82 protein-coding genes (1 of these 82 running past the window's edge) are annotated in these 115,343 nt (G+C 36.5%); 50 read left to right on the top strand and 32 right to left on the bottom strand.

The genetic code is table 11. From position 1 onward, the window contains the following. From ACSVH7_RS02265 to ACSVH7_RS02235, 7 genes are all read right to left on the bottom strand, one after another. Positions 1-7: the beginning of a TonB-dependent receptor gene (locus ACSVH7_RS02265; RefSeq protein WP_438065068.1), read on the bottom strand. Its footprint begins 3,575 nt before the window's first position; only the first 7 of its 3,582 coding nucleotides appear in the window; its start codon is at positions 5-7; its stop codon lies off the left edge, out of view. Between the two features lie 212 nt (positions 8-219). Continuing rightward, positions 220-1,389 (bottom strand): FecR family protein, encoded by a 1,170-nt coding sequence (locus tag ACSVH7_RS02260; protein ID WP_438065067.1) that lies wholly within the window; start codon positions 1,387-1,389, stop codon positions 220-222. A gap of 120 nt (positions 1,390-1,509) precedes the next feature. Further along, positions 1,510-2,115, bottom strand: a complete 606-nt coding sequence (locus ACSVH7_RS02255; protein ID WP_438065066.1) for a sigma-70 family RNA polymerase sigma factor — start codon at positions 2,113-2,115, stop codon at positions 1,510-1,512. Positions 2,116-2,325: 210 nt separating this feature from the next. Next, positions 2,326-3,474: an ATP-binding protein gene (locus ACSVH7_RS02250; RefSeq protein WP_438065065.1), complete on the bottom strand. Its 1,149-nt coding sequence runs from the start codon at positions 3,472-3,474 to the stop codon at positions 2,326-2,328. Between the two features lie 130 nt (positions 3,475-3,604). Further along, positions 3,605-4,357 carry an SDR family NAD(P)-dependent oxidoreductase gene (locus ACSVH7_RS02245; protein WP_438065064.1) on the bottom strand — a complete coding sequence of 251 codons (753 nt, stop codon included), beginning with the start codon at positions 4,355-4,357 and terminating at the stop codon, positions 3,605-3,607. A gap of 218 nt (positions 4,358-4,575) precedes the next feature. Beyond that, positions 4,576-4,965 (bottom strand): hypothetical protein, encoded by a 390-nt coding sequence (locus tag ACSVH7_RS02240; RefSeq protein ID WP_438065063.1) that lies wholly within the window; start codon positions 4,963-4,965, stop codon positions 4,576-4,578. Between the two features lie 420 nt (positions 4,966-5,385). Further along, positions 5,386-6,258 carry an aldo/keto reductase gene (locus tag ACSVH7_RS02235; RefSeq protein WP_438065062.1) on the bottom strand — a complete coding sequence of 291 codons (873 nt, stop codon included), beginning with the start codon at positions 6,256-6,258 and terminating at the stop codon, positions 5,386-5,388. A 211-nt stretch (positions 6,259-6,469) separates the two neighbouring features. Here ACSVH7_RS02235 and ACSVH7_RS02230 point away from each other — a divergent pair, with 211 nt between their 5' ends. The 8 genes from ACSVH7_RS02230 (at position 6,470) to ACSVH7_RS02195 (ending at position 15,707) form a co-directional block, all read left to right on the top strand. Further along, the gene (locus ACSVH7_RS02230) at positions 6,470-7,474 is read left to right on the top strand and encodes an AAA family ATPase (protein ID WP_438065061.1); all 1,005 of its coding nucleotides are present in this window, start codon (positions 6,470-6,472) and stop codon (positions 7,472-7,474) included. A 74-nt stretch (positions 7,475-7,548) separates the two neighbouring features. After that, entirely contained in the window at positions 7,549-8,412 is an 864-nt protein-coding gene (locus tag ACSVH7_RS02225; protein WP_438065060.1) for a DUF58 domain-containing protein, read from the top strand. A 50-nt stretch (positions 8,413-8,462) separates the two neighbouring features. After that, the gene (locus ACSVH7_RS02220; RefSeq protein WP_438065059.1) at positions 8,463-10,091 is read left to right on the top strand and encodes a hypothetical protein; all 1,629 of its coding nucleotides are present in this window, start codon (positions 8,463-8,465) and stop codon (positions 10,089-10,091) included. Next, the gene (locus tag ACSVH7_RS02215) at positions 10,091-11,092 is read left to right on the top strand and encodes a vWA domain-containing protein (protein ID WP_438065058.1); all 1,002 of its coding nucleotides are present in this window, start codon (positions 10,091-10,093) and stop codon (positions 11,090-11,092) included. The genes ACSVH7_RS02220 and ACSVH7_RS02215 overlap by 1 nt, the downstream gene beginning before the upstream one ends. A gap of 134 nt (positions 11,093-11,226) precedes the next feature. Then, positions 11,227-12,258 (top strand): VWA domain-containing protein, encoded by a 1,032-nt coding sequence (locus ACSVH7_RS02210; protein WP_438065057.1) that lies wholly within the window; start codon positions 11,227-11,229, stop codon positions 12,256-12,258. A gap of 64 nt (positions 12,259-12,322) precedes the next feature. Then, positions 12,323-13,084 (top strand): tetratricopeptide repeat protein, encoded by a 762-nt coding sequence (locus tag ACSVH7_RS02205; RefSeq protein WP_438065056.1) that lies wholly within the window; start codon positions 12,323-12,325, stop codon positions 13,082-13,084. A gap of 20 nt (positions 13,085-13,104) precedes the next feature. Beyond that, complete coding sequence (locus ACSVH7_RS02200) at positions 13,105-14,856, top strand: BatD family protein (RefSeq protein WP_438065055.1); 1,752 nt, start codon at positions 13,105-13,107, stop codon at positions 14,854-14,856. Positions 14,857-14,960: 104 nt separating this feature from the next. Next, positions 14,961-15,707, top strand: coding sequence for a tetratricopeptide repeat protein (locus ACSVH7_RS02195; protein WP_438065054.1), 747 nt, complete (start codon positions 14,961-14,963; stop codon positions 15,705-15,707). A 352-nt stretch (positions 15,708-16,059) separates the two neighbouring features. Here the strand turns inward: ACSVH7_RS02195 and ACSVH7_RS02190 are convergent, their stop codons facing one another. Next, complete coding sequence (locus tag ACSVH7_RS02190) at positions 16,060-17,205, bottom strand: cystathionine gamma-synthase (RefSeq protein ID WP_438065053.1); 1,146 nt, start codon at positions 17,203-17,205, stop codon at positions 16,060-16,062. 249 nt (positions 17,206-17,454) lie between these two features. Between ACSVH7_RS02190 and ACSVH7_RS02185 the strand changes: the two genes are divergently transcribed. After that, positions 17,455-18,198, top strand: coding sequence for a DUF3298 and DUF4163 domain-containing protein (locus ACSVH7_RS02185; protein WP_438065052.1), 744 nt, complete (start codon positions 17,455-17,457; stop codon positions 18,196-18,198). 484 nt (positions 18,199-18,682) lie between these two features. On the opposite strand, the gene ACSVH7_RS02180 is transcribed toward ACSVH7_RS02185, so the two are convergent. Then, positions 18,683-19,138: a DinB family protein gene (locus ACSVH7_RS02180; protein ID WP_438065051.1), complete on the bottom strand. Its 456-nt coding sequence runs from the start codon at positions 19,136-19,138 to the stop codon at positions 18,683-18,685. Positions 19,139-19,214: 76 nt separating this feature from the next. Here ACSVH7_RS02180 and ACSVH7_RS02175 point away from each other — a divergent pair, with 76 nt between their 5' ends. The 6 genes from ACSVH7_RS02175 to nadD all read left to right on the top strand — a co-directional run bounded on the left by ACSVH7_RS02175 (position 19,215) and on the right by nadD (position 23,163). Then, entirely contained in the window at positions 19,215-19,571 is a 357-nt protein-coding gene (locus tag ACSVH7_RS02175; protein ID WP_438065050.1) for an arsenate reductase family protein, read from the top strand. After that, entirely contained in the window at positions 19,564-20,466 is a 903-nt protein-coding gene (locus tag ACSVH7_RS02170) for a DMT family transporter (protein WP_438065049.1), read from the top strand. The genes ACSVH7_RS02175 and ACSVH7_RS02170 overlap by 8 nt, the downstream gene beginning before the upstream one ends. A gap of 164 nt (positions 20,467-20,630) precedes the next feature. After that, on the top strand, positions 20,631-21,491 hold the full coding sequence (locus ACSVH7_RS02165) for a YicC/YloC family endoribonuclease (RefSeq protein WP_438065048.1): 861 nt from the start codon (positions 20,631-20,633) through the stop codon (positions 21,489-21,491). Positions 21,492-21,556: 65 nt separating this feature from the next. Beyond that, positions 21,557-22,135 (top strand): guanylate kinase, encoded by a 579-nt coding sequence (gene gmk / locus ACSVH7_RS02160; protein ID WP_438065047.1) that lies wholly within the window; start codon positions 21,557-21,559, stop codon positions 22,133-22,135. Between the two features lie 47 nt (positions 22,136-22,182). After that, positions 22,183-22,548 (top strand): four helix bundle protein, encoded by a 366-nt coding sequence (locus ACSVH7_RS02155; RefSeq protein ID WP_438065046.1) that lies wholly within the window; start codon positions 22,183-22,185, stop codon positions 22,546-22,548. Positions 22,549-22,581: 33 nt separating this feature from the next. Next, positions 22,582-23,163 (top strand): nicotinate (nicotinamide) nucleotide adenylyltransferase, encoded by a 582-nt coding sequence (gene nadD / locus ACSVH7_RS02150; RefSeq protein ID WP_438065045.1) that lies wholly within the window; start codon positions 22,582-22,584, stop codon positions 23,161-23,163. Here the strand turns inward: nadD and ACSVH7_RS02145 are convergent, their stop codons facing one another. Continuing rightward, a complete protein-coding gene (locus ACSVH7_RS02145; protein ID WP_438065044.1) occupies positions 23,164-24,060 on the bottom strand; it encodes a LysR family transcriptional regulator in 897 nt (298 codons plus the stop codon). Positions 24,061-24,151: 91 nt separating this feature from the next. On the opposite strand from ACSVH7_RS02145, the gene ACSVH7_RS02140 reads away from it, so the two are divergent. The 3 genes from ACSVH7_RS02140 (at position 24,152) to ACSVH7_RS02130 (ending at position 27,583) form a co-directional block, all read left to right on the top strand. Continuing rightward, a complete protein-coding gene (locus ACSVH7_RS02140) occupies positions 24,152-24,919 on the top strand; it encodes a type 1 glutamine amidotransferase domain-containing protein (RefSeq protein WP_438065043.1) in 768 nt (255 codons plus the stop codon). A gap of 124 nt (positions 24,920-25,043) precedes the next feature. Further along, on the top strand, positions 25,044-26,207 hold the full coding sequence (locus ACSVH7_RS02135) for an iron-containing alcohol dehydrogenase (RefSeq protein ID WP_438065042.1): 1,164 nt from the start codon (positions 25,044-25,046) through the stop codon (positions 26,205-26,207). Positions 26,208-26,587: 380 nt separating this feature from the next. After that, positions 26,588-27,583 carry an NAD(P)H-dependent glycerol-3-phosphate dehydrogenase gene (locus ACSVH7_RS02130; RefSeq protein ID WP_438065041.1) on the top strand — a complete coding sequence of 332 codons (996 nt, stop codon included), beginning with the start codon at positions 26,588-26,590 and terminating at the stop codon, positions 27,581-27,583. Positions 27,584-27,659: 76 nt separating this feature from the next. Here ACSVH7_RS02130 and ACSVH7_RS02125 read toward each other — a convergent pair whose 3' ends face one another. The 3 genes from ACSVH7_RS02125 to ACSVH7_RS02115 all read right to left on the bottom strand — a co-directional run bounded on the left by ACSVH7_RS02125 (position 27,660) and on the right by ACSVH7_RS02115 (position 29,675). Then, a complete protein-coding gene (locus ACSVH7_RS02125) occupies positions 27,660-28,067 on the bottom strand; it encodes a hypothetical protein (RefSeq protein ID WP_438065040.1) in 408 nt (135 codons plus the stop codon). 96 nt (positions 28,068-28,163) lie between these two features. Continuing rightward, positions 28,164-29,183 (bottom strand): phenylalanine--tRNA ligase subunit alpha, encoded by a 1,020-nt coding sequence (pheS, locus tag ACSVH7_RS02120; RefSeq protein ID WP_438065431.1) that lies wholly within the window; start codon positions 29,181-29,183, stop codon positions 28,164-28,166. A gap of 135 nt (positions 29,184-29,318) precedes the next feature. Next, a complete protein-coding gene (locus tag ACSVH7_RS02115) occupies positions 29,319-29,675 on the bottom strand; it encodes a hypothetical protein (RefSeq protein ID WP_438065039.1) in 357 nt (118 codons plus the stop codon). Positions 29,676-29,836: 161 nt separating this feature from the next. Between ACSVH7_RS02115 and ACSVH7_RS02110 the strand changes: the two genes are divergently transcribed. Then, positions 29,837-30,337: a CvpA family protein gene (locus ACSVH7_RS02110; RefSeq protein WP_438065038.1), complete on the top strand. Its 501-nt coding sequence runs from the start codon at positions 29,837-29,839 to the stop codon at positions 30,335-30,337. 100 nt (positions 30,338-30,437) lie between these two features. Here the strand turns inward: ACSVH7_RS02110 and ACSVH7_RS02105 are convergent, their stop codons facing one another. Beyond that, complete coding sequence (locus ACSVH7_RS02105; protein WP_438065037.1) at positions 30,438-31,229, bottom strand: THC0290_0291 family protein; 792 nt, start codon at positions 31,227-31,229, stop codon at positions 30,438-30,440. A 276-nt stretch (positions 31,230-31,505) separates the two neighbouring features. Between ACSVH7_RS02105 and gdhA the strand changes: the two genes are divergently transcribed. From gdhA to ACSVH7_RS02075, 6 genes are all read left to right on the top strand, one after another. Further along, positions 31,506-32,849, top strand: coding sequence for an NADP-specific glutamate dehydrogenase (gdhA, locus tag ACSVH7_RS02100; RefSeq protein WP_438065036.1), 1,344 nt, complete (start codon positions 31,506-31,508; stop codon positions 32,847-32,849). A gap of 125 nt (positions 32,850-32,974) precedes the next feature. Beyond that, positions 32,975-35,275, top strand: a complete 2,301-nt coding sequence (locus tag ACSVH7_RS02095) for a two-component regulator propeller domain-containing protein (protein ID WP_438065035.1) — start codon at positions 32,975-32,977, stop codon at positions 35,273-35,275. Between the two features lie 138 nt (positions 35,276-35,413). Continuing rightward, positions 35,414-36,127, top strand: coding sequence for a DNA repair protein RecO (gene recO / locus ACSVH7_RS02090; protein ID WP_438065034.1), 714 nt, complete (start codon positions 35,414-35,416; stop codon positions 36,125-36,127). 185 nt (positions 36,128-36,312) lie between these two features. Continuing rightward, a complete protein-coding gene (ileS, locus tag ACSVH7_RS02085) occupies positions 36,313-39,714 on the top strand; it encodes an isoleucine--tRNA ligase (RefSeq protein ID WP_438065033.1) in 3,402 nt (1,133 codons plus the stop codon). 44 nt (positions 39,715-39,758) lie between these two features. Beyond that, entirely contained in the window at positions 39,759-40,139 is a 381-nt protein-coding gene (locus ACSVH7_RS02080) for a TraR/DksA family transcriptional regulator (RefSeq protein ID WP_438065032.1), read from the top strand. Between the two features lie 127 nt (positions 40,140-40,266). Next, a complete protein-coding gene (locus tag ACSVH7_RS02075) occupies positions 40,267-40,881 on the top strand; it encodes a lipoprotein signal peptidase (protein WP_438065031.1) in 615 nt (204 codons plus the stop codon). Between the two features lie 115 nt (positions 40,882-40,996). Here ACSVH7_RS02075 and radA read toward each other — a convergent pair whose 3' ends face one another. The 4 genes from radA to panC all read right to left on the bottom strand — a co-directional run bounded on the left by radA (position 40,997) and on the right by panC (position 45,224). Beyond that, positions 40,997-42,358, bottom strand: coding sequence for a DNA repair protein RadA (gene radA, locus ACSVH7_RS02070; protein WP_438065030.1), 1,362 nt, complete (start codon positions 42,356-42,358; stop codon positions 40,997-40,999). Continuing rightward, positions 42,358-43,509, bottom strand: coding sequence for an alpha/beta hydrolase (locus ACSVH7_RS02065; protein ID WP_438065029.1), 1,152 nt, complete (start codon positions 43,507-43,509; stop codon positions 42,358-42,360). The genes radA and ACSVH7_RS02065 overlap by 1 nt, the downstream gene beginning before the upstream one ends. 502 nt (positions 43,510-44,011) lie before the next feature. Next, positions 44,012-44,362: an aspartate 1-decarboxylase gene (gene panD, locus ACSVH7_RS02060; protein WP_438065028.1), complete on the bottom strand. Its 351-nt coding sequence runs from the start codon at positions 44,360-44,362 to the stop codon at positions 44,012-44,014. Positions 44,363-44,375: 13 nt separating this feature from the next. Next, on the bottom strand, positions 44,376-45,224 hold the full coding sequence (gene panC, locus ACSVH7_RS02055) for a pantoate--beta-alanine ligase (protein WP_438065027.1): 849 nt from the start codon (positions 45,222-45,224) through the stop codon (positions 44,376-44,378). Between the two features lie 108 nt (positions 45,225-45,332). Between panC and ACSVH7_RS02050 the strand changes: the two genes are divergently transcribed. The 7 genes from ACSVH7_RS02050 to ACSVH7_RS02020 all read left to right on the top strand — a co-directional run bounded on the left by ACSVH7_RS02050 (position 45,333) and on the right by ACSVH7_RS02020 (position 56,468). Next, complete coding sequence (locus ACSVH7_RS02050) at positions 45,333-46,139, top strand: glycogen/starch synthase (RefSeq protein ID WP_438065026.1); 807 nt, start codon at positions 45,333-45,335, stop codon at positions 46,137-46,139. 20 nt (positions 46,140-46,159) lie between these two features. Further along, complete coding sequence (locus tag ACSVH7_RS02045; RefSeq protein ID WP_438065025.1) at positions 46,160-47,773, top strand: DUF4270 domain-containing protein; 1,614 nt, start codon at positions 46,160-46,162, stop codon at positions 47,771-47,773. Between the two features lie 6 nt (positions 47,774-47,779). Next, on the top strand, positions 47,780-49,627 hold the full coding sequence (glmS, locus tag ACSVH7_RS02040; protein WP_438065024.1) for a glutamine--fructose-6-phosphate transaminase (isomerizing): 1,848 nt from the start codon (positions 47,780-47,782) through the stop codon (positions 49,625-49,627). A gap of 356 nt (positions 49,628-49,983) precedes the next feature. Continuing rightward, on the top strand, positions 49,984-52,755 hold the full coding sequence (locus tag ACSVH7_RS02035) for a TonB-dependent receptor (RefSeq protein WP_438065023.1): 2,772 nt from the start codon (positions 49,984-49,986) through the stop codon (positions 52,753-52,755). A gap of 30 nt (positions 52,756-52,785) precedes the next feature. Beyond that, positions 52,786-54,351, top strand: a complete 1,566-nt coding sequence (locus ACSVH7_RS02030) for a G-D-S-L family lipolytic protein (RefSeq protein ID WP_438065022.1) — start codon at positions 52,786-52,788, stop codon at positions 54,349-54,351. A 247-nt stretch (positions 54,352-54,598) separates the two neighbouring features. Further along, positions 54,599-56,110 (top strand): F0F1 ATP synthase subunit beta, encoded by a 1,512-nt coding sequence (atpD, locus tag ACSVH7_RS02025; RefSeq protein WP_438065021.1) that lies wholly within the window; start codon positions 54,599-54,601, stop codon positions 56,108-56,110. A 76-nt stretch (positions 56,111-56,186) separates the two neighbouring features. Further along, entirely contained in the window at positions 56,187-56,468 is a 282-nt protein-coding gene (locus ACSVH7_RS02020; RefSeq protein ID WP_438065020.1) for a F0F1 ATP synthase subunit epsilon, read from the top strand. A gap of 227 nt (positions 56,469-56,695) precedes the next feature. On the opposite strand, the gene ACSVH7_RS02015 is transcribed toward ACSVH7_RS02020, so the two are convergent. From ACSVH7_RS02015 to ACSVH7_RS02000, 4 genes are all read right to left on the bottom strand, one after another. Then, the gene (locus ACSVH7_RS02015; protein ID WP_438065019.1) at positions 56,696-58,258 is read right to left on the bottom strand and encodes a phosphatase PAP2 family protein; all 1,563 of its coding nucleotides are present in this window, start codon (positions 58,256-58,258) and stop codon (positions 56,696-56,698) included. Beyond that, positions 58,242-59,168 (bottom strand): hypothetical protein, encoded by a 927-nt coding sequence (locus ACSVH7_RS02010; RefSeq protein ID WP_438065018.1) that lies wholly within the window; start codon positions 59,166-59,168, stop codon positions 58,242-58,244. The genes ACSVH7_RS02015 and ACSVH7_RS02010 overlap by 17 nt, the downstream gene beginning before the upstream one ends. Positions 59,169-59,221: 53 nt before the next feature. Continuing rightward, positions 59,222-60,307, bottom strand: a complete 1,086-nt coding sequence (locus ACSVH7_RS02005) for a hypothetical protein (RefSeq protein ID WP_438065017.1) — start codon at positions 60,305-60,307, stop codon at positions 59,222-59,224. 350 nt (positions 60,308-60,657) lie between these two features. Continuing rightward, positions 60,658-61,200: a hypothetical protein gene (locus ACSVH7_RS02000; protein WP_438065016.1), complete on the bottom strand. Its 543-nt coding sequence runs from the start codon at positions 61,198-61,200 to the stop codon at positions 60,658-60,660. Positions 61,201-61,398: 198 nt separating this feature from the next. Here ACSVH7_RS02000 and ACSVH7_RS01995 point away from each other — a divergent pair, with 198 nt between their 5' ends. The 6 genes from ACSVH7_RS01995 (at position 61,399) to ACSVH7_RS01970 (ending at position 76,040) form a co-directional block, all read left to right on the top strand. Next, positions 61,399-62,559 carry an aminotransferase class I/II-fold pyridoxal phosphate-dependent enzyme gene (locus tag ACSVH7_RS01995; protein WP_438065015.1) on the top strand — a complete coding sequence of 387 codons (1,161 nt, stop codon included), beginning with the start codon at positions 61,399-61,401 and terminating at the stop codon, positions 62,557-62,559. Positions 62,560-63,232: 673 nt separating this feature from the next. Beyond that, positions 63,233-71,002, top strand: a complete 7,770-nt coding sequence (locus tag ACSVH7_RS01990; RefSeq protein ID WP_438065014.1) for a S8 family serine peptidase — start codon at positions 63,233-63,235, stop codon at positions 71,000-71,002. Positions 71,003-71,135: 133 nt separating this feature from the next. After that, the gene (porV, locus tag ACSVH7_RS01985) at positions 71,136-72,170 is read left to right on the top strand and encodes a type IX secretion system outer membrane channel protein PorV (protein ID WP_438065013.1); all 1,035 of its coding nucleotides are present in this window, start codon (positions 71,136-71,138) and stop codon (positions 72,168-72,170) included. 489 nt (positions 72,171-72,659) lie between these two features. Next, positions 72,660-73,277, top strand: coding sequence for a dethiobiotin synthase (gene bioD, locus ACSVH7_RS01980; protein ID WP_438065012.1), 618 nt, complete (start codon positions 72,660-72,662; stop codon positions 73,275-73,277). A gap of 35 nt (positions 73,278-73,312) precedes the next feature. Beyond that, positions 73,313-74,584, top strand: a complete 1,272-nt coding sequence (gene bioA / locus ACSVH7_RS01975; RefSeq protein WP_438065430.1) for an adenosylmethionine--8-amino-7-oxononanoate transaminase — start codon at positions 73,313-73,315, stop codon at positions 74,582-74,584. A 301-nt stretch (positions 74,585-74,885) separates the two neighbouring features. Beyond that, positions 74,886-76,040 (top strand): beta-ketoacyl synthase N-terminal-like domain-containing protein, encoded by a 1,155-nt coding sequence (locus ACSVH7_RS01970; protein ID WP_438065011.1) that lies wholly within the window; start codon positions 74,886-74,888, stop codon positions 76,038-76,040. Positions 76,041-76,467: 427 nt separating this feature from the next. On the opposite strand, the gene ACSVH7_RS01965 is transcribed toward ACSVH7_RS01970, so the two are convergent. Continuing rightward, on the bottom strand, positions 76,468-76,962 hold the full coding sequence (locus ACSVH7_RS01965; protein ID WP_438065010.1) for a regulatory protein RecX: 495 nt from the start codon (positions 76,960-76,962) through the stop codon (positions 76,468-76,470). A gap of 239 nt (positions 76,963-77,201) precedes the next feature. Here ACSVH7_RS01965 and ACSVH7_RS01960 point away from each other — a divergent pair, with 239 nt between their 5' ends. The 5 genes from ACSVH7_RS01960 to ACSVH7_RS01940 all read left to right on the top strand — a co-directional run bounded on the left by ACSVH7_RS01960 (position 77,202) and on the right by ACSVH7_RS01940 (position 93,309). After that, entirely contained in the window at positions 77,202-82,328 is a 5,127-nt protein-coding gene (locus ACSVH7_RS01960; RefSeq protein ID WP_438065009.1) for a T9SS sorting signal type C domain-containing protein, read from the top strand. Between the two features lie 290 nt (positions 82,329-82,618). Next, complete coding sequence (locus ACSVH7_RS01955) at positions 82,619-85,624, top strand: DUF7507 domain-containing protein (protein ID WP_438065008.1); 3,006 nt, start codon at positions 82,619-82,621, stop codon at positions 85,622-85,624. 406 nt (positions 85,625-86,030) lie between these two features. Further along, complete coding sequence (locus tag ACSVH7_RS01950; protein WP_438065007.1) at positions 86,031-89,927, top strand: T9SS sorting signal type C domain-containing protein; 3,897 nt, start codon at positions 86,031-86,033, stop codon at positions 89,925-89,927. Between the two features lie 371 nt (positions 89,928-90,298). Then, positions 90,299-92,986 carry a T9SS sorting signal type C domain-containing protein gene (locus ACSVH7_RS01945; RefSeq protein ID WP_438065006.1) on the top strand — a complete coding sequence of 896 codons (2,688 nt, stop codon included), beginning with the start codon at positions 90,299-90,301 and terminating at the stop codon, positions 92,984-92,986. A gap of 50 nt (positions 92,987-93,036) precedes the next feature. Beyond that, complete coding sequence (locus ACSVH7_RS01940; protein WP_438065005.1) at positions 93,037-93,309, top strand: hypothetical protein; 273 nt, start codon at positions 93,037-93,039, stop codon at positions 93,307-93,309. 136 nt (positions 93,310-93,445) lie between these two features. On the opposite strand, the gene ACSVH7_RS01935 is transcribed toward ACSVH7_RS01940, so the two are convergent. The 4 genes from ACSVH7_RS01935 to ACSVH7_RS01920 all read right to left on the bottom strand — a co-directional run bounded on the left by ACSVH7_RS01935 (position 93,446) and on the right by ACSVH7_RS01920 (position 97,035). Further along, positions 93,446-94,294, bottom strand: coding sequence for a cupin-like domain-containing protein (locus tag ACSVH7_RS01935; protein WP_438065429.1), 849 nt, complete (start codon positions 94,292-94,294; stop codon positions 93,446-93,448). Positions 94,295-94,392: 98 nt separating this feature from the next. Continuing rightward, on the bottom strand, positions 94,393-95,478 hold the full coding sequence (gene bioB, locus ACSVH7_RS01930) for a biotin synthase BioB (RefSeq protein ID WP_438065004.1): 1,086 nt from the start codon (positions 95,476-95,478) through the stop codon (positions 94,393-94,395). Positions 95,479-95,553: 75 nt separating this feature from the next. Next, a complete protein-coding gene (locus tag ACSVH7_RS01925; RefSeq protein ID WP_438065003.1) occupies positions 95,554-95,991 on the bottom strand; it encodes a hypothetical protein in 438 nt (145 codons plus the stop codon). A gap of 96 nt (positions 95,992-96,087) precedes the next feature. After that, the gene (locus ACSVH7_RS01920) at positions 96,088-97,035 is read right to left on the bottom strand and encodes a bifunctional riboflavin kinase/FAD synthetase (protein WP_438065002.1); all 948 of its coding nucleotides are present in this window, start codon (positions 97,033-97,035) and stop codon (positions 96,088-96,090) included. Positions 97,036-97,647: 612 nt separating this feature from the next. On the opposite strand from ACSVH7_RS01920, the gene ACSVH7_RS01915 reads away from it, so the two are divergent. Then, positions 97,648-100,305 (top strand): zinc-dependent metalloprotease, encoded by a 2,658-nt coding sequence (locus tag ACSVH7_RS01915; RefSeq protein WP_438065001.1) that lies wholly within the window; start codon positions 97,648-97,650, stop codon positions 100,303-100,305. Between the two features lie 705 nt (positions 100,306-101,010). On the opposite strand, the gene pth is transcribed toward ACSVH7_RS01915, so the two are convergent. The 3 genes from pth to ACSVH7_RS01900 form a co-directional block, all read right to left on the bottom strand. Beyond that, the gene (pth, locus tag ACSVH7_RS01910) at positions 101,011-101,685 is read right to left on the bottom strand and encodes an aminoacyl-tRNA hydrolase (RefSeq protein WP_438065000.1); all 675 of its coding nucleotides are present in this window, start codon (positions 101,683-101,685) and stop codon (positions 101,011-101,013) included. A gap of 317 nt (positions 101,686-102,002) precedes the next feature. After that, the gene (gene odhB / locus ACSVH7_RS01905) at positions 102,003-103,223 is read right to left on the bottom strand and encodes a 2-oxoglutarate dehydrogenase complex dihydrolipoyllysine-residue succinyltransferase (protein WP_438064999.1); all 1,221 of its coding nucleotides are present in this window, start codon (positions 103,221-103,223) and stop codon (positions 102,003-102,005) included. Between the two features lie 81 nt (positions 103,224-103,304). Next, the gene (locus tag ACSVH7_RS01900; RefSeq protein ID WP_438064998.1) at positions 103,305-106,094 is read right to left on the bottom strand and encodes a 2-oxoglutarate dehydrogenase E1 component; all 2,790 of its coding nucleotides are present in this window, start codon (positions 106,092-106,094) and stop codon (positions 103,305-103,307) included. 115 nt (positions 106,095-106,209) lie between these two features. Between ACSVH7_RS01900 and ACSVH7_RS01895 the strand changes: the two genes are divergently transcribed. After that, entirely contained in the window at positions 106,210-106,734 is a 525-nt protein-coding gene (locus tag ACSVH7_RS01895; RefSeq protein ID WP_438064997.1) for a hypothetical protein, read from the top strand. 86 nt (positions 106,735-106,820) lie between these two features. Here the strand turns inward: ACSVH7_RS01895 and ACSVH7_RS01890 are convergent, their stop codons facing one another. Together ACSVH7_RS01890 and ACSVH7_RS01885 are read right to left on the bottom strand one after the other, a co-directional pair. Further along, on the bottom strand, positions 106,821-107,180 hold the full coding sequence (locus ACSVH7_RS01890; RefSeq protein WP_438064996.1) for a hypothetical protein: 360 nt from the start codon (positions 107,178-107,180) through the stop codon (positions 106,821-106,823). A gap of 71 nt (positions 107,181-107,251) precedes the next feature. Continuing rightward, positions 107,252-108,226: a polyprenyl synthetase family protein gene (locus tag ACSVH7_RS01885; RefSeq protein ID WP_438064995.1), complete on the bottom strand. Its 975-nt coding sequence runs from the start codon at positions 108,224-108,226 to the stop codon at positions 107,252-107,254. A 247-nt stretch (positions 108,227-108,473) separates the two neighbouring features. On the opposite strand from ACSVH7_RS01885, the gene ACSVH7_RS01880 reads away from it, so the two are divergent. From ACSVH7_RS01880 to ACSVH7_RS01860, 5 genes are all read left to right on the top strand, one after another. Further along, entirely contained in the window at positions 108,474-108,995 is a 522-nt protein-coding gene (locus ACSVH7_RS01880; protein WP_438064994.1) for a YceI family protein, read from the top strand. 52 nt (positions 108,996-109,047) lie between these two features. Beyond that, positions 109,048-109,650 (top strand): TetR/AcrR family transcriptional regulator, encoded by a 603-nt coding sequence (locus tag ACSVH7_RS01875; protein WP_438064993.1) that lies wholly within the window; start codon positions 109,048-109,050, stop codon positions 109,648-109,650. Positions 109,651-109,714: 64 nt separating this feature from the next. Next, entirely contained in the window at positions 109,715-111,058 is a 1,344-nt protein-coding gene (locus tag ACSVH7_RS01870; RefSeq protein WP_438064992.1) for a TolC family protein, read from the top strand. Between the two features lie 4 nt (positions 111,059-111,062). Continuing rightward, the gene (locus ACSVH7_RS01865) at positions 111,063-112,130 is read left to right on the top strand and encodes an efflux RND transporter periplasmic adaptor subunit (protein WP_438064991.1); all 1,068 of its coding nucleotides are present in this window, start codon (positions 111,063-111,065) and stop codon (positions 112,128-112,130) included. A gap of 29 nt (positions 112,131-112,159) precedes the next feature. Continuing rightward, the gene (locus ACSVH7_RS01860) at positions 112,160-115,333 is read left to right on the top strand and encodes an efflux RND transporter permease subunit (protein ID WP_438064990.1); all 3,174 of its coding nucleotides are present in this window, start codon (positions 112,160-112,162) and stop codon (positions 115,331-115,333) included. The last annotated feature ends 10 nt before the right edge of the window (positions 115,334-115,343 follow it).

Below are 115,343 nucleotides of genomic sequence, written 5' to 3'. Positions count from 1 at the left end.
ACTTCATAACTTTCCAGAATTTAGGGGTAAGCCAAGAATTTCTTGACTTGCATTTTGGTAATAATTTCATACTTTTGTAATGAATTTGGTTAATAATAAAATTTCCTTGCTTGGTTATTGATTTGTTTTTCCAATTTTAATTTTCTTTTCAAGAAGAAAAATAAGCCAGCAATGCTTCCAACATGTGCTGGTTTTTTTTTGGATCACAAATCAATGTTTTTAGGGGATTACCCTTATTGTTTTTCCTTCTATTTTAAAATGAATGTTATTGGTTTCTAAAATTTTTAAGACGTCATCTAAATTCAACTCCCGACTGATTTCGCCATCAAAATTGCGCGCATTGACTCCCTTTTCAAAAACGATTGCTACATCATACCATCGGCTTATTTGTTGCATCACATTTTCAAGACTTGTATTATTGAAGTAAAACAAGCCTTTTCTCCAAGCCATTACTTCATCAAAATTTTCAAGTTTCTTTACACTTAAAGTTCCTATGTTAGATTGGGTGGCTTGTTGGCCAGGTTCCAAAAGTGACTTTTCTTTTTTGTTGCTTACGAGTACACTTCCTTCCAAAAGTGTGGTTTTGGTACTTTTTTCTTCAGGATAGCTGTTGATGTTAAAGTGCGTTCCTAGTACTTTTACTTCGGTTGCATTTGCGGTAACGATAAAAGGATGATTTTTATCTTTTGCTACTTCAAAATAAGCTTCTCCTGTGATAGTCACTCTTCTTTCGTTTTGTATAAATGTGGTTGGGAATGTGATGGAAGACGAAGCATTGAGCCAAACTTTAGTCCCGTCTGAAAGTACTACTTGAAATTGCCTTCCTCTTGGAGTCGTCATACTGTTTAGGGCGACTTGCTTAGTTTTTCCCCCAGAGTAAATTAAAGTTCCCCCATTTTTGGAAACTAAGGTGCTATTTTGATTAGCCAAAACGCCGTTGGCCACACTATCGAGTACAATTTGTGAACCATCCGCCAAGGTGAGTATTGCGCCCGAAGTGCCAGGGGTGATTTTGTTTTTCTCAACCGCAACTACAGTGGGAAGGGTTGTTTTTGGGGTGTAGTTGTAATAGCCTATTCCTAAAAGCAAGAGTATGCTGGCAGCGGCTACGATTTTTTTCCAATGAACATAAAGGGATATAGTTTCTTCCTCGTCTTGTTCTGATTTTGGATGCATTCTTTCTTTTAACGCTTCCATAAAAGTAGTGGTTGCCTCTGAGTCAGCGGACCCTTCTTGAATTTGATCATAATTTTTCCGAAGGATACCCTCAAGATCTTTGGCGTATTGCGGATCGTCTATCATTTGAAGTAAACGCACTTTGCTCTCAGCAGTAATTTCTCCTGAAACATACTGCCGCATTAACGTTTTAAATTCTTTTTTTTGATACATAGATTTATGGTTTTGAACGCATTACAACCCTTCTAAAAATAAAGACGCGTTGTGCTAGCGAAAGTGGCAATGAAAAAGTGAAAAAAAACAAAAATATTTTTTAAAAGTCTGATTATAAGCTTATTTTTTTAGAAAAAAAAATAAAGAAAATGAAAAAATTATCCAAAAACACCACCCATATTGACTGTTTAGATGTGTTCTTAAAAAATTGAGGGCTTCCAGCAAATGCCATCGAATGGTTCTTTTGGCTAGGCCTAATTCCTTGCTGATATAATCGGTGTCTTTGCCTTCTAATCGGCTCAAAATGAAGATGGTTTTTCGGGGATCAGTCAATAAATCGGCACCTTGAAGAATGATGGAATTGAGTTCTTCTAGTTCGTATTGATCGTCCGGTTTGAGAAATAATTCTTGTAGTTTTTCTTCTTTTAAAGAAGCGGTTTCTATGAGTTTTTTTCGAATATGAGAAATGATCAAATTGCGACTCACAATAAAAAGATAGTTATCAAAACTTTGAATTTGTTCTAATTTCTGTCTTTTTTCCCAAATTTTAATGAATACATCTTGTGCTAATTCTTCGGCTATCGGATAAGCTTTGACAAAACTTAGGGCGTGTAACACTACTTTTTTCCAATATTTTCCTACCATTTGTGTATAAGCCCATTCGTTGCCATTGGCAATTTGTGATAGGATCAAAGATTCATCGGTAGCCGTTGAGGATGAATTCATAAAATGGTTAAAATAGTGTTAAGGAATTGCAAACATAGGAAAATATAGCTGCATTTTCTTTTTTTTATTAAAAAAAGTATCCTTGCAAAAAGGGCTATTTCTTTTTGTTTTCTGGTGAAAAATTAATTAAAATAGGGAATAAAAGATAGCAGTTACTTTAATTTACTGTTTTTTGTGTAAAATTTAAATAGGACTTGTATTCGCAGTAGCTTATTCAACAATGGCTTTGTCATATTTCATTTTCCTAAGAATTCTAAGTGCTTCCTTAAAGGATAAATACACTTGTTTGTAAGGTTTTAGGAGGGCTTTAGCGTCTATTAGTTTTTGTTTGGCATCTTCAAATCCGTTGAGGTAGCAAATCATCAAGGTAGAAGGAAGGTTTTCCAAATCTTTTAATTCCCTATCGTTTAGCAATTGTCCTTTTTCTAGTTTGTGTAGCAAAGCATTGTTCGCATTGTAAATATGATACAACATTTTGGTGTTGAATTCCGGTGGTTCAAACAAAAATTTCCGATCTATTTTGTAGTAGCCATTGTCGTGAAATCGAATCGTTTGCTGCTCCAAGGGATAATAACTGGTTTTGTCATTGAGTCCCAAGGGTACATATTCAATAATGGTAAAGGTATCCTCGTCAAAAATGATTTCTACCACATCCTGAGCCGAATAAAACAGCTTGATTTGCTCATTAATTAAGGCAATATCAACTCTTGATAAATAAGTTTTTCCTTTGTAGGGTTTGGGTATTCCGGCCCAACAAATCACAAATAATTCCTTGAAAACTTTGTATTTGGGCGACATATCTTTGTGGCGAAAATTCATAAAATCAATCACACCATCTAACGTATAAGCAATGCTGTTGCGAGAATTGTTTTCTATGGCAATGACTGTTTCGGTGTTTTGATGCGGGCGTTCAATAACTCCTTCAATCGGGAGTGTATTGCTTCCCCTTCGGATAAAAACCGTATGGGCTACTATGGTATGAATTCCTTTTTTAAAGAAAGAAGTTTTAGCATTTGGTTTAATCGTCACGAGTCCCACCACTTTGTCTTTGGGCAAATGCGGAAAAGGAATGTTTTCGTACTGAATTTGAGGCGGGTTTTCCAAGAACGCATTGACTAAGTTTTGAATGCGGCTATCATCAAAAAAATCGTCGCCTACAATCGTATTGTCTTGATCTTCTACCCCCACAACGATATAGGAATTATTAGTAGGATTGGAGTTGGACAAAGCGCAAATATGTTTCAAAAACTTCCCTTTTCCCTCCCGAGAATGAAGATTCAACTGTCTTTTTTTGTCATAAAAACTGCTCTCATCATTGTGAGCTAATAGATTTTTGATAAGCAAGCGTTTGTTAATCATGACTTGGCGGCTTTTATAGACTTTAGGTCTCTAAAAGTACACTTTTTTGATGGTATAGTAAAGAAAAAGAACTACCTAGCTTTTTTTGAATGCAATAAAAGTCTAGATAGTTCTTGTAGATTAAAGTATGTTAATTCCTTTTTACAATAGTGGGCGAAGCCTGAGCCGTGGGATACACAATCAAGTCCGCAATATTCACATGATAAGGACGTGTCACCACAAAATGAATAATATCCGCAATATCTTCAGGTTTCAAAGGCGTTAAACCTTTATAAACAGTAGCAGCGCGTTCCGTGTCGCCTTTAAAACGCACTTCGCTAAACTCGGTTTCCACCATGCCCGGATGAATCCCACCCACGCGAATGCCGTACGGATTCAAATCCATACGCATGCTTTGGTTTAGCGCATCCACCGCATATTTTGACGCACAATACACATTCCCATTCGGATAAACCTCCTTACCCGCAATCGAACCAATGTTGATGATATGTCCCGATGCTTTAGCAATCATTTTTGGAATAATCGCTTTAGAAACATACAGCAATCCTTTGACGTTGATATCTATCATAGCGTCCCAATCCTCCATATCTCCATTTTGAATGGAATCAAGACCGTGGGCGTTTCCGGCATTGTTTACCAAAATATCAATATCCGCAAAGGCTTCCGGTAAAGACGCAATGCTTTCAAAAACCGCTTTTTTATCGCGAACATCAAAACACAAGGTATGAACAGGTGTAAATTGTTCCAAGTCTTTTTTAAGAGCGTCAAGTCTTTCTTTTCTACGGCCGCAAAGCACGATTCTGAATTTGTTTTGGGCCAAAAGTGTAGCGGTTGCTTTTCCGATGCCACTTGTCGCACCTGTAATTAAGGCAGTTTTGGTCATAAATCTGGTTTATAAATAATAAATAGTTTTTTTTGGAACAGCAACAAAGAGGGCTGGTCTAGTAATGACGTTTGTCGGCTTGGTTATGTAGCGGATTATGGAGGAATAAATTTTCGGTTAAGGACTAATATTTTAAAAACAAAACTATTTTTCCATTAAGCCAAATACCCAAATCCAATAGGGCATCTATTTTATGCAGGTGTTATTTTGTCTAAATTCTAATATACACCTTCTTTTTCTCTTATCTTGCCATTAAATGATCCTGAATCATTCTTCTGTATATGGATCTTGTTGAAATTGGGTTTTCCCACTTGTATTTGTCCGTCAGAAAAAACATAGAGATAAACATTTTTCAGAGTTTTTTTCCAAACTTCTTTATTTTCCATATCTACTATAAGGACTTTAACTTTGTATATGTCTGAAAAGAAGTAATCTGGCGATATGGATTTCAGAGTTACTTTAACTTTTTCATATTTTACTCCCTCAATATCCATTATTGAAACATTACGCATAATTTCAGTATCAGTCAATGGTTTGGCTGTCTCTTGAGAAAAAAGACTTGTAGTAAAGTTAAAAATCAGAAAAATCAGAAAAATTCTTAGTTTCATAAAAATTGCTTTAGTTGGAAAAGGTTTCTATTTTCGTTTAAATTGTAAATTTATAATTTTTTATTTGTATAAGGGTAGGCTATCATTTCGTTACCCTAAAAACGGCTGTTACGATGGTAAGTTAAAATTACAATTAAACCGCAAATTTTTCATACTTCAGTTTTCGTTTATTAATTGTCAGATTCGAAACTTTCTGACTTCTGTTAATGTTTTCAATTTTCACACTTTTGTATTGTAAACTTCTTGCGGAAACAAGTACTTATTTTCTAATTGATTTCATTTGTGTAACTCCCACATAACGCCCCGCTATCCGCTATATCTTTTGTATCGCTGGGCGAAAAAAACCCAGCGATACAAAAGGATGCCGCTCCTATCGGGGTTAAAAGGCAACAAATTACTTTTTTGGTTACATCTGAACTACTAAGGAACTTCGTGTCCCATACTCTCGGTCCAAATCGCAAACCAATCTTCTTGGTCCAAAACCAATTGCGATGCCTTGAGTAAATTCTGAATACGAGCAATATTTACAGTACCTGCTATAGGAATAATCTGCGCCGGATGTTTCAAAATCCAAGCCAATAAAATGGAATCAGCGCCCATTTCATATTTCGAAACCAAAGTGGCCAATAATTTTCGCAATCGAAAGGTTTGTATATTGTCCTGACGGAAAACACTCCCTAGCGGATTCCAACTCAAAGGTCGAATGTGGTGCAATTGCATATAATCAAGACTTCCATCGACCATTGGTTGAAAATCAGTCGCCGAAAATTGAATTTGGTTAAATGAAATCGGAGTTTTTTGTCGAATCAATTCCGTTTGTGAACTGGTAAAATTGGACACTCCAAAATCAATAATTTTACCAGCAGTTTTTAATTTTTCAACCGCTTCTGCAATTTCGTCGGCTTCCATCAACGGACTTGGTCGGTGTAAAAGAAAAACATCCAGAAAATCAGTTTTAAGATTTTTCAAAGAATTATCCACTGATTTGATGATGTATTCTTTCGAATAGTCATAATATTTCACAGTATTGTTTCTTTTTGCGGAAACCATCTGAATGCCACATTTCGAAATCAATTGTACTTGTTCTCTATTAATTTTAGCGTTAAATAGTGCCTTTCCAAATTGAGCTTCAGTGGTATAGCTGCCATAAATATCAGCGTGATCAAAAGTGGTGATTTTGTTTTCAAAACAGATTTTGATGAGATTTTCCATCTCTTTGGTTTTGAGATTTTTGTCCCAAATGCCCCAATTCATAGCGCCAGCAATAATAGGTGATAAAGAAGATTTAGTCATGTTCGAATTTTGATTATTTTTTAATTTAACCTGCGTTTAAAAGTTAATTCTTCAAAGTTCATAAAAATTAATAGATACCATCATAATTCTTACTTAAAATAGTAACAAGCGCTGTTTTTTTAACCAATTTTTAACACTATACCTCTAAAAAAAAATTCAATTTGCACCATCAAAATTAGCTACAATAATCAAAAAGAATAAAACTATAACGATGGAAGAAAATACAACAACTTTAGACATTAGAGCAATCAATGAGAAAATAGAAAGGGAGAGTGCTTTTATAGATTTGCTTACCATGGAAATGAACAAAGTTATTGTGGGACAAAAACATATGGTAGAGCGATTGCTAATCGGGCTTTTAGGTCAAGGACACATACTGTTAGAAGGAGTGCCAGGATTAGCCAAAACATTAGCTATCAATACCCTATCACAAGCCGTTCAAGGTTCTTTTAGCAGAATACAATTTACCCCAGATTTATTGCCTGCTGATGTTATTGGAACCATGATTTATAACATTAAGCAAAATGAATTCTCTATCAAAAAAGGACCTATTTTTGCCAATTTCGTGCTTGCCGATGAGATCAATCGTGCACCTGCCAAAGTACAATCCGCTTTGCTAGAGGCGATGCAGGAAAAGCAAGTAACCATTGGTGATACTACCTTCAAATTAGACAAGCCCTTTTTGGTATTAGCCACACAAAACCCGATTGAGCAAGAAGGAACCTACCAGTTACCAGAAGCTCAAGTCGATCGTTTTATGCTGAAAACAGTAATTGACTATCCTAAAATGGAGGACGAACGCCATGTAATTCGTCAAAATTTAAAAGGAAGCTACGAAAAAGTAAATCCAGTAGTCTCTGTAGAACAAATTTTACGTGCGCAAGAAGCCGTTCGTGAAGTGTATATGGACGAAAAAATAGAAAAATATATCTTGGATATTATTTTCGCAACGCGTTACCCTGAAAAATATAAACTAGCCGATTTGAAACCTTTGATTGGTTTTGGAGCTTCACCTCGTGGAAGTATCAATTTGGCCAATGCGGCTAAATGTTATGCGTTTATCAAACGTCGTGGCTATGTAATTCCTGAAGATGTTCGCGCAGTGGTTCACGATGTATTGCGTCACCGTATTGGTGTAACCTACGAAGCCGAAGCTGAAAATGTAACTTCGGTAGACATCATCAACAAAATCGTAAACGAAATCGAAGTACCCTAAAAAGTGACTAATAATTAGTGAATAGTAATTAGCTTTTACTATTCACTAATTACTATTCACTAATCACTTAATAAATGGATACAAAAGAGCTTTTAAAAAAAGTACGAAAAATAGAAATCAAAACCAGACGATTGAGCGATCATATCTTCTCTGGTGAGTATCATACCTCTTTCAAAGGCCGCGGAATGACGTTTAGCGAAGTGCGTCAATACCAATATGGTGACGATATTCGCGCTATCGATTGGAATGTAACAGCACGTTACAACGAAGCCCACGTCAAAGTTTTTGAAGAAGAGCGCGAATTGACGATGATGTTAATGGTCGATATTTCGGGCTCTGAAAATTTTGGCTCTACCACTCAGTTCAAAAAAGAAATTGTCATTGAAATTGCCGCGACTATGGCTTTTTCGGCCACTCAAAATAATGACAAAATAGGTTTGATTTTGTTTTCTGATGAAATAGAATTGTACATTCCACCCAAAAAAGGACGTTCTCACGTCTTGCGTCTGATACGAGAACTAATCGAATTTGAGCCTAAAAGCCATAAAACGGATATTGCTCAAGCCTTGAAATTTCTATCAAGCACTCAAAAAAAGAAAGCGATTGTGTTTATGATTTCTGATTTTATGTGTGAAAACTACGAGCAAACCTTGAAGATTGCTTCCAAAAAGCACGATATTACTGGAATACGAGTGTACGATATTCGCGAAGAAAAAATGCCCAATTTAGGAATGGTGACGATGCTCGATGCTGAAACAGGACGTACTCAATTGATAGATACGGGTTCAAAAACAGTTCGAATGAATTATGAAAAATATTATCAAGATAAAGTAAATTATTTCAAAGAATCTTTTCGTAAGTCAGGCTCAGGAGTAGTGAATACAAGAGTCGATGAAAGTTATGTGACCAAATTATTAAGTTACTTTAAATCTCGTTAAACTAGCTTTTTCAGAGTATTAAACTCTGAAACGGTTAAAGTTAAAAACCAATGAAAATTAAACTTTACCTATTATTTATTGTTCTATCGACTTCTCTTTTTGCTCAGCAAAAACAAGTGTTGACGTCTATAGACACCACCAAAAATAAAATTGGTGCCGAGTTTAAATTGACCCTTAAAACCACCGTGAAGGCTACTTCCAAGGTTACTTTTCCTAACCTAAAAAATGTAGGACCACTTGAAGTAATTGAATCTTATCCGATTGACACCGTTAAAAAAAATGACCAACTGGAGTTAATCAAAAAATATGGTTTGACTCAGTTTGATTCTGGAAAATATACCATTCCTTCGGTTAAAATTTTAATTGACAAAAAACCTTTTTTCTCGGATTCTATTAAAGTGGAAGTAGCCAATGTTGCTGTTGATACTTTGAAACAAAAAATGTACGATATCAAAGGTATTATCAAAGCACAAAATTCTTGGGGCAATTGGTGGTTGTACCTTTTGATAGCTCTTGTTATCATTGGGGCAGTAGCCTATTGGTATCTCAAAATTCGTAAAAAAACAGTAGCACCAGAAGTTGTCGTTTACAAAACGCCTATCGAAAAAGCCACGAGTTTATTGAATACTTTAGAGCAAAAAGAGCTTTGGCAAAAAGGCGATGTAAAAGCGTATTATAGTGAATTGACCGATATTGCTAGAAATTATATAGAAGAAGCCATTGCAATTCCAGCGATGGAAAGTACCACAGCGGAATTAGTTGCGGGATTAAAAGCAGCTTCTCAGAAAAAGAAAATGAAGTTATCTCAAGAAACGATTGAGAATTTAGAGCGTGTTTTGAAACAAGCCGATTTGGTAAAATTTGCTAAATCAAAACCCCTAGATTTCGAAATTACCGAGGATAGAAACAAAATTCAAAAAGCGATTTTAACCCTTGATAATGCAATACCTGTAGTAGTAGAATCTGAAGAGGAAAATGTGTTGAACGAAGCACAAAAACAAAAGCAATTGCAACTGCAATTAGAAAAAGAACGCAAAGCCAAAATCAGAACTTATGTTGGTTTGGGTGTAGGAATAGTAGTTGGAGTATTCTTATTTTTTGTGGTGACCAAAGGATTTATGTACACGGTACACTCTATTATCGGACATCAAACCAAAGAATTATTAGAAGGAGAATGGGTGAAAAGTCAATATGGAAATCCTGGTGTAATCATTGAAACTCCAGAAGTATTAACGCGTGTCGATTTGAAAAAAGCATTACCAAAAGAAGGTTTGGCTTTAATTAAAGACATGCAATCCTTTGGTTATGGAAGCTTTTTGGATAATTTCTATTTAATGGTCTCTACTTATAGTTTCAAACAAGAAAATGCCCTCGATTTGTCAAAAGCCCTCGAAGGTTCTATAAAAATGATGGAATTACAAGGCGCTCAAAATATGCTCGTTAAACAAGAAGATTTTGAAACTCCCGAAGGATTAAAAGGTATTAAAGGATACGGAACATTCTCCAAAGTTGACGATCAATCCAATAGTAGTACGAAATTGTATTATGAGATATTATTGTTTAGTCAAAATGTTGGATTGCAACAAATTATGATTTTACACGAAGAAGGAGATGAGTACGCTATAAAAATAGCAGAACGTATATTGAATTCTGTTGAATTAAAACTAACAAGAAATTAATGGAAAAAATCACTTTTTTAAATCCTGAGTTTTTTTGGTTGTTCTTGTTACTACCAGTGGTTATTGCTTGGTTGTTTTGGAAAAAGAACCAGCAAGTAGCCTCGCTTAAAGTGAGTTCTACAGCCGGTTTTCAAGGCAAAAAATCATTTTGGGTGTTGTTGAAACCGTATTTGAGCGTGTTTAGAATTTTGGCCTTAGCGTCGTTGATAATCGCAATGGCTAGACCAAGAACAGTCGATGTAAGCAATAGAACCAAAACTACCAAAGGAATTGATATTGTTATGGCAATTGACGTTTCAGGAAGTATGTTGGCCAAAGATTTAAAGCCCAACCGTATGGAAGCTTTAAAACGTGTGGCGGCGAGTTTCGTAGACGAAAGACCTAATGACCGTATCGGTCTAGTAGTCTATGCTGCCGAATCCTACACTAAAACTCCTGTGACTAGTGATAAAGCCATTGTTCAAGAAGCCATCAAAAGCATAAAATACGACAACGTTTTACAAGACGGAACTGGAATTGGGATGGGATTGGCGACAGCCGTAAACCGTTTGAAAGACAGCAAAGCTAAAAGTAAAGTCATTATTCTCTTGACGGATGGAGTGAATAATGCTGGTTTTATTGAGCCAGAAACCGCTTCAGATATTGCCAGACAATACGGAATCAAAGTCTACACTATCGGTATTGGAACAAATGGAATGGCAATGTTTCCTTATGCAATCGCACCGAACGGAGGCTTTTTGTTCCAAATGATGAAAGTAGAAATCGACGAGCAATTAATGAAAAACATAGCCCGAAAAACCGATGGTAAATATTTTAGAGCGACTAGCAATGACAAATTAGCACAGATTTATAACGAAATCAATAAACTCGAAACGACAGAAATAGAAGAATTGAAGTTCTATGATTATGATGAAAAGTTCAGATTTTTTGTATTGCTAGCGGGACTATTGTTACTTATTGAAGTTGGTTTGAGAAATACAATATATAGAAGTTTCATTTAAAACATTGATTTAAAAAGGATTGTTTTAAATAAAACAAAAATCAATTTTTAAAATTCCAAAGGTTGGAATTTATTTTGGAGTAGTTACACTCACAATTGGAATTTGGGATTTAATTTTTGGAATTTAAATAAAAAATGGAATTAGACGAAAAAAAATATTTATACCTACTCATCTTATTGCCTCTTTTGGTAGTGGTTTTCTTGTACAATTTGTATTGGAAAAGAAAAAAACAACGCGAATTTGGTTCTGTTGAAATGGTGCAAAAGTTGAGTCCAGATAGCTCTAGTTTTAAATCGGTATTGAAACTAATTGTTTTAGTATTGGCTTTTGCATCCTTGATTTTAGGTTTGGTAAATCCTAAAATTGGCACCAAAATGGAAACGGTGAAGCGTGAAGGTATTGATATCGTTTTCGCGGTCGATGTGTCTAAAAGTATGCTGGCAGAGGATATCGCCCCCAGTCGTTTAGAAAAAAGCAAGCAAATTGTATCGCAAATCATCAACCAACTCGGCAGTGACCGCATCGGCATTGTGGCTTATGCAGGAAGTGCTTTTCCAGTGTTGCCAATCACCTCAGATTACGGTGTGGCGAAGATGTTTTTGCAAAGTATGAATACAGACATTGTTTCGTCTCAAGGAACTTCTTTAGACGAAGCGATTAAATTATCGGCTACTTATTTTGATGAAAAAAGCAAAACAAGCAAGTTGATGATTATGATTTCGGATGGGGAAGACCATTCAGAAGGAGCCGAAAGCGCCGCCGAAGAAGCCAATAAAATTGGTATGAAAATCATCACGATTGGTGTTGGTACAGAGAAGGGTGGTACGATTCCTTTGCGTCGAAACGGTGTGATTGAAAGCTATAAAAGAGACAAAGAGAATCAAATCGTTATCACAAAATTGAATCCAGAAAGCTTAAAAAGCATTGCAAAGGCGACCAATGGAAATTATGTAAACGGCGCCAATACTAAAGAAGTGTTAGAGTTTGTAAAAAACACTTTGGATAAAATCCAAAAAACAGAATTTGAAGCGACTGAAATGGCAGAGTATCAATCTCAATTTCAATGGTTTTTAGCGATTGGTTTTCTGTTGCTTTTGGTAGATGTATTTCTATTAGAGCGCAAAACAAGTTGGGTGAAAAAATTGAATTTGTTTAACGAGAAATAAAGTTTTCTAAACTCAATGTGAAGTTGATAAATGTACTTGAAAGTGATAAAATACAAAATTACAAATGATTAAAAAATATTTCATATTCCTTTTCTTGTTTTCCCTTTTGGGGCTAGGCGGCCTATTTGCTCAACAAAAAGACAAAGCATTACCAAAAGCGAATGAAGAATTTGCAGCAAAAAAGTTTGTAGAAGCGGAGGCAAATTATAGAGTTTCACAATCGAAATTCCCTAACCGAACGGTGGCTCCCTACAATTTAGGAAATGCCATTTATAAGCAAAATCAAAATGCCGAAGCACAGTACGCCTATGTTGAAGCACTACGCAAAGCCAAGGTAAAATCCCAAAAGCATAAGATATTGCACAACTTGGGCAATACTTTTATGAAAGATAAAAATTACGAAGCCGCAGTTGATGCCTATAAAAATGCTTTACGTTCTAATCCCGAAGATGAAGAAACTCGTTATAATTATGCTTTGGCCAAAAAAATGCTAAAAGACAATCCACCGAAAAACGATAAGGATAATAAAAAAGACAAAGACAAGGATAAAGATAAGAAGGACGACAAGAAAGACGGCGATAAAGACAAAGACAAAAAAGACGATAAAGGCGATCAGGACAAAAAGCAAGATCCTAATCAAAACGAGCAAAAAAACAGCAAAAATCAAGACCAAAAAGGACAACCCAAACCAAAACCTGGAGACATTTCTAAAGATCGTTTAGAAAACCTTTTGGACGCTGTAAACAACGAAGAAAAGAAAATTCAAGATAAAGTAAAAGCCAAACAAGGCCAAGGAAAACCAGTTCAAACCGAAAAAGATTGGTAATTCAAAAACCGCATTTTAAAATGAGAAAATTTATTGCAGTTGCACTTTTTATAATTGCTAACCCACTTCTGGCTCAAGTTCAGTTCGAGACACGAGTGAGTAAAAACACTTTGGCACTAAACGAACGCCTTCGTGTTGATTTTATTATGAATGTAGATGGTGATAATTTTATTCAACCTTCGTTTGATGGCTTCCGAATCATCGCAGGACCAAGTCAACAAGTAAGTCAATCGTGGGTCAACGGAAGAAGTTCTTTTGAAAAAGTGTATTCTTATTTTTTGTTACCTACTCGAAAAGGAGCTTTGGTGATTAAGCAAGCCGCAATTGAGTTCAATGGTCAGGTATACAAAACGGCTCCCGTAAAGATTAATGTGAGCAATGCAGTGCAGCAATCTGAGGAAGAGAATGACGGACAAGTTTCTGCCGATAATAATTTGTATTTAGTAGCCGATGTCTCTAAAGCCAATCCGTATATTAATGAGCCCATTACGGTAGTTTATAAATTGTATTTCAGCTTTAATATCGGAATTTCAAATTGGCGTGAGTTAAGTAAACCGAAATACAATGATTTTTGGAGTCAAAATATTGATATCAAACAGTTAGTCGCTGAGGAAGGGATGTTCAAAGGAGAGCGTTTCCGTTATGTAGTGCTTAGGAAAACCGTTTTGTATCCTCAAAAATCAGGTAAACTCGAAATCGAACCCTTGTCACTTGATATAGATGTACAATTGCCAACCAACAGAAGGGATATGTTTGGTCAAATGATGATTCGTGAAACGAGCAAAAGAGTGTCTGCGGGATCAAAAACTATTGCGGTAAAAGGATTACCAGAATCGGGCAAGCCAGCTGATTTTTCAGGTGCCGTGGGAAGTTTTGATTTTAAAGTGACACCAAGCAAAACAACGCTGCACAATGGTGAAAGTTTAGAATTGGTAGTAAGCGCCGCTGGAAAAGGCAATCTCAAATTATTCACCTTGCCCAAACCGGTTGTTCCAAACGCCTTAGAAATGTATGATCCTGTTCATTCGGAAGCGGTAAATACGCCACTTTCTGGAATGGCAGGTAAAATTTCGGATAGTTATACGATTATTCCGCAGTTCAAGGGAACCTATCCAATTAAACCCATGCAGTTCTCTTATTTTGATTTGAATTCGGGCAGCTATAAAACGATTACTTCCCCTGAAATTTTGGTAACGGTTTTAGATGGACCGACGGCTACAGATAGTACATCGGTGGCAAGTGCCGCTAAAAATAACAGTAGTAGTCTGGAGCAATTCAAATTTATTAAGGGAACAACGGAGCTAGCAGATGTTCATGCGGATGATTTCTTCGGATCAAATGGGTATTATGCTTTGTTACTATTACCTTTTGGTATGCTCCCTCTTATAGTGGCCTTTAAAAAGAAAAAAGAAGCCATAGATCGTGATGTCTTTGGTAACCGAATCAAAATGAACAATAAATTGGCCAAGAAATATTTGTCGGAGGCCAAAAAGCAAATTGCGAACAAAGAGTTGTTCTATGTGGCACTCGAAAAAGCGATGCATAATTTCTTAAAAGCCAAATTACACATCGAAACTTCAGAAATGAGTAAGGATAATATTCAAGAATTATTGTTGTCTAGAAAAGCCAATCCTGAAGCTGTAAGTGATTTTATTGCCTTGACAGAAAATTGTGAGGTAGCACGTTATGCGCCTTCTTCTAGCGCCTCGATTCAGCAAGATTTTGATAAAGCCGTCGAAATTATTTCGGGATTAGAAAAACAAATTGTGTAAACTACAAAGCATAGAAGTGCAATCAAGAGTAATTAAATGAGCACTTTATAATAGTGTTCTTAGCGCTTCCTTTGTGATCTTTGTGTTTAAAATTTAAACAAATTATGAAAAATATAGTTTATTTATTATTACTTATAACCAGTGTTTTAACTGCTCAAAATGGTTTTGAAGCGGGGAATGCGTTGTACAAAAAAGGGCAATACGAGCAAGCCATTCAGGCCTATGAATCGGTGGTGCAAACGGATAAAAAAGAATCGGCCGATTTGTATTTCAATTTGGGCAATTGTTACTACAAACTCAATCAAGTAGCTCCAGCGATTTATAATTACGAGAAAGCTTTGGTTTTAAAACCCAATGATTCAGAAATTCTAAACAATTTGAAATTTGCCCAAAAAAGAACCATAGACGAGATTAAAGTGGTTCCCAAAGTAGGTTTCGAGAAACTAGTACACGATTTCACGGCATTCTTTCATTATGATACTTGGGCGTGGATTTCGATAGGGTTTGCGGTGGTGGTTTTATTACTTTTTTTAGGATACTACTTTACACAAACTTCTTTAGCGAAACGTGTTTTTTTCTTTGGGATGTTTTTTGGGCTACTACTCGTTTCGATAAGTGTTTTCGCCGCTTATTTTGAGCAAAGTCATTTCAAAAATGACCGACCAGCCATTCTTTTTGCCGCTAGTACCGAGGTGAGAAGTGAGCCTCAAATCGCTAGTCCCACCGTCATTAAACTCCATGAAGGGGCCAAAGTTTATGTGCTAGAAACCTTAGAACAATGGCGAAAAATACAACTCACAGACGGTACCGAAGGTTGGTTACTCGCCAATACTATTAAGGAGGTAAAGTGATTTTTCAGGTTAATTTTATACTAAAAGGGAGGTTTCTAAACGCAGAAAACCTCCCTTTTTTGTCTTTAAAATCTTTAAAACATGACGTTTTTCAACGTGAATTATTAATTGAGTTAAGGTTAATAATAAATTGGTTAGAAATAATATTACTTTTTCAGGTAACTCGAGGTAACGGACTAGTTAACTGAGGTAATTCTATCACTTACACGAATATTTCTTCTAAAAAAACATTGTAAGGAAACAGCTTTTTTTATGCTATACATAATGCTGAAGCTATAAAAAGAAAAGTATAAAAAAAGCCGTCCTTACTTTTTTAGGACAGCTTCTTTTGGTTTGTTACAAAAATAGATGCTTAGGCTAACGCCTGTTCTAAATCAGCAATTAAATCTTCTACATCTTCAATGCCTACGCTGAGTCGCACCAAATCATCGGTGATTCCCACTTCTTTTCGTTTGTCTTCAGGAATAGAAGCGTGCGTCATTAAAGCAGGGTGATTGGCTAATGATTCTACACCTCCTAATGATTCTGCCAAAGTAAATACCTTTAGTTTTTCTAAAAATGCAATGGCATCTTCTTTCTTTCCTGAGGCAAAGGTGAAGGAAACCATACCCCCAAAACCACTCATCTGTTTTTTGGCAATGTCATGAAAAGGATGCTCGGGTAATCCAGGGTAATACACCGTTTTGATCTTAGGATGTGTATTTAGAAAGGCGACTACTTTTTCTCCGTTTTCACAATGTCTTTGCACTCTCAAATGCAAGGTTTTTATGCCACGTAAGACCAAAAAGCTATCCATTGGCCCTAAGGTAGCTCCGGTTGCAAATTGTTGGAAATGCAATTGCTCTCCCAAAGCTTCGTCCTTAACAATCAAGGCACCGGCTATGACATCAGAGTGACCGCCCAAATATTTGGTAGCTGAATGCATCACGATATCGGCACCTAAATCTAATGGTTTTTGCAAATACGGAGTTGCAAAAGTATTATCAACCGCAAAAAGAATATTCTTTGCTTTGGTAATCTTAGCGATTTCTTGAATATCGGCTAATTTCATTAACGGATTGGTAGGCGTTTCTACCCAAACCATTTTGGTGTTTTCATTGATTAAAGATTGGAATTTTTCCAAATCATTCATGTCTACAAAATGAAATTTGATGCCTGAATCCTTATAAATCCTAGTAAACATGCGGTAAGTGCCCCCATACAAATCATCCATTGCAATGATTTCATCTCCAGCTTTGAAAGAGCGCAACACACAATCCGTAGCCGCAAGGCCTGATGAAAAGGCCAAACCTCTACTGCCGTTTTCTAGACTAGCCAAGGCTTGCTCTAACGCACTTCGTGTTGGATTAGCCGCTCTACTGTATTCGTAATCGGGATGTAAAGGTTTTCCTGGACTCGTTTGTACAAAAGTCGAGGTTTGATAAACCGGAGGCATTACGGCCCCAGTGGCAGCGTCATGATGCTGTCCTCCATGAATTGCTTTGGTGTTAAATTTCATAACTTCAATTTTTAATGAGATTATATTGTAAAAGTATTTTAAGGGTTTAGAATCTCTTAGGATGGTTTAGCTGCTGAACTTCAGTGTGCTACATTTTTAACTTACACGATTTCATTTCCATAGAAAATTCATAATATCTTTTTGTTAAGAATGCCTAAGATGCTTTTGAAAATGCAAATTTACCGTTAAATATTGAAAACTCAATGCCTATCTGACCTACCTTTGAGAGTAAACCATCTTTTAAAAGATATGAAATTAAGAATACGCTCTCTTTTTATACTTGCTTTTTTGAGTTCTTGTTCGAACGAATTGAGTTTTGATTCCAAAGAATTTAGACAGAAAAGTACTTTGTTATGTGATAAAAATTGTACCGAAATTAAAATAGAAATTCCTTACGCGACGGCTAATTCTATTGCAGCCGATAGCATCAATCGGAAAGTATTTCAGGTCATTAAGGATTTAGTGTACGTCAATGAAACGCCCATTCCAGAAAATGACTATGAAGCGTTAGTGGCTTCTTTTATTAGCTCGTTTGAAAGTACCAAAGAGGCCTTTCCAGAAGCGGCCTTCGGGTGGGATGCCAAAATTGTGGGTGAAGTAGTGTATCAAACCGATAAAATCATAAATATAGAAATCAGCCATTATACTTTTACTGGAGGCGCTCATGGTTTTGAAGGGAAACAATCACTTCTCTTTAATTCCAAAACCGGAAAAGTAATTCAAATTAGGAATTTATTCCAAAAATATGCTGAGTTCAAAGGCACTGTTGAAATACTGTTTAGAAAAAAATATAAGATCCCGGCTAAGGGAGATATCAACCAAACGGGATACCTCTTCGAAGATGCTAAATTTCAATTACCGAAAAACATCTTTTTTACTACTGATGGCTTGCTCTTACATTACAATCAATATGAAGTAGCTCCTTATGCAGAGGGTCCTAAAACACTTTTTTTGCCCTATACTGCGATTAAAAAATATTTTGTTTTAAAATAAAGCTTAGTAATCAAATCGGATTAAAGTCATTTTACAACTCCATTGATGCTGTGCATTCACTTTTAAAAATTGCCGCTACAAATGCACTAGGAGCTCACGAACTACTAAATTTGATGTGATTATTTAGGTCAATTTTTGAATAGTAATTGCCTCCAATTTTAGATGGAGGCGTGCAATGAGCGTTTTTTAAGGCTTTAACCAAAAGTAGCGGCTATTATTTTGGTTAAAGCCAACACCATCAATCCCCTTAACTCCAGTTAAAGCTGTAGACAATTGAAATCAAGACAAGCTAAGTAGTTACAATTGGATCGCCTTCGTGACATTCGATGGCAATAATTCTATCTAACACTTTTTTTAATTTTTGAAAATCAGCGAATCAGCGGTAAAAAAAGTTTGCCAAGCTGCCGTCAAAGTTTTTCCACTTTCTTGAAATTTGTGGCGGAATTTTTTAAAGCAAATACCCGCTATTTATATTGAATCTGGCTTAAACGAATTTACGCAAACTCATCAATATCCCGATGTGTAAGCCTTCATGAAATGCATTAAATTGTATGGCTTCCTCTACCGAATGTAACGTAAAACCTGCAGAAGTGGGATATTCTGTGTAGTCTTGAAACACCCCGTTTTCGTAGTCCTTTTTCATTTGTTCCACCGTTGAAAAAAGCAAACCTTTGATCAAATCTACTTCTTCTTGTGTGGCGATGTGTTCCGGTTTAGCCCCTTTTCGGTATTTTTCTACCAAATCATCCGAAACTTGCAGGGGTAAACCCGATAATTTGTAGACTAATAATTGTTGGGTCACAACAATATGAGCAATGTTCCAAAACAAATTATTTGTAAAACCTTCCGGGATCTTGTTTAATTGTTCCAAAGAATAGTTGTCTAGATAAGGAGCTACTAATTTTCGGCTACTGGTTGTCAATTCAAATAGTGCGTTCATTTTTTTATTTTTTGGGATAAAAATACTCATTTTCCATGGAAATGAATTTTCTTTGTAGCTATAAAAAGCAACAAAAATGAATAAAATTTACTATTTAGCTTCTTGTGATACTTGCAGAAAAATCATCAAAGCTTTGCCTGAAAATCATCAGTTAGTTTTTCATGATATCAAGCAAAACCCAATTACAGTTGAAGAATTGGAGGAAATGCATCGACTTTCGGGAAGTTATGAGTCCTTGTTTAGCAAGAAAGCGCAATTGTATAAGTCTATGGATTTAAAAAACAAAAACTTGACGGAAGCCGATTATAAAAAATATATTTTAGAACATTATACTTTTATCAGTCGCCCTGTTTTTATCATCAACGATGCCATTTATATCGGGAATAGTCAGCAAAATATTCATCAAGTGCATTTAGCATTAGCCCATGTCTAAAAGAAATCTTGCCTTATTAGGCGCAACCATCGTTTCAATTATTTACGGAGTTACCTTCACCATTGCCAAAGATGTTATGCCTGCTTACATAGATGCTTTTGGGTTTATCTTGCTTCGAGTGGGCGGTTCGGTACTTCTTTTTTGGGGAACTTGGCTTTTTATGCCCAAAGAAAAAATAGCTTTGAATGATTTCCCAAGAATTATAGCCGCAGCTTTTTTTGGAGTAGCGTTTAATATGCTGACTTTTTTCAAAGGATTAAGCCTTACATCGCCTATTTCGGCCGCCGTCATTATGGTATCTACTCCAATGATTGTACTTGTATTATCGGCTCTATTAATGAAAGAACGCATGAAAAAAAGCATGGTAATAGGCATTCTCTTGGGATTACTAGGAACCGCTTTTTTAATTCTTTACGGAAAATCAATTGGGAATGCACCTCACGCCGGATTGGGCAACTTTTTAGTATTGGTCAATGCGATTTCCTATGGTTTTTACTTAATTATTGTAAAAAAATTAATGCACACTTACCATGCGTTTACGTTTGTAAAATGGATTTACCTCTTTGGTTTTGTGATGGTGCTTCCTTTTGGATGGAATGAGTTTAGTGCAGTAAATTGGGCGATAGTTCCTGAAGCCATTTATTGGAAAATAGGTTTTGTGGTAGTAATTTCTACTTTTTTAACCTACTTACTAAATTTACTTTCCATGAAAGAGCTCAAGCCTACTACAGTAGCTGTTTTCATCTATTTGCAACCGTTTTTTGCAACCGTTTTTGCTATTGGTTTAGGAAAGGACAGTCTGAATTTAGTCAAAATTGGAGCAGCGGTTTTAATTTTTTCCGGCGTTTATTTGGTGACCCAAAAATCACCGAACACCCAAAATCAGGATCAATAAGTTTACTAAAACAGGGCGGTTTGTATACCAATTTATAAAGTATACAAACACCTCAATAAATACGTGGCTATAATTTTGAATAGTAAATGCCATGTTTCCCAAAGCGTTGTTTTTGGGCTAGGTGCCTTTTTTTCTTATCTTTGACTTCTTTTTTAGAACATACTATGATACAATCCATGACGGGTTTCGGTAAAGCCACGCTGCAATTGCCTACCAAAAAAATTACAATTGAAGTAAAATCCCTGAACAGTAAGGGCTTAGACTTGAATGTTAGAATGCCTTCGCTTTATCGTGAAATGGAGTTAGGATTACGCAATCAAATAGCTTCCAAATTAGAACGTGGCAAAGTAGATTTCTCCCTCTACATAGAAAGCACTGCCGAACAAACCTCAACCCGAGTAAACGTGCCGATCGTAAAAGCATACATCCAACAGTTGCGTGAAGTTTATGTGGATGCGGATGAAACCGAACTCATGAAAATGGCCATGCGCATGCCTGACGTCCTAAAAACAGAACGCGAAGAAATCGATGAAAACGAATGGGCACAAATCCAAACCGTGATCGATGAGGCCTTACAAAATATTCTCAATTTCCGAAATGACGAAGGAGCTTCTTTGGAAACAGAATTTAATCTTCGAATAGGAAATATTCGCCAGTATATGAACGAAGCTTTGGCCTTAGATCCTGAGCGCGTGCAAGCCATCAAAGACCGTTTGCAAACCGCAATCGCAGAATTGCAAGTCAATGTAGACGAAAATCGTTTTGAACAAGAGCTGATTTACTATTTGGAAAAACTAGATATCACCGAAGAAAAAGTACGTTTGACCAACCATTTGGATTATTTCCTAGACACCATCAAAGGAACCGAAGCCAATGGTAGAAAACTAGGCTTTATTACGCAAGAAATGGGTCGTGAAATCAACACTATGGGATCTAAATCCAATCATGCTCAAATGCAGAAACTAGTCGTTCAAATGAAAGACGAATTAGAAAAAATTAAAGAGCAGGTATTGAATGTTTTATAAGTAACTAGTGCATAGTGATTAGTAATTAGCTAATGACTATTCACTATTCACTAATCACTAAAAATATGAAAAAAGGAAAATTAATAGTTTTTTCAGCGCCATCTGGTTCGGGAAAAACAACAATCGTTAGACATTTATTAGGAAAGGAAGATTTGAATTTAGAATTTTCTATTTCAGCTGCCACCCGTTTGCCTCGTGGGGAAGAAGTAGAGGGCAAAGATTACTATTTTATGTCATTAGAACAGTTCAAAACGCATATCAAAGCCGAGGATTTTGTAGAATGGGAAGAAGTGTATCGCGATAATTTTTATGGTACTTTAAAAACCGAGATTGAACGCATTTGGGCTTTGGGTAAAAATGTGATTTTTGATATCGACGTAGCAGGCGGATTGCGCATTAAACATAAATTTCCAGAAGAAACTTTGGCCGTTTTTGTGAAACCACCAAGCGTTGATGAATTAAAAAGAAGACTCAAAGAACGCTCTACCGAAAGCGAAGACAAAATCAATATGCGTATTGCCAAAGCCTCAGTAGAATTGGCCACCGCACCACAATTTGATGTGATTATCAAAAACTATGATTTGCCTGTAGCGCTGGAAGAAGCGTATCAATTGGTGAAGGATTTTGTAAAAAATAGTAACTAGTAATTAGTAACTAGTAACTAGTGATTAGTAAAAGTAATTAGCTTGAAATGGGTGAAATAAAATCATATAAAGATTTATTGATTTGGCAAAAAGGCATTAAAATAGTTTGCTTAGTTTATCAGTTAGTAAAATCATTTCCTCAGGAAGAATTATATGCTTTGACAAGTCAGATAAAAAGAGCTTCAGTATCTATTCCTTCTAATATTGCTGAAGGTTATGGAAGAAATACAGATAAATCATTTAGTCATTTTTTAGATATTTCAAGAGGCTCACTATTCGAAATTGAAACTCAATTACTAATTGCTAATGAACTTGGTTTTATAACAGATAAAACTTTGTACATAGAAATTTTAAGTCAAATAGAGGAAGAATCTAAAATGATTAATGCTTTTTCGAAAACCCTCAAAAACTAATTACTTTTTACTAATCACTAGTTACTAAGTTAAATGAAAATCGGACTCTACTTCGGGACTTTTAATCCCATTCATGTGGGACACTTGATTATTGCCAATCATATGGCGGAGCATACTGATTTGGACCAAATTTGGATGATCGTAACGCCTCATAATCCACTAAAAAAGAAAAGCACTTTGCTTGATGATTATCATCGACTACACATGGTGCATTTGGCTACGGCTTTCTATCCTAAAATCAAACCTTCGGACATCGAATTTAAATTACCACAACCTAATTACACTATCAATACGCTAGTTCATTTACAAGAAAAATATCCCGAAAATGAATTTTCTTTAATCATGGGTGAGGACAACTTAAAATCGTTGCACAAATGGAAAAACTATGAAGCAATACTAGAACACCATTCCATTTATGTCTATCCAAGAGTCAATTCAGGCCCCGAAAATACTGCCTTTTCAAACCATCCAAAAATCAAAATGATTGAGGCACCGGTAGTTGAAATTTCAGCGACTTTTATTCGCAATAACATTAAAATTGGCAAAAATATTCGTCCCTTATTGCCACATGATGTTTGGGAATATTTGGATCACAATAATTTTTATAAGAAATAATTAGGCCAATACTTCTTTTAAAACCCAAGCTACTTCTTGAGTAATAGTAGTTAAATGATCCTTTTTACCCGACAACAAAAAAACAGGTGTTTCGGGCATTTTGGGGCTATCCCAAACCAGTTGGATTTCCTTATTTTGAATTTTTGTTTTGGCATTGCAATCCCAGACAATCGTTACTCCCGTATTTTGGGCCAATATCGATAGCATTTCGTTTTCGGATGGGATAATATAATTGGCTATAATCGCTGGCCTTTTTTTATTAAAAACATGCAACCAAAATAACTTAATGTGCGGTATACCCGAATCATGACTGTACCAACGCTGCTCATTCAACCAATTCTCAACCGCTACCCAATCTTCAGCCTGAATTTTAGAAGTAAGTTCAAGAATTTGAATATCTGGAGTAGCCACTACCACTTGTTTGATAGCGCCTACTCGCTGCTGCAGGGTATCAAAAGTGTCATACTGTTTGGTTACAATAGCAAAATCTATTTTCTTGGAATTTACTAAATCAAATAACTCCTCGTTGTTACCGAAAGTAAAGTCAATAAAATCAAATTTTGCCACTAATGAAGACCCGAAACAACTCATCAAATGTTTTGAAACCCCAACCGAAAGTAACCGATTCGCATTAAAGGCTTTAGCTCGAAAACCATTTTCTACATTTTCTAAACGATCCAAAGCATCAATGATCAAGTTATTGAGTAACTTTGCGTATTCCGTAGGTTCAACCCCTTTTGATTTACGGTTGAAAAGCGTATACCCTACATGCGCCTCTAACATAGCAATTTGCTGACTAACTGCGGGCTGACTAATAAACAACTCCTTTGCCGCCAGAGAAAAATTTCCGTTTTTATACACCGATTTAAAGGTGCGATACCATTCTAAGTTAACCATGATATAAATATATTTATCACAAACATAATTTAAATTATTTTTACTAATACCATATTCGCTCTAAATTTGTGCTATCAAACTAAAACAAGCGATGAAAAAAACGACCTTATTAACGATTCTAGTTATAACCTTAAGTTGCTTTATGGCAACTGCTCAAAAACAAAATAAAAAGATGAAAAAAGTACTATTTGTAGTGACCAGCCATGATCAATTGGGCAACACCGGAGAAAAAACAGGATTTTGGACGGAGGAATTTGCGGCCCCTTATTACGCACTTGCTGATAAAGGAATTCAAATCGATATAGCGTCACCCCTAGGAGGACAACCTCCAATCGATCCTAAAAGTGCTGATCCAGCATCAGCAACTGAGGACACCAAACGTTTTGATGCCGATACCGTATTGTTAGCAAAACTTAAAAACACTAAAAAATTATCAGAAGTTTCTCCATCAGATTATGATGCTGTTTTTTATCCAGGAGGACACGGACCTTTATGGGATTTGGCCGAGGATACAACTTCATCAGACTTAATAGCTACTTTTTACACACAAAATAAACCAGTAGCATTTGTATGCCACGCACCTGCTGCCTTAAAAAACGTAAAAGTAAAGGGTGATTTCTTGGTTAAAGGCAAAAAAGTGACTGGTTTTACCAATTCTGAAGAAGCTGCTGTTGGATTGACGAATGTCGTACCATTTTTGGTGGAAGATATGTTGCAAAAAAATGGTGGAATTTATAGCAAAGCTCCAGATTGGAATGCTTACGCTGTGGAAGATGGACAATTGATAACAGGGCAAAATCCTGCTTCATCAAAATTAGTTGCCGAAAAATTATTGGCGCAATTGAATTCAAAAAAGTAAAAAGAAGTATCTAAGATTCTGAGTCACTAAGTTAGTAAGATGTAAGCAAGACAAATTTGATATTTTTTCAAAAACTTAGCTTCTTAGTAACTTAGTGTCTTAGCATCTAATAAAAAAACGCACTATGTTAAACTTCGAATTATACAATCCCACGAATTTAATTTTCGGAAAGGGACAAATAGAAAAAATAGCAACTTTGATTCCAGCAGAAGCCAAAATCTTGATTGCTTACGGTGGCGGAAGTATCTTCAAAAACGGGATATATGATCAAGTAAAAGCCGCACTTCATGATCGAAATATCGTTGAATTTGGAGGTATAGAACCCAATCCACATTACGAAACATTGATGAAAGCGGTAGCGGTAATCAAAGAACAAAACATTGATTTCATCCTTGCGGTAGGTGGCGGAAGCGTAATTGATGGCGTGAAATTTATGTCGGCAGCCGTACATTTTGAAGGCAACCCGATGGATATTTTACAAAAAAGATTACTCATCAAAGACCTTAGCAAAGTTGTTCCTTTTGGTACGGTATTAACCATTCCAGCAACTGGCTCCGAGATGAATTCGGGTGCAGTAGTAACTATTGAAGCTACTCAAGAAAAGTTGGCGTTTGGCGGAAGCGCTTTGTTTCCTAAATTTTCGATTTGTGATCCAACAGTGATTATTTCATTACCAAAGCGTCAATTACAAAACGGCGTTGTAGATGCTTACACACACGTATTGGAGCAATACTTGACCTATCCGCATGAAGGTTATTTACAAGACCGAATTTCCGAAAGTATTCTGCAAACCTTAATCGAAATTGGCCCAAAAGTAGTGGAGGACCCAACAAATTATGCTTTGGCTTCCAACTTTATGTGGAGCTGTACCATGGCGCTCAACGGATTAATTCAAAAAGGAGTGCCTAGCGATTGGGCCACCCATATGATTGGACATGAACTAACAGCTTTGTATGGAATTGACCATGCTAGAACCTTAGCTATTATTGGCCCACATTTGTACCAAGTTATGTTTGAAACAAAAAAAGGAAAATTAGCCCAATACGGTAAACGTATTTTTAATTTAACTGGAACTGATGACGAAATCGCTCAAGAAGCCATTCAGAAAACGATCGCTTTTTTTCAAACCATGGGAATGCCTACCCAATTGTCTGCTTGTACAAAAGAGTTTGATAAAACAGCGGATTGTATTGTGAAGCGTTTTGAAAAAAGAGGATGGAAAGCCTTAGGCGAAAAACAAAATATCACTTTAGAAAAGGTTCGTGAAATTGTGACGGCTAGCTATTAATACTAAGAATAGCCTCTTGTAAGGACTCAAAATAGGAATCAGAAAAAAAGGCGCTTTACGATTCGTAAAACGCCTTTTTCAATAACTAAAAACAAAACTAACTAAACCAATAATAATTAAAAGCATCAATAACCTAATTATCAATACCTTGTAACGTTTGTTTTTTATCTTTATTGTGGGGGGATTGTTTTTTTTTAAATTATTTTTAGTGAAGTAGGAATCGAAGTGAAAACATAATGATGACATGAGGTATATACACCATTTTTGAGTGTAGTTTCTCATTTTATGAAGAAATGAACGGGATCGTTTGTCGGGTGAAATAAAATTAATTTGTGTAATTACTACTATTTTGAGTACTTTTGATGAAATTTAATAAAAAAATGGCCGATAAATTAAAATTTGCAGTAATTGGTGGCGGAAGTTGGGCTACGGCTATCGCTAAAATGTTGTGTGTGAACCAGAACGAAATTTGCTGGTATATGAGAAATGAAACCGCAATTGATCACTTGAAAACCTACAAACACAATCCAAATTACCTTAGCTCTGTTGAATTTGATACGCATAAACTCGTACTTACCTCTGATATTAATGAAGCAGTTAATTATGCAGACTATCTTATTTTTGCCATTCCTTCTGCTTTTTTAGACGCAGAATTGGCTAAGATAACCGTTTCCTTAAAAGATAAAATCATTTTTTCTGCTATTAAAGGAATTGTACCTGAGACCAGTTTGATTGTGGGGGAACATTTCCATGTGCAATATGATATTCCATATTATAATATAGGTGTTATTACAGGCCCTTGTCATGCTGAAGAAGTCGCTTTGGAGCGTTTATCTTACCTAACCATTGCTTGTAGCGATGATTTGAAAGCGAAATTAGTAGCCAAAAATTTGTCAGGAAACTATATCAAAACCAAAATATCAGATGATATTATTGGTACAGAATATGCCGCAATGTTGAAAAATATTTATTCGATTGCTGCCGGAATTGCCCATGGTTTAGGATATGGAGATAATTTTCAGTCCGTTATTATGAGTAACGCTATTCGTGAGATGAAAAAATTTATTAAAAAAGTACATCGAATGAAACGCAATATCAATGATTCTGCTTATTTGGGTGATTTATTAGTAACCGGCTACTCTGTTTTTTCCAGAAACAGAATGTTTGGGAACATGATTGGCAAAGGCTATACCGTAAAATCAGCCATGATGGAAATGAGTATGGTTGCTGAAGGATATTATGCGGTAAAAAGTGCTTACAAGCTCAATCAAGGGTATGGTGCCAAAACGCCAATCATTGATGCCGTCTACCAAATTTTGTATGAGGGTAAAGAAGCCAAAGCAGTATTCAAAAAGCTAACCGATGAATTAGATTAAGGAACATTACGTTTTATTCTTTCTCTAAACGTATAAAAAAAGCATTTTCTATTTCCAGAAAATGCTTTTTTTATTTTTATCTCACAATAACTCCGTCTACAAAAAGAATGGGTACTTCTTCCATTTCGGTTTCATTGATGCTATTGGCTTTGAAAATGAATTTTTTATCGTACAACCTACCATCAATAAAATAAGTCACCATAAACTCGTTGTTGAGCGCAAGTACACTTTTTTCAATCATTTCAACTTTTACGACCGAAACCGCAGGTATTTCGACGAAAGCATGTCGCAAAAGCGAGGTTTTCTTCATCTCGCCATCAATCGTTCCAAAGGCTTTAGAAACGACCATTACGCCTTCTAGATTAAAATCACTATCGTTGACTAAATAAGCATACCATACTTTTTCCATAAAGTCGTCGCTCCACTCTTGAACGGCAGCAATAAATACATTTTCAACGACAGGGATGAGGATATCTTTTTTCATAGTTTAAAAATGAGTCTTTAGTTTTTAGTCCTTAGTTAATAGAAGCTATGATTATAAAAGACTCACTGCTAAGTACTAATCACTATTTACTAATCACTAAATAATCGATTTAAATTGTTCCAAGAAACGCACGTCATTTTCATAAAACATTCGAATATCACCAATTTGATACAGCAACATCGCGATACGTTCTACTCCCATTCCGAAAGCAAATCCGTTATATTCGTCGGGATTGATACCACAATTGGTCAACACATTAGGGTCTACCATACCACAACCACCAATTTCTAGCCAACCTGTTCCTTTAGTAATACGATAATCGGTTTCGGTTTTTAATCCCCAATAAATATCTATTTCGGCACTGGGTTCCGTAAACGGAAAATAAGACGGCCTTAGTCGGATTTTAGACTTGCCGAACATTTCCTTAGTGAAATACAAAAGGGTTTGCTTCAAATCGGCAAAAGACACATCCTTGTCTATATATAAGCCTTCTACTTGGTGAAAAATACAATGGGAACGGGAAGAAACCGCTTCATTACGAAATACACGCCCGGGAGAAATCGTACGAATAGGAGGTTTGTTATTTTCCATATAGCGCACCTGAACTGATGAAGTATGCGTGCGCAATAACACGTCAGGATTGGTTTGAATGAAAAAAGTATCTTGCATATCACGAGCCGGATGGTATTCTGGCAAGTTCAAAGCCGTAAAATTATGCCAATCGTCCTCGATTTCTGGACCTTCAGAAACATTGAAGCCAATGGTCGAAAAAATATCAATAATTTGATTTTTTACCAACGATATAGGATGACGAGATCCAATCGTAATCGGTTCTCCTGTGCGGGTCAAATCACCATAAACACCTTTGCTTTCTTGCTGATTTTCTAAACTCTCTTGGATTGATTTTACTTTATCTTCAGCAGTAGTTTTTAGCAAGTTAATGACTTGTCCAAATTCTTTTTTCTGATCATTGGGAACATTTTTAAACTCGGCAAATAACACTTTCAAAAGTCCTTTGCTTCCTAAATATTTAATTCTGAATGCTTCCAATTCAGCGCCATCTTGAGTAGAAAACGCTTGTGCCTCGGCGATGTATTCTTTTATCTTGTCTATCATTTTCATTCCATAATTGAAGTGCAAATATATGATTTTTTGTTGTAGGGACAAGTCGCGACTTGTCCATACAAAAGAAGGCGCGACTTGTCCGTACAAAAGAAAGTCGCGACTTGTCCCTACAACAATAAAAATATATTAATCAATCACCTCACGTTCTACAAAATAATTCACAATCGCCTCTTTCATCAAAACGGTTTGTTCTCCGGCTTTCAAAGGTGGTAATTCCTCTTTCACTTTATAGTGAGGCCAACCCTCTTCATCAAAAAAATCGAATTCATAAAATCCATAAGGCTCCAGTAATCTGCATATGCCGATGTGCATCAAGTTTACTTTTTCGTCTTTCTTGTACTCGCGGTGTACTTGCCCCAATTCTTGTACCCCAACAAGGTAAATTATAGCGTCTAAATCTAAATTTTCGCCTTGCGAAAATCGATCTGACAAAAGGGTAACAAGTTGTTCCCAGCGTTCTTTTAATTGTATATCTCTAGACATTATTTTAAAATTTAGGAATGTAGGATTTAAAATTTAGAATTGTGTTACTAACACTATTTTTTAATCCTTATTATTTTTGGCAAAGATAAGCACTTGAAAATTGAGTTACGGTATTGCCTATTTCTTTTATATTTGCCGTTTTAATTATTTATCTTAAAAACATGACATTTTTTGATCTTTTAATCGGTGGTTTATTGGCTTATGCGTTGTTCAAAGGCATTCAAAACGGACTTTTTGCCGAGTTAGCTTCTTTGGTTTCTTTATTGATTGGAATATACATAGCAGTGAAATTTTCGGCTATAATGAGTTCCGTTATTTCTAGTTGTGTAAAATGGAATCCGTATACCATCAAAACGGTGGCTTTTATTTTGACCTTTATTGTGGTGGTCGTTGGCATCTACATGCTCAGTAAATTTTTTACGGGTTTAGCCAATTTTGCTTATTTGGGGTGGATTAACAAGGCAGGCGGTGGTTTTTTTCGATTGTTAAAAGCGGTTTTAATTATCAGTGTTTTTTTAACGATTTTTGAAAAGATCAATTACCACAATTTCTTAGCTAAAAAGGAAACCCTAGATAAATCGCTATTTTTTAATCCGATTCAAAAAACTGCTGCGTTCATTTTTCCTTCCTTAGAAAAATTATATGATAAGGCCAAACAATAAAAATGGCGTAAGTATGCATTTTTAACCCGTATTTTGAGCTTAAATTAAAAAGCCAGATTCGTTTGGAGTCTGGCTTTTTAGTTTCAATGGTGGTGTTTGTTTAGAATTCTAAGTAATGAATATACCCGATATTGAACCAAACGGTCCAGTCATTGGCCTTGTTTTCTGTATAAATGGTCTTGTTGGGATTGAGACCGTCTACCCAATCAGAAGTAAAATATTGAAATCTCATATCGACTAATAAATCACCCATTGCGGTTAATTTGTATCGGGTTCCAACTCCCGCAATAAAAGAGACTGTTCCCTTGCTTTCCGTTGAAAACCCGTGCGGACGCCCATCAGAAGGGGTTAAATATTTTGAAGGTGTCGTACTTGGTGTGCCCAATGGGCCTAAAGTTGAGGTAGCTTCTGTAGTATAAAAGGTGTAGGCAAGTCCTAAACTTAGATAAGGATCAAAAGTTCCAATACTATTCTCAAAGTCGTGGATATTTGTGAGATGAAATTCCCCTTGAACCCCAATATTTAGGAATTTGGTGGCACCTCTCATGGCTCTAAGTTGTTGTTTTCCAATGGAATTATTGCCTTCGTCAACCCATTTTCCAAAATGATTGAATGTAGTAGTGCTATAAGAAAGTTCGGATCTTACTTTAAAGTGTTCCGAAAAATAAGTGTCTCGATCTGCTTTGGAGGAAAAGTTTAAATAGTGTAAAAAACCCACGGTAAGTCCAGAATTTCCTGCGTTGGTATCAAAGTTGTATCGCTCGCCATAATCTGATTGGAAAGTACTAGGTCCAATAGTAATCCCAATTTCATGAGCTATGTTAGATTGTGCTATGCTTGAGTGGAATTGGGTTACAAGTAAGAGTAAGGAAAGGTATATTTTTTTAAACATTTGAATGCCTTTTTATTGCGCGCAAATATATAAAAACAAATAACATAAAACTTGCGACAAAAGTTAAACCAATTATTATTAAACAATTTTCATTTTCATTACATAAACTACAACGATTTCGTAAAAAAGGATGCTATAATTTTGTATTTCCTTGTAAATGCTTAAATAAAAGATAATTTTACTCTTTTTGTTAAAAAAATAGGTCAAATTTATCTTTTTGATTTATATTTGTCATCATTAACTATGCGTTTTTAACGTCTTTATAATCCAAAAATCATGTCTCAAAGTATTACTAATTTTATCGATTCGGTAACTAAAAAAAATCCGAACGAAACTGAGTTTTTGCAAGCTGTATTGGAAGTAGCAGAAACGGTAATTCCTTTTATCGAAGAAAATAAAAAGTACCAAAACAAAATGCTTTTGGAGCGCATGGTTGAGCCAGAGCGCGTTATCATGTTTAGAGTTGCTTGGATTGACGATCAAGGTCAAACACAAGTAAATCGTGGATACCGTATCCAGATGAACTCTGCTATCGGCCCATACAAAGGCGGATTGCGTTTTCACCCTTCTGTAAATCTAAGTATCTTGAAATTTTTAGCTTTCGAACAAACTTTCAAAAATAGTTTAACTACCTTGCCAATGGGCGGAGGTAAAGGAGGTTCTGATTTTGATCCAAAAGGAAAATCAGATAACGAAATCATGAAATTTTGCCAAAGTTTTATGATCGAATTGGCCAAACATATTGGTGCTGATACTGACGTCCCTGCGGGAGATATTGGTGTAGGTGGTAGAGAAGTTGGGTTCTTATTTGGTCAATACAAAAGGTTAAGAAATGAATTTACAGGGGTATTAACGGGTAAAGGAATTTCTTTTGGAGGGTCATTAATTCGTCCTGAGGCAACTGGCTACGGAACAGTATACTTTGCACAAAGTATGTTGAAAACAAAAGGTGATTCTTTCGAAGGAAAAACGGTAGTTATTTCTGGTTCTGGAAATGTAGCTCAGTATGCCGCTCAAAAAGCCACTCAATTAGGTGGTAAAGTGGTTACTTTATCGGATTCTGCTGGGTATATTTATGATGCAGACGGAATCGACGCTGAAAAATTAGCTTTCGTAATGGAATTGAAAAACGAATTGCGCGGAAGAATTAGCGAATATGTAGCAAAATATCCAAATGCTAAATATGTTGCAGGTAAACGTCCTTGGGAAGTAAAAGGAGATATTGCTTTACCTTGTGCTACTCAAAATGAGTTGAATGGTGAAGAAGCTGCCCTTTTATTAGCTAACGGTTGTATTGCTGTTGCAGAAGGCGCGAACATGCCGTCTACCCCTGAGGCTGTAATAGCTTTCCACAAGGCAAAAATTTTATTTGCTCCAGGAAAAGCGTCTAACGCTGGTGGTGTAGCAACTTCTGGACTTGAAATGTCACAAAACTCATTGCGTTTGAGCTGGACTTCAGAAGAAGTAGACGAAAAATTATATAACATTATGTTGAATATTCATGCTTCATGTGTACAATATGGTACTGATGAAACAGGATTTGTTGATTATGTAAAAGGAGCTAATATTGCTGGATTTGTGAAAGTAGCGGATGCTATGTTAGCTCAAGGAGTAGTATAGTAGTAATACGTTAATTAGTAAAGGCCTTCTTCTGGAAACAGAAGAAGGCCTTTTTTTTATTCCTTAAGAACAAAAATCAAAAACTTTCGTTTGTATTATATTTGTAATTCATTTGAAAAAAACTCATGAGAAGAATAGTCGTGTTTTTTTATTGTTTGTTAGTCATAAACGTTGGTTTTTCACAAAGCCAATTGTCTTGGCAAGGTTATTTTTCTTATAACGAAATCAAAGATGTAGCGCAATCCAATTCCAATCTTTTTGCTGCTTCAGAGAATGCGTTGTTCTCCAAAAACACACTTTCAAACACGTTAAAAACTACCACGACTATCGATGGCCTTTCTGGTTTGACGATATCAGCTTTGTATCATAGTGCCACTTTTAACAAAACGATTGTAGGTTATGAAAATGGTCTTTTAATTGTGATTAATGAAACCGATGGAACGCTATTGAAAGTGGTCGATATTGTCAATAAACAATTGCCTGCCACTATCAAAAAAATCAATCATTTTATGGAATATCAGGGGATACTTTATGTTTCTTGTGATTTTGGTATCGTGCAATTCAATTTGAATACGCAACTTTTTGGTGATACGTACTTTATTGGCGATTTAGGAAAGGAGATTTCGGTAAAGCAAACGGCTGTTTTTGCAGGAAATCTTTATGCTGCCACTGATAATGGAATTCGTAGTGCTTCAATTACAAATCCGAACCTAATTGATTATAAACAATGGGCGACAATTGCATCTGATAATTGGTCTGGAATTACTGCTTTTGGAACAGATTTGTATGCTGCAACCACGGCTGGTGTGTTGTATAAATATGTGATTAATTCATTTGTCTCTGTTCAAAATTTTGGCGCTCCAATAGTTGATTTACGTTCCGATGTAAACAATTTATTAGTTACTACTCCCAGTCAAATTTCGGTGTTTGGGTCGGGCTTGCTTTTAATAAAACAAATAAATAACAATCAGATTTTGGACAAAAATCCTGTTTTTACTTGTGCTACCCTCGTAAACGCTACTTTGTTTTTGGGCACCAAAGAAAATGGTTTGCTTGCAACGACGCTGTCTGTTGGCGCACCAATAACCGATACTACACCTCCAGGACCACTCAGAAACGCTATTTTTTCTTTTCAAGTTACACCAAGTTCCCTTTGGGCGGTATATGGAGGCTATACAGGCGACTATAATCCTTATTCTTATAACAATAGTGGGCCTAATTTATACGGCATTAGCCGACTCAATGCTCAGGGTTGGTTATCTATTCCTGCAGCTGATGTTCAGGGAGCCAAATCTATTTCGAGAGTGACGATTAATCCAAATGACGAGACTAAAGTTTATGCGAGTTCTTTTTTTTCGGGTTTATTGCGCATAGAAAATGAAGTGCCCAATTTCTTGTACAATCAAACCAATTCGGGTTTAGAATCGATAGCTTTTTTAGGGCCAACGTATATCGATGTTCGTATCAACGGAACCGCTTTTGACAAATCAGGAAATCTTTGGGTGACCAATTCCCGAATCGAAAATGGCTTAAAAGTGTTGAGAAGTAATGGGCAATGGCAAAGTTATTCCTTGAATACTATTGCCGAAAAAAGTATCGATGTGAGCATGGGAAGAATGGTCATCGATAAAAACAGCACCAAATGGATTGCCTCAAATACTGATGGAGTACTTGCTTTTAACGAATCGGGCACACCCACATTTAAGAAAATTACTTTTGGAGCTGACAAAGGAAACCTACCTACCACAGACGTGCGAGCTTTAGCAATAGATACTAATAATCAACTTTGGATTGGCACAACCAAAGGACTACGAGTAGTGTCGAATGTGAATAACTTTCAAAGCACAACGGCACTCACTACCAAGCCCATTATTATTCTGGAAGATGAGGTGGCTCAGGAGTTGCTGTTCGAGCAATTTATCAATGCGATTGTAGTAGATGGAGCCAACAATAAATGGGTGGGAACGGCAGATTCAGGTGTTTTTTTATTGTCATCCAATGGGCAAAAAACGCTGTATCATTTCACCACCAATAATTCGCCATTACCAAGTAACACCATAAATGATATAGGGATTAATGCGGTTACCGGAGAAGTTTATATTGCTACAACCAAAGGGATGATTTCGTTTAAAGGAGTGGCTACTGCAGCTAGTGATTCTTTGAACAACGTCTATGTTTATCCTAATCCGGTACGTCCTGAATTTAACGGTACAGTCAAAATAGCGGGGTTGTTAAATCGTGCCAATGTAAAAATAACCGACATCGAAGGCAATTTAGTGCACGAAGCAATTTCGGAAGGGGGAACCATAGAATGGGACACCACCGCATTTGGGAAATATAAAGTCGCTTCGGGCGTGTATATGATTTTCATTGCTGCCGAAGATGGCGTCGAAACCAAGGTAAAAAAGGTAATGATTATCAGATAAAATCCCAAATTCCAAATTCCAAATTCCAAATTCCAAATTCCAAAATCCAAATTCCAAAATCCAAATTCCAAAATCCAAAATCCAAAATCCAAATTCCAAATCCAAATTCCTAATCCCAATTCCCAAATCCCAATTCTTATGTTGGTAAAAACCAAAGCCATCGTAATTTCTACTTTAAAATTTCAAGAAAAAAGTTTGATTGTAAAGTGCTTTACGCAATCGCATGGTTTAAAGTCTTATTTTGTTCGCGATGCTTTTTCGGGCAAAAAGAACAATCAAAAAATCGCTTATTTTCAACCGTTATCGATCTTGGAAATCGAAGCGGTTCATAAGAACAAAGGCACCTTAGAGCATTTTAAAGAAATCAAAACCGCCATCCCGTTTCAAACTATTCCGCTAGATATCATCAAGAGCACTATGGTCTTGTTTCTTTCCGAAATTTTGCATCATGCTATTCACGAAGAAGAAAAAAACGATGATTTGTTTCAGTACCTCGAAGTGGCTTTACAATGGTTAGATACTCATAACGAGACTAGCAATTTTCACTTGATTTTAATGCTGGAGATTACTAAGTTTTTAGGATTTTATCCTGATACATCAGAGATGGATTTGCCATTTTTTGAAATGAAAGAAGGTGTTTTTTCATTATTCCAAGCCATTAGTTCTTTATCTGAACACCAATCGAACCTATTCAAAAAGTTGATAGCATTGCGCTTGGATTCTGATCAAAAAGTGTTTCATGTTACCGAACGTCAAATTTTACTCAAAATTTTAATCGAATATTATAGCTATCATTTGGATGGATTCAAACAGCCCAAATCTTTGGATATTTTGAAAGAAATTTTCAGCTAATCTTTGTAGTACATAGTTGATAAAGGGTTCAAAATTTTTCATTTTCTCTGAACATTACAGATTTTCGTACTTTTTTATTAAATTTTGAACAGATTCACTTCATAAAATAATACAAAACTCCTGTCAAACCCACAATAATTCATAACAATTTCTTACTTTCGCGCCACGATTAAGAAATGGAGATCATGAGCACAAAATTTACTGAATACAAAGGACTTGACTTGCCAAAAGCGGCATCCGAAGTGCTTGATTTTTGGAAGAACGAAAATATATTTGAAAAGAGTGTAACTACACGCGAAGGCAACACGCCTTTTGTGTTTTTTGAAGGACCTCCTTCGGCCAACGGATTGCCAGGAATTCACCACGTGATGGCACGTGCGATTAAAGATATTTTTTGCCGATATAAAACCCAAAAAGGTTTCCAAGTAAAGCGTAAAGCAGGCTGGGACACTCACGGTTTACCTGTAGAATTGGGTACTGAAAAAGAATTAGGCATAACGAAAGAAGATATTGGAAAAACCATCTCCATTGAGGATTATAACGAAGCGTGTAAAAAAACCGTAATGCGTTATACCGATGTTTGGAACGATTTGACTGAAAAAATGGGGTATTGGGTAGATATGGAAGATCCGTATGTGACCTATAAACCCAAGTATATGGAATCCGTTTGGTGGTTGCTAAAACAAATCTACAACAAAGATTTGATGTACAAAGGCTACACCATTCAGCCGTATTCACCAAAAGCTGGTACTGGTTTGTCTTCTCACGAAGTGAATCAGCCTGGAAGTTACCGTGATGTAACGGATACGACCATTGTAGCTCAATTCAAGACATTACCAGAAACATTACCTTCATTTCTACAAGGTTTTGGAGAGATCCACATCTTGGCTTGGACGACAACGCCTTGGACTTTGCCATCGAATACCGCTTTGACAGTTGGGCCAAAAATCGATTATGTTTTAGTAAAAACCTTCAATCAGTATACATTTGAGTCAATTTTTGTGATTTTGGCCAAAAATTTAGTAGGGAAACAATTTGCAAAAGGATTTTTCGCTTCTGAAGATGCAGCTGATTTCGAAAATTTCAAAGCAGGCGATAAAAAAATACCGTATCAAATCGTAGCCGAATGTAAAGGTCAAGATTTAGTGGATATTCGTTATGAGCAATTATTACCTTTTGTTCTACCTTATCAAAATCCTGAAAATGCTTTTAGAGTGATTGCTGGTGATTTTGTAACTACTGAAGACGGTACGGGTATTGTACATACCGCGCCTACATTTGGTGCTGATGATGCTAAAGTAGCCAAAGAAGCTTCTCCAGAAGTGCCACCAATGTTGGTTTTAGATGAAAATGGGACACCAGTTCCTTTGGTAGATTTGCAAGGAAGATTCATTCAAGGTCTTGGAGAGTATTCAGGGAAATACGTTAAAAACGAATATTACAACGAAGGAGAAGCGCCAGAGCGTTCAGTAGATGTCGAAATCGCTATTCGTTTAAAAGAAGAAAACAAAGCCTTCAAAGTAGAGAAATACGTACACAGTTATCCGCATTGTTGGAGAACGGATAAGCCAATATTGTATTATCCATTAGACTCTTGGTTTATCAAAATTACCGAGGTGAGAGACCGTATGTTCGACCTGAACGACAGCATCAACTGGAAGCCAAAAGCTACTGGTGAAGGACGTTTTGGTAATTGGTTGAAAAATGCTAATGATTGGAACTTATCCCGTTCTAGATATTGGGGAATTCCTTTGCCTATATGGAGAACCGAGGACAAACAAGAGGAAATTCTAATTGGTTCCGTTGAAGAATTGTACAACGAAATTGAAAAAGCCATTGCGGCAGGTGTTCAACAGAATAATCCTTTTGCTGGTTTTGAAATTGGAAACATGTCTGAAACTAATTACGATTTGATTGATTTACACAAAAATGTTGTAGACCAAATCACCTTAGTTTCTGCTTCAGGAAAACCAATGAAACGCGAATCCGATTTGATTGACGTTTGGTTTGATTCAGGTGCTATGCCTTATGCGCAATGGCATTATCCGTTTGAAAACAAAGAAAAAATAGATCAAAATACCGATTATCCAGCGGATTTTATTGCTGAAGGTGTCGATCAAACTCGTGGATGGTTTTATACTTTACACGCTATTGGTGCTTTGGTTTTTGATCGAATAGCTTACAAAAACGTAGTATCCAACGGTTTGGTTTTGGATAAAAATGGACAAAAAATGTCCAAGCGTTTGGGTAATGCCGTTGACCCTTTTACCACATTAGAAGAGTATGGTCCTGATGCTACGCGTTGGTATATGATTTCGAATGCCAATCCTTGGGACAACTTGAAGTTCGATATTGAAGGAATTGCTGAGGTGCGTCGTAAGTTCTTTGGAACGTTGTATAATACCTATTCATTCTTTGCTTTATATGCCAATATCGATGGCTTTAGCTATGCAGAAGCTGAGGTTCCTCTAGAAGAGCGCCCTGAGATTGACCAGTGGATCATTTCAGAATTGAACACGTTGATCAAAGAAGTAGATGTGTTTTATGCTGAATATGAACCAACCCGTGCCGCTCGTGCTATTTCTGACTTTGTTCAAGAAAATTTGAGTAACTGGTACGTGCGTTTGTGTAGACGTCGTTTCTGGAAAGGTGAGTATGCTCAAGATAAAATTGCGGCTTATCAAACGCTTTATACTTGTTTGTTAAGCATAGCCAAATTGAGTGCACCTATCGCTCCTTTCTTTATGGATAAGTTGTATAAAGACTTGACACAAGCAACAGGAACAGAGAATTTCGAGTCAGTACACTTGGCACAATTCCCTGTTTCAGTTGAAAAGTTTGTTGATAAATCATTAGAGAGTAAAATGCAGAAGGCGCAAACCATTTCTTCATTAGTGTTATCACTACGTAAAAAGGAAATGATCAAAGTGCGTCAACCACTGCAAAAGGTAATGATTCCAGTACTTGACGCGGTTCAGAAGGCTGAAATCGAAGCGGTTGCAGACCTCATAAAAGCCGAAGTAAACGTCAAAGAAATCGAACTTTTAGATGATGCTTCAGGTGTTTTAGTGAAACAAATTAAACCTAATTTTAAAACTTTAGGCCCTCGTTTTGGTAAGGAAATGGGCTTGATAGCCAAGCAAATACAAGGGTTTACGCCAGAACAAATCAACCAATTAGACAAGGAAGGCAGTATAAGTATTGTAATTTCAGGAAAAGATGTAATTTTATACTTAGCTGATGTTGAAATTTCTTCCCAAGACATTGAAGGTTGGTTGGTAGCCAATGCCAATGGTATCACAGTGGCCTTAGATATCACCATTTCTGAAGAATTGAGAAAAGAAGGCATCGCTAGGGAGTTAGTAAATCGTATTCAGAATATCCGTAAAGATTCTGGTTTCGAGGTAACTGACAAAGTGAAGGTATACGTTCAAAATCATCCGGTACTACATGAAGCTGTTTTAGCCAATGAAAGTTACATTAAGTCAGAAACCTTGACAGAAGCACTTATTTTTGCTGAAACTTTAGAAGATGGAGTGGCCATTGAGTTTGACGAAATCAAATCAAAAATAACGATAACTAAATAAAACTAACCAAAACATAAAACCAACCCCTTAAACTAATTTAGGCTATGATCGAGGAAATCACAAGATACTCAGACGCTGATTTAGCAGAGTTCAAACAGATAATCAAAGAAAAGATTGAAAAAGCACAAGCGGATTTAGACTTGATAAAAAGTGCCTATATGAATGATTTAAATAATGGTACTGACGACACTTCACCTACTTTTAAAGCGTTTGAAGAAGGCAGCGAAACGATGTCTAAAGAAGCGAATTCACAATTGGCCATTCGTCAAGAAAAGTTCTTGCGTGATTTGAAAAATGCGCTATTCCGTGTAGAAAACAAAACCTATGGTATTTGCAGAATTACCGGAAAATTAATTGGCAAAGAAAGGCTAAAAATTGTTCCTCATGCAACCATGAGTATCGAGGCTAAAAACTTGCAACGATAACTATTTAAATTCCAAAATTTAAATTCCAAATTCCAAACGGCTTCGTTGGAATTTGGAATTTCTTTTTTTGAATTTTTTAATTTTTCTACCGAATTTGCCTATTTTTGTCCACTTAAAAGTTTTTATAATGTCTTTACGTCAAGCTTACCTGATTGTTTTTTTATTGTTGTTAGTAGACCAAGTATCCAAAATTTTCATTAAAACTAATTTTGTTTTAGGAGAAGAAGTAGTTGTCTTTGATTGGTTTAAAATCCATTTTATCGAAAATGAAGGTATGGCTTGGGGAACCAAAATTCCTGGCGAATATGGCAAATTATTTTTGACGTTATTTCGTATTTGCGCCGTTCCAGGAATTGGGTATTGGTTGTGGGATACAATTCGAAATCATGAAAGTTCGAATTACTTGATTGTCGCTATATCATTAATATTCGCAGGCGCACTAGGAAATTTAATCGATTCTATTTTTTATGGCGTAATTTTTAATGATAGTTACCAGCAATTGGCAGTATTGTTTTCGGATCAGCCTTATGGTACTTGGTTTCATGGTCAAGTGGTGGACATGTTTTATTTTCCGATTATCAAAGATTTTCCAATGCCAGAATGGGTGCCTTTCCTTGGTGGAAGACCTTTCACTTTCTTTAATGCTATTTTTAATGTGGCTGATGTGGCCATTTCAACGGGTGTAGGAATCTTAATTGTTTTCAATAAAAAAGCTTTTCAGAAGCCAGGGTCTCAGTTCTAGGAGCTTTATCCTGCTGTACGCTATATCTTTTATGCCAAAAACCCTTTCAGTTTTAAATACTGAAAGGGTTTTTGGTATAAAAGGATGCCGCTTCCATCAGGGCTATGGCTTTACGTTACCCAAACAGTTCAGCTGCTACATCTTCAATTTTCGTAACCAACCGAATTTGAATCCCAGTATTTTTAAGCGCAATCTTGTTGTATTTTGAAACGAATATAGTGGAGAAACCCAGTTTTTCTGCCTCTTGTATGCGCTGGTCCACCCGATTCACAGGACGAATTTCTCCTGAAAGTCCAACTTCGCCAGCAAAACAAAAATCTTTATGGATAGGAATGTCTTCGTTGGAAGATAAGATGGCGGCAACTACAGCCAAATCAATCGCAGGATCATCCACTGAGAGACCACCTGTTACGTTCAAAAAGACATCTTTAGCGCCTAATCGGAAACCAGCTCTTTTTTCTAAAACGGCTAAAATCATATTCAATCGTTTGGCATTGTAACCTGTTGTACTTCGCTGTGGCGTTCCGTATACTGCAGTGCTGACCAAGGCTTGTATTTCGATCATTAAAGGACGCATACCTTCTAGTGTGGTAGCAATCGCGGTTCCAGAAAGTTGTTCGTCTTTGTGCGAAATCAATATTTCAGAGGGGTTTGAAACTTCGCGTAAGCCGCTGCCTAACATTTCATAAATTCCTATTTCAGCAGTAGAGCCAAAACGATTTTTAAGTGAACGAAGGATGCGGTACACATGGTTTCTGTCGCCTTCAAATTGCAAAACGGTGTCTACCATATGTTCCAGAATCTTTGGGCCAGCAATGGTGCCATCTTTGGTGATGTGACCAATAAGAATGACCGGGACGTTGGTTTCTTTAGCAAATTTAATCAACTCGGCAGTAGTTTCTCTAATTTGAGAAATGCTTCCAGCAGTCGATTCAATATAATCCGTATGTAGCGTTTGTATCGAGTCGATGATGACAATCTCAGGTTGCATCGATTCAATTTGTTTAAAGATATTTTGTGTTTTGGTTTCGGTCAAAATGTAGCAATTATCTCCATTAGGCGTAATACGTTCAGCACGCATCTTGATTTGCTTTTGACTTTCTTCCCCAGAAACATAGAGCGTTTTGTAAGGAAGTTTTAACGAAATTTGAAGTAAAAGAGTACTTTTTCCAATACCCGGTTCTCCACCCAGTAAAATCAATGAACCAGGAACGATGCCGCCTCCTAAAACACGATTCAATTCTGCATCAGTAGTATCTAATCGAATTTCGGCAGTGGAATCAATTTCGTTGATGCGCAACGGACGAGGTGCTTTGCTTAAAGCAACGGGTTCACTTTTCCAGGCAACTTTTTCTTGTTTTTGTACAATTTCCTCAGCAATCGTGTTCCATTCTTTACAGGAGTTGCATTGTCCTTGCCATTTGGCATATTGCGCGCCACAATTTTGACAAAAAAAGGTAGTTTTTACTTTAGCCATTATTTTTTTGGAGCAATTTTACTCAACATTAATTCATATTTTTCTAGCATCATCGTTTTATTTAATGCCCCGATTTCTTGCATTTGTGAGGCGTTTTGATAACGTTTCATCGCTTTTTTATATTCTTCTTTTTTCTCATACATCAATCCTAATTCATATTCCGCAAGCATTGATTTTGGGTAATTTTTATCGGCCAATATTGCCAGCTGATCCAACTCGTTATAGGCTTTATTTTTTAATATGGCGGCTTCTATAGCCTTAAAATCATTGATTCTTATGGGGGTTTTAAGATGTAGAATTGCTTCAATAGTAGCGTATTTTTTTTCTAAATAATCCACGTATCCAAAGGGTAAAAGTGCGATTTTGTTGTCAAATTCAGCGGATGTTATAGGTTTGTAGCATTCGAAAATTTGATGTAAGGCACTAGGAATGGCCATCAGCGTTTGAGAATAATGTCCGGTACTTTTAAATAAATCAAATTTATAATTTACTGATGGATTGTTGCTTTTTTTGAGGTTATCATTCAGTATTTGTATGGGCTCGGCCACCTGATTTATTTCATCATCACTTGTAGAAAGATAGTAAAAAACGGGTGATTTTAGTACGCTTAGTTGTTCTGGAATTCTCTTTTCCATTAGCGGAGCGAGTTCAGGGTTTAAAACAATATAAGCATTGAATAAGGGTTTTTCTTTGTATAAAAAAAAGTTTAAATATCCTGCTGTAGTGTCTAATCCTGCAATCATTCTGAAGGGTGCTACGCGGTATTTTTTTTCAATTTCTGGTAGTAATTCTTGACTTATGAATTCATAAAATGCAGCTCCTTTCTCATAAGGAAGCCCTTGTGCATTGTCGTAAGCACTGTCGTCAACTCTTTCATCGTTATGATTTTGATGAATTCCGATAATGATAGTCTCCGGAAAATCATCCCAATAGTTGCCATAGGAAAGGGCTCCTTGGAAAGGGTCTACTAAAAAATCACCGTCTAAAAGGACAAGAATCGGGTAGGTTTTGGTGGGGTTTTTCTCGTAAGATGCAGGAATGCTAAGGGTAATTGTTCGTTTCTCCCCTAATTTTTCCGAGGCAAAGGAAATGGTTTTGTTTTGTGCGAAAAGAGCGATTGAAAATAATAAAAAAAAGAAAACTTTTTTCATGGTAGTGGCTTTGTAGGTTAGCATTCCTTATAATAATAAGGCAAGATACTATTTTTAACGCGTTGCATGAAAATCTCAAAAATAAAAATTTTCACTAGGTCGTGCATTTTATTTTTTGGTTATCCCATCAGGGAGGAAAACAAGATTTTACAGTTTGTATAGCTGCGAAATCGGAGTTATAAAAATAAGTAGCCCAAAAAAGGCAGCAACTTTTTGTCAAAGTCCTACCTGTTTGCTTTAAATTTGATTTAACCCTTTCAAAATTATCTAAAAACTTACAGTTTTGAGAATCTTGTGGTTAAGTTAGCGGCGTTTAGTTGCTGTGCTGCTTTATTGAAATTCTATCTAGCACTTTTTTTAGTCTTTAAAAATCAGCGAATCAGCGGTAAAAAAAGTTAGCCAAGCTGCGGTCAAAGTTTTTCCACTTTATTGAAATTTGTGGGTAAAACTTTTAAAAGAGCTTGTATTAATTTTTGGATTTTTCTTTTTGAAAAAATAAAAATTAAGTGAGTGAATTGTCATTTTCATTAGGAAAAATAATCCACGGTTTGAAAGTTTTGGCTACTTCAAATTCTAAGGTAGCATAAGAAATGATGATGATAATGTCATCTTTTTGCACTTTTCTTGCGGCAGGCCCATTTAGGGTAATGATACCTGAGTTTTTTTCGCCTTTGATGGCATAGGTTTCAAAACGTTCTCCATTGTTGATGTTAACAATAGAAACTTTTTCGCCTTCAATAATATTAGAGGCTTCTAGTAAGGCTTCGTCAATAGTAATACTGCCAATATAGTTTAAATCGGCACCAGTTACCTTAACGCGATGAATTTTAGATTTTACGACTTGAATTTGCATAGGGCAAATGTAATTAATTTAATGAAAGGGTATCAATTAAGCGAATGGTATTAACAAAAACGGCAACAAATGCACGGTATTTTTTAGATTTTTCTTTATAAGTAATGGGTAAAAGTGTTGATTCGTCAGCAATTACAAAATATTCCAACTTTAAAAATGGATGTTTTTCGAACTCGTTTTTGGTCCAAAGTGCTACAAAAGCCGCCTCGTTTGTTTGGAATAATTCTTTGGATTTTTTTAGAATGCTATAAATAACTGCAGCTTCACGTCTTTCGGTACTGTTTAATCTTTCATTGCGTGAACTCATGGCAAGTCCGCTGGATTCCCTGTGAATAGGACATCCAATAATTTCAACTGGGAGGTGTGTTTTGGCGACTAGTTTTTTGACTATTTGTAATTGTTGAAAATCTTTTTCTCCAAAATAAGCCTTGGTGGGTGTTACAATTTCAAACAAACGTTTCACGATAGTGCCTACTCCATCAAAATGTCCGGGTCTAAAAGCGCCTTCCATTTGGTGTTCTAATCCATCAAAATCAAATGATTGCGCTAAGGTTTTTCCCTCATACATATCGTCAACTGTGGGTGCAAATACAATTATAGCCTCGCTAAGGGTACTCATTTTTAACACATCATGCTCTAGCGTTCTGGGGTATTTTTCCAGATCTTCTGCATTGTTAAATTGAGTTGGGTTGACAAATATGCTAACTATGGTAAGGTCGTTTTCTTGTAATGATTGTTTCATTAAAGCCAAATGGCCCTCATGCAATGCTCCCATCGTTGGTACGAAGCCTATAGTTGAATTACTTGATTTATGAAGCGTCAAGAATTCTGTTAAATCGATGTTTTTATTGAATATTTGCATGCTCAAACTATTAAAATTGGGTACAAACTTACTATTTTAGTCCATAACTGCATAAAATTTTGTAATTTTGCACCGTTTTTATTGCCAATACCTAAAGTAAATACTACTATGAAAGACAAGAGGATATTATATGTGTCATCTGAGGTTGTTCCTTACCTTGCTGAAAATGAGGTCTCTTTAATGTCTTATGATGTGCCAAAAATGATCAATGATCAAGGCGGACAGATTCGCATTTTTATGCCGCGTTATGGAAATATTAACGAAAGAAGACATCAATTGCACGAAGTAATTCGACTTTCGGGGATGAATTTAGTGGTCAATGACTTAGATATGCCTTTGATAATTAAGGTGGCGTCTATACCTAAAGAGCGCATCCAGGTTTATTTTATTGATAATGATGAGTATTTCAAACGCAAAGCCACGTTTGCAGATGAAGAAGGGGTGTTGTATCCTGATAATGATGAACGCGCTATATTTTTTGCAAAAGGCGTAGTAGAAACCGTTAAAAAATTAAATTGGGTTCCAGATATTATTCACGTTCACGGTTGGATGGCTTCTATTTTGCCGGTGTATATGAAGCATTATTACAAAAATGAAGCTTTGTTTTCTGAGACTAAAATCGTGACTTCAGTATATTCTGAATCTTTCAGCGAAACGTTGGATCTAGATATGATCAATAAAGTAAAGTTTGATGGAATACCGAGCGAAGCTATAGCTGATTTAGAAGTGCCTACTTATGAAAACATCATGAAAACAGCTATTTTGAACTCTGATGCAGTGATTATCGCTTCTAATAATTTAACGCCAAGTTTAACAAAATTTATAGAATCTTCTGAGAAACCTTTTTTACCTTTCCTCCCTAAAGATGGATTTGCAGAGGCTTATACCAATTTCTATACTAATCAGTTGCTTTAATTTTTAACCTTACATTATTTATGTACACTACCGCATTCTTGAAGAAGTTATTTGTTTTTTGTGCTTTTTTCCTGTTGATCTCTTGTGATAAAGATTACAATCTGGTTGGAGAAGATTTAATTGGAGATAATAATTTTGATTTAGGGAAAGAGTACTTTGCCGTAAAAGCATATAATCAAAAAACGGGAGTAGTACAAACCAATAATATGGCTTTAAATGCTTTAGGGGTTTATACCAATGCGGCATTTGGCACGACTACCGCTAGTTTTGTAACTCAGGTAACTTTGTCAGCTGTTAATCCAACTATTGGAGCAAATCCAGTGATGGATAGTGTCGTGGTTACGATTCCTTATTTCTCTACTGCCAAAAGTTCTGATGCTAGTACCGGTAAAATTACCTACGAATTAGATTCTATTTATGGAGGTTCAAAAGCCAAGTTTAAGTTAAGTATCTTTGAATCTGGTTACTTTATCCGTGATTTAGATCCCGCGACTAATTTTAAAGAAAAACAGCCGTATTATAGCAATCAAAAAAATGATTTTGACGCCTTAAAAATTGGTAATCGAATCAATAACTCAGCGGATGCCAAAGAAAATGATGCTTTTTATTTTGATCCATCAGAAATTACGGAAACTACAATTGATGAAAGCACTAAAAAAGCGACCAATACAAAATCTAAGCCAGCGATGCGCTTAAAGTTAAGTACTGATTTCTTTTTAAACAAAATTTTAAAAGCTCCAGAGGGTAAATTAGCCACCAATGATGTTTTTAAAAATTATTTTAGAGGACTTTATTTTAAAGTAGAGAAAAATTCATCTGAAGAAAGTCTAGCGATGATTGATTTTTCAAAGGGAGTTATTAGAATGTATTACAAAGAAGATTTGTCTACAACAACTAATGGAACGACTACTGTGACAAGAGAGAAAAAGACATTAGAACTTGCACTTTCCGGTAATACTGTTAATTTTTTAGAGCAATCTAATGTGAATAGTGACTATGCTAACGCTATAGCGACTTCAAATCCGACAACTGGAGATCAAAAATTGTATGTAAAAGGAGGCGAAGGTTCCTTAGCTGTAATTGAATTATTCGGGCCGGACAAGGATAATAACGGTGTGGCAGATGAGTTAGAGGCTATCAGAACTAAAGGATGGTTGATTAACGAAGCGAATTTGGTTTTCAATATTGACGCTACAGCTATGAAAAATTCAGTAGAACCTAATCGAGTTTTTATCTATGACTTGACCAATGAAAACGCAGTATTGGATTATTTGACTGATTTTACCACTGTTTCAGGGGCTGCCAAGAAAAATAAATACATTTTTGATGGGTTATTGCAAAAAGAATCCGGTGCTGATGGAAGAGGTACGAAATATAAAATAAGAATTACCAATCAAATTAAAAATTTGATTAAATATAAAGATTCAACCAATGTAAAATTAGGTTTAGTGGTTACAGAAGATATTGCAATAGGGACTTTTAACAAATTGCTAACCCCAAATGCACTTTTTTCAACCTTGCCAACCGCATCAGTGATAAACCCTCTTGGGACGGTGCTTTATGGAGCGCATCCCGCAGTACCTGAAGAAAAAAGATTGCGTTTAGAAATTATTTATACCAAACCAAAATTATAAAATAACATGTGCGGAATTGTTGGATACATAGGACATAGAGAAGCTTACCCAATTGTGATAAAAGGGTTAAAGCGATTAGAATACAGAGGATATGATAGCGCCGGAATCATGGTGTATGATGGGCAAGAGATTAAACTTTGTAAAACCAAAGGAAAAGTAACTGATCTAGAAGCGAAAGCAGCTGTAGAAATCACCGCTAATGGGACAATAGGTATGGGACATACTCGTTGGGCCACTCACGGTGTTCCTAATGATGTGAATTCTCATCCGCATGTTTCTAATTCAGGAGATCTTACCATCATTCACAATGGGATTATTGAAAATTATGCCCCTTTAAAACAAGAGTTAATCAATAGAGGCTATGTGTTTCATTCTGATACAGATACAGAAGTGTTAGTGAATTTGATTGAAGAGGTACAAAAAAAGGAAAAACTTAAACTAGGAAAAGCGGTTCAGTTAGCATTAAATCAAGTAATTGGAGCTTATGCTATTGCTGTTTTTGATAAAAAAAATCCAAATGAAATTGTAGCAGCACGTTTGGGGAGTCCATTGGCAATTGGTGTAGGTGAGGGGGAATTTTTTATAGCTTCTGATGCTTCTCCTTTTATAGAATATACTTCTAATGCAGTTTATTTAGAAGATGGAGAGATGGCCAACATTCGTTTGCACAAACCTATGAAAGTGCGTAAAATCATGGATGACTCATTAGTAGATCCATACATTCAGGAGCTACAAATGAACTTGGAGCAAATTGAAAAAGGAGGGTACGAGCATTTCATGTTGAAAGAAATTTATGAACAACCTAGTGTTATCAAAGATACTTACAGAGGTAGATTACATGCTAATGAGGGTATTATTCAAATGGCAGGTGTGGAAGATAACTTGGAAAAGTTTCTAAATGCGGAACGTATTATCATTGTAGCTTGTGGTACGTCATGGCATGCAGGTTTAGTAGCTGAATATGTTTTTGAAGAATTTACAAGAATTCCTGTTGAAGTAGAATATGCCTCCGAATTTAGATACCGAAACCCAATTATTACTAGTAAAGATGTTGTAATTGCGATATCACAATCAGGAGAGACAGCCGATACAATGGCTGCAATCAAATTAGCCAAGGAGCATGGAGCTTTTGTTTTTGGAGTGTGTAATGTAGTAGGTTCTTCTATTTCAAGAGAAACTCATGCTGGAGCTTATACTCACGCAGGTCCTGAAATTGGAGTGGCTTCTACTAAGGCGTTTACTACTCAAATTACGGTATTGACAATGATTGCGTTACGTTTAGCGAAAGCGAAAGGAACTTTAACTCAATCTCAGTATCATACTTATTTGCAAGAACTAGAATGCATTCCTTCAAAAGTGGTAGAGGCTTTAGAGACGAATGATACAACCAAAGAAATTGCAGCCACCTTTAAAGATGCGCCTAATTGTCTTTATCTAGGACGTGGGTATAATTTTCCAGTTGCCTTAGAAGGGGCATTAAAATTAAAAGAGATTTCTTATATTCACGCTGAAGGCTATCCAGCAGCAGAAATGAAGCATGGACCCATAGCGCTTATTGATGATCAAATGCCGGTGATTGTCATAGCACCTAAGCAAGGGCATTATGATAAAATTGTTAGTAATATCCAAGAGATAAAGTCTAGAAGTGGTAGAATTATTGCCGTTGTTACTAAAGGGGATACTCAAGTTAGAGATTTAGCTGATTTTGTGATTGAGATTCCAGAAACATCTGATGCATTATCGCCTTTAATTACTACCATTCCTTTGCAGTTGCTTTCTTATCATATTGCAGTTTTAAGAGGTTGTAATGTAGATCAACCTAGAAATCTAGCAAAATCTGTAACAGTAGAATAGTTTTGTATTTATATAGTTAGCCCCAAATACTTCGGTATTTGGGGCTTTTTTTATGGTTGTTTTTGAGATTTTGGCCTCTTTTTGTTGTTGTTTTCAATCGTTTTCGTTGATGAAATCATTTTTATTAAAAATGCAAAAAAAGAGATTAAAAAATACGATAAATTTAATTTATTATGCATGCATAACTTTTTATGCAGTAGTTGGCTTTTAATTTGAAGTATTTTAAAAAATATCATAATTATATTATGCTTTTTTTAGCCTACTTTAAGTATTATATTGATAGTTTTTTGTGTCAATTTTTATTAATGTCAAAATAATTTTTACATTTACTACCTAAACCAATTAACACAAAGCTAATGAGAATTTATTTACTTTTTTTGTCGTTGTTTTTTTGCGGACTCACTTTTGCGCAAAATTCAATTTCAGGGATTGTTAGAGATGCTAACAATCAACCTATCCCTGGTGTCAATATTAAAGTGGTCGGTCAATCCATAAGTACGGTTACGGATTATGATGGTCAATTTGTATTAAATTCAATCAAAGTATTGCCAATAACGATTGAAGTTACGAATCTTGGATTTACCTCACAAACCATAAAAGTGAGTGCTTACAATCAAAAAGTAAGTGTAAAATTACTAGATCAAGAAACGAAATTAGATGAAATTGTAGTTTCTGCTTCAAGAACTCCTGAGAGAGTTTTAGAATCTCCAGTTACCATTGAGAGAATGGGTATTGCTGAGATTAAAAAAACAGCCTCTCCTTCTTTTTATGATGGATTAGAGAATTTAAAAGAAGTACAAATGAATACCTCAAGTATGTCTTTTAAATCGATAAACACTCGTGGGTTTGCCTCTGTAGCTAACGTTCGTTTTATGCAGTTGGTGGATGGTATGGATAATGCTTCTCCCTTGTTAAACTTCGTTTTAGGAAACCTTATTGGATTGTCTGAAATTGATGTGCAAAGTGTAGAATTGTTGCCTGGTGCTTCTTCAGCATTATATGGGGCAAATGCCTTTAATGGTATTTTGTTTATGAACAGTAAAAGTCCGTTTTCGTCTCCAGGCATTACTGCTTACGCGAAATTTGGACAAACTTCTCAAAAAGCGGCAGGTACCAACGACTACGTAGATTACGGGGTGAGAATGGCTGGCGTTTTTAGTCCAAAATTTGCTGCCAAAGCTAATTTTACTTACATGAGAGGTACGGAGTGGTATGCTACTAATTATGATGATAAAACCAGAAAAGGAATAGATCGTAATTATTATGGTTATGATGGAATTAATGTATACGGTGATGAAGTTGCGACGGTTATTCCCGCTCCAACCTTACCAGCTGACAAGGTTTCAAGAACAGGTTACAATGAGGTGGATTTGACCGATAATAAAGTGTCTAATACTAAAATTGATTTTTCCTTACATTACCGTCCATTTGGTGATGAAAAATTAGAAGTGATTTGGCAAAGTAAATTTGGTTTTGGAAATACAGTGTATCAAGGAGCCAATCGTTATTATTTGAATAATTTTTTCATGCAACAACATAAATTGGAATTCAAAGGGAAAAACTTCTTTGTAAGAGGGTATACTACTACTGAAGATGGTGGTCAATCGTATGATATGTTGTTTACGGGTATTAATATCAATAGAAAATGGAAGTCCGATAGCCAGTGGTTTAGGGACTACGCAACTGCTTATGCTGGTGCTTCACTGGGTGGTATGTTGCCAGCCGATGCACATAAGGTTGCTAGAGCCAATGCGGATACAGGTAGGTTAATTCCTGGTACTGCCGCATTCAAAGAAGCTTTTAATCAAGTAATTGCGGATCCAGATGTTTTAACAGGTTCTAAATTAGTGGACAATTCTAGAATCTATCATTCCGATGCAAATTATAATTTTAAAGATCAAATAAAATTTGCAGAACTTCAAGTAGGAGGGTCGTTTAGATTGTATGAATTGAATTCTTTTGGTAGAATTTATACCGATAAAAATGGTCCAATCAATTATAATGAGTACGGATTTTATGCGCAAGCTCAGAAGAAAGTAATGGAGGATCGTTTGAAAATTACCGCTTCTATGAGGTATGATAAAGCTAAAAACTTTGATGGCAATTACTCTCCAAGAGTCTCTTTAGTGTATTCAGGGGGGCAAAACAAAAATCATAATTTTAGAGGGTCTTTCCAAACTGGTTTCAGAAATCCATCTACTCAGGATCAATACATTGGTTTTAATGTTGGAAGTGCGATTCTGTTAGGGTCTGCGCCAGACAATTTAACTAGATATACGGAAACATTGCCGATTACTGGTGCTGTTGGACAGTCTTTAGCGGGAGGTAGTTCGGTGTCGATTAATGGGACAAACGCTTATGATAATTCATATACAGCCTCGTCTGTTTTAGCTTTTTCTGCGTCGGGAGGTAATTCAGCTTTGCTAAAGAAAACTAACGTAGATTTAGTGAAACCAGAAGAGGTTAAGGCTTTCGAATTAGGGTATCGTTCTTTCATAAACAATACATCGATTGATATTAATGGTTACTACAATAGTTACAATAATTTTATTGGTAATTTGAATGTAGTAGCTCCTTTGTATGGAAAAGCTCAAGATGCACCAAGTTTAACAGGGTTTCCAACTGATTTAGGTGCGCAATCTATTCATGCACTGTCAACAGGAAATACTAGAACATTTCAATTGTATACCAATACGGCATTAAAAATTAAATCTTTAGGTTTTGGAATTGGATTGTCAAGAAAAGTGTATCAAGACTTTGAAGTGGGTGTAAACTATAATTATGCACAATTTGATTTTGATCAAGAAAAAGATCCTAGTTTTGAAGCAGGTTTTAATACTCCAAAGCATAGAATTAAGGCATCGTTGAGTAATGAAAAATTATTTAAAAACTTCGGATTTAATGTAAGTGGACGATGGAATAGTGAGTATTTATGGCAGTCTTCTTTTGCTGATGGTACTATTGCTTCAGCTACTGTAATTGATGCGCAGTTGAACTATAATTTCCCAGCTTTAAAATCAACCTTAAAAGTAGGGGCTTCCAATATTGGAGGTAAAGAGTATGGTCAAGTATTAGGAGCAGGTTTAATCGGACAGCAGTATTTTGCTTCATGGACAATTAATCCTTAAATTATATATTAATAGTAAAAAAGCATAAAAATGATAAAAAATTTCAAATGGTTACTATTAGCTTCGTTAGCCTTTGTAGCCTGTAATAATGAAGATGAAGTAGTAGTTGAGGCGAATTCATCTGATGGAAAACCGTTAACAGCAGGGTCGGCTAATTTCTCTAAGTATGTTGCTCTAGGTAATTCCTTGACATCGGGTTTTAGTGATGGCGCTTTGTTTAAAAAAGGGCAGGAAGGGGCTTACACGAATGTGATGGCAGAACAGTTTAAGCTTGTTGGAGGAGGTGATTTTAAAATTCCCTTTACTAATGATAATATTGGAGGGTTGCTTTTTGGAGGACAACAAAATCCAGATTTTGGTCCAAGATTGTACTTCAATGGAGCGGCTCCAGTTCCAGTTGTTGGTCCGCCAACTACAGAGGTTTTTAATGCTGCAGTTGTGGCTGCGGGTCCTTATAACAATGCAGGTGTTCCTGGTGCGAAAAGTTTTCATTTGTTATCGCCTACATATGGAAGCGCTGCTGGATTGGCTAATGGTACTGCAAATCCGTACTATGTGCGCTTTGCGCCTAATGGATCTACTTCTGTATTGGCTTATGCCATGAGTCAAGCGCCAACATTCTTTTCTTTATGGATTGGAAATAACGATGTTTTGGGCTATGGTACAACGGGTGGGGATGGAACAAATCCAATTACTCCTGCTACAGGTGCGGCTGGTGTAGGTTTTGATGGCACGTATGCAGCGCTGGTAAATACTTTAACTTCTGCTGGGGCCAAAGGGGTTGTGGCAAATATACCTTATGTGACGTCTATTCCTTTTTTCAAAACAGTTCCTTATAACCCGCTTTCAGTTGCGGTTTTAGGTGGGGGTGATGCTGCAGTGGGTACCGCAACTATAAATGCACTTAATGCTCAGTTGTATGGGCCGTTGAAACAGGCTTTAACTGCTTTTGGGGCAGGTGATAGAATTAATTTATTGTCTACAACTTTGGCTAATCCTTTGTTGATTAAAGATGAGTCTTTAACGGATTTATCTGCCCAACTAACCTTAGCATTTACTTCTACTTTAGGGGCGCAAACGGCTGCGTTTTATGGTAATGTTTTTGGTAAGGCTAGACAAGCTACTAAGGAAGATTTAGTGTTGTTAACTACACAATCTGCAATTGGTGCAGCTCCAACTGCTGCAAATTCTGGACTTGGGTTTGCGCCACCAGCACCATTAAATAAGTTTGGTATTACCTTTCCGTTGCAGGATAAGCATTTGTTGATTCCTTCTGAGATTTTAGAATTGAAAACTGCAACAGATGCATACAATGTAACTATAAAATCACTAGCAGAGTCCAAAGGATTGGCATTTGTGGATGCTAATGCTATTATGAGACAAATTGATGCAGGGGGAATTACTGCCAATGGGTATAAACTAACTTCGGCTTTTGTTACAGGTGGTGCTTTCTCTTTAGACGGAGTTCATCCTTCTCCTAGAGGATATGCATTGATAGCAAATAAGTTTTTGGAGGCAATTAATCTTAAATATGGTTCAAATTTCAAAGGTGTAGATTTAAGTAAGTATAGAATTATGTTTCCGAAATCATTATAAATCTAGTATAATTAATGTGAAAGCAACCCTCAGTGTCTCACTGAGGGTTGCTTTTTTCTATATCGATGTAATAGGAGTATACTTTGTGTTAACAAGAATCAAAAAATATCGTTTTTTTTGAAAAAAAGATATTGATTATCTATATTAAAAAATATATCTTTGCGCCGTTAAAAAAGTATCCGAAGACTATTTATTTTCTGAGGGAGAATTTCACAAACCAAATAGCTATTTAATAAATACATAAGTAATGTCTAAAGTAATAGGAAAAGTTGCCCAAATCATTGGCCCAGTAGTGGACGTAGTTTTCAACGGTAAGGATGTTGAACTTCCAAAAATTTATGACTCATTAGAAGTCACAAGAAAAGATGGTACTTTATTGGTACTTGAAGTGCAATCTCATATCGGTGAAAACACTGTGCGTACCATTTCGATGGATTCTACAGATGGTTTAAGCAGAGGTTATGAAGTAGTGGGTACAGGAAATCCAATCCAAATGCCAATTGGTCCAGATGTTTACGGACGTTTGTTTAATGTGGTTGGAGATGCAATTGATGGTTTAGGTGAATTGCCTAAAACAGGAGAGTTCGGATTGCCAATTCACAGGCCCGCTCCAAGATTTGAAGATTTATCTACTTCTTCTGAAGTTTTATTCACAGGTATTAAAGTAATCGATTTGATTGAGCCTTATGCAAAAGGGGGTAAAATTGGATTGTTCGGTGGTGCTGGAGTTGGTAAAACGGTATTGATTCAGGAGTTGATCAACAATATTGCTAAAGGTCACGGTGGTCTTTCTGTATTCGCAGGAGTAGGAGAAAGAACTCGTGAAGGAAATGACTTACTTCGTGAGATGTTAGAGTCAGGAATTATTAAATATGGTGACGATTTCATGCACTCTATGGAAAATGGAGGATGGGATTTGTCTAAAGTGGATATGCCAGGAATGAGAGAGTCTAAAGCTACTTTCGTTTTCGGACAAATGAATGAGCCTCCAGGAGCTCGTGCACGTGTGGCACTTTCTGGATTATCTATCGCTGAGTATTTCCGTGATGGAGCTGGATCTGATCAAGGTAAAGATGTATTGTTCTTCGTGGATAATATCTTCCGTTTTACGCAAGCAGGTTCTGAGGTGTCAGCACTTTTAGGACGTATGCCATCTGCGGTAGGTTACCAACCAACTTTGGCCACTGAGATGGGTGCGATGCAAGAGCGTATTACTTCTACAAACAAAGGTTCTATTACATCGGTACAAGCGGTTTACGTTCCTGCGGATGACTTAACTGACCCTGCGCCAGCAACTACATTTGCTCACTTAGATGCTACAACAGTATTGTCTCGTAAAATTGCTGAGTTAGGTATTTATCCTGCGGTAGATCCATTGGATTCTACTTCAAGAATTTTGACGCCACATATCTTAGGAAATGAGCATTACGATTGTGCACAAAGAGTGAAAGAAATCCTTCAAAAATACAAACAATTACAAGATATCATCGCGATCCTTGGTATGGAAGAGTTATCAGAAGATGATAAATTAGCGGTTTCTAGAGCGCGTCGTGTGCAACGTTTCTTGTCTCAACCTTTCCACGTAGCAGAGCAATTTACTGGTATTCCTGGAGTTTTGGTTGATATTAAAGATACCATCAAAGGATTTAATATGATTATTGATGGAGAATTAGATCACTTGCCAGAATCTGCTTTCAACCTTAAAGGGACTATCGAACAAGCGATTGAAGCAGGAGAGAAAATGTTAGCCGAAGCATAAAATCAGTTAGCAATTAGAAGGTCGCAGTATGCAAATAGTGCTAATCACTAATTACTAATTACTAATCACTAAAAAAATGATTTTAGAAATTGTATCAGCAGAAGCAAAATTGTTTAATGGAGAAATTACTGCTATTACCCTCCCGGGAGTTGATGGAAGTTTTCAAATCTTAAATAATCACGCGCCAATTGTTTCTTTATTAAAACAAGGAACTGTAAAAATTACAGCTAATAGTTTTGATTTTATAAGCGAAGGAGAAACTAAATTTAAAAAAGTTTCTAATCAATTATACACACTTGATATCGAGTCTGGAACCATTGAAATGAAAGATAATAAATTGATTCTTTTGGCAGACTAAGAGAATATAGAATAGAAATTAAGCCTAGCATTTGCTAGGCTTTTTTGTTTTTAACTAACAGTTTTTTTGGGTTCAACGAGAATAATTTATGATTTTTGTAAATTCATTATTAGTTGGAGTAGGTCACTTGTTTTATTTCCTACGAAAAAAAGCCTAACAAGAAATCCTGTTAGGCTCAATTGATAATAAAAGCAATAACCAGTTGTAATTATTACCAACTTTTTAAATTATTCTGCGCCATCAGTTTGGGCTCTTGTAATGGCAAATTTACCCACACTTTCCCCTAATAACAGTCCTTTTTCGCAATCGCTTCTGTAGTGAATGGCACCGTACATTCTAGACAAAGAGGCTTCTTTTGCATAAGCAGAAAATCTTTCTTTTTCAGAAGGTACAAGGTGAGAAAGTACAGCGGCGGCGGCGGCACTAAATGTAGAATGCCCTGATACATAAGCCGGAAAATTGGGAACTCCTGTAGTGGTTTTGATAGAAGGATCCATTTGTGAGGGTCTTGGATTGAAATACGTGTATTTTGCATCCCAGCAACTTATTGCCGCATCCATCATTGCCATATTAAGCAATGCCATATTTCTAGCCCAACGAACTTCACTATAACTTAATTTTGCAAATGTTTCTGTAGCAATGGCATTCCAATGTCCAGGCGGTGTATATGTCCCTACACCATCGGCCCAGAAAGTAACGATAGCTTGTTGGCTTTTAGTCAAACTAGTACTATATCCTTTGATTTCGTCCAGTTCTTTTGCGAAAGCTTCTGATTTAGTGGAAGGAGGTGCTATAGGACGATTACTAACTACGTCAGCAGTGGTCATCAAAAAAGGTTTCACTTTGCCAAATAAAGGCAGCATGGGTGGGCGTTTTGGAGATTCTAAGGAAATCCAAGGGGTTTCACCTTTGGCCAGAGTTTGCGCTTCTAATTGTGCCCAAATATCTGGAGTGCCTATTGCAGCTCCTGCACCATCTGTAGCGGCTCTAGCTATAAATTTGGCTGCAATTTTCCGACCTAAAGCAATACCTGCTTCTACGTCGCTACGCACATTGGCACCACTAATAATACGATATAATTTTTCTTCCTCTGCTTTTTCTTGGATATATGCAATTTCAGTAGGAAACAATAGTTTTAGTAATTCCACGGTAACCCCTGATAAGACTCCATCCTCTGAGGGATAAGCAGCTAATGTACTTTTGGGTACTAAAACTTGTAAGGTCGCATCAATAGTATAAGGAGCAGCTCTGTTATATAATTTTTTATAATGCCAAGCAGCAATTAAAGCATCATATTGTGCCGCACTTACGTAGGCATAGGCTCTTGCTGAATAAGGAGGATTAGAAAATGGAAATTGTGGATTTGCAAACGGATTCGCTGGTGAAGGTGCTGGATAGGTACCATCTTCATTTTGATATGGCGGGCGATTATGCCTGGCTACGAGGGTACGCATGATTTCATTCCATCGTAAAACGCCTCCTACTCGCCAATATTCAATACTCTTTTTCTGTGCTTCAGTTATGCTAGCTTGGTAACTTTTAATTTCATTGATTTCTCTTGTATAGGCGGGTGTATTGGTGGCTATAGGAATGTCAATGGTGAATTCATCTGGAGCAGTTAGTAAAATGGGTTTCCAAGTTCCTGCTGACACATCAACAGAAGTAGGATTAAGTGCCTGAAAATTTTCATTGCGTTCTTCTATTTCGTCATTACAGGAAAATAGTAAAACGGTTACAGACAAAATTAGAGTTTTGAAGATGATTTGGTTTGAATTATTGTTCGCTTTCATTTGATTTTTTTTCAAAATTGATAATGTAAAATAGCCCTGCGTAAATGGCCTTCGATTGTCCTATATTTTTACCTTCTGCTACATAATTATAGCCCCCTAAGATTGATAATGCTGGAATTTTTTTGAGAGTGTACTTGCTATAAACACCATAACGAATAGCATTCATTGTATTGCTGGGGAAAGGCATGTTGTTTTTGGTGATATTAAAACCTCCTTTTTGCGTCACCCAATTGTCGATGATGAATTCAGCTATTAATCGATTTGAACGATATCCTGTTCTAAAGTTCACCGAAATAGCATCAGGCATAGCTACTTCATTGGAATAGATTACTTCGTGGTTTGTTAGGTATGAATTCCTTTCAATAATGATATTTGATCTCTTTACATAGGCAGCGGATAAAGTGGTGGAAAAATGATCTCTTTGGTAATCTCCCATCAATCGTAGTGTTCCGGTTTTGCTTTTTAAACCAAGGCTTAATGGTAAATAATCTGCTGTATAATCAGAAAGTGGAGTCGAATAACTGCCTAACACATATACAGAATACGTGTTTTTGTTGACTGTTTTTTCTATAGGCATGTATTTTAAGGTTAAGGAGAGGTCTTGAATTCCCTCTTGTCCTTTCATGGTGCCTGCTGAGGCTTTGGTTTTTACATAGGGAGCGCTAAAAATAAAATTTAATTTATCACTTATGCCGTAATTGCCCATTATTGCAACAGATTGAGTACTCACATCACCTAGGTTTAAATTGGTTCTTTTAAAAGAACCTTCCCAATACTGATCCCAACTGCTGTGCTGGTAAACGGCTCCCGCACAAAGATTGTTCTTGCTCATCATAATAGCATCTATATCGGTTTGAGCATTTATAAATAGGGATGTCAATAAAAGACAACTGAGATACATTTTTTTCATTGTAGTAGAAGGTTGAGTTAGTTTTGGTTTATGGTTTTAATGAATTGGAAAGTTTAGTGGCTGGCAGGGGTTACTTTAATTTTGTTATTTAAATTAAAGCGATACGAATATCCAAAATTGATGGAATAGTCTGCGAATGCGGCATCTCCTTGTACATGAACGAATTTATTAGGATCAGTAATAACTGCGTTTTGTGCGTTTTGGCTGGTTATATCTGCGGCGCTTTGAATTCGGTTTTTGACAATGTTATAAGGGATAAACAAACTTAATCCGTGTTTGCCTAAACGATATGAAATGCCATATTCTACGGCAATGACATAGCCTGGGCGTCGATAAGCGACCTGTCCTCCTAAGGCATCATAAGCAGGGATTCCTTCGAATCTTCCCGCTAATGAAAGGACAAGGTTTTCTTTTTTATCTGCCGAGGCCATCAAACCTAATCGTCCAAAATACTGATCTGGGCTAGCATAGATTTCATAGCCTTCTAACCCTGCTTTTGGTGCGGACTTGAAAGTGCCATTCGATTCTTGTGGATTGAATAAATAATAACCATTAGCAAAACCATAAAGTCTACCTGTGAGTTGTCGAAAAGCAAGGAGTTCTACGGTGAATCCAACCCCACCATCACCCGGCTGAATCGCTTGATCCATAACAACGCTTTTGGTAGTGCCGTCAGCTTGAGGCGCATTGTCTCGTCGGTCATGACTCCCGTTATTGAGTTTGATGCCTACTCCTAGCATCATGTTTCCTTTAGTGGCTTTGGCAGGATCAAAAACCCAATAATTAGCACTTAAACGGATATCCGCTAGCCCATCAGCATAAACACTATAACGAAGGGTGTCTTTTTTGGGTGTCGTTTGTCGTAATACTTGTGAACGCTCATTGTTTACATAGGGAATGGTGGCGTTCAATTGTATTCTATCGGTTAGTCCATAGGAAAAATTTAAATCTATGGCGTGCGAATAAATATTTACGGCGTTACCTAATTCTTTTCCGTTTGCGTCGTGTCCGCCTCCTGTGGTTTGTCGTTGAAGTTGCTCTTCTTTTCCAACAAAATGGCGCCAAGAGTGAAAGTAACGATAATTAGTTCCTACTTGAAATTCTCCTTCATGAAGGTCGTAGGAGTTGGAAGTATTCATGTTTTGACCGCCCATTTGCCTAACAGCTACGCAGCCTTGAGCGTTGCTTTTGAGGGTACATAAGGTAAGAATCAAAACCAGACATAAGTTGGCCTTGAACGAATATGATAGATGCATGTTAAGGTTTTTTTGAAAAATGTGCCAAACGAAATCATTACTTTAAAAGCAGTAAATAGCTTCCTGTTGATACATTGAAGTAAGCCTAATGAGGCTTGGGTTAGATACTAGTCAAACACTTGTTTCCGCGAAAGGAAGGATTCTTTTTTAAAGAGATGGAATACTAATGAAACAATCCAAATCGATTTCAATCCAAAGTAGATGGGCTTAAAATCACTTAAAAAAAAGAAGTGTTATACTACATCTGGGGGAGAATAAGGTAAATTGTAGTAACCGTACAACGTTTTTGCTGGCTGTACTTGTGCCAGTTGTAATGGTGTAGTTACAATAACTACTGGAGGTGTAATCGTTATAGGCAAACTAGCCACATATTCAGCCGTTACTATTTTTAAAAGCTTCTTAGTGGGTGTATCCTTAGAAGTAGAGTGATCAAATAGTTGTTGCTCTACGATTGAATTTAAATCCGTGTTGAGCGTGTCTTGATGTGAATTGGGCAAATAATACAAATACAAGATGTTATTTTGTATTCGTTTTTTAAAAATATGATAATGTTTGTTCTTTAGCGTGATGTTTTCATTTACATATTCAAAGTCAGTATCTTCAACAAAAGTGTAAATCGAAGCATTCATTTGAAGTATTTTGTACGTAGAAGGTTCTTTGTGTTCCATTCTAGCAACCCATTGTTGTTCTTCTTGTTGATGAAATAACAAATAGTACCCTAATACATTATAGAATAGGGTGGCTATCAGGAATATAGAAGCGATTCTTTTCATCATACTCCGAAAGTAAAAAACAAAATGATTTGTTAACAGATTTTTTGATTTATTTAAGATTATTTTAACATATAAAAAATTGATAAATGAATTTTACTGGAAAATAGCTATGAATTTTGCCTTTGATTTAATAAAAAACTTGATTTTTTGCTAATTCGTATTTTAAATTTAGTTCCAAAAAAGTCCTTATTTTTGTTGACTATGAAACAGCTTCCTCAGCCTCTTGAACAAAAGTTAGTCGCCAGACAAGAGCAAAATGCACTTAGAAAATTGCCTTTGGCCAACCAATTAATCGATTTTGCATCCAATGATTATTTAGGTTTTGCAAAATCGGAAGCTATTTTTACGGGAACACACCGTTATTTAGTTGCTCATAATTGCATAAACAACGGAGCAACAGGTTCTCGATTGCTTTCTGGAAATCATTCCTTGTATCCTTTAACAGAAGCTTTTATTGCTAATTTTCATGAATCACCATCGGCTTTACTTTTTAACTCAGGCTATGATGCCAATGTAGGTTTTTTTAGTGCTGTACCTCAAAAAGGGGATTTTATTTTGTATGATGAATTGTGTCATGCATCGATAAGAGATGGAATTCAATTATCTCATGCCAAAGCCTATAAATTTAAACATAACGATTTTGAGGATCTGGAGTTGTTGATTGAACGTTGTCATACCGAGCGCAGTCGAGGTAATTTGCATAACGAAATTTACATTGTTACCGAATCTGTTTTTTCTATGGATGGAGACTGTCCAAATTTAGAAGAACTGGTTCAAGTAGCCACAAAACATAATTGTTATTTAGTTATTGACGAAGCGCATGCGTTGGGGGTTTTTGGTGAAAAAGGAGAAGGATTGGTGCAATTTTTGGGTTTACAAGAGCATTTTTTTGCTCGTATTGTTACTTTTGGAAAAGGCTTAGGTTGTCATGGTGCTGTTGTTCTCGGATCTGCAGAATTAAGTAGTTATTTGGTCAATTTTGCTAGAAGTTTTATATACACTACAGGACTTTCTCCCCATTCCGTTGCAACAATTGGTATTGCTTATCAAGCGTTGAATGCTAAAGCATCAGCAATTGGTGAATTGAAAGAGCGAATTAATTTTTTTAATCAAGAAAAAAACCGCTTCAGTTTAAAACCGCTTTTCGTTAGAAGTAAATCAGCTATTCAATCGGCAATAATTCCAGGAAATGCTACTGTAAAAGCCATTGCAAAACAACTTCAGGACAAAGGATTTGATGTAAAACCTATACTTTCCCCAACGGTTCCTGCTGGTCAAGAGCGCTTACGTTTTTGTTTACACAGCTACAATACCGAAGCTCAAATTTCGGAAGTTTTGTATGCTTTATCTTCATGCCTATAAAACGTTATGAAATAAAAAATTAAAGTGATTATTACTTAACTTAATTTCTTTCCATTAATTGGAAATTATCTTCATATTTATTTAAACTAGTTGGGTGAAATTGTTTTTTACCACATAGAATCATAGAATTTGTTGTTTTTAAGAGGAATTAATAGACGTTTTACTATTCACATAGTTCATCTATTGTTAAAAATAGTGCTATTTCTGTTTGTTTCTATGTTCATTTGCTATTGATCTATGGCTCTAGCCTGCACTGAGGTATCGAAGTGTGGTTTAGTTTTTATTTTATTTGAATTTCACCCAACGGATTTATTTAAATTATCAAGTATCATTCTCATTGAATAATCTCCCAAATATTCACTTTTGAATATCCTTTTTCAAGTTATACCTAATTTTTGTATTTATAATGATTTTTATAAATAACTGAATAATAGCAAATTGAAATGTTTTGTTATTTAAATGTAATGCGTTTTGTTTTGTATTGTATAAAATGTAATTGCTTTTTAAATTTTACTTTTTTGGTTATACCATATCTTGTCCTACAAATTAATTCAGTTGCCTGTATGAAATGATTATTTATGAAAATTAAAATTTCAAGAAATTGAAATTTAAGTTGTAAGTAAGAAAGATGCACAATTGTTTTAAATAAATATTAACTAACCAAAAAAAATTTATGACAAATTATTACAAGAAAGGAAATCGATTACTATGGTTTTTGATTTTTTCGCTTTGGTCAATTTTTTCTTTTAGTCAGCAATCGTACTTTAAAAAAGGAGTTAAACAAGGCTCTGTTAAAGTCAAATTTTCTGGCCAATTAACCCAAACTTTGCGTACCATGAAAGTGAGGGAAGGAAAAAATCTTCTGACGGGAATTCAAGCTTTTGATAATGTTTCTGCAAAAGTAGGAGCAAGGAAAATGCGTAGGCTGTTTCCTGAAAACCCCAACCCAAGATTAGAAGCAAAGTTGCGAAAACACAAGCTTGATTTATGGTATGTTGTGGAAATAGATGCGAATCTAGATCCTAAAGATGCAGTGCTTTTATATAAGGGTAGTACAGCCATACAGTCAGCAGAGGCGGAGCATCAAAAAGTTTTATCAAATTATAGCTTTAAGCCAGTTAGTGCGCAAAATACTTCTAAGTCAGCTTCGTATTTTAATGACCCTAAGTTGAATGATCAATGGCATTATAATAATACTGGACAAAGTGGATATTTAAACGGGTCTGATGTGAATCTATTTAAAGCATGGGATGTTGTTACGGGTGATAACAAGGTAATTATATCCATACACGATCAAGGTGTAGATATTCTTCATCCCGATTTAGAAGCAAATATATGGACAAACGTAGCCGAACTTAATGGAGTTTTTGGTGTTGATGATGATGGGAATGGATATAGAGACGATATACACGGCTGGAATTTTGATAGGAATAATGGTAACATTGACCCTGAACCTCATGGAACTCACGTTGCAGGTACAATAGCTGCCGTCAACAATAACGGTATTGGTGTTTGTGGTATTGCTGGTGGAAGTGGTAAAAATGATGGAGCTAGAGTGATGTCCCTTCAAACTTTAGGAGGTGGAAGTATTGATGAAACCTATATTTATGCAGCAAATAATGGTGCTGTAATCTCACAAAATAGTTGGGGATATACTACTCCTGATAGTTATGAGCAATCTGTAAAAGAGGCAATTGATTATTTTATTGCCGAAGCAGGGGATTATGCAAATAGTCCAATGAAAGGTGGAATTGTAATTTTTGCAGCAGGAAATAGCGATTCGGACGAGAATTGGTATCCAGGACATTTCGAAAATATTTTAACAGTAAGTTCAATAGGACCAAACTGGAAGAAAGCGAGCTATTCTAATTTTGGAGCATGGGTAGATATCGCGGCCCCTGGTGGAGAGACTAATTTGGGTGCAATTAATGGGGTTTTAAGTACATTACCAAAAAATCAGTACGGCTACTATCAAGGAACGTCTATGGCTTGTCCGCATGTTTCTGGTATTGCTGCGCTTGCTTTGGCAAATCGCTTGAATCAAATAACACCTGAAGAACTGAGATCGAAATTAGTGACAGGTGTAGTTGATATTGATACTGAAAATCCAGATTATAAAGGAAAACTAGGTTCAGGTCACATTGATGCATTTTTAGCCATAAAAAACAATGGAGGACTCGCACCAAATGCCATTAAAGATTTTACCTTAACTGGAATTGCGCAAGAATTTGCGAATTTTACATGGACTGTTCCTAATGATATTGATGATGCTAACCCTTTGGAGTTTCGTTTGTGTTACAGCACTTCACCAATAACAAAAAGCAATCTTTTAGAAGCTTCCTATGTTGTGCTAAAAAATACGGCTTTACCAGGGGAAACGATGACAAGCTCTGTTAGCGGTCTTTTTGGACTTACTCATTATTATTTTACAATCGTTTCGAGCGATAGGTGGAACAATATTTCTGATTTGTCCAATATCGTAGAAGCTACCACTAATAATGGGCCAGATATAGCTGTAGATGAAAATAGTAAAGATATTGTTATTGATGTTGATGCCAATACTTCTTTTAAAGGATTGCACGAAATGACAATCTTAAATAAGGATCAAGGAGTGCTACGATGGGAATTTTCATCTAGACATAAAGATGCCAGTATCTCCTATGATTTTACAAATAAAATAAAATATCCTATAACGAAAGCTGCAAAAGTTGCATCTTCAGGAAAGGTTGGATTACTCAAGTCGAATATTTTTACCTCTGCAAATAAAGCTACGGTGGAACCATTCAGTTTCTCCCCACAATCTAAAAGATATGCAGATTATGTAGATTATTTTATTGGAGAAACAGATGTAAAGTATTCAAATTCAGCCGCTACAAAATTCTATGTAAATGAGGCTGAAGGCTTCAATCTTACACAAATCCAAACGTATTTTAATGCTGATCCCGCTTTAGGGAATGTTGTAGTTGAAGTTTATAAAGGAACAGAGATTACGAAACAAAATCTTATTCACGCACAAGAATATACTACTTATAGCGCTTCTCCCAATAGTGCTTATATTACTTTAGAGGAACAATTGTATTTTGAACAGGGAGAAACCTTTTGGGTAGTATTTCATGTTCCTTCCGGAAATCTATATCCTTTAAGTATTGGAGCGGAGAGAACGCCAGAGGGCTCATCTAATTGTATGATATCATTTGACCTAGGTAAAACTTGGGGGTCACTGGAAAGTAGTTTGAATACTAAAGATTATGCTTGGTATACTATTGCAAGAAGTCAAAATAAATACTTAGGGCAATACTTGACTTTAAATCCAACAAGTGGAGAAATAAACGGAAATAGTAGTGAAAAAACTGTGCTTTCTGCGGATGGTTCAGCTTTAATTAATGGTACTTACCACGCTAATGCTATCTTAAAATCGAATGATGCCAATAAAAGAGAATTAAGAGTACCAGTGACTTTAAATGTTACAGGCCAGCAACCAATTCTTAAATCTATAGAAACGCTTGATTTTTCCAATGTATTTCAAGGTACAACCAAAGAATTAGATTGCGTTATAAAAAACATTGGATTGGGTAATTTAAAAGAGATGTCTTTAAGTGTCTCAAATCCAAATTTCCAAATTATGGGTTGGTCACCTGATGCTATTTTAGCCGATAGTGAAATTAGGCTTAAAATTAAATATACACCTAATGCTGCAGGAAACGATAATGGTGTAATAACGGTAACATCAAACAGTTCCCCAGTATCATTAAAAATTTATTTGTTTGGAGTTAGTATGGAACCTTCCAAAATAGTTGCTGATCCAATGAGTCAAACCATTGAAAATGTTACGTTAAAAAATCAAGTTACTGCGACAGTTACAGTTGAAAACCAAGGTAAGGCTGCTTTGAAATATTTTATTCCAAAATATGATAAATCGGGTATTAGTGAAACCTGGACAGGTGGATATCATAAATATGGATATACATTCCGAACCAATACTACCAAAGAATCAAATCCTTTAGAATATCAATTTCAAGATATTTCTTCTTCGGGTACAGATATTACGGATTATTTTAAAGCGGATGCAGGTAGGTTTTATCCTTTAGAAATGGGGTTTGATTTTCCTTATTATGCTGATAAAATGAAAACTTTATATATCAGTCACAATGGGTTTACAGCATTTGATGATGAAGTTAGACCGATTAATTTACCTTTTTTACAAGGGGCTCCTTGGACACCCAATGGGTATATTTCTCCTTTAGGTGCTTTTGTTGAATTGAGTTTTGGAGGTGCTATTCATTATAAAGTAGAAGCAAATAGAGTTATCGTACAATATTCAAAAGTTAGTGATGGATACGAAGGTACTCTTACCGCTCAAATGGTTTTGTATGCAGATGGAAACATTCGTTTTTACTATGATGATATTAGCTATCCTGAAGCTGATTTGAGAAATCTTAATATTTTGATCGAAGATTTAGCGCAGCAAGATGGAATTTTAGTACATGATTACGAGAAAAGGAGGGCTATATATTCTGGATTAGCTTTAGGGTTTGATTATCCGGGTCCTGATGTTATTACTTCTATCAGTAATGCTGGAGGGATTTTATTGCCAGGAGAATCGGCAAAGATGGAAGTAGTTATGGAAACGAGTACTTTGAATGAAGGTAAGATCAACCGATATTTAAATGTTATTTCTAATGATCCTTATGCGAATCAAATAAATCCTTTGATACAAATTAATATTGTCGATGGAGGTACCAAAGAACTTACTTTCTCTCATTCCGAAATCAATTTTGGAAACGTATTCCAAGGGGCTGTTGCTTCCAGAAAATTTGCAATTAAAAATAGTGGAACTGCCATTGTAACATTTACTGGCTTTGAATTAGAAAACAATAAATTTCAAATAATAGGAAACACAACTGCAACCCTAGCTCCTGGACTTAGTGAAGTATTTGATATTATTATGCCTACTGATCAGGTTGCTGATTTTAATGATGTACTTACGGTTACTGATAACAAAGGAGGTAGTAATAAAATTACTTTATTCGGAAAAGTTACTGAGGCACCTGCTATTTCAGTTACTGATTTAGATGAAATTACTAAGGAATTAAACCATGGGGAAACTGCTAAATATCCCCTTCGTATCGAAAATAATGGTAAAGCAGACCTTGAAGTTGTTGCAACAGGTAATAATTGGTTGACTATGTCGGTACCAGTAAGTACTTCGAACGCTATTCCTGATTTCACTTATAGTTATGATACGTTTAATGACGGAACAAACTATCAATGGATTGATATCCGTAAAACAGGAACGCAATTACCGTTTGCAGAAGATATTTTTGAAATGGATCAATATTGGGAAAAATTAACCCTTCCAAGAAGTATTAATTTTTATGGTAAAGAGTATACAGAAATTTATGTTGGAAATAGTGGGGTATTGACTTTTGATCAACCCGATGAAGTACAGGTCTTTAATCAGCCTATTCCAACGACGAAGCTTAAAACGTTAATTGCGCCTTATTGGACTTTTAGTAGTTTTAATACAACTCAATATTCAAAAGAAGATGTAGGTATTTTCTATTATGCTGATGAGGATAAAATGATCATCTCATGGGAGTATTTTACAAATTTCTTTGGAGGAATTGGAAGCCCAATCTCTGCTCAAGTTATTTTTTATAAGAATGGATCCATGAAGTTCCAATATAAACTTAACGGAGATAACGATATGACCACATTTTTGTCAGCAATTGGACTTCAAAACGGAGATCGCTCTGATTTTGTTCCTATATCAAATTTCTCTAATGTTAATCATGGCCAAGGTTTAGCTTATGTAATTAATCCTGCTAAAAAACATGTAATCCCAGTTGGAACAACTTTAAGTGCTCAAATTGATATTGATGCTCGCAATATTTATGCAGGCGAATATAAAGGAGTCTTAAAATTACGTACCAATGTTCCTAACAAAGGACTACTCGAAAAATCAATAAATTTAACCGTAAATGGAGCCTCTGTTCTTACTGTTTCTATACCAGAAATTAATTATGGAGAAATAATGGCTTATGGAACTGCAAGCTACACGAAAGAATTTGATGTTGTAAATTCGGGTAGTAAGACATTACAGTTTTCTAATATTTCTTTAAAAAGTGGGGCTACGGATTATATCATTGAAAGATATACATTTATACCAAGTTTTTTTGGAGGCTACTGGAAATGGGTAAATATTGAGGATTTTTGGGGAGATTACCCATCAATATTGCCTGGTGACAGATCTGAATTCAGAATTACTTATACACCAACGGTAGGTGGTCTTGTAAATGATCATATTGTTATTGATAGTAATGCTACAGTACCGCAAACGATGATTCCAATAACGGCAAACGTTGCATTAGCTCCAGTTTTAGCTGTTCAAACAAAGGTGGTGAATAGTACGGTTAACTATTTTACAGACAAGGATACGCAACTTGCAGTTTTTGACAACAGTAATGGGGCAGGGACAATGAAATTTGAGGCAAGTATTGATTACTTGAGAAAGTCTATAGCTGGAGTAAACTCCCGTACTGAATCTATTTCAAAAGGTGTCAAAACGACTAACGAAGATCATTTGTTAGTATCGATTCCAACACCTAAAAGAAGTGTGATGGCTAGTAGTGTAAATTCTTCGCCTAGTTTTAATAGAGTATTAGCCCACGAAAATGCAATAGTTTCTGATCGATTTTTCGGTTTTAATGGTTCAGTTTCTTTTACTACTGCTACTAGATTTAACGGAGGGAAAGAAGGTTTTAATTTGTCACATTTCCAAACATATTTTGATGGAAGTAAAAAACCAACAGGGACTATTTCTTATGAAATACGTGCGGGAGGTTCTAGTGTTGCTGATGCAACTATCATCGAACAAGGAGATGTTGATTATGTTTATGATGGAGATAACTTAGGGAAATGGGTAACGCTCCCTATTAAGGAGCCAAAAGGAATTTATCCAAACGAAGATTTTTATATCATTATTACTTACCCTCTTGAGTTAGCTCGTGTTCAAGGATCAATCAAAGGTATTGAGGACTCTCCTGGAAGATATATGTATTTAAATGGAGGTGATTGGTATGATTTACAAGGAGCGAAAGCATATCCCGGAAACGGATTTTTAGTAAGGGCTGGAGAAGAGAAATACATAGCAAATTCTTGGGTTTCCATTGATGGTATTTCAAATGGAGTTGTAGCTCCTGGAGGTAAAAGCGAAGTGAAACTTAACTTTATCGGTGCTAATGGAGTTCGTGGTGATCAGCATGCAGTATTAAAAATACGAACTAACGATCCTGTTAATCCAATGGGTCAAGTTCCTGTCAAATTGCATATTAATGTTGCTCCAACTTTCTTTAATGTTCCAGAAGTGGTAACCGTTGTGAGTGAAAGTAAATCAGTTACTGTAAATGTTGGATTAAAAGATCTAGAGCAAAATAGTATAGCAGTAAAACCTATTAATGTTCCTTCTTGGGTTACTTTTGAAAAGATTGGTCAAGAAATGGTTATAAAATTGGCTCCTGATTATGAAACTGCTGGTGACTATACCTTCAAGTTTACTGCTGTTGACGAATTTGGTGCATCTTCAGAAATGGATTTGAAAGTGCAAGTATTAAAAACCAATCGAGCGCCCGTTGCTATTGATTCAAAAGAAATACTTTATGCTAAATTGAACTATTTTGATGTACGTCAATTCAAAAATTATTTTACTGATCCAGATAGTGATATCCTTACTTTTAGTGCTTCAGTTGGAAATAAAAATAGTATATCAGTGGCGGTAGATCAAGATCTGGGTCAATATGTGATTGCAACACATGCCGCAGGTGAAACCATGTTAACCTTGAAAGCTACAGATATTCATGGCTTAAGCGTCGAACAACAAGTAAAGGTTATCGTGGTGAATAATCATGCTCCTAATGCACTTGATGCACAAGCCATCGTTTACAATAGACTATTGGAAACTAAATCCTATAGTTTAGATAAGTATTTTGCTGATTCCGATGGAGACGTGTTGACCTTTCAAGCTACAATGGTTGATCCAACAATTGCTACAGTCACTTTATCTGGAAAAAGTTTTAATGTGGAAAGTCTTGCCAACGGAGAAACAGAAATAGTTTTAACAGCTACGGATAGCTATGGAGCAAGTGTTGAACAACATGTTACAGTTATTGTGAAACAATCAGAAATTACGGAACTCAACATATTCCCTAATCCTGTTGTGAATACCTTAAATATCAAATGGGAATACCGTTGGGCTGGAGATGTCGAAGTTGATGTGGTGGCACTAAATGGAACCACTGTGCGAAAGTTTGAGATTAAAGAGGTTCAATTCAAACCATATAGTGAGATAGATTTGAGCAACTTGCCTTCTGGGGTATACTTCCTTCATGTTAAAGGAAAAGAAGGATTGTCCTCAGTTATCAAATTTGTTAAAAGAAATATATAACAATAATTGATGTGACTTTGATACGTCGCGGTACAATATTTATGATGATAAGAAAATGAATTCATTACTACTAATGGATATTGTACCGCAAGGCGTATTATAATTTAAATCAAAAAATAAGCAACTAATACACATGAAAAATATAATTATTGTTTTCTTATTCCTCTTTGCAGTCGGGAATGTAGAGGCACAGACACAAAGTAATAGAAATGTAACCGGAGTCCCTTTTTTAAGGATCGCCTCTGATGCAAGAGCGGCTGGAATGGGAGATACTGGAGTAGCAACAGCTACAGATGTTTTCTCTCAACAATGGAATGCGGCCAAATATCCCTTCTCTGAAGATAAATTCGGTGTAGGGATCAGTTACACACCTTACCTTACTTCATTAACCAATGATATGGCATTAGTAAGTGCTAACTTTTTCAATAAAATTAATGACAGAAGCACTTTTGGTGTAGGGTTGCGTTACTTCGGTATGGGTGAGGTCGTTTTTAGATCGAATGAAAACGATCCGGGTAGGGTTGTTAATCCTAATGAATTGGCATTAGAAGGCTCATATGCCCTGAAGTTAAGCAATTCTTTTGCAATGGCTGTGTCGGGAAGATACATACGTTCAGATCTAAAATTGCAAGAACAATTCGACAATGCGAAAGTAGCCAGCTCTTTTGCAGTAGATTTAGGAGGGTTTTATCAGTCTAATGAATTCTCATTAAAAGGAATTCAAAGTAGATGGAGAGCTGGTTTTAATCTTTCTAATCTTGGCTCAAAATTAAATTATAGTGATGCGAATAACAATGAAAGTGTTTTGCCCTCTAACCTTGCCGTGGGTACTGGTATTGATTTCATCTTCGACACCGCCAGCACATTGGGAGCTACTTTAGAATTTAATAAATTATTGACTAAAGGAGCAAAGGGAATAACCACTGGCATTGGGATTGAATATGTGTACCAAAACGTATTTGCTTTGCGTACTGGATATTTTAATGATGTTGATACGATGTATGCTGTCAATTATTTTACATTTGGAGGAGGATTTACCATCAAAAAATTAAAAATTGATTTGTCCTATCTAGCTTCTACTTCCAAGCATAGTTCTCCTTTAGATAATACCTTACGATTCTCTTTGTCATTTAATATTGGTGACTATGTAGAGCCAGTAATGCAATAAAAAACTATTTTTTTTAAATCATAGTGTAACAACAATTTACATAAAAAGAGGCGTCTTACTACAGAGCATCCTCAAAAGTTTTAAAAATTTATGGTTGAAAGTGAGCTCGATATTTTTCGGGCTCATTTTATTTTAATTCCATCTTTAATACAATAGATTTGTAGCTTTTTTTGGTCGAAGTTAATCGGCTGTAATTCCAGGAAATGCTTCTGTAAAAGCATTGCGTAACAACTTCAAGACAAAGGATTTGATGTAAAACGAATACTTTCCCCCACGGTTCCCGCCGGACAAGAGCGCTTGCGTTTTTGTTTTTACAGCTAGAATTGAAGAAGAAATAACAATAGTATTGTCGTTGTTGAGTACTTTTGTTTTTTAAATCAGTTAATACATGCATTGTTTCACAACCTGAAATACCAAGTTGATCAGAGTAGTTCCTTAACTCTTTGCGCAACTTCTTTTACTTTGTGAATCTTTGTGAAACAAAAAAATATGAAATTATTTATTACAGGAATAGGTACCGATGTAGGTAAAACCGTTGCAGCTGCTATCATTACTCAAGCTTTAGAAGCCGATTATTGGAAACCCATTCAGGCAGGAGATTTAGATAATTCCGATAGTCATAAAGTAAAGGCCTACGTGTCTAATCAAAAGACTGTTTTTCATTCCAACAGTTATGCTTTACAAACGCCTGCAAGCCCTCATTATGCAGCCGAAATAGATGGAATCACCATTGATATCACTCATATTAAAGAGCCGATAACCAAAAATCATCTGGTAATTGAAGGCGCTGGCGGAATTTTAGTTCCTCTGAATACAACTAATACGATTGCCGATTTGATTCAACCCGATTACAAGGTGATTGTGGTTTCCCGTCATTATTTGGGGAGCATCAATCATACGTTGTTAACTATCGAGGCGTTACAAAACCGAAACATAGCTGTGGCTGGAATCGTTTTTTCTGGCCACGAAAATCAAGCAACCGAATCGATTATTGTAAGCAAAACAGGAGTTAAATGTATAGGAAGAATCGACCAAGAACCCTATTTTGATTCGAATGTTATCGCAGAATATGCCGATTTATTCCGAGAGCAATTATTGAGGTTATAATTATGAATACAGCAAATATTCCTTCTTCCCAAACAATGAAGCTTACAGAAAGAGACCAAAAACACCTTTGGCATCCATACACCCAACATAAAACAGCGGCTTTACCGGTCGGAATTATCCGTGGTGAAGCGGCTCTATTGTGGGACGAAAACGGGAAAGAATATATTGATGCCATTGCTTCGTGGTGGGTCAATCCTTATGGTCACTCGAATCGCTTTATTGCGGATGCGATTTATAAACAACTTATAACCTTAGAGCACGTACTTTTTGGAGGTTTTACGCACGAACCCGCTGTTGTTTTATCCGAGAAATTAGTCGAAATCTTACCTAGCAATCAGCAAAAACTCTTTTTTTCGGATAATGGTTCTACCGCTGTCGAAATTGCGATAAAAGTCGCTTTGCAGTATCACTTTAACCAAGGAATTTCAAAAACAACGATTATTGCATTTGAAGATGCCTTTCATGGCGACACTTTTGCGGCGATGGCGGCGAGTGGTATTTCTTTCTTTACCGAAGCTTTTCAAGGAATGATGATTGATGTCGTTCGGATTCCTGTTCCTGTGCAAGGAAAGGAAGCGGAAAGTAAGGCAGCTCTTCAAAAAGCAATCACCGATAAAAATTGTGCAGCGTTTATTTTTGAACCTTTGGTACAAGGTGCCGCAGGAATGGTGATGTATGCACCCGAAGCTTTGGATAACTTGCTTCAAATTTGCAAAGAAAACCAAGTATTGGCTATTGCCGATGAAGTGATGACTGGTTTTGGTAAAACGGGAAAAAACTTTGCTTGCGATTATTTAAAAGAACAACCCGATATGATGTGCTTGTCTAAAGCCTTGACTGGTGGCACTATTCCTATGGCGATTACGACTTTCACAACAGCCATTTTTGATGCATTCTATGATGATGATATTAATAAAGCCTTGTTTCACGGGCATACGTTTACGGCTAATCCTACGGGTTGTGCTGCAGCACTTGCCAGCATCGAATTGTTGCAAACCGAAACGATGCAGACCAATATTCAACGGATTCATCAACGCCATTTGGACTTTCAAAAGCATATAGCTATACACCCAAAAGTAACCACCACTAGAGTTTTTGGGGTGATTTTCGCTTTGGAAATCAAAACCGATGGCGCAGCGAGTTATTATGGTTCTTTGCGTAATAAACTCTACGATTTTTTTATTGAAAATGGAGTAATTCTGCGTCCAGTTGGGAATATAGTTTACATTTTGCCGCCTTATGTAATTACCGATGCACAGTTGCAAATAGTGTATGAAGTAGTCGAAAGTGCTTTGGAAATAGCGTAGTTTTTAAACACGAATTTCACGAATTGACACGAATTTAAAAAAATTAAAGACATTAATAAAATCTGGGTTTAACCGCAAGGCACGCAAAGGAAAAATCGCAAGGTTTGCAAAGTGTTGTGCTTTGTGAAAAATTTGTGTTTTTTTTTTCTATAACAAAAAAAATCCGCATCCATCCGTTTTATCCGCGTCATCCGTGTTCCATTTATGCGTATAGCTAAAATCAATTTGCATAGATTTTCAATTATTTTGTGGACTTTCTGTAATTCTTTGCGACCTTTGCGGTAAATTACAATCGTCTATTTTGTCACAAATTATCTCTATAACCGCCCTGTCCTCCATTTCCCCTTTGGGCAATGACCCGAAGACCATTTGGGAAAACTATCAAAATACTAAAACTTGTTTTTCCGAACATTTTTTAGACCATCAAAATACTTGTGTGGCTACTTTGGATGCCGCTTCACAACAAGAAGTTTTGGCTTTACAACAAACGGATATAAAGTACAAATCATTGGATAAATCGGTGTTGTATGCTATGGTGGCGGCAAGAAAAGCGATGGCGCAGGCCCGTTGGGAAAAAGGAGGGAGTTTTGGTATCAACATTGGCTCTTCAAGAGGTGCCACCGATTTGTTCGAAAAACATTTTCAGGAATATTTAACGACGGGAAAAGCCCAAACCTTAGCTTCACCTACCACTACTTTGGGGAATATTTCGTCTTGGGTGGCGCATGATTTGCAAAGTACTGGTCCCGAAATTTCACATTCCATTACTTGTTCTACTGCCTTGCATGCTTTACTCAACGGAGTCGCTTGGTTGCGAGCAGGAATGGTAAATCAATTTTTAGTTGGTGGAAGCGAAGCACCCTTGACTGATTTTACAATAGGCCAAATGCGCGCTTTGAAGATTTATACTCAAAGTAAAGAGGAGTACCCCAACCGTGCTTTGGATTTAGATAAAAAGCAAAACACAATGGTTTTAGGTGAAGGTGCGGCAGTATGTTGTTTAGAATTAGGTCAAAAAGAAAATGCCTTGGCTTTTATTGAAGGCATCGGCTACGCTACAGAAATTTTGGAGCATAACATTTCAATTTCAGCAGAAGCCCTTTGTTTTCAAAAATCGATGGCAATGGCTTTGCAAAACACGCCTTTATCCGAAGTAGATGCTATTGTAATGCACGCGCCAGGTACCATCAAAGGGGATTTGACAGAATACCGTGCCATTGAAAAAGTGTTTGGAAAACAGTTACCATTACTCACTACCAATAAATGGAAAATAGGGCATACGTTTGGTGCTTCAGGAATCTTAAGTGTTGAAATGGCCATTCTGATGCTGCAACACAAGCAATTTATTTCCACTCCATTTTTTAATCAAACTTCCGATTCAAGAACGATTCGTAAGGTGCTCGTTAACGCCGTTGGTTTTGGAGGAAATGCCGTTTCGGTGCTGTTGAGTTTGTGAAATTTGTTTAATTGTTTGAACTGTTTAATCGGTTAATCGTTTAAAACTTTGCGCTCCTTGTGGTTAAGTTTTTTACCACGAAGAAAAACGAAGAACACACGAAGCTACACAAAGTCAAAGAGTTTTATTTTATAAGAATCAACCAAAACTTATATGCCCTTATTTGTCTTATATGGTTCAAAATACACAGCCTATTCAGAAAAACTTGGGTAACTTATATGTTTTTTTCTTGTGAATTTAACGGTTAAATTTTGCACGCAGATTCAACAGATTTTAAAAAGAGTTTAATTGGTTAATAGTTAATCGTTTAAAACTTTGCGTCCCTTGCGTAATCCTTTGTGCCCTTTGCGGTTAATTTTTTTTTTTTACCACTATGCAATACTATTGAGCTTTGCGCCTTTGTCCCCTTGCGGTTAAATCTTAGGCACTATAAAAAATCCGTGTCATCCGCGTTCCCAAGCTCCAATTCCTTTACTTTCTCATAAATCAAGTTGCTCTCAAAACCACGACGAAGCAAATAATCACAAAATTTCTTCCTTTTTTTAAGCGCATTTTTTTCTGTAATGGTTTGCCAATTCCTTTCGGCTAAAGCATTAAAAGTTTCCAAGTATTCCTCAGGGGAGATTTCTTTTAAGGCGAGCGTAATCAAGGTAGTGTTGATGTGGCGCATTTTGAGTTCGTTGGTAATGCGGATTTTTCCCCAATGTTTGATGCGGTGTTTGCCACGGGCAAAGCTACAAGCGAAACGGGCTTCATTCAAGAAGTTGTGTTCGATAAGATGCACAATAAGCTGGTCGATCTCGTGGGAATCCAAGTGCATGCTTCGCAATTTGGTATAGACTTCCTCATGACAGCGCTCTTGGTAGGCGCAAAAGTGTTCTATTTTTTGTTGGGCTTCTTTCAGGGTGTAAGCGTTAGTCATGGGATGATTTTTTTGAGTAACAACAAGCTCACAAAAATACCTTTTTATGTGCGATTCTGCTCAAAATAACCTTTCAAAGTTACTTCTTTTGAAATACTTGCACTTTAGTGATTTAAACATAAATTTTAACGTTTAATTATGCCTAAAATAGTTACTTTTGCCCCAAATTAACAAAAATAATTGAGAATTTTTTCTTTATAATTTTTTGTTAGCATAAATTAAATTTAGACTATTTTTTTATGAAAAGAATTTTACTTTTTGCGGTGTTGTTGATGGTACAATTGGGGTTTGGGCAATCACCTTATACTTCTGTTGGTTCTGGAAACTGGAATTCTGATACTACTTGGAGTGGTAGTGGAGTACCTGGAGTTGGTGATGTTGTAAACATAGCTAATGGTCATACTGTAAAGGTTACTGCAAATCAAAGTTCAAGATCTATTACAATCAAGGGAGGCGATAAGCAAACTGAACTAAAAATTGATGTAACAGGTTCATTGATAGTTACGGAAGGAGTTGTAATAGAAGCATCGATTAAAAAAAATGCCACTAATAATCTAGAAGTTGGGGCGGGAAGTTTAACGGCTGGTTCCATAACATTTGTTGAAACGAGTGATATTGATCGAAGATCAACTTTAATGTTGAGTTCAGGAACGATTACAGTGAGTGGGAGTATTGATTTAAGTAGTAATAACATAAACAATATCATAGTTTTTTCTGATTCAGGAACTTTAAACATTGGCGGTACAATTTCTGGTGGTAGTTTGACTCCTTCTTCGGGTACTGTTAATTATAATAATGTTGGTTCGCAAACGGTAGGAGCCTACACATATAATAATTTAAACCTTTCAAGTAATGGTACCAAAACTTTTGGAAGTACTATTACAATTAATAATGTTTTTTCTATTTCATCGGGAGTTATAGCTGATCTTGGTACTGGACTAACACATGTTGCAAAATCACTCACATTAGGTGGTAACGGAATAATATCTGGCACCTGGGGCAGTACATCATCTTCTGCTACTAATAAAAACGATACTTTTTTTGCACCGAATTCTGGGATAGTAAATGTAACTTCGACTTCATGTGCACCTGGGAATTGGGTCGGTGTTACAAGTACAGACTGGAATACTGCATCTAATTGGTGCGGTGGAATACCAACTGCCACAACCGATGTTGTTATACCAAGCGGAACACCTTTCTCTCCAATCATTTCCAGTGGAACTTCAGCCATTTGCAGAAATTTAACAGTAAATGCTTCAGCTGCTTTATCATTAGCTAATAGTGCTACTAGTTTACTAAACATTAGTGGAAACTTTGTAAATAATGGAATTTTTACTGCTGGTACAGCAAGTAGTATTAGTTTTGTTGGTGCTAATCAAAACGTAGCAGGAGTTACCTACAGTAATTTGACTTTGTCGGGAAGTGGGACTAAAACATTTGCAGCAAACACTATAATTAATAATATTACATCTATTGCAACTGGTGTTCAACTGAATTTAAATGCAATAACTACTCATACAACAGGTGCGCTTCTTTTAAATGGAGCTAATCAGGTGGGCGGTACCTGGGGAACTTCAACCTCAGGAGCAATTAACCCTAATGACACTTTTTTTACTGCGAATGGTAGAATAACTGTTCCTAATAATTCTGCTATTGATAATGATTTTGCTTCTTATGGGACAACAGGAGATGTTGCTGGTACTATTGGAGAGTATGGAGGATCTTTTACATTAACGGCTCCATATGGTAATGTACTTATGAATGTTAAATTTGCAAGTTATGGAACTCCAACTGGAATTAGTCCAAATTTTGTACTAAGCTCTTGCCATGCCCCAACAAGTAAAATAAATACTCTAAATCTTTTAGGAAATACTAGTTGGTCTTTCAATGCTGTTTCTGGAGTTTTAAACGGCATGTATGGAGATCCTTGTGTAGGGATCAGAAAAACATATAGTGTTGTGGCCACATATGCAAAGCCAATTTGTACTGATTCAAGTCCTGGTGAAATAACAATTAATGGATCTACTCCTACAGGTGGAAATGGAAGCTATTCCTATCAATGGGAAATGAGTACGACTAGTGCCACTTCAGGTTTCGTAATCGCTCCAGGTATAAGTAATACAAGAGATTATTTAGTACCAGCGGGTATTTCTCAAACAACATGGTATAAAAGAACAACAACTTCAGGCGTGTACACTAGTAATACCATAGTAATCATACAGGTTAATAAATTACCATCTTTATCAACGCCAACAGTTGCAAATGTATCAGGAAACACTACCATTTGTGCAGGTAATTCAACAACTTTAACGGTAAGTGGAGGTTCGTTGTCAGGTTATGCCACAGGGGGCGATAAAGGAGGATTTGCAGAATGGTTTGCTAGTTCCTGTGGAGGTGTTTCGATTGGTCAAGGCAATACGATTACAGTTAGTCCGACAAGTACTACAACGTATTATGTGAGATATACAAATTCGTGTGGAAACTCCACTACTTGTGTACCTGTAACGGTTACAGTTAATAGCCTTTCTGTAGCTCCAACAAATATAACGGGGATAACAACTATTTGCTCCGGAAGTTCTACAATACTTACAGTTAATGGTGGTTCAACAGGAACAGGAGCAACAGCCCAATGGTTTTCAGGTTCTTGTGGGGGTATACCCTTAGGTACAGGTAATAGTATAATCGTATCGCCAACGGTTAATACAACTTATTTTGTGCGTTATAGCGGGACTTGTAATACAACTGCTTGCGCGTCTACAACTGTTATGATTGTTCCTCCTAGTATCACACCAAATAAAGTTGATGAAACTTGTTCAAATTCTAATAATGGGAGTATTTCGCCTCAGCTATCAGGTGGTATTTCAAATGTGAGATATATAAAATTATCACAAAAATATACTATTGATGCCTATCAGCAAGTGGCAGAAATTCAGGCTTTTGAAATATTTACAGGGAATAATGTTGCGCTTTCAAGTAACGGTGCTGTGGCGACTGCATCATCAGTATGGTTAGGTAGTAGTGGTCCCAACTATATTCCTTCAAATGTTAATAATGGGGTAACTACGGGGGATACATTTTGGCATAGTGCAACAAATAATATAAATGAGTGGGTAATGGTTGATTTGCAATCAGGAAAAAATATTGATTACTTGCGATTTTACAATAGAACTAGTTGTTGTTCCTCTAGAGGTCAAAATATGCTGTTAGAGCTTTTCGATTCTTCTTATAATTTAGTTTATTCCAAATCAGTTGATTTGTATCAAGCAGGAGTTAATTTTTTAGAAGTAAATGTTTTAGATGTTAATTGGACAGATGGAGCAAACACTCTTAACAGAGTAGGACTAGATTCAGGGACTTATATTTTGAATTATACAGATGTTGGAGGATGCTCAATTAACTCTCCTATTGAAATTAAAGCGACAAATACAAGTCCTTCTGCCCCAATCATTGGCACCATCACCCAACCCACTTGTGTCCTTGCAACAGGAAGTGTTGCTTTGAGTGGTTTACCATCTTCAGGATCTTGGACTATTTCAGCTACACCTTCAACCGCTGGTTTGACGGGATTAACAGGAACAAATGTTGATAATACGATAATTGGAGGGTTAGCTGCTAATACTAGTTATACTTTTGTAATAAGCAATGGTACGTGTACTTCAGCATCATCGGGTGCAGCAGTGACTAATCCAATTCCTGCTACTGCCACTTGGAATGGTAGTGCTTGGATAGGGACAACTCCAGCTGGTTCTAATCCTTTGTTAACCCAACCTATTATTTTTAATGGAAATTACACCTCTACAGGTAACATTAATGGCTGTTCTTGTGCGGTAACATCGGGTAACGTCGTCATAAATTCAGGACATACGATGACCATAACAAATGCAGTAAATGTTACTAATAATGCTACAACAAGTCTTATTTTTAATAACACGGCCAGTTTAGTACAAACCAACAACGTTACCAATACAGGAACTATTGAATACAACCGTAGTTCCTCCCTCATGAAAAATTTCGATTTCACCTATTGGTCATCGCCTGTTGCGGGTCAAAATATAGTGACGTTGTCTCCGAATACTTTAGCAGATAAATATTTTAGATATGATCCTGTCAGTGGTTGGTTATTGCATACAGGTATAATGACACCCGGAGCTGGATACATCATCCGTGTTCCAAAACCTGGTTCTCCTGCACCTGATAACTGGTCGGGCAGCACTTATGCGCAACCCGTAACCTTCAAAGGAGTGCCGAACAATGGAAATGTTACATTTACTGTAGGACCCGACCAATACAATTTGATTGGCAATCCATATCCGTCGGCTATAAATGCCACAACCTTTATGCAAGACAACAGTGCAATTATATACGGACCATTGTATTTTTGGACGCATAATACGCCAATCACCAATAATGGTTATATGGCTAACGATTATGCTACTTTTAATCTAACGGGTTCTACAGTAACGGGGCTGCCTACCGGACCTGCACCAAACCCTGGTTTAAATAACAATGCGCCCAACGGTTACATCGCAGCAGGCCAATCGTTTTTTGTAGGAACAAAACAAGGAATAGCCACTGATAGTAAATTTCAATTTACCAACTCGATGCGTGTATCAGGGACAACAAATTCTTATGGTACAGGGATCAATCAACAGTTTTTCAAGCAAACCAGCACTAAGAAATCGACCACTGTCGAGAAAAATCGCGTTTGGTTGAATTTGACCAATGCGCAAGGTGCTTTCAAACAATTATTGGTGGGCTATGTTACCGGAGCTACCAACGATTGGGATACTTTGTATGACGGTCCGAGTTTTGATGGCCAGCCTTTTGTGGATTTCTACAGCATCAATCAAGGACAAAATCTAACGATTCAAGGTCGCGCCTTGCCTTTTGAGGTAACTGATGTTGTGCCTTTGGGTTACCGCAGCACAATTGCAGGGCCATTTGAGATTGGTATTGATTCTAGAGATGGTGTTTTGGCCCAACAAGAGCTTTGGTTGGAAGATAAAAAGACGAGTACCGTTCACGATTTGACCAAGGGTAGTTACACCTTTACCACCATCAATGGATTAGAAAACGACCGCTTCGTGTTGAAATACACCAATAAAACTTTGGGTACTGATGATAACACGTTAGCAGACAAATCGCTTGTGATTAGTATCAAAAATAAAAAAATAACGGTTACTTCTTCGGAAGAAACCATTACACAAATTCAGATTTTTGATTTGTTGGGTAGAAAAATCTACGATAAAGCGAAAATCAATGCCCAGGAATATGTCATCGATCACTTGTTATCTTCGGAGCAAACGTTGATTGTAAAAACTACCTTGGCCAATGGTGTAATCAATAGTCAGAAAATTATTTTTTAAGGACAAATTGTTTGTAATTCGAAAACCCTTTCAGTGATTTACATTGAAAGGGTTTTTAAATTCATGAAGTACTATAAATCGGTAATACTATTTGTAGTAACATAATTTTTTTTGTTTCAGTTTGTCTGTTTAAATATAAATTTTTTGTTAATTTTTTTATTTTGCAAATTCACCACTACTTGCATTTTAAAAATAGGTACTTGCGCTTTTATTCATACATTTGCTTTTAATATAGTAGTGGTTTTTCACACAAAATCATCACTAAGTAATTGGATGTTTTAAATCAAAATATGAATAGAATTTTATTTTTTGCGGTTTTGTTTTTTGCAGTTGTAATGGTTAAAGCGCAAGTTTTACTGCCTGTAAAAGAAGTAAATAGAAATCCATTATCAAAAAACTGGAATGTTTCAATACCTAATAATATAGAAGGTACAGTTTTAAAAAAATCCTCAAACCTGGCTTCGACTAGTTCAGTGGTAACAAAAATTTATACTGACTTTAACGGTTTTTTTACTTCAGCAAGCGCTACTACAGATGCGACCAAGCAACCCGATACGGAAAACAATTTACTAGCTTTCGATTGGAATGGCAAGACTTGGGCTACCGGAGTGGATAATGCCGTTTTAACTAGTAAAGGAGTTACTTTTGAAGACACCAAATTTAGAGCGCTAAAAATATTTGATATTCAATATAATATTACTAGCACCTATTTCTTACAAGGGGCAATGATGGATGGTTCACTAACCAATAGAATACTAACCCCTCCGTTAATTGGTAGCACTTCAACCCCAGCAGAGTTAGCCGCTCGTTTGACTGATGGAAAAAAAGGATTGTCTTTAGGAACAGGAATTGCTAATATTAAAGCAGGAACTTCTCAATTTAAAATTGGAACAGGAAATATTAATATCTCCGGTGTAGGTGATGGTAAGCCAGATATTATTATTTCGCAAGTGGCTCAACCCGATGCTGGTGCAGATGTTTTTAAGTTTGTTGATGTAAATGGGAATACCATTGGGAATACCATAACGATATCTTTCCCGGCTATAAATGCGGTGGGTAGCTATCGATTGGATTTGTTTAAAGCTGATAATGGAGTGGCAAGTAATAATTTTCAAGCAAATGAAACCAGAGATATCCGAATGTTAGGCTATGATTTTTCTGATTTTGGAATTAATGCTTCGAATGAAGCTTCGGTAGATCGTTTAGTAATTACTTTTTCTGGAAGTTCCGATTGTGCATTTATAGGGGTGAATGAAGGCTCACTTAAACGCTCAGAATTAAGCCTTGTAAAAACTGCTTCTTTAGTTGATTGTGGAAAATTAGGAGACACGATAACGTATAGTTTTGTGGTAAAAAACTCAGGCGATGTTCCACTTACCAACATCAAATTAAGGGATCTAAATCCTGCAGTAGTAATACCAACTAGTACTATAGCGCTTTTGGCACCTGGAGCCACTGCAACGTTGACTGGTACGTACGTAATCACAGCTGCAGATGTGGCCTTAGGTAAAGTTGAAAATAGTGCAGAGGTAGTAGGAGAAGATCCTTCGTTATCAAAGGTTACGGATATTTCGGGTACCAATGAGTCAAATAATGTTCCAACTGTAATTCAATTGTTAAAAACATGGACAGGGACATCAAGTACCGATTGGAATGTCGCTACTAATTGGAGTCCTAATGGAATTCCAACCGCCTCAGACTGTGTCGTTATTCCTAATGTTACCAATAAGCCTATTGTAGGCACGGTTGATGCCAATGCGAATACATTGCAGGTTAATGCTACTGGTGTCCTGACTGTAAATAGCCTTCGTACACTTTCTGTGGTTGATAAAGTTACTGTTGTAAGTGGTGGAAAATTAGTCTTTGAAAATAATGCCAGTTTAGTACAAATCAACAACGTTACCAATACAGGAACTATTGAATACAACCGTAGTTCCTCCCTCATGAAAAACTTCGATTTCACCTATTGGTCATCGCCTGTTGCGGGTCAAAATATAGTGACGTTGTCTCCGAATACTTTAGCAGATAAATATTTTAGATATGATCCTGCTAGTGGTTGGGTCTTGTACAATAATCCAACAACAAGTACTATGATTCCTGGTGCAGGGTATATTATCCGTGTGCCAAAGCCAGGGACATATCTTAATGGCGAAACTTGGTCAGGGGTCACACCTTATGCACAACCCGTAACTTTCAAAGGTGTGCCTAACAATGGAGATGTTACCTTTACTGTTGGACCTAATCAATATAATTTGGTTGGGAATCCCTATCCATCGGCTATTGACGCTACAAAGTTTATGAAAGACAACAGTGGAATAATTTATGGGCCATTGTATTTCTGGACTCATAATACGCCGATTGCGAATAATATATACACGGCCAATGATTATGCTACATTTAATATCACAGGAGGTACAGGAACAGCAACTGCTAAAGCTCCAAGTACAGGTGTTTCTGGAGTGGTTCCGAATGGTTTCATTGCTGCTGGTCAATCATTTTTTGTAGGAACAAAAAGCGGAATTGCTTCAAACAGTAGTTTCAAATTTACTAACACCATGCGTGTTTCAGCAAACAATACCCAATTCTTTAAACAAACTAATACCAAAAAATCTACATCAGACGAGAAAAACCGTGTTTGGTTGAATTTGACCAATGCACAAGGCGCTTTCAAACAATTATTGGTGGGCTACATTACGGGTGCTACCAATGATTACGACAATTTGTATGACGGTCCGAGTTTTGATGGCCAGCCTTTTGTGGATTTCTACAGCATCAATCAAGGACAAAATCTAACGATTCAGGGTCGCGCTTTGCCTTTTGAGGTAACTGATGTTGTGCCTTTGGGCTACCGCAGTACCATTGCAGGGCCATTTGAGATTGGTATTGATTCTAGAGATGGTGTTTTGGCCCAACAAGAGCTTTGGTTGGAAGATAAAAAGACGAGTACCGTTCACGATTTGACCAAGGGTAGTTATACCTTTACCACTATCTATGGAGTAGAAAACGACCGCTTCGTGTTGAAATACACCAATAAAACATTGGGTACTGAGGACAACATAGTAGCAGACAAATCACTTCTGATTAGTATTAAAAATAAAAAAATCACAATTACTTCATCTGAGGAAACGATGTCACAAATACAGATTTTTGATTTGTTGGGTAGAAAAATCTACGATAAAGCAAAAATCAATGCCCAGGAATATGTCATCGATCATTTGTTATCTTCGGAGCAAACGTTGATTGTAAAAACTACTTTGGCCAAGGGCGTAATCAACAGTCAGAAAATTATTTTTTAAGAAAATTTCCGTAAGTGCGCTTAATAGTGTAAGAACGATTTAACCCATTCTTTTAGTATCAAACCCTTTTCCTGTTTTAGCAGGGAAAGGGTTTTTTAATGGGGCTACTACTATTTTAAATATCACTAAATCTGGGTATTGCATAAATAAACACAACCTAATAATTTTATCACTGCTTCTCTTGTTAATTGTTTAATAAGGCTATCCGTAATTCATACCAAGAGGTTAAATATTGAAAAGACCCTTTGCGACCCTGCGCCTTTACGAGCCAAATTTCACGCTAAGTCACAGAGACGCAAAGAATAGAGAGAATAAAGGGCAATCAAAAGCATTCCATAATTAATTCATTCTCCAAAATGGTACTATTCGCCGATAGTCACATTGTTTAATTTTAAAATGAAAGACTTTGAAAAAGTATACTTTACGGTTGTTTTTGGTGATTTTTTGCAGTAGTGTGGGGGTTGCTTTTGGGCAACAAGGAAAAGTGGATCCTACGTTTAATACGTTTGATGATGGTTTAAAAGGAGATGGTTTCGATAATACTGTCAAAACATTGGCAGTGCAGGCCGATGGTAAATTGATTGTTGGTGGAGATTTTCTAAACTTTAATGGTAGTACTACCCCTTATTTATGTCGGTTATTACCTGATGGATCTAAGGACGCCTCTTTTGCTTTGGGCACAGGTTTTAATGATAAAGTTTATGCCTGTTTACTGCAGCCCGATGGCAAGATTATAGTAAGTGGTTCGTTTACTACTTTTAATGGTGTTTCCGTTGGTCGCATAGTTCGGCTTCTTTCTGATGGAAGTCGGGACACCTCATTTGTTACAACGCCAGGTGCTTCGAGTAATGTCATTTATGATATGGCATTACAATCAGATGGCAGTATTTTCTTGGTTGGAAGTTTTACGAAGTTCAATGGAATTACAACTAATAGATTGGTAAAAATTTTACCTAACGGGACCATTGATACTACCTTTAGTATTGGCACAGGTGCTTCTAAAGTGATTGAAAAAGTCGAGCTTCAATCCGATGGTAAAATTATTATTGGTGGAGATTTTGATACATTCAATGGTGTAAGCCTGGGAAGAATTGCTCGATTAAATCCTAACGGGAGTCTGGATTTGAGTTTTACAACAGGTGTTGGTTTTAACAACAATGTTAGTGCTATAGGCATTCAAGCGGATGGTAAAATCATTTTGGGAGGTTCTTTTACCCTCTTTAACGGAACTACCGCCAATCGCATTGTAAGAGTAAACCAAGATGGAACCGTAGATTCCTCTTTTGTTTCGGGTTCTGGATTTAGTAATGGGACTGTTGAGGTTATCAATAGCACTTCAAGTGGAGATCTCATGATAGGAGGTTCTTTTAATGAAAGCTACAATGGAACTAAGGTAAACAGAGTACAGCTTTTCAATTCAAATGGTGTGATCAATACCGCTTTTGATATGGGTAATGGTCCTGCTACTGCTAGTGTTCTTGCTTTAGAAAATTTCATGGATTCTGCTTGGTTTGTGGGAGGATCTTTTTCCATTTTTGATGATCAAAACCAAGGAAAATTGGCTAAAATTGATACGCAAGGTGCATTAGATATTGGGTATTTAACTTCGGGGGTAGGCTTGAATAACAGCGTTTCAAAACTAATTCCACTAGTGAACAAGAGTAGTATAGTCGTTGGGAATTTCACACAGTTTAATGGGGTAGCAGCTCCTAGAATCGCAAAACTCAATGAAGCAGGCGAGATAGAAAACTCATTTGATGGCACGGTTCAGGGGGCTAATGCTACCATTCGCAATGCGGCGGTACAATCCGATGGAAAAATTATCATTGTAGGTAATTTTAGCGCTTATAATGGCACTGCGGCAAAAGGAGTTGCTCGTTTGTTACCCAATGGAAGTATTGATTCCTTGTTCAATATTGGCTCAGGATGCAATGGGCAAGTATATGGTGTAGAGGTTCAGTTAGATGGAAAAATTATCATTGTTGGGAATTTTTCGACCTATAATGGAATGACAGCGATTAAAATTGCGCGTTTATTACCTGATGGAAGTTTGGACGCTACTTTTAGTACAGGTACCGGGGCTGAAGATGGTATAGTTGAAACCATAGTTTTGCAATCGGATGGGAAAATGATTTTGGGAGGGCATTTTACAGTGTTTAACGGAGTTTCATCTCCAAGGCTTATTCAATTGAATTCAGACGGAAGCGTAGACACTGGCTTTCACATTGGTGCTGGGTTTGATGCTACGGTTTATTGTGTAGCCTTGCAATCGGATGGTAAAATTATAGTAGGAGGTTCTTTTTTGAAATGTAATGGCAATGCAATAAAAAGGCTGATTCGGCTTCATTCCAATGGGAGTTTGGATACTACTTTTATCACCGGTAACGGATTCAGTAGCGGAACGGTTAGAGCTATTTTAGTACAACCCAATGGTCGATTACTACTTGGTGGGACATTTTCTGGAACGTATAATGGAGTCGGGGTGAAAAGAATGGTACGGATCCATGCCAATGGTAGTTTAGATGGTAGTTTTTTGGTCAATTTGAATGGTACACTTTCCTCGATAGCCATGACTTCCGATGAGAAAGTACTAATTGGAGGCACTTTTAATTCAGTTTCAGGGAGTACTAAACATCGAATTGCTAGGTTGCTGCTGTGTGTGGATCAAACGAAACGTGCTGGTGCAGCATGGACTAATGGAGCACCCACACCCGGAAAGGATCTGATTTTTGAGGAAAACTATACCTTTACTAACGCTACCTATGCTTGTCAATGTGCTATTACTTCGGGTTTTGAAGTAAGAATTAGTGCGGGCAATACGTTGTCTTTGCGGTATCAATATGCGGGGGAAGGACTTTTAGTTCTAGAAGATGGGGCAAGTTTGCATCAAATAGATGATCAAACTAGTAATACGGGTGTTGTTCGGATGTTTCGAAAGACCACCCCAATACTCAAAAAAGATTTTACTTATTGGTCTAGCGCTGTTCAAAGTCAGCGATTGATCGATGTCTCTCCGGAAACCCTTTTTGATAAATTTTTCTCCTTTAATGGAGCAACAAATACTTGGATTCAAGAATGGTCAGCTACGACTATGACTGTGGGAAAAGGATATATTATCAGAGGACCACAACATTTTTCGGACATTACTCCTACTGTTTATATGGCCTCTTTTTTAGGAATACCAAACAATGGAGTATACACTATCGCAGTAGGACCCGATCAATACAATTTGATTGGGAATCCCTATCCATCAGCTATTGATGCGGATTTGTTTATCGCTGCTAATGCGAATATTCTTTATGGGCCCTTGTATTTTTGGACGCATAATACGCCAATAACAAACAATAATTATACGGCTAATGATTATGCTACATATAATTTGACCGGTTCAACAAGGACTGCTGTAGGTAATTTTGTTGATGCGAATCATAATGGTGTTTTGGATAGTGGAGAAGAAATGAGTTCTAACAAACCTTCACGTAAAATAGCTGCAGGACAATCCTTTTTTGTGGGGACTAAAAATGGAATTGCTGCAAACAGTAGTTTCCAATTCACCAATGCCATGCGCTTAGCGGGCAATAATACCCAATTTTTCAAACAATCCATCACCAAAAAAACAACAGCTGAGGTGAAGAATCGCCTTTGGTTAAATTTAACAAACAGCCAAGGTGCTTTCAAGCAATTGTTGATCGGATATATAGAAGGGGCCACCAATGATTGGGACAGTTTGTATGACGGACCGAGTTTTGATGGCCAACCTTTTGTTGATTTTTACAGCATCAATCAGGGGAAAAACCTCACGATTCAAGGTAGAGCATTGCCTTTTGATGTGACAGATGAAATCCCTTTAGGCTATCGATCCACAATTGCTGGTTCTTTTGAAATTGGAATGGATTCCAGAGAAGGTGCTTTGGCCCAACAAGAGCTTTGGTTGGAAGATAAAAAGACGAGTACCGTTCACGATTTAACCAAAGGCAGTTATAGTTTTACCGCTATAAATGGGGTAGAAAACGACCGTTTCGTGTTGAAATACACTAATAAAACTTTGGGTACCGAGGATAACGAATTGGCCGACAAATCCCTTGTGATTAGTATCATAAATAAAAGAATAACGGTTACTTCTTCTGAGGAAACCATTACACAAATCCAGATTTTTGACTTGTTGGGTAGAAAAATCTATAATAAATCTAAAATCAACGCACAAGAGTATATGATCGATGCTTTGCCATCAAGTGAGCAGGCTTTGATTGTAAAAACCATGTTGGCTAACGGAGCGATCACCAGCCATAAAATTATTTTTTAGCCCAAATATGTACAGAAGGAACGATACATTTTGTAGCAACGGATTTTATTTGTTGTGTAGGAGTGAGCGCAATGTCATTAAGTTAAGGAATAAAATGATTGTTTCTTCAATCTAAAATCTCTTAACTTTATGACATTGGGAGTGAGAGATAGTATAGCAATGGATTTCAATCCGTTGAACAAATAAAATAGACTAATCAATTTTATCCTTTCACAGTATTTACACGGAAAGTTTTTTTATTGTAAATCAGTTACTTAGTTGTCATAAATAGGTTTTTTTTAAGTTTTTTTTTAAAAAAAATTAAGGGTTCAGAAGTATCTTTGCACACCCAGAATTTTAGTGTGGATTGTGGTTATAAATGGAATAGGAGTATGAAGAATTGGATTTTAATTTTATTGGGATTAGTTTCATCAATTACTTTTGGTCAAGCAGTCGGAGAATATCGATCCAAGAGCAGTGGGGATTGGAAAACCCTTTCGGTTTGGGAACGTTGGAATGGTTCTACATGGGTAACACCCTCGATCACCCAAGGATATCCCGGGGAATTGAACGTTTATTATGGCCCTTTATTACTACAATCAGGGAATACGATTAGCATTGATGTGAGCAGTTCTAATTTTAGTACCCTACCCATAGAATCGATTACAATTACGGGGAAATTACTGCTTGTTGGCGCTAATAATCAGAATAATGTTGTAAGACTTGATACCAAATTAGTTAATGTTACCCCTACAATAGGGACTATTGAATTTAAAAATAAGGTAAGTTTACAAATTGCCTCCACGGTTTTACCAGGTTCAGCTGTTTTAAAGGTTTCCCAAGGGGGCATTATAGGGGATTGTTCGAACAACCAAGATATTCAACTTGGTACTAATTTTGTATCGTTTTGTAAAGGAGGTGGGTCGGGAAATGTAAGTTTTGATGACTTAATGAATTTGGGAGGCTCTCCAGATGTTGTGATAAATCCAATCGGGCAAATATGCGCAGGGGAAACACTAAATTTGGAAGGAAAAATTAACGGTCCAGTTGGTTCGAATGGTGTTTTTAATTGGTATTTAAATAATCAATCCACTCCTTTTGCCACAGGCTCTAAAGCGCAGATAAAATCGATTAAAGAAGGTATTTACACCATAAAATTAACTTATTCTGCTACCTATCAACAAGGTGTTTTTTCAAATTCTGAAGGTATACAATTTACAGTAGGAGTAAAGGCAGGTAAACCAAGTATAGGAAATATAGCATCTCTCACTTGTGCAACTAAAGGAAGTGTAGTCTTAAATAGCTTACCAAATAATTCATGGACAGTACTTCAAAGTGGAGCTGCGCAGGCGACTTATACGGGTTCGGGAACAACGTTTATCGTACCTAATCTTGATGCAGGAATCTATACCTTTACGGTAACTAGTGGTGGTTGTAGCTCACCGCCCTCTGAGAATGTAACTATTTCTGACAAAAGTACGACTACCTGGAATGGCTCCACTTGGAGTAATGGTGTGCCCGATTCAACGAAAAATGCCATTATAGAAAGGGCTTTTTCTGTAACTCAGGATTTTGTGGCATGCGGGTTGACTATCAATTCTGGAATTACAATTCGAGTGCCCGAAGGCCGCAATTTGATTATTACTAATGCAGTAACAAGCAACGGACAATTAATTTTCGAAAACAACGCCAGTTTAGTACAAACTAGTAATGCCAAAAATATAGGAAAAATAGAATACCGAAGAACTTCATCTGCCATGAAAAACTTTGATTATACCTATTGGTCTTCTCCTGTAACTGGGCAAACAGCAAAGTTGTTGTCACCCAATACCTTGTCAGATAAATATCACACCTACGATCCTTCCAAAGGATGGGTTTTTAATGATGGAATGATGAACCCTGGCGTAGGATTTATTATTCGTACCCCCAAACCTGGAGTCTACGGTGCACCTTATCCAGAAACGGTAGTGATGCCTTATAAGCAACCGGTCGCTTTTAAAGGGATCCCTAATAATGGGGATTATGAATTTAAAGTAGGTGCTAATCAATTCAATTTGATAGGCAATCCCTATCCGTCGGCCATTGATGCTAATAAGTTTATGCAAGCCAATAAGGACATTATTTACGGCGCCCTATATTTCTGGACACACAATACAGCAATTACAAATAATGACTATACAGCCAATGATTATGCCACTTATACTTTAGCTGGTGGTACAGGTACAGCTCCATCCAAAAATCCAGGATTGAATACAAGTACACCTAATGGTTTTATCGCCGCAGGACAATCGTTTTTTGTGGGGAATACTGTTACAGGAAGTTTTCAGTTTACCAATGCGATGCGGGTTGCTGGAAATAACGCGCAATTCTTCAAGCAAACGGCTGTTACAAAATCAAGTAATGCGCCAGAGCATCGCATTTGGTTGAATTTAACCAATAGCGAAGGAGCATTTAAACAATTGCTAATAGGTTATTTGGCAGGAGCGACTAACGATTTTGATAATCTCTACGATGGTCCAAGTTTCGATGGGCAGCCTTTTGTAGATTTTTATAGCATTAATAAAGATAAAAATCTTACGATACAAGGTCGTGCTTTGCCTTTTGACGAGACAGACGAAGTTCCTTTGGGTTATCGCAGTACTGTGGCGGGTCCATTTGAAATTGCAATTGAAAATACAGAAGGGCAGTTAGCACAACAAGAAGTTTGGCTAGAGGATAAGAAGTTGGGGTTGCTTCATGATTTATCCAAGGAAAAGTACAAGTTTACAGCCATTAGCGGCATTGAAAATGATCGATTCGTGCTAAAATATTACAACAATCAATTGGGTGTCGAAGACAATGTGATAACGGATAAGCAACTTATTGTAAGCGTTAAAAACAAAGTCATTTCGATCAATTCATCAGATGAAGCCATTACAAAAGTGCAGATTTTTGATCTGATGGGTAGAAAATTATACGATAAAGCCAAAATCAACTTACAAAAATGGTCGATTGCTACTTTAAGATCAAGTAACCAAGTGCTGATTGTACGAACCACTTTGGCTAACGGAGCGATAAAAAGTAATAAAATTATTTTTTAACCTCAAGTTCCGTAGGAACGTTACATTTTGTAGCAACGGATTTCAATCCGTTGAACGTAGAAAATTATTTTTTAACCTCAAGTTCCGTAGGAACGTTACATTTTGTAGTAACGGATTTCAATCCGTTGAACGTAGAAAATTATTTTTTAACCTCAAGTTCCGTAGGAACGTTACATTTTGTAGTAACGGATTTCAATCCGTTGAACGTAGAAAATTATTTTTCAACCTCAAGTTCCGTAGGAACGTTACATTTTGTAGTAACGGATTTCAATCCGTTGAACGTAGAAAATTATTTTTCAACCTCAAGTTCCGTAGGAACGTAATATTTTGTAGTAACGGATTTCAATCCGTTGAACGTAGAAGATTATTTTTTAACCTTAAATTCCGTAGGAATGATTGATTTTGTAGCAACGGATTTTAATCCGTTGTTTGGTGTTTGGCGACAACAGATTTCAATCGTTATTTACTGCTGTTTTTCATTGCTTTTGCATTTTTGTAATCTATCCAAGCTTGTCCTTTTAACTTTCGCATCATTACATCAAAATATCTCATAATAAAAACATTGTAGAAGGCTTTGGAAAGGTTAGGGATTCGCCTTGGAAAAGCGCGCAGACTCATTGAAAAACCTGCGCTTTGGTATTTCATATAATGCCAATAGCCCTCGGGCATGTAGAGCATCTCCCCATGCTTCAGATGGGTGATGTAGCCTTTAGCGTTTTGTAAGGCTGGGAATTTTTCGAAATCGGGAGCATCAAAATCAATGTCTTCACGAGCAATGAGAGCGTGAGGGACTTTGTAAAGGTAGGGTGTTTGTTGCGGATCGAATAGCATGCATTGTTTCGTGCCATGAAAATGGAAATGCAAAATATTCGAATAATCAATATCATAATGCATGAATACTTTGGAGTTTTCACCGCCAAAAAAGAGCATAGGTAATTGTTTTACCAATCGTAATCCGATGTTGGGCCACTTAAAATCTTGTTGTAATAGTGGCACTTCCTTCATTAATTCATAAAGAAAAATGCGATAATTAGTAGGTTTTGATTGAAGTAAATCAATATAATCAGCCATTTTCATTTGGGTATGGGCTTGATTAAAACCATCTTTGTGTGACACAGGACGATCGTCATACAGCGGCACTGTTTTTTCGCCGGCTACACTTTTAATATAATTGAGATTCCACTTCTCATAAGCGGGCCAATCTTGGGTTAGTTTTTCAATTACTAAAGGCTTTTGTTTTTTTACATAAAGAGTATAGAAATCTTCTTTTGAAATGGTTTCAACACGTTCAATTTCAATAAGATTCATTTTCATAAATAGAAATTAAAAATTAAAAAAAATGCTCCTAGTTTTTTAGACTAAGAGCAAATTTACTAAAGCTTTATTTTATTTTATAAAAAAAAAAATTACTTATTTTTCATTGAAGCTTCTACGTTTCTTTCGATGGTATGTCCTGGTCTTGACCATCTTGGTTTTTCGCCCAATTCAGTGTATTGAGAATCGGAAGCTTCTACAGTCTCAGGTTGTTGCAATTTGATAAAAGGTTTTTGAGGTTGTAAACCCAAGGTTTCAAAGAGTTTCATGTCCTCATCTACATTCGGATTGGGAGTTGTCAACAATTTATCTCCAGCGAAAATAGAATTGGCTCCCGCAAAGAAACACATGGATTGCCCTTCGCGACTCATGTTCATTCTACCTGCTGACAAGCGAACTTGGGTTTCGGGCATTACAATTCGTGTGGTGGCTACCATTCGGATCATTTCCCAAATTTCTACGGGTTTTTCTTCTTCTAAAGGAGTTCCTTCTACGGCTACTAACGCATTAATTGGCACAGATTCAGGTTGTGGATTTAAGGTAGCTAGAGCGACCAACATTCCAGCTCTGTCTTCTACGCTTTCTCCCATTCCGATGATACCGCCACTGCATACTGAAATTTTTGTTTTTCGAACGTTTTCAATAGTTTGCAAACGATCTTCAAAACCGCGAGTAGAAATTACTTCTTTGTAATATTCTTCAGAAGTATCTAAATTGTGATTATAAGCATACAATCCCGCTTCGGCTAATCTTTTGGCTTGATTTTCGGTGATCATTCCTAAAGTACAACAAACTTCCATATCTAGTTTGTTAATGGTTCGTACCATTTCTAATACTTGGTCAAATTCGGGGCCATCTTTTACATTGCGCCAAGCAGCTCCCATACAAACTCTAGAAGACCCTCCTGATTTTGCTCTCAAAGCTTGGGCTTTCACTTGGCTTACCGTCATGAGGTCATTACCTTCAATGTCGGTATGATATCTAGCGGCCTGTGGACAATACCCACAATCTTCTGAGCATCCGCCAGTTTTTATGGATAAAAGTGTTGAAACTTGTACTACATTAGGATCGTGGTGTGTTCTGTGTATTGTTGCAGCCTCATACAACAAATCCATTAACGGTTTATTGTAGATCGCTATTATTTCTTCTCTGGTCCAATTGTGTCTTATACTGCTCATACGCCATATTTTTGATGGCCAAAAGTAATCATTTACTTTTGAAGTAACAATGGAAGTAATTAAAAGCGATCATTTTTAGTCTGTAACCAATCGGTTGTTCCAATATAATAAAAGCAACATCGTTACTACAACAGTAGAAGCAATGCCTTCAAACAATAAGCAAATGCTGTACAACATCACCGTGGGGCTGCCACCAAAAAGAAACGTTTTAGATAGCGATTGTACATAATCATCACCACCCTGCATATAACTGTAGATAATTAACCCAATGATGCTCATAAAAACCCCATATAAAGAAGTTTTCATACCTGAAACAGCGTTGTTCGCTAATAAAATATTCCCATCGTTAATGTTCATCAGTAAGGTTCGATTGACCCCATAAAGCACAAAAATTGTGTTGAACAATCGCAAGTAAAATACATCCGAAAGGCCAACGAGGTTCATTATTAAAAAATAAATAGCAATGCCTAAGAAAATTAGGAAGCCGTTTTGAAATTCTCTTGAAAGTTTCATGTTATGTTTTTTTGAGGTTAGTGGTAATAAATATAATAAATTGATTGACACTAAGTTATCAAAAAAAACAATGAATATTTTTTATTTAGGGGAACATTAACTTTTGTTAGGTTCTTGGAAGGACGCAAAGTAGGCTCTAGTGTTTTTCTCGTCTGTGGATAATTGGGATTGTAACGCCTGAATGTTTTCAAATTTTTGTTCTCCTCGTAAACGATGCAAAATACTGATTTTTAATTCTTGATCGTATAAATCAGCTTGAAAATCTAAGAAATGCACTTCGATACTTTGTTGATCTCCACCCACCGTTGGGTTGAAACCAATGTTCATCATGCCCAAAACTGTTTTGTGATCGAGCATACTTTTTACCACATACACTCCGTTTTGCGGGATTAATTTAGTAAAGGTATCGATGGCAAGATTGGCTGTCGGAAAACCTAAAGTGCGCCCCAATTGTTTTCCTTTGACAACTTTTCCAATTAACGAATAAGGGGTTTCAAGGTATTGATTGGCGAGATCAAGATTTCCTTCGGTAATGGCATTTCTAATTTTGGTAGAACTCACCGAAATTTCATTGATTTCTTGTGCCGAAATTTGTTCTACTTCAAAATTGTATTTTTTACCAAAGGCAATCAAATCATTGATGTCAGCAGAGCGATTACTTCCAAAGCGATGGTCATACCCGATAATGATTTTGTGAATTTTTAGTCGTTCTACCAATAAATCCCTCACAAACTCTTCGGCAGTTAATTTTGAAAAAGCAGTATCGAAAGGATGAATAATTAAGTTTTGTATCCCTAATTGTGTCAGCAATTCTATCTTCTCGGGGATCGTATTTAATAATTTTAGGGCTGTCTGATCTTGTAAAACCGATCGAGGATGGGGATAAAAAGTAAGGACAACACTTTCATAAGTGTCATTTAAAGTACTTTGGTTTACTTTATTTAATATGCTTTTGTGACCGAAATGTACGCCATCAAAAGTACCTAAAGTAAGAATCGTTTTTTTTGTAGCAACAAATTCGGTTATGGAATGAAAAATCTTCAAAATGACTTATTTATAAAGGTGCAAATTTATACTTTCTAATTCAATTGGTATAAAAATTCACCCCTCAATTTCAAGTGTTCTCTGACTTCATTTTGTCTCAAGGTCAGACTCGCGATTCATAAGTAAATAAAATAAGAAGATTTGCTTTGTGTATAGCTGATGTTCAAGGCGTAATGCGGTTACCTTCCTTTTTTACATCTTTAAAATCTTTGCTATCGACTTTCAAATTTTACAATTTTCTTAAAATTGGAGTGCATTACCTCTACAGGGTATTCACATTTAAAACTTTCAGTAACGAATTACTAATAAATCTGAAATTACATTATAGTTTTAATGATACCAAGTAGTAAAGTTGATGGATTTCTTGACATTCAATTTTAATTTCGAGGAGTAGTAGTGCTACTTGGTGTAATTCGAGGTTAACTTTTTTTAAAAGCCAATGCCCTGACTGTCCTGACGTCAGTGGCTTTAATTACATAGATAGTTTATATTTGTACCCTAATGAGAGTGTACTATTTTTGAAAATAAAGTGTTTTTTGATGGATTTAATAGTTGAAAAATGATTTTTTTACAAGAATTTATTTAACTTTAATACCACAAAATCAAATAGTTATGAGGAAAATACCAATATTGCTGCTTTTGTTTTTTGTTTTCACTTCTTCTTATTCGCAAGAAAAACCTACATGGAAGGTTGCTGAAGCATTTTCTGAGACTAGACAAAATATAGATGCTCAAGAAAGATCTTATGACGGTTTTTTTGAATTGAATTGGAGTCAATGGCGTATGAATTTGGACCTAAAAGTTCCCCAATCTTCTAAAATTGGACTCCAAAAAATAACATTGCCTAACGCCTCTGGCCAAATGGAACAATTTCAGATTGTGGAGAATTCAAATTTCGCACCTGAATTACAAGCACAATTTCCGGAAATTCGCTCTTTTTCAGGAAAAGGAATCACAGATCCTAATGCTACTGTTTATTTTAGCATGTCGCCCGATGGATTGCAAACGATGGTTTTGAGAAATGGTCGCGAATCGGAATTTTTAGAACCTCTAAAGGGGCATAATGAAAAATATGTGCTATACCGCTCTGATAAAACAAGTAAAACAAACTTAGGTTTAAAATGTGAAACAGAGACCCAAGCTTTGGCAGCAAAATTTTCCAGTAAAACGCTCAAAAGCAAGGCGAGTGACCGCGTGTTTCGCACCTTACGTTTGGCTCTGTCATGTACCGGAGAATATGCTACTTATCATGGAGGTACAGTTTCAGGCGCATTAGCAGCTATGAATGCTACCTTGACACGAGTAAATGGTATTTTTAATAAAGATTTAGCGTTGAAACTGGTACTCGTAGCTGATAATAATAAAGTTGTTTTTACCGATGCCACCACAGATCCTTATGCTACAGTGGTGGGTGGAAATGCGCCAAGTGCTTGGAGTCAACAATTAGAAAATACCTTAACCAATCCAGCAATTTTAGGTGCTGATAAATACGATATTGGTCATTTATTTGGTGCTTCTGGAGGTGGTGGAAATGCTGGATGTATCGGATGTGTTTGTAATGCTGATAAAGCTAGGGCCTATACTTCACCTTCTAATAATAAACCAGAAGGAGATACTTTTGATCTCGATTTTGTAGCTCATGAATTTGGACATCAATTGGGAGCAACACATACTTTTTCACATGAAGTGGAAGGAACAGGTACTAATGTTGAGCCCGGAAGTGGCTCTACAATCATGGGATACGCTGGAATAACTGATGACTATGATGTTCAAAAAAATTCAGATGATTATTTTGCCTATGCTAGCATTAAGCAAATTCAAGATAATATGATGACTAAAACGTGTCCAGTGGCCACCACTATTGACACAGCTGCATTTGGGGTTGATGCAGGGAGTAGTTATACTATTCCTAAAAGCACCCCTTTTGTATTAAAAGGAGTAGCAACCGGTGCAACCAAAAATTCTTTTACTTACGTTTGGGAGCAAAACGATACTGCAATCAATGCTTTTGGTGCGAATAGTTTTGCTATTGCTGATAAAGTTGACGGTCCGTTGTTTCGTTCCATCCCGCCTTCTTTGTCGTTAGAACGCTATTTTCCGGCTTATGAAAAAGTATTGGTAAATAGGTTAAATAGTGATTGGGAGTCAGTTGCTAATATTGGAAGGACTTTAACATTCGTGTTGACTGCTCGTGATAATGAAGGTTTAGGGCAGACGGCTTCTGATGAAACCCAGATAACGGTTGCAAATACAGTGGGGCCTTTTGAGGTAACTTCACAAAATACAGTCGATTTAAGTTGGAATCCGGGTTCAACGCAAACCATAACTTGGAATGTAAATGATACGAATACTCTTTTGGGAGCTTCAAATGTTTCGATTAAATTATCGACAGACGGGGGATTGACTTTTCCTAACACCTTGCTTGTGAATACTCCTAATGATGGTTCCGAAACTATTGTAGTCCCTATGGTTGCTGCGCCAAAATGTAGGATCAAGATTGAACCCACAAATTCTGTTTTTTATGCATTAAATAAAATGCCATTTGCGATAGGGTACACTACAGTTTCTTCCTGTAATACTTATACTTTTACTACGCCAATTGCCATTCCTGATGGTGTAGCGACTTATACCATCAAAGAAGTAGATGTGCCTACTGGTTTAGGTGAGGTGACAGATATAAACGTAGAGGTGACTTTGACTCATTCTTATTTGTCTGATGTAGAGCTCGAAATTGTGAGTCCTCAAAATAAAACAGTGCGCTTGTTACAAAGGATATGTGGAGGTACGAATGCTACTTTACGTTTAAAATTAGATGATAGCGGAGTTATTGTAAATTGTGTTAACACATCCCAACAAACCATTACACCAACTGATTTGTTGAGTGGTTTTAATGGGAGCGATCCTGCAGGAAAATGGCTCTTGAGAGTTAGAGATGCATATCCCGATGATAGTGGTGCAATTAGCGCTGCTGCAATGGTCATATGTGCTACTAAAGCAACCTTAGGGACTGAATTTACTCAGGTTGATGATGTCCTAATAGCTCCAAATCCCTCTAACGGAATTGTTAATCTTCAATTTACTTCGATAAATAAAGGACAAGTAATGGTGGCTGTGACCGATGTTTTGGGGAGAGCTATTTATCAAAAAACCTTTGATAACGACGGGGATTTTAATAAAACTATTGATTTGACAAATGCTCTTTCAGGGGTTTATTTTTTGAACATAAGAGCTGGGGATAGAAAATGGGTTAAAAAAATCATAATAAAGTAAGGTCTTTTTTTAGGCCAGATTCTGAAGCAACCTTTTAAAAATCTAGATGCTCAAAAAGATGGCATAGCCAAAAATAGGTACTATAATTTTTTTGGGTTGGATTGAAATCCAATGCTACACGATCAGTTAAGTTACGATTCTTTTCTTTGATACTCGGGTCCATCGGAATGATTGGGTACTGTAGCAACGCATTTCAATCCGTTGTGATGTTATTGGGTGCATTGTTTTTTTGAGAATGTATCGAGCCCTTTTTTTGAATTTGAGATCCCTGTATTTAAAAAAGGAGCTCTGTTTTGTCAACAACCATTTGCTTTATTCAATATGACTATCCGTGACTAGTACCATTTCACAGAATAAATTAGTTGTTGAATGTTTTTCACAAATATAATCCTTTCTGATCTTTGCGTCTTCGCGACTTTGCGAGCCCAATTTCACGCAAAGGCACAGAGACGCAAAGTATATTGTCATTATTTAGACTGTTGGTATGAGTTACGGACAGCCATATTATTCAATTTGACTGTCCGCTATATGTACCAAGAATGGAACACGGATGACGCAGATTTAAACGGATTTTCGCTCATTTGTATGTAAAAATCCGTTTAAATCTGCGTCATCTGCGTGCCATTTTTATTATTGGTTCAAGTAACGGATTGTCAAATTATTCAAAATAAAATAGAGGAAAAAGAAGGTAATCTTATTCCTTTTTTATTTTCCATTAAAGCTATTCATGGTGTTATTAAGTCCTGCGGTACCGAATGATTTGATGATTTCCGTGCTAATGTCTAAACGTTCTGGAAGTGCAGCTTTTTCTTGTTCGTCCCATTCGCCTAATACATAATCTATTTGTTGCCCTTTTTTGAATTGGTCGCTAATACCAAATCGAAAACGGGTGTAGTTTTGGGTATTGAGGATGAGGTTGATGTTTTTTAACCCATTATGGCCGCCATCACTTCCTTTGCCTTTGATGCGAATGGTGCCAAATGAGAGATTCAAGTCATCAGTTATAACCATGAGGTTTTCTAGTGGAATTTTTTCAAGATCCATCCAGTATTTTACGGCTTTCCCACTCAAATTCATGTAAGTATTGGGTTTTAGCAATAAAAATGTTCTGCCTTTGAATTTGTATTCGGCTAAAGCGCCTAGTTTTACGGTTTGAAAAGCAATGTTTTCTTTTTTGGCAAGAAAGTCGAGTACTTTAAAGCCAATATTGTGACGGGTATTGACATAATCTGCGCCAATATTACCTAAACCTACGATTAGAAATTTTTTACTCACGGGTTCTGTATTGTTTTTTTCGGGTTCGTGACCCTCTGGTTTCATGTTGTGATCTTGCTCGGCTGTTTTGGGCATTGAAAACAGGGTTTGTATCCATTTTTTCATGATACAAAAATAAGTTTTCTTTGTGAAAAGGACAGCTAAAATGTGCAGATTACAGGGTAATTGCCTTTAAAAAAAAAGGTAGCCACGAATTTCAAGAAAGTGGAAAAACTTTGACGGCAACTTGGTTACCTTTTTTTACCACCGATTCGCTGATTATCAAAGATTAAAAAAAGGGTTAGATAGAATTGCGTCAATTATCACTAATGGTCATTGAAATGGAAAGTTATGAATTCTTAGCAGAAATTTCAAATTTCCATAAAAAAATCCCAAAAACCAGTATTGGAATTTGGGATTTTATGTATTTACAATGGAATGGACTACAACTCAAATGCTTTTTTAGGATTGTTATCGCAAAGCAATTCCACTGGATTTTCTAGTGCTTCTTTCACTGCTACCAAGAAACCAACTGACTCGCGTCCGTCGATGATTCGGTGGTCATAAGAAAGGGCTACGTACATCATTGGGTGAATTTCTACTTTACCATTTACAGCAATTGGACGCTCGATAATGTTGTGCATTCCTAAGATTCCGGACTGTGGAGGGTTGATAATTGGCGTAGACAACATGGAGCCAAAAACACCACCATTGGTAATCGTAAAGGTTCCTCCTGTCATATCATCAACAGTGATTTGTCCGTCGCGTGCTCTCAAGGCCAAACGTTTGATTTCGGCTTCAACTCCACGGAACGTCAAGTTTTCTGCATTACGAACTACGGGCACCATTAAGCCTTTTGGTCCAGAAACTGCGATGGAGATATCACAGAAATCGTAGGCCACTTTGTAATCGCCATCCATCATTGAATTAACGTCTGGATACAATTGCAACGCTCTAGTTACCGCTTTGGTAAAGAAAGACATATAGCCTAAACTTACCCCACCGTGTTTGGCTTTGAAGGCATCTTTGTACTCGTTACGCAAATTGTTGATAGGCGTCATGTTTACTTCGTTGAAAGTAGTCAACATTGCCGTTTCATTTTTAGCAGCCACTAGTCGCTCAGATACTTTACGACGCAACATAGATAATTTGGTGCGTTCTACGCCACGAGAACCTCCCGTTGGGGTTCCCATAGATGGCACCGCATTAACTGCGTCTTCTTTAGTGATTCTACCTGCTTTTCCAGTGCCAACAATGGTTTCTGGAGCTATGTTTTTTTCGTCCAATATTTTTCTAGCGGCTGGCGATGGAGTGCCTGCTGCATAAGTTGGCGCTACTGGAGCTGCTTTTGGCGCTTCAACTTTTACCTCCGCTTTTGGCGCTTCAGCTACTGGTGCTGCCACAGGCGTTGCACCTGATGGTTTAGCTGCGGCAGTATCTATTAAACAAACAATGGCGCCTACTGCTACTGCATCACCTTCTTCTGCTTTTAGGGTAATTATACCGCTGGCTTCTGCTGGTAACTCTAAGGTTGCTTTATCTGAATCTACTTCAGCAATCGCTTGATCTTTTTCTACATAATCACCATCTTTTACCAACCAAGTGGCTATTTCTACTTCTTTGATGGATTCCCCTGGTGATGGGACTTTCATTTCTAAAATCATCTTCTGTTAGTTTATTGTTTGTAGTTTAAGGCTAATGGTTTCTGGTTTGTTTTAAGTAATAAACTAAAAACCACAAACGTTTTATCTAAATAAATTTTTATCAAATACCATTCTAATAGCATCGGCGTGACGACGCTTGGCTCTGGTGTAACTTCCTGACGCTGGTGCCGCATAGGCTTTAAGTGATGCTAATCTCCATTTTACCAAATCAAAATTAGCCAACATGTACGTATAAGCTCCCATGTTTTTTGGTTCTTCTTGTGCCCAAACATAATCGTCTGCATTTGGATATTGAGCGATAATTTCTTTTAACTGCTCGATGGGTAAGGGGAATAATTGTTCGATACGCACTACAGCTACATCGTTTCGACCGTTGTTGGTTCTTTCGGCTGTAATATCATAATAGAATTTACCGGTGCAAAACACCAAGGTCTTTACCTCTGCTTTATTAACTGCTGTATCATCAATGGTTTCTTGGAATTGCCCCTGCGTAAAATCTTCTAGTGGTGAAACACATCTTGGATCACGTAGTAAACTCTTTGGTGTAAACACTATTAATGGTTTACGGAAATTGGTTTTCATTTGTCTTCTTAACAAGTGGAAGAAGTTGGCTGGTGTTGTACAATCCGCCACATACATATTATGTCGGGCACAAAGTTGAAGATAACGCTCCATTCTAGCCGAAGAGTGCTCTGCTCCCTGTCCTTCGTAACCATGCGGCAACAACATTACAATTCCGTTTTGATTGTTCCATTTGTCTTCTCCACACGAGATGTATTGGTCAATCATGATTTGGGCACCATTAGAGAAATCGCCAAATTGTGCTTCCCAAATCGTCAATGCGTTTGGATTTGCCAAGGCATAGCCATAGTCAAATCCTAAAACACCATATTCAGACAAGAATGAGTTGTACACATAGAAGTTTCCTTTTTTGTTTTCTATGTGATCTAACAGCACAACTTCTTCTTCTGAATCTTCCACTTTTACTACCGCATGACGGTGTGAAAAAGTCCCTCGCTCTACATCCTGACCTGAAATACGAACATCAAATCCTTCGGTTAGTAATGAGCCATAAGCCATAGTCTCGGCAGTTCCCCAATCGATAGTATTGTTGTCATATCCTGTTTTTCTATCGCCAACAATTTTAGAAATTTTGTTGATGAATTTTTTATCAGCAGGCAAGCTAGAAACGGTTGTAATAATAGAATCTAAGGTTTCTTTGGCTACAGTTGTATCCACTTTTTGCAACATCACTTTGTCAGAAACTTGCTCAAATCCATTCCATTCATTTTGCATAAATGGAGTAATTACTGTCAGTTCTTTTTTACGTGAAGCCTCAAGGTTATCATTGAGTTTGTCTTTGTATTCCTTTTCAATTTGGTTGACAAAAGTGGCATCAATAACACCATCTGTCAATAATTTTAAAGCATAAATATCTCTTGGATTTTGATGTTTGGCAATTAATTTATACAATACAGGTTGGGTAAATCTTGGTTCATCTCCTTCATTATGACCATACTTTCTGTATCCTAGCAAATCAATAAAGACATCTTTTCCGAATTGCATTCTAAAATCTAATGCGAAAGACATGGCGTGAACTACCGCTTCTGCATCATCTGCATTCACATGTAATACCGGAGAAAGGGTCACTTTGGCCACATCTGTACAGTAAGTAGACGAACGTGCGTCAAGATAGTTGGTAGTAAAACCTACTTGATTATTGATTACAATATGAATGGTTCCTCCGGTTTTGTAACCATCTAATTGTGCCATTTGTACAATTTCATACAAAATGCCTTGGCCTGCGATAGCAGCATCACCATGAACGGCAATTGGCAATACTTTGGAGAAATCATCCGCAAAATATTTATCTTGTTTTGCTCTTGTAATTCCTTCAATAACTGCGCCTACGGTTTCTAAGTGGGAAGGATTTGGAGCAAGGTTGATGTTTATTTTTTTGCCCGAACGCGTAACTTTGTCAGCAGTCAATCCCAAATGGTATTTAACGTCGCCATCAAAATACTCTTGGTCGTAGTCTTTGCCATCAAATTCACTAAAAATATCTTGTGTTGATTTGCCGAATATATTGGCAAGTACATTCAAACGTCCACGGTGCGCCATTCCCATAACGAATTGCTCTACTCCTTTATCGGCTGCTTTTTCAATTAAAGCATCTAAAGCGGGGATAATTGTTTCTCCACCTTCTAGAGAAAAGCGTTTTTGGCCTACGTATTTTGTATGCAAGAAATTTTCAAACGCTACGGCTTCATTTAATTTCTCTAAGATTACTTTTTTCTCCTCAGAAGAGAAATTAGGTTGATTGTCATTAATTCTTATTTTTTGACGAATCCACTCCACAATTTCGGGTTTACGTATAAAAACATATTCGATTCCGATATGTTGGCAATAGATATTTTCTAAATGTCCAATTAGTTCTCTTAAAGTACAAGGTTCTTTACCAATTACTTTGGCAGCATCAAAAACTACGTCCATATCCGAAGTAACAAGACCAAAATTTTCAATATCTAAAGTAGGTAAATAAAGACGACGATCGCGCACCGGGTTGGTTTTGGTAAACAAATGCCCTCGCATTCGGTAGCCTTCGATCAGTTTGATCACTTTAAATTCTTTTTGTAATTTTTCAGAAACTTGAGTATTCGAAGCAAAACAAGAATCTTCGGAAGAGGCAACTACAGCTGTTGTGGGCGAATGGTTTACTTGTTCCTCATTATAAGTGGTCATTCCAAAGTCAAAGCCTTGAAAAAAGCTTCTCCAACTTGGCTCTACGCTATCTGGATTTTCTAAATATTGATCGTATAATTGTGCAAAAAATTCGGTGTGTGCTGCGTTTAAAAATGAAAACCTATCCATAATATTAGTTGAATGAATTTTTAAAATAGTCCGACAAAAGTACAATAAACGGATATAATTAATTCACTTTTTTGATTACTTTTACTGCTATTTTTGTTAAATAAAACCCATTGTCATGAAAAAAATTAAATTTTTTGCAGTTTGCCGATTGATTTTCCTTTTTGTATTGCTGTGTTTCACGAAATCGTTGTATGCGCAACAGGCTTTTTCAAATGGTTTTTCTAAAAAAATACAATTTGGAGGAGGATTAGGTTTGAATTTTGGTTCGGGCTTTACCGATATTTCTGTGGCCCCAAGTGCGATTTACAATATTAACCCATTTGTGGCTTTGGGAGCAAGTATACAATTTGGGTATATTAAAGTAAAAAACAATTATGAAACTTATACTTATGGAGGAAGTTTGATTGGTTTGATCAATCCGATTCCCCAAATTCAATTATCGGCAGAGCTAGAGCAATTGCGATTCAATACCAAATTTCGATACTACGGCGATCAGGATTATTGGAATACCGCCTTGTATTTAGGAGCGGGTTATCGCAGCAACAATGTTACTTTTGGAGTTCGTTATGATGTTTTACATGATGACAACAAGAGTATTTATAGCGAAGCCTTCATGCCTTTTGTAAGGGTTTACTTCTAATAGGTCGTTAGGCTAGGAAGTCTATTTTATAAGGAGGATACAATTGAAAAAGTAAGAAAGGGGGGTGTTGAGAAGAAATTTCACCTTTAAACGGAACGATAATAATTTCGAAACCATACTTTTTGCCATTCTCTTTTTAGAATCAAAAAAGCCACCTGACTTGACAGCGCAACAATATCGGATCCATCCAATTGCTTTATGTCGTTTTCCGGAACATCAATGATATAGAGCAAGTTTAAATATTCAGCAAACTTGTGCTGAATAAGACGATATATTTTTTCTTGCAGCTCCAATTGGAGTGCCTCTGGCGTAATAGTCACTGGAAAATCAACACCTTCATTAGCCAAGTTAAAATCTTTATTGATTTGAACTATTAAATTAAGATACAAATTTTCCTTGGTTGCTTCTGCAAGTAAATGTTCCGTATTGAGTGGCGCTACATACATGTTTTGCTTTTTAAGTTCGCTGATAGCAAAATAAAACTTTAGTGTTTCAAACAAAGAGTTTGTTTGATTTTTTACACTTTTCGTTCCATCAAATTTTCTCCAAAGGCTTTCAATAATGCTTTTTTATCCGATGCGATTTGTAAATTATTCAATGTTTCAAATGCTAAATGTGTATATTTCTTAATGGCTTCCTGTGTAGCAACAGCTGCGCCACTGACTGTAAAAATGTGTTTGACTTGCTCAATTTTTGCCGCTACAGTTGCTGGTTGCGTTGAAAACAAAGTGGTTAATTGTTCTTTCTGAGAATCAGTAGAGAACTCAAGGGCTTTCAAATACAAATAGGTTTTTTTATTCTCAATAATATCACCGCCTACTTGTTTTCCAAAAGTGGCAGGATCGCCAAACGCATCCAAGTAATCGTCTTGTAATTGGAAGGCAATTCCTAAATTCAGTCCAAAATCATAAATTAATTTAGCGTTGGTTTTGGATGTTTTAGCGATGATTGCGCCCATTTTCATAGCCGCTGCCACGAGTACTGCTGTTTTGAATTCGATCATTTTTAGATATTCAGGAATCGTGACATCGTTTCTCGTTTCGAAATCCACATCCCATTGCTGCCCTTCACAAACTTCTAAAGCCGTTTTGCTAAACAATTTAGCCAATTTTCGAAAGGTTTTGGGTTCGTATTTTTCAAAATATTGATAGGCCAAAATTAGCATGGCATCACCTGATAAAATGCCCGTATTGGTATCCCATTTTTCATGTACCGTTTCGTGTCCTCTTCGCAAGGGTGCTGCATCCATGATGTCATCGTGAACTAACGAGAAATTATGAAAAACTTCTACCGCCATAGAGGCAGGCAGTGCCTTTTGATAGGAGGTATCAAAAATTTCGGCACTCATTAAAGTCAAAACAGGACGCATTCTTTTGCCTCCTAAAGATAAGATATAGTGAATAGGGTGGTATAAATTTTGGGGTTCTTTATGTATGGTTTGATTATCGAGATAAGCCATAAAAAACTCTTGGTAAGCAGCAACTGAATACATAGGGATAAAATTCGATTAGCGAAAGTTCAAAGATACAATTAGGAAAACTATTTTCAACAGAAAATTCAGTGGAATAGCATTATATTATTGTACAACAATTGTTAAATATATCCTATCGAAAACGTTTACTGTGTTAAAAAAAACAAAACATAGGAAACTTTTTTGGTATTCGCGGTTTCCTTTCTATATTTGTCCATAATTAAAATCAAAAGTTCCTTAAACCCTCAACCTACAGTTATCACGAATCATGAATTCAAAATGGCTTATTAATTCCAATCAGTCCGATGTATTGATTGAAGACAAAAACTCCCTAATTGCCTACTTGGGTGGAAACAACAACGAATTTAGCGGATACATTGTATTAGACAACGATACTATTGAAGATGCATCAGTAGCTTTTTCGTTAGCACTTCCAAAAAACACAAAAAAACAAGAATCCATTCCCTTTTTAACGAAGATGACTTCGCTTTTTGAAGAGAATGAAGCTCCCATGATTCAATTTAAATCTACTTCTTTTCAAAAAATAAATAAAAATATTAATTTTTTAAAAGGAGACTTAACGATTAAAAACATTACAAAATCACTTGAGTTAGAAACCGAATTTCTGGGAATCAATAACTACGACGGACAACAAAAGGGGTCTTTTGAAGTCTCAACAAAAATCAGCCGATTAGAATTTGATCATTGGTACAACTTGAATACCCAACATGGGGGAAGGTCTATCGGTAGAGATATTAAATTAATAGCAAACTTGGAATTCTTAATGTAATGTCCTTCCATAAAAACAAGCTAATAAATAACAGACAAAAGATTTCATTACAATGAAAGAGAAAATCATGGCCAAAGCAAGTGAGCTCTTTTTAAAACTTGGTTTTAAAAGTATCACTATGGATGATATTGCCAGTGAAATGTGTATTTCTAAAAAAACAATCTATAAATACTTTTGCAACAAAGAAGTCCTGATTGAGGAAAGCACAGAAGTAATGCACAAGGAGGTGCACCAGAGCATTGACGCGATTGTCAAAAAAAATTACAACGCCATTCAGGAGAATTTTGAAATTAGAAAAATGTTCAAAGAAATGTTTAATTCTGGAGATACCTCGCCCATGTACCAACTCAAAAAACATTATCCTGAGATTTATTACAACTTGGTTAGTAGAGAGGTAAATGATTGTAATGCCGTATTTAAACAAAACATTGAGAAAGGAATCAAAGAAGGTTTGTATCGACCCGACATTCCAAAAGAAGCCTATGTACGATTTTACTACACACTCATCTTTGATATCAATGGCAATACCGTTTCAGAGAAAGAAGCACAAGAACTAGAATTAGAAGCCTTAAAATACCATACCAGAGCGATGGCTACCTTGGCGGGTATCATTGAATTAGAAAGACAGTTAGACGAACACACCATATTGCAATAACCATAGTAAAGGTGAATAGCATTAGAAAACAGCATCATCAATCCCAATAACAAATATTAAATTTATGAAATACCGATTATCCTTTCTTAGTATAGTATGGTTTGCTTTGAATATGCAAGCACAAGAGGCGACCACCTTGAGCCTACAAGACGCACTAAAGTTTGCTCTTGAAAATAAGGCCGAAGCACAAAAAGCAAAGCTAAAAGTAGAGAATAGCCAATATCAAATTGAAGAAGTGCGTTCGAGAGCCTTGCCTCAAATTACAGCCAACGGAAGTTTAAACTACAGCCCTATTCAACAAACTAGTATTATTGATGGGGGATCATTCGGGCAACCCGGAACCACTATTGAGGCTGTTTTTGGTCAAAAATGGAATTCTATAGCAGGTGTTTCCCTAACTCAGGCTTTGTTTGATCAATCGGTTTTTACAGGTTTGAAAGCCGCGCGTTCCACAAAAGAGTTTTATTTAATCAACAATCAATTAACCGAAGAACAAGTAATTGAAGGTGTTGCTAACAATTATTACCAAGTATACGTGCTCCGTGAAAAGCTTTCGCTGTTAGAAAATACTTTTAAAATTACCGAAAAAGCTAGAGATATTGTAAAAGGGCAATTTGAGAATGGGCTAGCCAAAAAAATTGATTTAGATAGAATGAATGTGAGAGTGACCAATGTTATGACTCAAAAACAACAAATCAACAATTTAATTCAGCTTCAAGAAAACACCTTAAAGTTTTATATAGGAATGCCTATTGCTACAAAAATTGTGATACCAAATACTGCTTTTGAAATCACGCCTTTGGCCATCACAGAAGCACCAAATCCGGAAACTAGAACGGAATATTTGCTCTTAAAAAAACAAGAAGAATTATTGAATTTTCAGAAAAAAGCAGCTATAGCTAACTTTTATCCTACCCTTTCCCTTTCTGCTAATTACAATTACTTCGGGCAAGGTCCTGAAATGCCATTGTTCAAAAAACCATCTAATGGAGTGTATTGGTCTGACTTTTCATCTATTGGTTTAAATTTGAGAGTTCCTATTTTTAGTGGATTTGGTACTAGAGCCAAAGTAAGGCAAGCTGATGTAGAGCTGCGTTCTATTGAAGAAGACATCAAAGACACACAATTAGCCTTAGACCTTGATTATAAAAATGCTACTACACAAATTGAAAACAGTATCAGCACTATTACCAATCAAAAAGAAAACATGCGTTTGGCAGAAGAAATTCTAAAGAACACGAATAACAATTACCAACAAGGTTTGGCTTCATTAACCGATTTATTGGATGCAGAGAATGCAGCAACCGAGGCACAAAATAATTATACCGCCGCGATATTAGATTACAAACTAGCGGAAATAAAATTAGTAAAATCAAAAGGAGAACTTAAAACATTATTAAACAACTAAAATCATGAAAAAATACATAAAAACCATTATAATCATCATTGCGGCCTTAGGTGTAATTAGCTATATTTTGATGAAAAACAAAGCAGAAAATGCTGAAAAAATAGCCATCGTAGCTTCAAAAAATGCGAGCGTTACCGTAAAAGTGGATCAAGTTAAAAACGAAGTGGTTTCCTTAGATTTTGTAGCCAATGGTAATTTTGAACCAATTCAGGAGCTTACGTTTTCTGCAGAAAAATCCGGTAAAGTAATTAGTGTTTTGGCCAAGGAGGGCGATCGTGTCACTATAGGACAAACCTTAGCTATCGTAAGAGGTGATGTCATTGATGTAAATGCAAAAGCGGCTGAGGCTGCTTACATGAATGCCAAATCAGATTACAATCGGTTTCAAAATGCCTATCAAACGGGCGGTGTAACCAAACAACAATTAGACCAAGCCAAATTAGGCCTTACTAATGCTGAAGCCAACTACAAACAAGCCAAAATAAATGTGGGTGACACGCGTATCAAAGCTCCAATTAACGGAATCATTAACAAAAAATATATCGAACCAGGATCAATGTTAGCCGCAATGCCTGCTACTGCATTATTTGATATTGTTAATGTCAGTAAATTGAAATTGAAAGTTACCGTTAGTGAAGCCCAAGTGGCCAGTTTAAAAGTAGGCAACTCCATTGCGATCAAAACGGGCATTTATCCTGACAAATCTTTTAATGGTCGTATCACTTTCATTGCTGCTAAAGCCGATTCAAATCTGAATTTTCCGGTAGAAATTGAAGTGGCTAACAACACCAATAACGAACTTAAAGCAGGAATGTATGGAACGGCGTTATTCCAATCTTCGCAACAAAAATCGGCTTTGACAATCGTTCCTAGAAATGCCTTTGTAGGCAGTGTCAGCAGTAATGAAATTTTTGTAGTAGAAAACGGCATTGCTAAACTTAAAAAAGTAACTGCAGGTCGAATTTTAGGCGATAAAGTTGAAATCATTAGCGGACTTTCTATTGGTGAAACAGTGATAACTACTGGACAAATCAATTTACAAGATGGCGTTGCAGTAGAAATCATTAAATAATTGCTGGGAAAAATCCACAAATCAGACGTATGAAATTAGCAGAAATATCCATAAAACGACCTTCACTAGTGATTGTATTATTTACAATCCTTACACTAGCCGGGATTTTTAGTTATAGCCAATTGGGCTACGAATTGATCCCAAAATTTGAAACTAATGTTATCACGATTTCTACCGTTTATCCCGGGGCCTCTCCAAGTGAGGTAGAAAATACCGTGACCAAAAAAGTAGAAGATGCGATCGCTTCTTTGGAAAATATCAAAAAAATTGACTCGAAATCCTATGAAAGTCTCTCCGCAGTATCAGTTACATTAACCTCAAATGCAGATGCTGATTTAGCCATCAATGATGCGCAACGAAAAATCAATGCCATTTTAGGAGATTTACCAGATGATGCCGATCCACCATCCTTGACCAAATTCTCACTGAGTGATTTGCCCATCATGACTATCGGTGCTAATGGAAAAATGGATGAAGCGGCATTTTATGATTTAATTGATAAAAAAATCGCCCCCATTTTATCTCGTGTGGAAGGTGTGGCTCAAGTAAACATTATTGGTGGTCAAGAAAGAGAAATTCAAGTAAATATTGATGCCGTAAAATTACAAGGTTACGGATTGTCTGTACCTCAAGTACAACAAATGATTTTGTCCTCGAACTTAGACTTTCCTACTGGAAATATTCAAACGCGCGAACAAAAAATCTTAATTCGTTTGGCGGGTAAATACAAAAATGTAGAGGAATTACGAAATCTTGTGATTTCATCTGCTAATGGTATTCAAATACGTTTGCAAGACATCGCTGATATTCAAGATACCCAAAAATTAGCTGAAAAAATCGCACGAATCGATCAAAAAAGCGCCATTGCTCTTCAAATCATAAAACAGTCTGATGCTAATGCGGTAGCGGTGAGTGAATTAATTATCAAAACGATTGCAGATATTGAAAAGGATTATAAAGACGTTTCGTTAGAACTTGAAATTGCAAAAGACAGTACCGTCTTCACTCTAGAGGCAGCTGATTCTGTGGTACACGATTTATTAATCGCAGTATTATTGGTCGCTTTGGTTATGTTGTTTTTCCTTCACAGCATTCGAAATTCATTAATTGTGATGGTATCGATTCCAGCCTCGTTAGTAGCTACATTTATCGGAATCTATCTTTTAGATTATACCTTAAACTTGATGAGTTTATTGGGACTTTCTCTTGTTGTAGGGATACTGGTGGATGACGCGATTGTGGTGCTCGAAAACATCTATCGCCATATGGAAATGGGCAAAAACAGAGTTCGTGCTGCCTTTGATGGCACAGCCGAAATTGGAGCAACGGTAACTTCAATCACCTTAGTAATTGTGGTAGTGTTTTTACCTATTGCGTTGAGTACTGGTTTAGTTTCCAATATTATTACCCAATTCTGTATGACAGTGGTAATTTCAACTTTATTATCTTTATTAACCTCATTCACCATTATTCCCTGGTTATCTTCAAGATTTGGAAAACTAGAACATATCGAAGGAAAAAATTGGTTTGGCAAAATTATTTTAGGATTTGAAAACCTGCTTACTAGGTTCACAAATTGGGTATCCGAAATCTTAGAATGGTGTTTAGATCATTACTACAAAACCATTTTTGCGGTACTGATTTTGTTCTTTGCTTCTATTGCCCTGTTGCCTTTAGGATTTATCGGAGGAGAATTTTTTGCCTCATCTGATAGCGGGGAATTCCTTGTTCAAATCGAATTACCAAAAGATGCTTCATTAGAGCAAACTAACTTTATGACTCAAAAAGCAGAAACCTATTTGAGTAAACAAGACTATGTGAAAACCCAGATCACTACTGTAGGTCAAACTTCAGAAGGAATGGGGGCTTCTCAATCTACCGCTTATAAAGCAGAGATCAACGTGAAAATGATTGATCAAAAAGACCGTAAAGATGATGCTGCTGTTTATGCTGCAAAAATCAAGAAACAACTTGAAAAAGTGTTGGTTGGGGCAAAAGTAAAAACCGTACCTGTAGGAATATTAGGGACTGCTGAAGATGCAAAATTAGGATTGATTGTAACAGGGCCATCTGTTGAAAGCGCGATGAAATTTGCCAAACTAGCCGAGGCCGAATTGAGAAAAATTCCTGGAACCACAGAAATTAAACTTACCGTTGAAGATGGAAACCCAGAAGTTAACGTAAAAGTAGATCGTGATAAGATGGCAGCACTTGGGTTAACCTTACAAACTGTAGGAATGACCATGCAAACTGCTTATAGTGGTAACACCGATGGAAAATTCAGATCGGGTGAATATGAATATGACATCAATATCAAGTACAACGCTTTTGACAGAAAAGACATCACTGATGTAAGTAATCTTATTTTTGTGAATGATCAAGGGCAACAAATTAAACTCTCCCAATTTGCTACAATTTCGGAAGGTTCAGGGCCAAGTCAATTAGAACGTAGAGATAAAACTGCTTCTGTAACAGTGCAAGGCCAAAATATCGGAGTCCCATCGGGAACTATTGTGCAACAATGGCAAACACAATTAGATAAATTAGAAAAACCAACGGGTGTAAAATACATTTGGGGGGGAGATCAAGAAAATCAAAGTGAAGGTTTTGGTACTTTAGGAATCGCTCTATTGGCCGCAATTATTTTAGTATACTTGGTGATGGTGGGGTTATATGATAGCTTTGTACATCCATTTGTAGTATTATTTGCTATCCCTCTTTCCTTTATCGGTGCTTTATTAGCCTTAGCCCTGACCAATAACTCTTTGAATATTTTTACCATTTTAGGGATCATCATGTTGATTGGATTGGTGAGTAAAAACGCAATCATGCTAGTAGATTATACTAATCAAAGAAGGGCTGCAGGCGAAAGTATTCGTAATGCATTAATTCAGGCCAATCATGCCCGTTTGCGTCCTATCTTGATGACGACTATTGCTATGGTATTTGGTATGTTTCCGATAGCATTAGCCTCTGGTGCTGGTGCCGAATGGAAAAACGGATTAGCTTGGGTAATCATCGGTGGTTTGATTAGTTCGTTATTCCTTACTTTAATTATTGTTCCCGTGATTTATGAAATCATGGAAAAAATCATTCATAAAGTTAGTAAAGGAGAAAAAACAGACTATGAAGCTTTACTTACCGCTGATTATGTGCCTACCGAAATAAGTGAAGATGGCTTCAATCCAAAACATACTCATTAAAACTAGTTAG

The sequence above is a fragment of the Flavobacterium sp. TSSA_36 genome, assembly GCF_051547165.1.
GTDB lineage: Bacteria > Bacteroidota > Bacteroidia > Flavobacteriales > Flavobacteriaceae > Flavobacterium.
Note: the sequence above shows the minus strand (reverse complement) of the source record. Positions and strands in the feature narration are given on the sequence as shown.

Coding starts and splice junctions, on each gene's coding strand:
- ACSVH7_RS02130 (WP_438065041.1), top strand. CDS start 26,588: ATGGCCGATAAATTAAAATTTGCAGTAATTGGTGGCGGAAGTTGGGCT.
- ACSVH7_RS02180 (WP_438065051.1), bottom strand. CDS start 19,138: ATGAACGCACTATTTGAATTGACAACCAGTAGCCGAAAATTAGTAGCT.
- ACSVH7_RS01870 (WP_438064992.1), top strand. CDS start 109,715: ATGAAATACCGATTATCCTTTCTTAGTATAGTATGGTTTGCTTTGAAT.
- ACSVH7_RS02015 (WP_438065019.1), bottom strand. CDS start 58,258: ATGAAAGCGAACAATAATTCAAACCAAATCATCTTCAAAACTCTAATT.
- ACSVH7_RS02225 (WP_438065060.1), top strand. CDS start 7,549: ATGGATACAAAAGAGCTTTTAAAAAAAGTACGAAAAATAGAAATCAAA.
- ACSVH7_RS02010 (WP_438065018.1), bottom strand. CDS start 59,168: ATGAAAAAAATGTATCTCAGTTGTCTTTTATTGACATCCCTATTTATA.
- ACSVH7_RS01990 (WP_438065014.1), top strand. CDS start 63,233: ATGACAAATTATTACAAGAAAGGAAATCGATTACTATGGTTTTTGATT.
- ACSVH7_RS02155 (WP_438065046.1), top strand. CDS start 22,183: ATGGGTGAAATAAAATCATATAAAGATTTATTGATTTGGCAAAAAGGC.
- ACSVH7_RS01900 (WP_438064998.1), bottom strand. CDS start 106,094: ATGGATAGGTTTTCATTTTTAAACGCAGCACACACCGAATTTTTTGCA.
- ACSVH7_RS02000 (WP_438065016.1), bottom strand. CDS start 61,200: ATGATGAAAAGAATCGCTTCTATATTCCTGATAGCCACCCTATTCTAT.
- ACSVH7_RS02260 (WP_438065067.1), bottom strand. CDS start 1,389: ATGTATCAAAAAAAAGAATTTAAAACGTTAATGCGGCAGTATGTTTCA.
- ACSVH7_RS02115 (WP_438065039.1), bottom strand. CDS start 29,675: ATGTCTAGAGATATACAATTAAAAGAACGCTGGGAACAACTTGTTACC.
- ACSVH7_RS02035 (WP_438065023.1), top strand. CDS start 49,984: ATGAGAATTTATTTACTTTTTTTGTCGTTGTTTTTTTGCGGACTCACT.
- panD (WP_438065028.1), bottom strand. CDS start 44,362: ATGCAAATTCAAGTCGTAAAATCTAAAATTCATCGCGTTAAGGTAACT.
- ACSVH7_RS01955 (WP_438065008.1), top strand. CDS start 82,619: ATGAATAGAATTTTATTTTTTGCGGTTTTGTTTTTTGCAGTTGTAATG.
- glmS (WP_438065024.1), top strand. CDS start 47,780: ATGTGCGGAATTGTTGGATACATAGGACATAGAGAAGCTTACCCAATT.
- ileS (WP_438065033.1), top strand. CDS start 36,313: ATGAGCACAAAATTTACTGAATACAAAGGACTTGACTTGCCAAAAGCG.
- ACSVH7_RS01895 (WP_438064997.1), top strand. CDS start 106,210: ATGAAAAAAATTAAATTTTTTGCAGTTTGCCGATTGATTTTCCTTTTT.
- ACSVH7_RS02210 (WP_438065057.1), top strand. CDS start 11,227: ATGGAATTAGACGAAAAAAAATATTTATACCTACTCATCTTATTGCCT.
- gdhA (WP_438065036.1), top strand. CDS start 31,506: ATGTCTCAAAGTATTACTAATTTTATCGATTCGGTAACTAAAAAAAAT.
- ACSVH7_RS02205 (WP_438065056.1), top strand. CDS start 12,323: ATGATTAAAAAATATTTCATATTCCTTTTCTTGTTTTCCCTTTTGGGG.
- ACSVH7_RS02165 (WP_438065048.1), top strand. CDS start 20,631: ATGATACAATCCATGACGGGTTTCGGTAAAGCCACGCTGCAATTGCCT.
- bioB (WP_438065004.1), bottom strand. CDS start 95,478: ATGAGCAGTATAAGACACAATTGGACCAGAGAAGAAATAATAGCGATC.
- bioA (WP_438065430.1), top strand. CDS start 73,313: ATGAAGCTTACAGAAAGAGACCAAAAACACCTTTGGCATCCATACACC.
- ACSVH7_RS02255 (WP_438065066.1), bottom strand. CDS start 2,115: ATGAATTCATCCTCAACGGCTACCGATGAATCTTTGATCCTATCACAA.
- ACSVH7_RS02135 (WP_438065042.1), top strand. CDS start 25,044: ATGTTAAACTTCGAATTATACAATCCCACGAATTTAATTTTCGGAAAG.
- ACSVH7_RS01860 (WP_438064990.1), top strand. CDS start 112,160: ATGAAATTAGCAGAAATATCCATAAAACGACCTTCACTAGTGATTGTA.
- ACSVH7_RS01935 (WP_438065429.1), bottom strand. CDS start 94,294: ATGAATCTTATTGAAATTGAACGTGTTGAAACCATTTCAAAAGAAGAT.
- ACSVH7_RS02200 (WP_438065055.1), top strand. CDS start 13,105: ATGAGAAAATTTATTGCAGTTGCACTTTTTATAATTGCTAACCCACTT.
- ACSVH7_RS02020 (WP_438065020.1), top strand. CDS start 56,187: ATGATTTTAGAAATTGTATCAGCAGAAGCAAAATTGTTTAATGGAGAA.
- ACSVH7_RS02065 (WP_438065029.1), bottom strand. CDS start 43,509: ATGAAAAAAGTTTTCTTTTTTTTATTATTTTCAATCGCTCTTTTCGCA.
- ACSVH7_RS01925 (WP_438065003.1), bottom strand. CDS start 95,991: ATGAAACTTTCAAGAGAATTTCAAAACGGCTTCCTAATTTTCTTAGGC.
- ACSVH7_RS01875 (WP_438064993.1), top strand. CDS start 109,048: ATGAAAGAGAAAATCATGGCCAAAGCAAGTGAGCTCTTTTTAAAACTT.
- atpD (WP_438065021.1), top strand. CDS start 54,599: ATGTCTAAAGTAATAGGAAAAGTTGCCCAAATCATTGGCCCAGTAGTG.
- ACSVH7_RS01885 (WP_438064995.1), bottom strand. CDS start 108,226: ATGTATTCAGTTGCTGCTTACCAAGAGTTTTTTATGGCTTATCTCGAT.
- ACSVH7_RS02170 (WP_438065049.1), top strand. CDS start 19,564: ATGTCTAAAAGAAATCTTGCCTTATTAGGCGCAACCATCGTTTCAATT.
- ACSVH7_RS02140 (WP_438065043.1), top strand. CDS start 24,152: ATGAAAAAAACGACCTTATTAACGATTCTAGTTATAACCTTAAGTTGC.
- ACSVH7_RS02250 (WP_438065065.1), bottom strand. CDS start 3,474: ATGATTAACAAACGCTTGCTTATCAAAAATCTATTAGCTCACAATGAT.
- ACSVH7_RS01890 (WP_438064996.1), bottom strand. CDS start 107,180: ATGTATGTAGCGCCACTCAATACGGAACATTTACTTGCAGAAGCAACC.
- bioD (WP_438065012.1), top strand. CDS start 72,660: ATGAAATTATTTATTACAGGAATAGGTACCGATGTAGGTAAAACCGTT.
- ACSVH7_RS02075 (WP_438065031.1), top strand. CDS start 40,267: ATGTCTTTACGTCAAGCTTACCTGATTGTTTTTTTATTGTTGTTAGTA.
- ACSVH7_RS01995 (WP_438065015.1), top strand. CDS start 61,399: ATGAAACAGCTTCCTCAGCCTCTTGAACAAAAGTTAGTCGCCAGACAA.
- ACSVH7_RS02030 (WP_438065022.1), top strand. CDS start 52,786: ATGATAAAAAATTTCAAATGGTTACTATTAGCTTCGTTAGCCTTTGTA.
- ACSVH7_RS02195 (WP_438065054.1), top strand. CDS start 14,961: ATGAAAAATATAGTTTATTTATTATTACTTATAACCAGTGTTTTAACT.
- ACSVH7_RS01960 (WP_438065009.1), top strand. CDS start 77,202: ATGAAAAGAATTTTACTTTTTGCGGTGTTGTTGATGGTACAATTGGGG.
- ACSVH7_RS01865 (WP_438064991.1), top strand. CDS start 111,063: ATGAAAAAATACATAAAAACCATTATAATCATCATTGCGGCCTTAGGT.
- ACSVH7_RS01945 (WP_438065006.1), top strand. CDS start 90,299: ATGAAGAATTGGATTTTAATTTTATTGGGATTAGTTTCATCAATTACT.
- odhB (WP_438064999.1), bottom strand. CDS start 103,223: ATGATTTTAGAAATGAAAGTCCCATCACCAGGGGAATCCATCAAAGAA.
- ACSVH7_RS02220 (WP_438065059.1), top strand. CDS start 8,463: ATGAAAATTAAACTTTACCTATTATTTATTGTTCTATCGACTTCTCTT.
- recO (WP_438065034.1), top strand. CDS start 35,414: ATGTTGGTAAAAACCAAAGCCATCGTAATTTCTACTTTAAAATTTCAA.
- gmk (WP_438065047.1), top strand. CDS start 21,557: ATGAAAAAAGGAAAATTAATAGTTTTTTCAGCGCCATCTGGTTCGGGA.
- ACSVH7_RS02185 (WP_438065052.1), top strand. CDS start 17,455: ATGAAATTAAGAATACGCTCTCTTTTTATACTTGCTTTTTTGAGTTCT.
- ACSVH7_RS01965 (WP_438065010.1), bottom strand. CDS start 76,962: ATGACTAACGCTTACACCCTGAAAGAAGCCCAACAAAAAATAGAACAC.
- ACSVH7_RS01915 (WP_438065001.1), top strand. CDS start 97,648: ATGAGGAAAATACCAATATTGCTGCTTTTGTTTTTTGTTTTCACTTCT.
- ACSVH7_RS02215 (WP_438065058.1), top strand. CDS start 10,091: ATGGAAAAAATCACTTTTTTAAATCCTGAGTTTTTTTGGTTGTTCTTG.
- ACSVH7_RS02095 (WP_438065035.1), top strand. CDS start 32,975: ATGAGAAGAATAGTCGTGTTTTTTTATTGTTTGTTAGTCATAAACGTT.
- ACSVH7_RS02175 (WP_438065050.1), top strand. CDS start 19,215: ATGAATAAAATTTACTATTTAGCTTCTTGTGATACTTGCAGAAAAATC.
- ACSVH7_RS02235 (WP_438065062.1), bottom strand. CDS start 6,258: ATGACTAAATCTTCTTTATCACCTATTATTGCTGGCGCTATGAATTGG.
- ACSVH7_RS01880 (WP_438064994.1), top strand. CDS start 108,474: ATGAATTCAAAATGGCTTATTAATTCCAATCAGTCCGATGTATTGATT.
- ACSVH7_RS02190 (WP_438065053.1), bottom strand. CDS start 17,205: ATGAAATTTAACACCAAAGCAATTCATGGAGGACAGCATCATGACGCT.
- ACSVH7_RS02245 (WP_438065064.1), bottom strand. CDS start 4,357: ATGACCAAAACTGCCTTAATTACAGGTGCGACAAGTGGCATCGGAAAA.
- nadD (WP_438065045.1), top strand. CDS start 22,582: ATGAAAATCGGACTCTACTTCGGGACTTTTAATCCCATTCATGTGGGA.
- ACSVH7_RS02080 (WP_438065032.1), top strand. CDS start 39,759: ATGATCGAGGAAATCACAAGATACTCAGACGCTGATTTAGCAGAGTTC.
- ACSVH7_RS02105 (WP_438065037.1), bottom strand. CDS start 31,229: ATGTTTAAAAAAATATACCTTTCCTTACTCTTACTTGTAACCCAATTC.
- ACSVH7_RS02050 (WP_438065026.1), top strand. CDS start 45,333: ATGAAAGACAAGAGGATATTATATGTGTCATCTGAGGTTGTTCCTTAC.
- ACSVH7_RS02005 (WP_438065017.1), bottom strand. CDS start 60,307: ATGAATACTTCCAACTCCTACGACCTTCATGAAGGAGAATTTCAAGTA.
- pheS (WP_438065431.1), bottom strand. CDS start 29,183: ATGATAGACAAGATAAAAGAATACATCGCCGAGGCACAAGCGTTTTCT.
- ACSVH7_RS02110 (WP_438065038.1), top strand. CDS start 29,837: ATGACATTTTTTGATCTTTTAATCGGTGGTTTATTGGCTTATGCGTTG.
- pth (WP_438065000.1), bottom strand. CDS start 101,685: ATGAAAAAATGGATACAAACCCTGTTTTCAATGCCCAAAACAGCCGAG.
- ACSVH7_RS02240 (WP_438065063.1), bottom strand. CDS start 4,965: ATGAAACTAAGAATTTTTCTGATTTTTCTGATTTTTAACTTTACTACA.
- ACSVH7_RS02145 (WP_438065044.1), bottom strand. CDS start 24,060: ATGGTTAACTTAGAATGGTATCGCACCTTTAAATCGGTGTATAAAAAC.
- panC (WP_438065027.1), bottom strand. CDS start 45,224: ATGCAAATATTCAATAAAAACATCGATTTAACAGAATTCTTGACGCTT.
- ACSVH7_RS02125 (WP_438065040.1), bottom strand. CDS start 28,067: ATGAAAAAAGATATCCTCATCCCTGTCGTTGAAAATGTATTTATTGCT.
- ACSVH7_RS02045 (WP_438065025.1), top strand. CDS start 46,160: ATGTACACTACCGCATTCTTGAAGAAGTTATTTGTTTTTTGTGCTTTT.
- porV (WP_438065013.1), top strand. CDS start 71,136: ATGAAAAATATAATTATTGTTTTCTTATTCCTCTTTGCAGTCGGGAAT.
- ACSVH7_RS02230 (WP_438065061.1), top strand. CDS start 6,470: ATGGAAGAAAATACAACAACTTTAGACATTAGAGCAATCAATGAGAAA.
- radA (WP_438065030.1), bottom strand. CDS start 42,358: ATGGCTAAAGTAAAAACTACCTTTTTTTGTCAAAATTGTGGCGCGCAA.